General features: G+C 52.6%; 81 protein-coding genes, 1 pseudogene and 2 riboswitches. Of the genes and pseudogenes, 62 read left to right on the top strand and 20 right to left on the bottom strand.

Annotation, left to right across the window (positions count from 1 at the left end; translation table 11 throughout):
- Window positions 1-321 precede the first annotated feature (321 nt).
- The 27 genes from FE784_RS19655 to purD all read left to right on the top strand — a co-directional run bounded on the left by FE784_RS19655 (window position 322) and on the right by purD (window position 32,869).
- On the top strand, window positions 322-1,131 hold the full coding sequence (locus FE784_RS19655; RefSeq protein ID WP_139603933.1) for an alpha/beta hydrolase: 810 nt from the start codon (window positions 322-324) through the stop codon (window positions 1,129-1,131).
- A gap of 147 nt (window positions 1,132-1,278) precedes the next feature.
- Window positions 1,279-1,362, top strand: a riboswitch (cyclic di-GMP riboswitch).
- A 56-nt stretch (window positions 1,363-1,418) separates the two neighbouring features.
- Window positions 1,419-3,101, top strand: a complete 1,683-nt coding sequence (locus tag FE784_RS19660) for a GspE/PulE family protein (protein ID WP_139603934.1) — start codon at window positions 1,419-1,421, stop codon at window positions 3,099-3,101.
- A 59-nt stretch (window positions 3,102-3,160) separates the two neighbouring features.
- Window positions 3,161-4,195, top strand: a complete 1,035-nt coding sequence (locus FE784_RS19665; RefSeq protein ID WP_139603935.1) for a type IV pilus twitching motility protein PilT — start codon at window positions 3,161-3,163, stop codon at window positions 4,193-4,195.
- Window positions 4,196-4,220: 25 nt separating this feature from the next.
- Window positions 4,221-5,432, top strand: a complete 1,212-nt coding sequence (locus FE784_RS19670) for a type II secretion system F family protein (RefSeq protein WP_139603936.1) — start codon at window positions 4,221-4,223, stop codon at window positions 5,430-5,432.
- A 120-nt stretch (window positions 5,433-5,552) separates the two neighbouring features.
- On the top strand, window positions 5,553-5,951 hold the full coding sequence (locus FE784_RS19675) for a type II secretion system protein (protein WP_246132106.1): 399 nt from the start codon (window positions 5,553-5,555) through the stop codon (window positions 5,949-5,951).
- A 79-nt stretch (window positions 5,952-6,030) separates the two neighbouring features.
- Window positions 6,031-6,843, top strand: coding sequence for a prepilin peptidase (locus FE784_RS19680; RefSeq protein WP_139603938.1), 813 nt, complete (start codon window positions 6,031-6,033; stop codon window positions 6,841-6,843).
- A 6-nt stretch (window positions 6,844-6,849) separates the two neighbouring features.
- Window positions 6,850-7,899 (top strand): type IV pilus biogenesis protein PilM, encoded by a 1,050-nt coding sequence (gene pilM / locus FE784_RS19685; RefSeq protein WP_139603939.1) that lies wholly within the window; start codon window positions 6,850-6,852, stop codon window positions 7,897-7,899.
- Complete coding sequence (locus FE784_RS19690) at window positions 7,896-8,438, top strand: hypothetical protein (protein ID WP_139603940.1); 543 nt, start codon at window positions 7,896-7,898, stop codon at window positions 8,436-8,438. The genes pilM and FE784_RS19690 overlap by 4 nt, the downstream gene beginning before the upstream one ends.
- Before the next feature lie 16 nt (window positions 8,439-8,454).
- A complete protein-coding gene (locus FE784_RS19695) occupies window positions 8,455-9,312 on the top strand; it encodes a type IV pilus inner membrane component PilO (RefSeq protein WP_139603941.1) in 858 nt (285 codons plus the stop codon).
- Window positions 9,309-10,823 (top strand): hypothetical protein, encoded by a 1,515-nt coding sequence (locus FE784_RS19700; RefSeq protein ID WP_139603942.1) that lies wholly within the window; start codon window positions 9,309-9,311, stop codon window positions 10,821-10,823. Before FE784_RS19695 ends, FE784_RS19700 begins: the two co-directional genes overlap by 4 nt.
- A gap of 14 nt (window positions 10,824-10,837) precedes the next feature.
- Window positions 10,838-11,311, top strand: a complete 474-nt coding sequence (locus FE784_RS19705; protein WP_176706371.1) for a prepilin-type N-terminal cleavage/methylation domain-containing protein — start codon at window positions 10,838-10,840, stop codon at window positions 11,309-11,311.
- Window positions 11,308-11,880, top strand: a complete 573-nt coding sequence (locus FE784_RS19710; protein ID WP_139603944.1) for a pilus assembly FimT family protein — start codon at window positions 11,308-11,310, stop codon at window positions 11,878-11,880. Before FE784_RS19705 ends, FE784_RS19710 begins: the two co-directional genes overlap by 4 nt.
- A gap of 563 nt (window positions 11,881-12,443) precedes the next feature.
- Window positions 12,444-14,237, top strand: coding sequence for a polysaccharide deacetylase family protein (locus FE784_RS19715; RefSeq protein ID WP_139603945.1), 1,794 nt, complete (start codon window positions 12,444-12,446; stop codon window positions 14,235-14,237).
- A gap of 414 nt (window positions 14,238-14,651) precedes the next feature.
- Window positions 14,652-17,606: a fibronectin type III domain-containing protein gene (locus FE784_RS19720; protein WP_139603946.1), complete on the top strand. Its 2,955-nt coding sequence runs from the start codon at window positions 14,652-14,654 to the stop codon at window positions 17,604-17,606.
- A gap of 727 nt (window positions 17,607-18,333) precedes the next feature.
- A riboswitch (purine riboswitch) is annotated at window positions 18,334-18,435 on the top strand.
- Between the two features lie 181 nt (window positions 18,436-18,616).
- The gene (purE, locus tag FE784_RS19725) at window positions 18,617-19,114 is read left to right on the top strand and encodes a 5-(carboxyamino)imidazole ribonucleotide mutase (RefSeq protein ID WP_139603947.1); all 498 of its coding nucleotides are present in this window, start codon (window positions 18,617-18,619) and stop codon (window positions 19,112-19,114) included.
- Window positions 19,114-20,274, top strand: a complete 1,161-nt coding sequence (purK, locus tag FE784_RS19730; RefSeq protein ID WP_139603948.1) for a 5-(carboxyamino)imidazole ribonucleotide synthase — start codon at window positions 19,114-19,116, stop codon at window positions 20,272-20,274. Before purE ends, purK begins: the two co-directional genes overlap by 1 nt.
- Before the next feature lie 113 nt (window positions 20,275-20,387).
- Window positions 20,388-21,683: an adenylosuccinate lyase gene (purB, locus tag FE784_RS19735; protein ID WP_139603949.1), complete on the top strand. Its 1,296-nt coding sequence runs from the start codon at window positions 20,388-20,390 to the stop codon at window positions 21,681-21,683.
- 272 nt (window positions 21,684-21,955) lie between these two features.
- Entirely contained in the window at window positions 21,956-22,846 is an 891-nt protein-coding gene (locus tag FE784_RS19740; protein WP_139603950.1) for a phosphoribosylaminoimidazolesuccinocarboxamide synthase, read from the top strand.
- 279 nt (window positions 22,847-23,125) lie between these two features.
- Window positions 23,126-23,371, top strand: coding sequence for a phosphoribosylformylglycinamidine synthase subunit PurS (purS, locus tag FE784_RS19745; protein WP_139603951.1), 246 nt, complete (start codon window positions 23,126-23,128; stop codon window positions 23,369-23,371).
- Window positions 23,372-23,411: 40 nt separating this feature from the next.
- Window positions 23,412-24,104 (top strand): phosphoribosylformylglycinamidine synthase subunit PurQ, encoded by a 693-nt coding sequence (purQ, locus tag FE784_RS19750; RefSeq protein WP_139603952.1) that lies wholly within the window; start codon window positions 23,412-23,414, stop codon window positions 24,102-24,104.
- Window positions 24,082-26,325: a phosphoribosylformylglycinamidine synthase subunit PurL gene (gene purL / locus FE784_RS19755; RefSeq protein WP_139603953.1), complete on the top strand. Its 2,244-nt coding sequence runs from the start codon at window positions 24,082-24,084 to the stop codon at window positions 26,323-26,325. The genes purQ and purL overlap by 23 nt, the downstream gene beginning before the upstream one ends.
- The gene (gene purF, locus FE784_RS19760; RefSeq protein ID WP_139603954.1) at window positions 26,310-27,803 is read left to right on the top strand and encodes an amidophosphoribosyltransferase; all 1,494 of its coding nucleotides are present in this window, start codon (window positions 26,310-26,312) and stop codon (window positions 27,801-27,803) included. The genes purL and purF overlap by 16 nt, the downstream gene beginning before the upstream one ends.
- A gap of 48 nt (window positions 27,804-27,851) precedes the next feature.
- A complete protein-coding gene (gene purM, locus FE784_RS19765; RefSeq protein ID WP_139603955.1) occupies window positions 27,852-28,892 on the top strand; it encodes a phosphoribosylformylglycinamidine cyclo-ligase in 1,041 nt (346 codons plus the stop codon).
- Window positions 28,892-29,506: a phosphoribosylglycinamide formyltransferase gene (purN, locus tag FE784_RS19770; RefSeq protein WP_139603956.1), complete on the top strand. Its 615-nt coding sequence runs from the start codon at window positions 28,892-28,894 to the stop codon at window positions 29,504-29,506. Before purM ends, purN begins: the two co-directional genes overlap by 1 nt.
- 96 nt (window positions 29,507-29,602) lie before the next feature.
- Complete coding sequence (locus FE784_RS19775; protein WP_139603957.1) at window positions 29,603-30,778, top strand: phosphoribosylaminoimidazolecarboxamide formyltransferase; 1,176 nt, start codon at window positions 29,603-29,605, stop codon at window positions 30,776-30,778.
- Window positions 30,779-30,806: 28 nt separating this feature from the next.
- Window positions 30,807-31,535: an IMP cyclohydrolase gene (locus tag FE784_RS19780; RefSeq protein WP_246132107.1), complete on the top strand. Its 729-nt coding sequence runs from the start codon at window positions 30,807-30,809 to the stop codon at window positions 31,533-31,535.
- 74 nt (window positions 31,536-31,609) lie between these two features.
- Window positions 31,610-32,869 carry a phosphoribosylamine--glycine ligase gene (gene purD, locus FE784_RS19785; protein WP_139603959.1) on the top strand — a complete coding sequence of 420 codons (1,260 nt, stop codon included), beginning with the start codon at window positions 31,610-31,612 and terminating at the stop codon, window positions 32,867-32,869.
- 55 nt (window positions 32,870-32,924) lie between these two features.
- On the opposite strand, the gene FE784_RS19790 is transcribed toward purD, so the two are convergent.
- Window positions 32,925-33,170, bottom strand: coding sequence for a hypothetical protein (locus FE784_RS19790; RefSeq protein ID WP_139603960.1), 246 nt, complete (start codon window positions 33,168-33,170; stop codon window positions 32,925-32,927).
- Window positions 33,171-33,289: 119 nt separating this feature from the next.
- Here FE784_RS19790 and FE784_RS19795 point away from each other — a divergent pair, with 119 nt between their 5' ends.
- A complete protein-coding gene (locus tag FE784_RS19795) occupies window positions 33,290-33,961 on the top strand; it encodes a Bax inhibitor-1/YccA family protein (RefSeq protein WP_139603961.1) in 672 nt (223 codons plus the stop codon).
- A 76-nt stretch (window positions 33,962-34,037) separates the two neighbouring features.
- On the opposite strand, the gene FE784_RS19800 is transcribed toward FE784_RS19795, so the two are convergent.
- Window positions 34,038-34,565 (bottom strand): bactofilin family protein, encoded by a 528-nt coding sequence (locus FE784_RS19800; RefSeq protein WP_139603962.1) that lies wholly within the window; start codon window positions 34,563-34,565, stop codon window positions 34,038-34,040.
- Window positions 34,565-35,560 (bottom strand): M23 family metallopeptidase, encoded by a 996-nt coding sequence (locus tag FE784_RS19805; RefSeq protein ID WP_139603963.1) that lies wholly within the window; start codon window positions 35,558-35,560, stop codon window positions 34,565-34,567. The genes FE784_RS19800 and FE784_RS19805 overlap by 1 nt, the downstream gene beginning before the upstream one ends.
- A gap of 193 nt (window positions 35,561-35,753) precedes the next feature.
- On the opposite strand from FE784_RS19805, the gene FE784_RS19810 reads away from it, so the two are divergent.
- The 4 genes from FE784_RS19810 (at window position 35,754) to FE784_RS19825 (ending at window position 40,891) form a co-directional block, all read left to right on the top strand.
- Entirely contained in the window at window positions 35,754-36,848 is a 1,095-nt protein-coding gene (locus FE784_RS19810) for a ParM/StbA family protein (protein WP_139603964.1), read from the top strand.
- Between the two features lie 780 nt (window positions 36,849-37,628).
- The gene (locus tag FE784_RS19815) at window positions 37,629-38,528 is read left to right on the top strand and encodes a TIGR01777 family oxidoreductase (RefSeq protein WP_139603965.1); all 900 of its coding nucleotides are present in this window, start codon (window positions 37,629-37,631) and stop codon (window positions 38,526-38,528) included.
- A gap of 110 nt (window positions 38,529-38,638) precedes the next feature.
- On the top strand, window positions 38,639-39,922 hold the full coding sequence (locus FE784_RS19820; protein WP_425465554.1) for a Glu/Leu/Phe/Val family dehydrogenase: 1,284 nt from the start codon (window positions 38,639-38,641) through the stop codon (window positions 39,920-39,922).
- A 141-nt stretch (window positions 39,923-40,063) separates the two neighbouring features.
- Window positions 40,064-40,891 (top strand): hypothetical protein, encoded by an 828-nt coding sequence (locus FE784_RS19825; protein WP_139603966.1) that lies wholly within the window; start codon window positions 40,064-40,066, stop codon window positions 40,889-40,891.
- A 72-nt stretch (window positions 40,892-40,963) separates the two neighbouring features.
- Here FE784_RS19825 and FE784_RS19830 read toward each other — a convergent pair whose 3' ends face one another.
- Window positions 40,964-41,479, bottom strand: a complete 516-nt coding sequence (locus tag FE784_RS19830) for an aminotransferase (RefSeq protein WP_139603967.1) — start codon at window positions 41,477-41,479, stop codon at window positions 40,964-40,966.
- A gap of 294 nt (window positions 41,480-41,773) precedes the next feature.
- Here FE784_RS19830 and FE784_RS19835 point away from each other — a divergent pair, with 294 nt between their 5' ends.
- From FE784_RS19835 to rlmD, 4 genes are all read left to right on the top strand, one after another.
- Window positions 41,774-42,064, top strand: a complete 291-nt coding sequence (locus FE784_RS19835; RefSeq protein ID WP_139603968.1) for a YerC/YecD family TrpR-related protein — start codon at window positions 41,774-41,776, stop codon at window positions 42,062-42,064.
- 167 nt (window positions 42,065-42,231) lie between these two features.
- A complete protein-coding gene (locus FE784_RS19840; RefSeq protein ID WP_139603969.1) occupies window positions 42,232-43,029 on the top strand; it encodes a sirohydrochlorin chelatase in 798 nt (265 codons plus the stop codon).
- Window positions 43,030-43,065: 36 nt separating this feature from the next.
- Window positions 43,066-43,974: a diacylglycerol kinase gene (locus FE784_RS19845; RefSeq protein WP_139604010.1), complete on the top strand. Its 909-nt coding sequence runs from the start codon at window positions 43,066-43,068 to the stop codon at window positions 43,972-43,974.
- Between the two features lie 48 nt (window positions 43,975-44,022).
- The gene (gene rlmD / locus FE784_RS19850) at window positions 44,023-45,717 is read left to right on the top strand and encodes a 23S rRNA (uracil(1939)-C(5))-methyltransferase RlmD (protein ID WP_139603970.1); all 1,695 of its coding nucleotides are present in this window, start codon (window positions 44,023-44,025) and stop codon (window positions 45,715-45,717) included.
- Window positions 45,718-45,862: 145 nt separating this feature from the next.
- Here the strand turns inward: rlmD and FE784_RS19855 are convergent, their stop codons facing one another.
- Both FE784_RS19855 and FE784_RS19860 read right to left on the bottom strand, forming a co-directional pair.
- A complete protein-coding gene (locus tag FE784_RS19855; protein WP_139603971.1) occupies window positions 45,863-47,044 on the bottom strand; it encodes a tyrosine-type recombinase/integrase in 1,182 nt (393 codons plus the stop codon).
- Between the two features lie 2 nt (window positions 47,045-47,046).
- The gene (locus FE784_RS19860; protein ID WP_176706372.1) at window positions 47,047-47,562 is read right to left on the bottom strand and encodes a helix-turn-helix domain-containing protein; all 516 of its coding nucleotides are present in this window, start codon (window positions 47,560-47,562) and stop codon (window positions 47,047-47,049) included.
- A 145-nt stretch (window positions 47,563-47,707) separates the two neighbouring features.
- Between FE784_RS19860 and FE784_RS19865 the strand changes: the two genes are divergently transcribed.
- The 9 genes from FE784_RS19865 to FE784_RS19900 all read left to right on the top strand — a co-directional run bounded on the left by FE784_RS19865 (window position 47,708) and on the right by FE784_RS19900 (window position 56,413).
- Window positions 47,708-47,935 carry a helix-turn-helix domain-containing protein gene (locus tag FE784_RS19865; RefSeq protein ID WP_139603973.1) on the top strand — a complete coding sequence of 76 codons (228 nt, stop codon included), beginning with the start codon at window positions 47,708-47,710 and terminating at the stop codon, window positions 47,933-47,935.
- 363 nt (window positions 47,936-48,298) lie between these two features.
- Window positions 48,299-48,493 carry a hypothetical protein gene (locus FE784_RS19870; protein ID WP_139603974.1) on the top strand — a complete coding sequence of 65 codons (195 nt, stop codon included), beginning with the start codon at window positions 48,299-48,301 and terminating at the stop codon, window positions 48,491-48,493.
- A 256-nt stretch (window positions 48,494-48,749) separates the two neighbouring features.
- Window positions 48,750-48,902 carry a phosphatase gene (locus FE784_RS19875; protein WP_139603975.1) on the top strand — a complete coding sequence of 51 codons (153 nt, stop codon included), beginning with the start codon at window positions 48,750-48,752 and terminating at the stop codon, window positions 48,900-48,902.
- Between the two features lie 185 nt (window positions 48,903-49,087).
- Window positions 49,088-51,670: a phage NrS-1 polymerase family protein gene (locus FE784_RS19880; protein WP_139603976.1), complete on the top strand. Its 2,583-nt coding sequence runs from the start codon at window positions 49,088-49,090 to the stop codon at window positions 51,668-51,670.
- A 424-nt stretch (window positions 51,671-52,094) separates the two neighbouring features.
- Window positions 52,095-52,559 carry a hypothetical protein gene (locus FE784_RS19885; protein ID WP_139603977.1) on the top strand — a complete coding sequence of 155 codons (465 nt, stop codon included), beginning with the start codon at window positions 52,095-52,097 and terminating at the stop codon, window positions 52,557-52,559.
- Between the two features lie 4 nt (window positions 52,560-52,563).
- Window positions 52,564-53,280: a hypothetical protein gene (locus tag FE784_RS19890; RefSeq protein WP_176706373.1), complete on the top strand. Its 717-nt coding sequence runs from the start codon at window positions 52,564-52,566 to the stop codon at window positions 53,278-53,280.
- A gap of 124 nt (window positions 53,281-53,404) precedes the next feature.
- Window positions 53,405-55,510 (top strand): tape measure protein, encoded by a 2,106-nt coding sequence (locus FE784_RS19895; RefSeq protein ID WP_139603978.1) that lies wholly within the window; start codon window positions 53,405-53,407, stop codon window positions 55,508-55,510.
- Window positions 55,511-55,527: 17 nt separating this feature from the next.
- Window positions 55,528-55,704: a hypothetical protein gene (locus FE784_RS41000; RefSeq protein WP_176706374.1), complete on the top strand. Its 177-nt coding sequence runs from the start codon at window positions 55,528-55,530 to the stop codon at window positions 55,702-55,704.
- Between the two features lies 1 nt (window position 55,705).
- On the top strand, window positions 55,706-56,413 hold the full coding sequence (locus FE784_RS19900; protein ID WP_139603979.1) for a hypothetical protein: 708 nt from the start codon (window positions 55,706-55,708) through the stop codon (window positions 56,411-56,413).
- Between the two features lie 52 nt (window positions 56,414-56,465).
- Here the strand turns inward: FE784_RS19900 and FE784_RS41005 are convergent, their stop codons facing one another.
- From FE784_RS41005 to FE784_RS19915, 4 genes are all read right to left on the bottom strand, one after another.
- A complete protein-coding gene (locus FE784_RS41005; RefSeq protein WP_176706375.1) occupies window positions 56,466-56,621 on the bottom strand; it encodes a hypothetical protein in 156 nt (51 codons plus the stop codon).
- A gap of 64 nt (window positions 56,622-56,685) precedes the next feature.
- A complete protein-coding gene (locus FE784_RS19905; protein ID WP_139603980.1) occupies window positions 56,686-56,952 on the bottom strand; it encodes a hypothetical protein in 267 nt (88 codons plus the stop codon).
- Window positions 56,949-57,158 (bottom strand): hypothetical protein, encoded by a 210-nt coding sequence (locus tag FE784_RS19910; protein WP_139603981.1) that lies wholly within the window; start codon window positions 57,156-57,158, stop codon window positions 56,949-56,951. The genes FE784_RS19905 and FE784_RS19910 overlap by 4 nt, the downstream gene beginning before the upstream one ends.
- The gene (locus FE784_RS19915; RefSeq protein ID WP_139603982.1) at window positions 57,151-57,372 is read right to left on the bottom strand and encodes a hypothetical protein; all 222 of its coding nucleotides are present in this window, start codon (window positions 57,370-57,372) and stop codon (window positions 57,151-57,153) included. Before FE784_RS19915 ends, FE784_RS19910 begins: the two co-directional genes overlap by 8 nt.
- A gap of 248 nt (window positions 57,373-57,620) precedes the next feature.
- Here FE784_RS19915 and FE784_RS19920 point away from each other — a divergent pair, with 248 nt between their 5' ends.
- Window positions 57,621-58,211, top strand: coding sequence for a recombinase family protein (locus tag FE784_RS19920; RefSeq protein WP_139603983.1), 591 nt, complete (start codon window positions 57,621-57,623; stop codon window positions 58,209-58,211).
- 239 nt (window positions 58,212-58,450) lie between these two features.
- Here the strand turns inward: FE784_RS19920 and FE784_RS19925 are convergent, their stop codons facing one another.
- The 3 genes from FE784_RS19925 to FE784_RS19935 all read right to left on the bottom strand — a co-directional run bounded on the left by FE784_RS19925 (window position 58,451) and on the right by FE784_RS19935 (window position 61,778).
- Window positions 58,451-59,692: a DNA cytosine methyltransferase gene (locus FE784_RS19925; protein ID WP_139603984.1), complete on the bottom strand. Its 1,242-nt coding sequence runs from the start codon at window positions 59,690-59,692 to the stop codon at window positions 58,451-58,453.
- Between the two features lie 97 nt (window positions 59,693-59,789).
- Complete coding sequence (locus tag FE784_RS19930; protein ID WP_139603985.1) at window positions 59,790-61,400, bottom strand: hypothetical protein; 1,611 nt, start codon at window positions 61,398-61,400, stop codon at window positions 59,790-59,792.
- Window positions 61,401-61,421: 21 nt separating this feature from the next.
- Window positions 61,422-61,778: a helix-turn-helix domain-containing protein gene (locus FE784_RS19935; RefSeq protein WP_176706376.1), complete on the bottom strand. Its 357-nt coding sequence runs from the start codon at window positions 61,776-61,778 to the stop codon at window positions 61,422-61,424.
- A gap of 735 nt (window positions 61,779-62,513) precedes the next feature.
- Here FE784_RS19935 and FE784_RS19940 point away from each other — a divergent pair.
- The 3 genes from FE784_RS19940 to FE784_RS19950 are packed head-to-tail and all read left to right on the top strand — an operon-like array spanning window position 62,514 to window position 65,574.
- A complete protein-coding gene (locus FE784_RS19940; RefSeq protein WP_176706377.1) occupies window positions 62,514-63,677 on the top strand; it encodes a DUF262 domain-containing protein in 1,164 nt (387 codons plus the stop codon).
- Window positions 63,652-64,713, top strand: a complete 1,062-nt coding sequence (locus tag FE784_RS19945) for an AAA family ATPase (protein WP_139603988.1) — start codon at window positions 63,652-63,654, stop codon at window positions 64,711-64,713. Before FE784_RS19940 ends, FE784_RS19945 begins: the two co-directional genes overlap by 26 nt.
- A gap of 3 nt (window positions 64,714-64,716) precedes the next feature.
- Complete coding sequence (locus FE784_RS19950; protein WP_139603989.1) at window positions 64,717-65,574, top strand: hypothetical protein; 858 nt, start codon at window positions 64,717-64,719, stop codon at window positions 65,572-65,574.
- 639 nt (window positions 65,575-66,213) lie between these two features.
- Here FE784_RS19950 and FE784_RS19955 read toward each other — a convergent pair.
- Complete coding sequence (locus FE784_RS19955) at window positions 66,214-66,468, bottom strand: helix-turn-helix domain-containing protein (RefSeq protein ID WP_139603990.1); 255 nt, start codon at window positions 66,466-66,468, stop codon at window positions 66,214-66,216.
- A 200-nt stretch (window positions 66,469-66,668) separates the two neighbouring features.
- On the opposite strand from FE784_RS19955, the gene FE784_RS42440 reads away from it, so the two are divergent.
- The 5 genes from FE784_RS42440 (at window position 66,669) to FE784_RS19975 (ending at window position 85,596) form a co-directional block, all read left to right on the top strand.
- Entirely contained in the window at window positions 66,669-66,797 is a 129-nt protein-coding gene (locus FE784_RS42440; RefSeq protein WP_281287133.1) for a hypothetical protein, read from the top strand.
- Between the two features lie 46 nt (window positions 66,798-66,843).
- A complete protein-coding gene (locus tag FE784_RS19960; RefSeq protein WP_139603991.1) occupies window positions 66,844-67,197 on the top strand; it encodes a hypothetical protein in 354 nt (117 codons plus the stop codon).
- A 385-nt stretch (window positions 67,198-67,582) separates the two neighbouring features.
- Window positions 67,583-75,370, top strand: a complete 7,788-nt coding sequence (locus FE784_RS19965) for a SpvB/TcaC N-terminal domain-containing protein (protein WP_139603992.1) — start codon at window positions 67,583-67,585, stop codon at window positions 75,368-75,370.
- A gap of 49 nt (window positions 75,371-75,419) precedes the next feature.
- Complete coding sequence (locus FE784_RS19970; RefSeq protein ID WP_139603993.1) at window positions 75,420-82,343, top strand: neuraminidase-like domain-containing protein; 6,924 nt, start codon at window positions 75,420-75,422, stop codon at window positions 82,341-82,343.
- A 13-nt stretch (window positions 82,344-82,356) separates the two neighbouring features.
- Entirely contained in the window at window positions 82,357-85,596 is a 3,240-nt protein-coding gene (locus FE784_RS19975) for a Tc toxin subunit A-related protein (RefSeq protein WP_139603994.1), read from the top strand.
- A gap of 285 nt (window positions 85,597-85,881) precedes the next feature.
- Here the strand turns inward: FE784_RS19975 and FE784_RS19980 are convergent, their stop codons facing one another.
- Complete coding sequence (locus FE784_RS19980) at window positions 85,882-86,178, bottom strand: hypothetical protein (protein ID WP_139603995.1); 297 nt, start codon at window positions 86,176-86,178, stop codon at window positions 85,882-85,884.
- Between the two features lie 896 nt (window positions 86,179-87,074).
- Complete coding sequence (locus FE784_RS19985) at window positions 87,075-87,314, bottom strand: hypothetical protein (RefSeq protein WP_139603996.1); 240 nt, start codon at window positions 87,312-87,314, stop codon at window positions 87,075-87,077.
- A gap of 652 nt (window positions 87,315-87,966) precedes the next feature.
- Between FE784_RS19985 and FE784_RS41010 the strand changes: the two genes are divergently transcribed.
- The 7 genes and pseudogenes from FE784_RS41010 to FE784_RS20020 all read left to right on the top strand — a co-directional run bounded on the left by FE784_RS41010 (window position 87,967) and on the right by FE784_RS20020 (window position 94,926).
- Window positions 87,967-88,122, top strand: coding sequence for a hypothetical protein (locus tag FE784_RS41010; protein WP_176706378.1), 156 nt, complete (start codon window positions 87,967-87,969; stop codon window positions 88,120-88,122).
- Between the two features lie 175 nt (window positions 88,123-88,297).
- Entirely contained in the window at window positions 88,298-88,840 is a 543-nt protein-coding gene (locus tag FE784_RS19995; RefSeq protein ID WP_139603997.1) for a GNAT family N-acetyltransferase, read from the top strand.
- A 141-nt stretch (window positions 88,841-88,981) separates the two neighbouring features.
- Window positions 88,982-89,398 (top strand): transposase, encoded by a 417-nt coding sequence (locus FE784_RS20000; RefSeq protein WP_139603998.1) that lies wholly within the window; start codon window positions 88,982-88,984, stop codon window positions 89,396-89,398.
- Window positions 89,399-89,669: 271 nt separating this feature from the next.
- On the top strand, window positions 89,670-91,175 hold the full coding sequence (locus FE784_RS20005; protein WP_139603999.1) for a DHA2 family efflux MFS transporter permease subunit: 1,506 nt from the start codon (window positions 89,670-89,672) through the stop codon (window positions 91,173-91,175).
- A gap of 34 nt (window positions 91,176-91,209) precedes the next feature.
- Window positions 91,210-91,512 (top strand): annotated as a pseudogene (locus FE784_RS20010) (pentapeptide repeat-containing protein); the annotation flags it as partial.
- A 560-nt stretch (window positions 91,513-92,072) separates the two neighbouring features.
- Complete coding sequence (locus FE784_RS20015; RefSeq protein ID WP_139604001.1) at window positions 92,073-94,220, top strand: sensor histidine kinase; 2,148 nt, start codon at window positions 92,073-92,075, stop codon at window positions 94,218-94,220.
- Between the two features lie 7 nt (window positions 94,221-94,227).
- On the top strand, window positions 94,228-94,926 hold the full coding sequence (locus FE784_RS20020; protein ID WP_139604002.1) for a response regulator transcription factor: 699 nt from the start codon (window positions 94,228-94,230) through the stop codon (window positions 94,924-94,926).
- Window positions 94,927-95,863: 937 nt separating this feature from the next.
- Here FE784_RS20020 and FE784_RS20025 read toward each other — a convergent pair.
- The 4 genes from FE784_RS20025 to FE784_RS20050 all read right to left on the bottom strand — a co-directional run bounded on the left by FE784_RS20025 (window position 95,864) and on the right by FE784_RS20050 (window position 100,075).
- A complete protein-coding gene (locus FE784_RS20025) occupies window positions 95,864-96,019 on the bottom strand; it encodes a carbon storage regulator (RefSeq protein ID WP_076338376.1) in 156 nt (51 codons plus the stop codon).
- 628 nt (window positions 96,020-96,647) lie between these two features.
- Entirely contained in the window at window positions 96,648-96,932 is a 285-nt protein-coding gene (locus FE784_RS20035) for a pepsin/retropepsin-like aspartic protease family protein (protein WP_139604004.1), read from the bottom strand.
- A 289-nt stretch (window positions 96,933-97,221) separates the two neighbouring features.
- Window positions 97,222-98,334, bottom strand: coding sequence for a response regulator (locus FE784_RS20045; protein WP_139604006.1), 1,113 nt, complete (start codon window positions 98,332-98,334; stop codon window positions 97,222-97,224).
- Window positions 98,315-100,075: a sensor histidine kinase gene (locus tag FE784_RS20050; RefSeq protein WP_139604007.1), complete on the bottom strand. Its 1,761-nt coding sequence runs from the start codon at window positions 100,073-100,075 to the stop codon at window positions 98,315-98,317. The genes FE784_RS20045 and FE784_RS20050 overlap by 20 nt, the downstream gene beginning before the upstream one ends.
- A 267-nt stretch (window positions 100,076-100,342) precedes the next feature.
- Here FE784_RS20050 and FE784_RS20055 point away from each other — a divergent pair.
- Window positions 100,343-101,895 (top strand): Ig-like domain repeat protein (locus tag FE784_RS20055; RefSeq protein ID WP_139604008.1); only part of this gene is annotated, 1,553 nt, incomplete at its 3' end.

The raw sequence follows: 101,895 nt of genomic DNA on the forward strand, positions 1-101,895 counted from the left end.
CAAAACGCCCTTTTTGCAGAAATGCGAAGAGGGCGTTTTTTTTTGTTTCCGCCTGCATTTGATTATCCTAACGGACAGGAGTGCTAGTATAGGTGGGGAAATGGGTCTGGAAGGGCCTCGTGTCACGTTATAAGGTCTACGGTGTCCGCTATCCTTTGCATGTGCTTCGTCTATCGGCAAGCTTGCTTGCGGGCATACTTGTAAGAGTCAGGCTGCCGGCAGAACCAATTGGCGACGAGAACGGCCGCCGCTTTTTTTGTCTAACCGGGTACTGCTGTTATAATGAGAGCAGAACCTCATCTTGCGTGGAGCGTGATCGTTATGGCTGTACATCCCGTCCCCTTCTTCTCCGGGGCGTTGTTTGCGAGAATGTCGTGTTTCGTTTACTTGCCGCCATCGTATGAAGCGGAGGGCGAGCGCGCTTACCCGGTCGTCTATTTGCTGCACGGCATGCACGGCTGCGAGAGCAGCTGGATGTCCAGAGGAAGCGCCGAGCAAACGCTGAACCGGATGATGGAATCCGGGGAGCTGCGTGAATGCATCGTGGTCATGCCGAACGACGGGGGATACGGGCAAGGGACGTTTTATATCGACTGGTACGACGGAACGGGCAATTTCGAGCAATATATGATCCATGACCTGGTTCCGTTTATCGACGCCAATTATCGGACGATTCCCGAACGGACGCACCGGTTTGTCGCGGGATTGTCCATGGGAGGGTTCGGCGCATTCTCGCTTTCCTTGCGCAACCCCGGACTGTTCGGAGCGGCGGCCAGCTTATCGGGAGCGCTTGGATCGGCTGGCAAGCTGCCGTACCGTGATTTTTCCCGTTCCGACTGGGCCAGAATGATCGGACCCCAGCAGGGCGAATATGCCAAGCGCCATGATTTGTCGCTGCTCAGCGAGGCGTGCAACGCGGCCGATACCAAGCCCGCGCTTTACTTCGACTGCGGGAAGGACGATTATTTGTACCAGCTGAACGTGCTATTCCAGCAGCATTTGCAGCGCATCGGCTATCCGCACGAATATGCGGTATTCGAGGGCGCGCATAACTGGGAATATTGGACGCTGCATTTGCCGGATGCTCTGAAGTTTTTGGAAAAGCGCTGGTCCGCAACGGATCGATCGTAGTTCAATCGTTCGATCCGGACATATTGCCACTATGGTTCTCTTCTTAAAATCTTCAAATTTGTTTGTATTGACCATGCGCTTGTCCGTGTGATTAAATTATAGGTATTAGGAACTAATGGTTCTTGTCGTTATTTGTAGCGCATACCATAAACTATAGGGAGCTATGAAGAACAGTCTTTATGTGGGCACTTCGACTGTTCGGAGCCAGTAGTGCAACCGACCGAACGCTTTATGACATTCATAAAGTGTATTTGTCGGTTTATTTTGATTTCCGGGGGGAAGGCGGCTTGGCAGGGAAGCGCAAACGAATCGGGGACTTGCTCCTCGAAGCCGGAGTCATAGACGAGCAGCAATTGCAGCAGGCGCTGATTCTGCAAAAAGAACTGAACATGCGGCTCGGCGATGTGTTGATCCTGCAAAAATACATTACGGAGCAGCAGCTCGTGGAAGTGCTCGAGTTTCAGTTCGGCATTCGGCATGTGGAGCTGTACCGACAAACGATCGAAGCTAAAGCGATCAATCTTATTCCGCAGCGTTTCGCGGAACAGCATCAGGTGCTTCCGATCAGTATCGAGGGCAGCAAGCTGATTGTCGCCACGGCCGATCCGTTGGATTACATAGCGATCGACGAGCTGCGGCTGCTGACCGGCATGCGGGTCGAACCCGTGATGGCTTACAAGGAAGAGCTGCTGCGGTTTATTAAACGGTATTACGGTCTTCAGGAGACGCTGGATCAAATCTCGACCCATCTGAATATGCCGGAGGACGAAGCGAGAGCCAAGCTAAGAGCGGCCGCGGAGTCCGGGGAAGACGATTCGCCGGTCGTCAAAACGGTGAATCAAATTATTTTGCAGGCGATCCAGATCGGGGCGAGCGACATCCATTTCGATCCGCAAGGGGATCAGCTGCGCATCCGCTATCGTGTCGACGGCGTAATGAGAACCGAGCGAAGCTTGCCGGCGCAAATGCAGAGCGTGATCGTGGCGCGTGCGAAAATTATGGCCGGTCTGAACGTCGCGGAGCGGAGGCTGCCGCAGGATGGGCGCATTCAGGTGGAGGTGGAGCGGCGGAAGGTGGATTTGCGGATCTCGACTTTGCCTACGGTTTTTGGCGAGAAGGTCGTCATGCGGATATTGGATCTTAGCGTAACGCTGACGGAAGTCGACAGGCTCGGACTGTCCGAGGCCAATAAAGAACGGTTTCTTCGCGGAATCCAATCGTCGCACGGTGCGGTTTTTATTACGGGACCGACGGGCAGCGGCAAGACGACGACGTTATACTCGGCGTTGAACAGACTCAATCAAGACGATGTGAACATCATTACGATCGAGGATCCGGTAGAATTCCAGCTGGCCAACGTGAACCAGCTTCAGGTGAACCCGCAGATCGAGCTGACATTCGCTCTGGGGCTGCGCGCCATTTTGCGTCAAGATCCGAATATCGTGATGGTGGGCGAAATTCGCGACACCGAGACGGCGGAGATCGCCATTCGCGCGGCGATAACCGGGCATCTCATGCTGTCGACGCTGCACAGCAACAATGCCGTCAATGCGATATCGCGGTTGATCGATATGGGAATAGAGCCGTATCTCGTCGCCTCCTCGGTCTCTTGCATCGTCGCGCAGAGGCTTGTGCGGACGGTATGCCATCGCTGTGCCGAGGCTTGCTCGACGACGAAGACGGAGGCGGAGTTGCTGGACAACTATGGCATCAAGGCGGCGCGCCCGATGAAAGGGCAAGGCTGCGGCCATTGCGGCCGAACCGGCTACAAGGGACGAATGGCGATTCACGAGGTGCTGCTCGTTGACGACGAGATTCGCTCGATGATCGTGCAGAAGCGGCCGGACAGCGACTATATGCGTCATGCGATGCAGCATGGGGATTTTGTGCCGATGATCATCGACGGCTTGCAGAAGATGGCGGACGGACATACGACGATTTCCGAAGTGCTGCGGGTTACTAGCCGTTAGGGATATAGCAGGCCGGTATTGACGACTGCCCAAGTCCAGCTATGGGAGGCAATAAGCGGATGAACATGGAGGAAATATTGCTGGAGGCCGGTCGGAGAAGGGCGTCCGACGTACATATGACGGTTGGCGTTCCGGTCATGTATCGGGTAAGGGGCGAGCTTCAGCTCGGCCACGGCGGGCCGCTTACCGCCGCGATGACGGAGGAGGGCGTCCGGCAGTTGATGACGCCGGAGCAGCTCCAGCATTTTATGAATAAGCGGGAGTCGGACTTCTCGTTCGAGCTCGGGGGAGTGTCCCGGTACCGGGTGAACGCTTATCGGCAGAAAGGAAGCATCGGCATGGCGATCCGGTTGATTCCGGCAACGGTGCCCCGTCTGGAGGAGCTTGGCTTGCCGCCGATCGTCAAAGAGCTGGCGCAGCGGCCGCAAGGACTCGTACTCGTGACGGGGCCGACCGGCAGCGGGAAGTCGACCACGCTCGCGGCGATGATCGATCATATTAACCGGCGGCGCAAGGGGCATATCATTACGCTGGAGGACCCGATCGAATTTGTTCACGGCCATAAATCGTGCGTCGTGAACCAGCGGGAGATCGGCGCCGATACGGAGTCGTTCTCGGTTGCGCTTCGGGCGGCGCTCCGGCAAGACCCGGACGTCATTCTCGTCGGGGAGATGCGCGATTTGGAGACGATCCTCACGGCCGTGACGGCCGCGGAGACGGGGCATCTCGTGTTCGGTACGCTGCACACGGCCGATGCGCCGCAGACGGTTCACCGGATCATCGATATGTTCCCGCCGGAGTCGCAATCGCAAATTCGCGCCCAGCTCTCCGCCGTGCTGCTCGGCGTGCTCGCCCAGCGGCTGCTGCCGACGGCCGACGGGCAAGGGCGGGTAGCGGCGATGGAGACGCTGGTCAATACGCCGGCGGTCGCGAGTCTCATTCGCTCGGACAAAGTGCATCAAATCCGTTCCGTCATGCAGACGGGAAGAGCGCAAGGCATGCAGACGTTCGATCTCGCGTTGCGGGAGCTCGTGCAGCAGCAGGTGATTACGACAGAAGCCGCCAAGGAGGCCGTGTTCGGCTTCGGGGAATAACGGACGGCGGAAGGAGCGCGGGTAAATGGCGAACTATCGGTACACGGCGCTGGATGCGAAAGGAAGAATCCGCAAAGGGCGGCTCGATGCGGCGAACCTGGAGCAGGCGACACGGACGGTTCGCGCCGGCGGATTGACGCCGACGGAGGTGGCGGAGGCTCGCGGGAGCCTGTTGTTTGCCGAGATCCAGCTCGGCGGACCGAAGGCCAAGCCGGCGGAATTCACCTTGTTTTGCCGGCAAATGGCTACGCTGTACAAAGCGGGCATCCATATGGTCGAAAGCGTGCGGATGCTCGGCGAGCAGGCCGAGAGCAAATCGTTCAAGAGCATTCTGCTCGACGTCGCGGGGCAAATGTCGCAGGGCGTCGCCTTCTCGGAAGCGGTCGTCAAATACCCGACGATTTTTTCCGACGTGTTCGTCAACATGGTTCGCGCCGGAGAGGCCGGCGGCAATCTCGACGACATGCTGGACCGGATCGCGCAATCTTACGAGAAGGAATACGCGACTCGTCAGAAGGTGAGATCGGCGATGATTTATCCGGCGCTCATGTCTATCGTAATGGTATTGGTAGTGATGGTGTTGATGATTTTCGTCGTGCCCAAAATGGTCGGCAATTTTATCAACATGGGCATGGAGCTGCCGCTGCCGACCCGGATGCTCATCGCTCTCAGCGATTGGCTGCAGCTGTATTTTTACATACCCGTTCTGGTGCTTGCGTCCATGCCGGTGCTGTATCGTCTGGCGTCCCGTTCATCCGGCGGCAAGTATCGGATCGATCTCGTCAAGCTGAAGCTTCCGGTATTCGGCAAGCTGTGGCACAAGCAGGCGTTGGCGAGATTCGCCCGCACGTTCAGCTCGATGTACGCCGCCTCGATACCGATGATGCAGCTGATGTCGATCGTCTCGACCGTTATCGGCAACGAGGTGCTGGCCAGGCAGGCGCGCCGCTCGTTGGACAGCTTGCGGGACGGAGAATCGATCGTCAAAGCGTTCGAAGGCTCCGAATATTATCCGATCATGATGCGGCAAATGATCGCCGTCGGGGAGAAAACCGGGCAATTGGACGTCATGATGGGCAAGGCGGCCGATTTTTACGAAGCGGAAGTAGACCATATGGCGGACCGGCTGAAGACGCTGCTGGAACCGATGATGATCATGCTGCTTACCGTTGTCGTCGGCGGGATCGTGCTGGCCGTCATGCTGCCATCGTTCAAGCTTATCGAGAATATGTACTGACGGTTTTGCAAGCCCGGCGGCTGCGCGAAGGAATTGTTCGCTACGCGGTCAGCCGCAAGTCGCACGACGACGCGGGCTTATAAAATAGATCAATTTTTGAAGGCGAGAGGGGAAATGGACATGCAAGCGATTTTGAACAAGAAATGGAAGCTGAGAAGCAATGAGAAAGGGGTTACGCTGATCGAGCTGCTCGCCGTTGTCGTCATTTTGGGCATTATTGCGGGAGTGGCCGGTGTGGCGGTGTCGGGCAGTTTTACGAGCGCGAAGCAAAATGCGGATGCGGCAAACGTGGCTATTATTACGGATGCCGTGCAGAGGTATCTTTTGGAGGGTGGGAGTGCGTCTGCATTGATTGCGACCGCTACGACGAACGTTGCTACTTCTGAAGATGTTTTGGAGGCTCTTCAAACGGCAGGTTATTTGAATACTATTCCAAAGGTGAAAGTATCCACCACGGGATACTTTAATATAGTCGTATCGGGGAGTCCGTCTATAGTTACTGTAACCGTAGTCTCTTAATTTGATTTTATTAACAACCAAGGTAACCCCCTCCGGGTTACCTTCCCTTATCTTCCGAAACTTCCGATGGAGCGACGCCATGATCCTAACCTTCTACAACGAGTTATTCTCGCAGCATCGTCTCGCTCTGGCTGCGGCTGCGGCGATTTTGGGCTTGTTCATCGGAAGCTTTCTCAACGTGGTTGGCATTCGGCTCCCTCGCGGACAGTCCGTCGTCAAGCCGCCCTCCCATTGTCCGTCCTGCAAACATCGACTCGCCATTCTCGATCTCGTTCCGGTGTTTAGCTATATCGTTCTGCGCGGCAAATGCCGTTATTGCAAAATCCGCTTTTCTCCGCTTTATGCGCTTGTAGAAGCGCTCACCGCCGTCGTATTCGGCTTCGCGGCTTGGCATTTCGGCTGGACGCCGGAGCTTGCCGCAGCTTTGACGCTCGCGGCTCTGCTGATCGCGGCTGCGCTGGGCGACCTGCTGTACCGGATCATTCCGAATAGGCTCGTCTACTTCGGCGTCTTCGTCGGGGTGCTGCTGCGGATTCTCATTCAACCGCTGCCGCTGTGGAACTATGCGGCCGCTTTGCTGATAGGGTTCGGTCTGCTGTATACGGTGGCGGTTGCAGGCGAGAGGCTGCTTCGCAAAGAAAGCATGGGCGGCGGAGACATCAAGCTGTTCGCCATGCTCGGACTGTATCTGGGTATCGGCAACGTGCTGCTGGCTCTTTTCCTCGCCAGTCTGTTCGGTTTATTGGCCGGGATCGTCGCTATCCGGGCTCGTCGGGACCAAGCCGATCGTTATATCCCATTCGGTCCGTTCATAGCCCTTGGCGCGTATGCGGCCTATGTATGGGGCGATGCCATCATAAGCGGTTATACATCTTTGTTAGGCTGGAGGTGACGATACATGCGAATCCGCTTTGCCCGGTCATCTCTCGGTCTGGAGATTGCCGATCATGCAGTCAAGCTTGTACGGCTTGTGAAAGATCGAAAACAATCGTTTCGCATCAAAACGCAGCACGTAGTCCCTATGCCGGAGCAGGCGATTGTGGACGGCAAAATTATGCAGCCGGACGTCGTGGCCGGCAAGCTGGTCGAGCTGGCCAAGAAGGCGAACGCCACGGGCAAACGCGTTCAATTGCTCGTCCCGGGCTCGGTGGTGATGGTGCGTTATTTGAAGCTGCCCGACCTGCCTATGAAAAAGCTGGGCAAGGTGCTGCAATTCGAGCTGGCGGACAACATCCGTCTGCCCTTTGACGATCCGCAATACGATTTCGTGAAGCTTCCGGGCACGAGCAACGCGGCGACATCCGCACCGGAGGACGGCGTACCGATGTGCGATATATTGCTGGCCGCGGCGTCCAAGGCGATCATCAGGCAATATGCGGACCTGACCGAGCAGGCGGGTATGAAGCCGGCGGCGCTGGAGATCAAAGGGCTGGCCCTGTATCGTCTTCTCCGGCATAGGGGCATCCGTTCGGATCATGGAGCGCTGCTGGCCGTCGATATGAGCCCGGCTTCCGCCGAGCTGTGCATTTACAAGTCAGGCGGCTTGCGCATGTCGCGCAATGTGTCTTTGGAGACGTCGGCAGATCCGGCACCCGGCAGAGGCGGCTTCGGTGCCTCCGGAGCTTCCGACGCGCTAGCTCAGGTTGCGGCGGCCGGGCGGATCGATCCGCTCGAGACGTTATATGACAATTTGGCTCAGGAAATAGACCGGTTCGTGGCATTTTACCGGTATACGTTAAATCAGCGGGACGATGTTATCGCGGAAGTATTGCTGTGCGGAGATATGGAGCAGCCCGAGGCGGCGGCGGAAAGCTTGCGGGAGAGGCTGTCGTATTCGCTCCGGCTGTTGGGCGAGGAAGGCGAGCTCCCCGCCAAGCGTGGAAGCTATAGCCTGAGTCCGCAAACCTGCGTAGCGGTAGGCTTGGCTTTAAGGGGACTGGGCCTGTGAACGATTTGAATCTGCTGCCGAAAATCCCCCGTACCGTCAAATATTTCATCCCGTTGCTGTTGCTCATCCTGCTCTTGTTCGTATCGGCCTGCGTTGTCCTCTGGAGCTGGAGCGACCGGGTTCAGCGCATTCGTTCCGAACGCGCGGCCGAATACAAGCTGGAAGCGGCCAAGCTCCAAACGCTGGAAAATAGTACCCGCATCAAAACCGAGGATCAAAACCTGAACAAGCTGATCGGCGAATTCGCCAAGCTGAACGCCGAGCGGAGAGATTGGACGCCCGTGCTGGTCGCCATCGCCTCGGAGCTGCCGGTCGGCGCTCGGCTGAAAACGGCGGCAGCCGAGTCGGACGCGCTGAAGCTGACGGTGCAGTTTCTTACGCTGGAAGAGGCGGGACAGTACGAATTGCGGCTGGCGAACAATCCGTTGTTCCAGAAAGCGGCGCTGACCGTTATCGAGGCAAAGGCGGTCGTCGCCGGCGCGGATGCGGGCATATACGAGGAGCAGCTGGAGGTCAAGCTGGCTCCGATTCAGAAATAAAAGCCGGGGGTGCGAGATGAAGCTGCAGCAGCGCTTGGTGGAATATACGGGATGGAAATCGGCGGGAGCGCTGCTCTCGTACGCGATTTTTCTGGGCATGCTGACGATTGCCGTCGCCGGCTTTCTGTTCGTTTGGAGACCGATGAGCGACAGCCGCGCTTTGGCGGAGCGGCTGGAAGCGAGCAAGCAGCGAATCCGCCAGCTGGAGCTGCTCCCCGTCAAATCCGATCCGGGGCGGGATGGGCTCGAGGATTATGCCAGACGCATTCCCGTTGCGGAAGAGCTGGGGACGTTCGTGTTGTCGCTGCGGGCGCTCGAACGGCAGACGGGAGTATCGCTTCTGAAGCTGGACACGAAGTCGACGGGGAGCGGAGACAACGAACTCCAATCCCAGTTTCAGGCTTTGAATTTATCCCAAGGCGGATATTCGGCTTCCACCCCCAAATCTCAGACGCAGGCTGCAGCCGGATCGTCCGCTGCAGGGCCTTCTCCCGCCGGGGGAACACCGGTTCAATCGGAAGCTCCCCGCAGCGTATGGACAATGATGGAGGAGCGTCAACTGCAATTGGTCGTCAATGGCTCTTACGAGGAGTCTGCAAGCTTCGTGGGCGGTCTCCGGGGCATGGAACGATTCGTCAATGTGCACGGCTGGAAAATCGAATCGGCTGCCGGAGCGGCAGTCGGTGTACGCGAGAAGGTTAAAGTTACGATCGATCTGACGATCTACACGGCGAGCAAGCTTGTGGGCATCTTGCCTCCGCTGCCGAAGACCGCCATACCCCCGGGAAGCGGCCGGTCCGACCCGACGTTAAGCGAATCCGCCCTGTCCCAGGAGCTGCACCAGGCGGCGTCAAAGGAGCTGGAAGCCCGATGAGGAAGACGGTATCGAATGAGCGGGGCGGCGCGCTGCTGTACGTCCTGTTCGTGCTGGCGCTGCTTGCCGTGCTGCTGCCGCCTTTGCTGAACATGATCGGCTCCCGCTTCCTGTCCGACAAGGCGCTCGCCAACCGGATCGGCGCCAATCAGCTGGCCTCGAGCGCCATGGAGGCGTTTTTCGCTTATTTGAACGCAACCCCGGCCAATGGCGTTCCATCCGCCTTGACATGGAACAGCTATGTCGGCAATTACGGCGGTTGGACGTATGCGGCTGGCGGTAGCGCTTCGAGGGTCTCGATCACGCGGCCGGACGGCAGCATCGTCACCTACTCGCAGGTTATGTGCGCCGACTCGGCCTGCTCCACGCAAGTATCCAAGAGCTTGCCTGCGGAAGTTGCCACGAGCGCGAACCGGTATTTCGCCCGGATTACGGTTGTCGCCGGAGACGCGAACGGGGACGGGGTGGCCAACGACACTTTTTCCAAGGCGAGCACGATTACACGGCCTTTCCCGATCCGCAACAAGCAGGCATCCGCCATTATCGATCCCGACACGTCTACGGACCGCTACTGCATTCCCGTAAACGGTCAAGGCGTATTGTATGGCAGCGCGGTCGACCCGCACAATCAGCCGCACTCGCAAAATGTGCCGGCAATCCAAGATGCAATCAGCGCTTATCTGGATAGTCAGGTGCAGAAGAACAACGGCGTGATCGCCGGCTTCGTCTCCGCCGCAGAGTCGTGCGAGACGTGGAAGGGGGCCGGCCAATGCCGGGTGGCCGATATCAAGGCGATGTACGACGCCAAAGCAGCCGCAAGCGGGTCGGGACCGGTCGTCATACGCGTCGCCGAGCTGTTGTCCGATAATATTTGGTATAACGAGGTACAGTTCGGAAGCGGATTAGGTACCGTGCAAAGGCCGCTTATCCTGGTCGTCGATTCGATCGGGGGCAATATGAAGAAACTGAGTGGCACGCTTACCGGCACCTTGATCGTAAATGGCAACGCCAACTTTCAAGGGGACAACATGAATTTGACGATCAGAAAAGGAAAGAATGCCGAGAACAAGGACGATTACGGCGGCCTGTACGTAAAAGGGAATCAATATTTCACGATGTCGACCACGCTTGTGCTGGACGGGGTGAACTACACCGGAGGCAATATGACATTCGTCAACGGGACCTACAACTTTACGGCCAAGTCCGTCACCATTCAGGGAATCTTTTCCGTGCAAAGCTCCAGCTTCTCGATGAATACGAACGGCGGAACGGTGACGATCGGCGATATGAGCGTGTCTAATGCAACGGCAACGGTCAATACGGTCAACGGTGATTTGTTCGTCAAAAACAATCTCTACTCCAGCGGGGCGAACACGAATGTGTCGGTTGGCGGTGTCGCCGGAGTAGGCGGACAATTGAATTTCAGCTCCAATAACGGAGGAAGCGTAACGGCAAACGGGACCGGCACGACGGTCAATATACCGGGCGTAACCGGATCTTGCACCGCTTGAGAGGAGGGAGTGGCTTGGGCCAACGGACGAAGCGCGGCCGGCTAGCCCCGGTCCGCAACGAACGGGGCGTGACGTTGATCGAGGTGCTGGCCGCTTCCGCGATCCTTGCGTTCGTCGTGCTGGCGGTCGTGCAGCTGTCGGGCTATAATTTGCTGTCCATGCACAAAAGCGACCGGACGATCCAGGCGCACCGGGCGGCCGAGCAAGTGCTGAACCGGATTCGCTCGGATGCAGCGGCTCAGGCTCCCTTTAGCCGCTACGACTGGTCCTCGGGATCCTATTCGTGCGACAATGCGAGCCCGGCATGCAGCGGACTGCTGCCACCTCAATCCGCTTTGACAATCCGGTCGCAGCCCTTTAACGGCTCGGCCTCCTCCGTACTCGCTCCCGTCTCGTCGAGCAGACAGGCGACGGTTCAGGCGATCGTGAACATCGGCTCGGCGCCTCGGCTTGTAACGGTGACGGTGCAGTGGGAGGGAGGCGGATGACGGATAAGCGGACGGCAGGTCCGTTCCTTCGACGAATGTCCGGCAATGAGCGCGGCGTTACGCTCGTTGAGCTGCTGGCCGCCCTGACGATCGCGGCGATCGTACTCGGCGTGGCGACGTCGCTGCTGTTCAGCCTTTTGTCCGGCTACCGAAAATCGTCCGACGAGTATTTGCTCCATGCGGACGCCAATCGGATCGCCAATGCGATTTCGCTCGGAACCGCAAGCGCCCAGAGCGCAACCGTTCAAGCGGGAGCTTTGGTTTTGCAAGAAAACGGAGTTTCCCACAAATTCGTCTACGATTCGTCTTCGCGCCGGCTGGACTTGGTTCGGACGCAGGATGCGGCGACGACCGGCTTCACGTTGTCCGACCGGGTCGTATCGGTCGTATGGAGCGACGGAGTCGCGTATGCGGATGCCGGGCTTGCCGCTATTGCGACAACCGTGTATACGGGAAGCGTTAACTCCGCGCTCGAATTGAAAGTAACGCTGCAGCATGACGGCCGAAGCCGGACATTCGTGTACCCGATCAAGCTGCTACATACGCCATCCCCTTCCATTCCGTCGTGAGAAGGGGATTTGTTTTCTGCGACCGCCTAATTCGCATACTGAAGGGCTTTGCATCGCATGCTCGATGAAGGCCGTTCCCCTCTACCGGCGCTCGCGAGACCGCGTATCCGTAAAATAGCGGAATTGGCGTATGTTATTGACCCGAATAGCAGTGTCGACAGCCAAATAACGGAAAACCATTCCTCTAATGCACGGCTCACTACCCTTTTCATCCCGGGAGATCGCAATAGCAGAAGTCTATACCGTTATATTCAGGAGTGTAGCGAAATTCGAGACGATAACGGAATTCAGAGCCGCTATATACAGGCCGGGCGATTTTTGATTATGCACAACAATTTATTTTACGCGATGCTCGGGGCTCGATCACGTGGACGGCCTTGTAACGCAAATATGCGATGCGCAAGTTCGAGCGGACGATTTCACAGAGATGCGAAATCGTTTTTTTCCTGCCGAACATACCAGCTGCAATAGGGGAATATACTTTCGCCCGAAGCGCGAATGCCGGGTGGGAAAGTTCTATTATAGTCCGTTTTAAGCAGTTGACGGTTCGTGGGGAAACGATTATGATGAAAGAAGTAATAAATACAAGTATGGAACAGGTGATACGAGTGATTCATGTGATCTGGAACGAGAAACAGGCGCAGGCAGTTTGGCGGCAAGGACGGGACGTCTATACGCCTTACTTGTTTGAGATCCTGAAGCAGGCCGGCCTTGCTTACGAGGCGTGGACGCCGGAAGCGTGGCTGAACAGCCGTCCCGAGGGCATTACCTTGGTTGTCGGCTTGGATAACGAAACCGATTGGCCGGAAGTGTTCCGGTCTTATTGCGAGAGCGGGAACGCACTGCTCGCCGTAGGCGACACGTACGGCTTGGATCCAATATTGGGAGTACGCAAAGTCCGCACGGTCAAGGAGGGCTGGATCGGCTGGAACGATTCAGCGCTGGCCGGCGGTCTGCAAAGCTCGTTTCACTTCTTCGGCTCGACGCTCGTACAGCCGGCGGACGGAGTGGAAGCGCACGGCTCGATAACGCTGCGCAGCGGCACGGAAACCGCTCACCCAGCCGTAACGGTGAAGGCGTATCCGCAAGGCGCGGCGGCGATGCTGACGGTTGATTTGGCCCGAACGTTCTGCCTTCTTCAGCAGGGGGTATCGGTCGTGAAGGACGGGGCTCCTTCTTCGGACGGTACGGGAGCAATCAACGACGATATTTTCAAAACGGACGATAGCTCGGTGCTGGATTGGGATCGCGACCGTAGTTCGGTTGACGGCGGCGTACCGTTTTTCCTGCATCCGATCGTGGACGAATTCCGCATTTTGCTGGTGAGGCTGCTGCATCGTCTCGGCGAGTCGGTCTCGCGGACGTTCGCGCAAGTATGGTTTTGGCCGGAAGGGCTGGAAGCGGTCGGGCATATTTCCCACGATACGGACGGCAACGTGAGCGAGGCGGCGGAAATGCTGCTGAACCGATTACGGGAAGCGGGGATCAAGTCGAGCTGGTGTATTATTATGCCAGGCTATCCGGAGCCCATATACCGGCGTATTCTCGAGGAGGGCCATGAAGCCGCCCTTCATTACAATGCGCTCGAGGCGGAGGGCTGCTATTGGGACGAGGCCCTGTTCAACGAACAACTCGCCATGCTCAAGAGCCAACTGGCGGTAATGAACGCGTCTGTGGACATTACGATGAACAAAAACCATTTTTTGCGCTGGGAGGGCGATGTCCAGTTCTATAAATGGTGCGAGAAAGCCGGCATCGTCGTCGAACAGAGCAAAGGCGGCACGAAGCAAGGCAACAAAGGCTTCCTTGCCGGGACGTGCCATCCGTACTTGCCGGTGTCGGACGCAGCGGAGAACAATCGTCTCATGAACGTGTACAGCAACCCGACGCTTGCCTGGGATCCGCCCATCCCGATCCGCTGCACGATTCAGGAAGCGAAGGCGATTGTGGACCGCAGCAAGGACGTGTACGGCGTAGCCCATTTCCTGTATCATCCGGCCATGTTCAAAGCGCACGAGCTGGTCGGTCCCGGCTTCGTCGATTTGATCCGGTACGGGGAAGAGCTGGGGCTTCCCTGGTGGACGGCGATCGAGCTGTACGAATGGCTTCAGCTGCGCAGAAGCGTCGAGGTGCGAGTGGAGGACGGAAGCTTGCGCATATCGGCAGCCCGCGGCTGCAAAGGCTTGACCGTTCTGCTGTCGGCCGATGCGGTCGCTCCGGAAGGCGACAGTGCGGCGGCGCTTCGAAGCGCCCGGGCGGTCGAACGGATGGGCCTTCACCTGCAGGAATGGGTATTGGACGTTTCCGCCGGGGAAACGTGCATTCCGCTTCACGGCACTATCGGAGCGGCAGTCTAATAGGTTCAAGCAAGAGCGAGGCGGCAAAGTCATTGCCGCCTCTTTGGCGTGTTCGAAAATCCGGCTCCCGGAACGCGAACGGACCGGAAAGCGTCATTCGGCGAAACCGTCGACCGCAAATTTTCGGTTAATCCTCCATATATTCAATTTATTTTCTATTTACGCATTTTCCGGTTTCTTCCATAATAAATGTGAAAATAGGGGTTCTTAGCTGAGCCGAACAGCCGAATAGGCTGACGAGAAAGGGGGATTGGTGTAAGAGGAAAGCTGAAGGGCATACGAATCGAAGTCACGATGACCGGGTATGACCGGGAACCTGCGGCTGAACGAGATGATGACCCCGGATTGTGCCCCCCTTGTCCGACTGCCTCGAAGCATGTCGAGAGGCCATAAAGGTTATGGGGAGGTTCTGGGATGAAAGTAAAGATCGGAAACGATGCTGCGCAACGGCTCGTCAAATTGTTGATGATTGCGCTTATCGGGTTGTGCTTCCTGACGCTGCAGGAGGAAATAAAGGTTGCGAGCGGGGAGGAGCTTATGATCGTTGACGAAAATGCGGATTTCTCGAAGCTTTTCTACAAGACGAATATGAGCATTACGAGCAGCACGCCGGACAGGTTTGGCGGCGACGGCTCGCGTTTTTACAAGTCTGCTTCGGGTGAAGCTTATTTTATCTACAAAGTGCCTAACGAGAATACCCAGGCGATGACTGGCTTCCGTATGGAATCCTGGTATCAGTACTACAATACGAGCCAAATTCCCGGCGATATGCAGTTCGAGACTTCCGCGGACAATGAAACGTACACGCCGTTTGCCGGCTTTGTCAAAACGATAGATACGAGCGTAACGCCTGTCAACGGCTGGTCGAACTACGATTGGGAAGCTTCCGTACTGCCGGCGGGAACCAAGTATTTGAAGATCGTGTTCGGCGATACGTCGAATCACCCGAGCTCCTGGGCGATTCAAATCGGCCGGACGACCATCGATTTGGAGGCAGTCGTTTTGCAAGCGCTTCAAAATAAAATTGCCGAGGCCGAGACGGCTTTAAACAATGCGGCGATCGGCACCGCTCCGGGGATGGTGCCGCAGTCGGCGGCGGATGCGCTGGAGACGGCGATCGCCGTCGCGGATGCGGCGGCAAGCGACCCGAACAGTACGGCCGGGGAGCTGGAGACGGCGTATCTCGATCTGGTGCAGGCGTTGGAGGCGTTCGAAGCCGCACGCGTATACGCGTTGAATTGGCCGGGCGGCGCGGCTATTTCCGCGGCTGATAAAGGGCTTACCCATATCGCCGTTACTTGGCCGCACGTAGAGGAGTGGAACGAGACGCAGGGCGTCACCTACCATGTATACAAAAATGGCCAGGAAGCCGCGACGGTTACATCCAATGTATACGCGTTCCAGTCGTTGAAGCCGCAAATGCCGTATCAATTCAGCGTCATTGCCCGAGCGGGCGGGCATGATTCCGTTATCCTGGGCCCGACGACGCTGGCCACGGACAATGTCCCGGCGGTGCCGGCTCCCGACTTCAACCTGATCGATGCAGACGATTTTGCCGATGAAGACTATATTTCGCCCGAGGTATGGGTGAAGGACCCGCGCGGCATTCCTTACTATTTCTATCATTTCCATACGGTTGCGAACGCCGTGCGGATGGACGAGCCGAACCGCGGATATATCGACATCGTCGTGCATCGCAGTCCCGAGAAAAATAAACCGTACAACGCCAGGGTGCAGGAAAACCATCTCTGGTTCGCTTATTTCTATACGCGCCAAGCTCCGTGGAACATTTACTACGGCATGCCTGAGGTCAAAATGCGGCTGGAGGCCGTTCTGGAGCATCTGCTCTACCTGCAAGGCTCCGGAGGCGCTTTTTCGGTCGATGGCTGGGGGCAAAGCAGTCTGGCCGGCACGTCGTTTGCCGTACAGTATATGGGTCAGACGATCCGGCTGCTGAATGAAGCCAAAGCCGCCGATCCGGCCTTTCCGTCGATCGACGGGGAGCTGTACGACCGGTTCGTGGAATCGTACCGCAAGGCGCTCGTGCTCGTGATGAACGACAACGGCTTCTGGAATCACGGCAAGCAGTTTACGAATCAATATACGCTCGTTTGGTCCAGCGCGGCTGCTTATTTGAAATATTATCCCGATGCCGCCATCGAGCAGAAAATGCGGGAGAGGTTCGCCGCCTCGGAGAGTGCATTCATCAGCCCGGCCGGCTTCTATTACGAGGCGAATGCGTTCGATATGGGCTACAATCTCGGGGTTCACGTGCAGAATATGTTGACGGACTATTACTACTTCAAAGACACCGACCTGGAAGAGGACATGATCGAGACGGAGAGCAAATTTATCGATTGGCTGACGTACAATCTGGTGCTGCAGCCGGACGGCTCGTTCTTCGCCTCCAACTCCGCCCCGTCCTCGAGGTCGGGCTCGATTCATATCCAGCGGAAGGATATACCGCTCGCGGAGAAGCTGCCGAGCGCCCGGGCCTTCGTCAAGACCCAGGAGGAAGTGGCCGCGGAGATTGCCGCCGCCAAAGCCGACATCGCAACCGGTACGCTTGCGAATATTCCCGCACTCGCGCTGAACGGGGAAAATTCGTACAATCCGTTCGCGCTTTACAACCGGATCATGTACCGCTATTATCCTACCGAGGCCGAACGCGCCGCGGCGATCGCCAATCTGCCCTATATGTCCAGCGATCGCTTCAACCATCAGCGAATCGACAGCGCGAGCCGCAGCGGCCTGGAATTCACCTACGTGCGCAGGCCGGATTATTACGCCGCCTTCAATGCGGGGGAAAGGACCGCGAACACGCAAGCGTTCGGTCTGGGGCTGCTATGGCACCCGACCGGCGGAATTATGCTGTCCAGCCAATCGGAAAGCTCCACGGCGACGTCCACGAGAGGACTTTCCTGGGGGACGAAGCCAACCTCCGGCGTTCGCGTATACGAGAGCGGCAATGTGGAGCCGACTTACCAGATCGCCGGCCAGCCGCTCCAGCCGACAGCCGGGCACGGCGATTTGGCTCAGGGCGACCTGCAGATCCAATATAATCTCGGGACGGAGGGAACCAAGACGGTTGCCTTCGCGGAGGACGGATTGAGCGTGGCCGTCAGCCATCAGTCCGAGTTCACCGAGTACATTCCGTTGATGATCGGCGCGGAAGACTCGGTCAGCGTGAACGACGGCATCGTTACGATCGTCAGGGGCGATGCCATTATGGAAATCGCGTTTGACGAGCAAGCGGCGGTCAATCTCGCACCCAAAAACTTTTATATGTTCGATTATCGCCTGCACATGCTCGCGCTGAAAAAAAGCGGCGAGTTAAGCTATACGATCACGATGTCCACTGTGGAATAAGCACGCACGGTTGTCGCCGGATCGAGTACGGAGTCCATTGGAAGCTGTCGTCCGACGCTTCCGATGGATTTTTTTCTACGACAGTATTTAATCCGCGTCGTACTGGGCGGCCCCCCTGATGAAGCGGGAGCAACGCATTGCCGTAGTTAGAGGAACTATATTCCGTTATGGTCCCGAATTCCGTTATACGCTTGAAGATAACGGAACAGGCTTCCGTTATCTCGACCTTTCGGGGTGAAAATGATCGTGAACAGTGGAATAGAGGAACTGTTTTCCGTTATTTTGCTATCGGCCTGGGTATTGGGTCAATAACATACGCCAGATCCGCTATTCGTTGGATTCGCGGTCCCGCAACACTTCTGCAAAGGCAGTCCGCCTTCACCGCTCATGCGGTACATGCACTCCAGTACGGGAATTTGGCTGTCGTAGTTTTTTTGTGCCGATTCGCGGCGCACTTCGACAAATACCGGTAAACATGCGGGATTTGCTATATCGCATGGTAGAGGCCGGGAAGCGAAGCAGGTCGTTCGACCGTTGGAGAAGACGAACGGCCGCCGAATAATCGTCCGATTTTCGGACATCCGGCCAAGCGGGGCGCGGCACTAAGGGAGCATTCGGCTTTTCGGACCAAATACGAACTTTCGAATAAAATAGACACAAAAATGTTCGCCTTTTTAAGTTGACATGGCGATGTCAACATTGATAAACTAAATGAGCGGCAGTAAAATATATAGATCCTTATGTTTCTCGTATAAACCCGGGGATATGGCCCGGAAGTCTCTACCCAAAAACCTTAAATTTTTGGACTACGAGCGAACTGAAAGTGGAATGGGACGCCCTCCACGGCGGTCTGGCATTCCCTTTTTCGGTTCCGCAGAGCGGAAGCGGCCTTTCTGAACAGCTTACGTCCATCGGTCAGACGCCCTATGCGTCTTTCACTGGGCTTTTTCTTTTTTTGACATTCGAGCCGGTGGAGCCGGCAAAATTTTAAAACGGAGAGAAGGTTGGATATGGCGGCGAAGGTAGGCGTTATTATGGGAAGCAACTCCGACTGGGAGACGATGAAGCACGCATGCGACATCCTCGACGAGCTGGAAGTGCCGTATGAGAAAAAGGTGGTATCCGCACACCGGACTCCCGACTTGATGTTCGAATACGCGATATCGGCGAGGGAGCGCGGGCTGCAGGTCATCATCGCCGGCGCGGGCGGCGCGGCGCATTTGCCGGGCATGGTCGCCTCCAAGACGGAGCTTCCGGTGATAGGCGTACCCGTGAAGTCATCCAGCCTGAACGGTCTGGACTCGCTTCTGTCGATCGTGCAAATGCCGGGCGGCATACCGGTTGCCACTGTGGCGATCGGCAATGCCGGAGCTACGAACGCGGGACTTCTGGCCGCGCAAATATTGGGCATTCACGATCCGGACCTGACGGCCCGGTTTCTTGAACGGCGCGAGCGGCTTCGCGAGCACGTGCTGAAGATGAGCGAGACGTTGGGGGCGGACGCGTAATGGCCGAGCATGAAGGCAAGGTAATCTTGCCCGGCAGCACGATCGGGGTGCTGGGCGGCGGCCAATTGGGCCGCATGCTGGCGCTGGCCGGACGGGCGATGGGCTATCGATTCGCGACGCTCGATCCTACGCCGGACTCCCCTCTGGGGCAAGTGGCGGACGAGCAGATCGTGGCGCCTTACGACGATGCGGAAGCCGCGAAGCGGCTGGCGGAGCGTTCGGACGTCATTACGTACGAATTCGAGAACGTCGATGCGGGCGTGGCCGGCATGCTGATGAGCGAATCGTACGTGCCGCAGGGCAGCGAGCTGCTGTACACGACGCAGCACCGGCTGCGCGAGAAGCGGGCGATCGAGGCGGCCGGCGTCAAGGTGGCGCCATACCGGGAAATCCGCAGCGCGGCGGAGCTGCGCGAAGCGGTTCGCGAGCTCGGCACTCCTTGCGTGCTCAAGACCGCTACCGGCGGTTATGACGGGAAAGGCCAGTGGGTGATCCGCTCGGAGGACGAGATCGAGCAAGCGTACGAGACGCTCGCCCGGGCCAAGACGGAGCTCGTGCTGGAGCAGTTTATCCGGTTCGACAAAGAAATATCCGTCATTGCGGCGCGCAGCCCGCGAGGAGAAACGAAAGCTTTCCCGGCGGCGGAAAATATTCATGTCGATAATATTTTGCACTTGTCCATCGTCCCCGCCCGGGCGGATAGCGAAGTTTTGGCGCAGGCCGAACGGATGGCGGTCCGCATCGCCGATGCGCTTCAGGTTATCGGATTGATTGCCGTAGAAATGTTCCTTACCCGCGACGGAGAGCTGTACGTCAACGAATTGGCGCCGCGGCCCCACAATTCCGGCCATTATACGATGGAAGCGTGCCGGACGTCCCAGTTCGAGCAGCATGTGCGGGCGATTTGCAACTTGCCGCTCGGCCCGGTCGAGCTGCTGACTCCCGTCGTCATGGCCAACATTTTGGGCGAGCACGTGGCACCGCTCCTCGAATGGATGGGAGACGAGGCGGGCCTTCCCGAAGGCGTTGCCGCCAAGGTGCATTTGTACGGCAAGCACGAGGCGAAGACGAAGCGCAAGATGGGACATGTCAACCTGCTGACGGACGACGTGGAGAAAGCGATCGGTTGGGTGGAGCAATCTCCGATATGGAGAAGCTGATTGCGACTGCGGCTTCCCCGGACAGCCAAGTTCCTGAACGATTCGGTTGTTTGTTGTTAACGGTATAAAGGATTGACCATATAAAGAGATTTCATATCGGAGGGATCAGCCCAATGCTGCAGCGTTACAGCCGGCCGGAAATGGCCGCCATTTGGACCGAAGAAAACAAATTCAAAGCTTGGCTCGAAGTCGAAATTCTTTCCTGCGAAGCTTGGTCGGAGCTGGGCCACATTCCGAAGGAAGACGTACAAGCAATCAGAGAGAAGGCCGGCTTTAACATCGATCGCATCTATGAAATCGAAGTGGAAACCCGGCATGACGTTATCGCCTTCACGCGCGCCGTATCCGAGACGCTTGGACCGGAGCGCAAATGGGTGCATTACGGGCTGACATCGACCGACGTCGTAGATACCGCGCTCGGCTATTTGCTGCGCCAAGCGAACGAGATTATCGAGAAAGATTTGGTCAATTTTATCGAGATTTTAAAGGGAAAAGCGGTTCAATATAAAAGCACTCCGATGATGGGCCGCACACATGGCGTTCATGCCCAGCCTACGACCTTCGGTCTGAAAATGGCTTTGTGGTACGAAGAAATGAAGCGGAATCTGGATCGGTTCCAGGCTGCCGCAGACGGCGTACAGTTTGGTAAAATGTCCGGTGCTGTCGGTACTTATGCCGATATCGATCCGTTTATCGAACAATACGTTTGCGGCAAGTTAGGTACGAAAGCGGCGCCGATCTCGACGCAGACGCTTCAGCGCGATCGTCATGCCGACTATATGGCGACGCTCGCCCTGATCGCCACGTCGCTCGACAAGTTCGCCACCGAGATTCGCGCCCTGCAGAAGAGCGAGTTCCGCGAAGTGGAGGAGCCGTTCGCGAAAGGGCAGAAGGGCTCGTCGGCGATGCCGCACAAGCGCAACCCGATCGGCTGCGAGAGCATTTCCGGCTTGTCGCGCGTCATTCGCGGACATATGATTTCCGCTTACGAGAACGTCACGCTCTGGCATGAACGCGACATTTCCCATTCGTCCGTGGAACGGATCATCCTGCCGGACTCGACGATCCTGATCAACTACATGCTGAACCGTCTTGGCAACATTATCAAAAACTTGACCGTGTTCCCGGACAACATGCTGCGCAACATGAGAAGCACATACGACGTACCGTTCTCCGGACGCGTCATGACGAAGCTGATCGACAAAGGCTTCAGCCGGGAGCAGGCATACGATACGGTGCAGCCGAAGGCGATGCAGGCTTGGGAGGAGCAGCGTTCGTTCCGCGACATCGTCGAGGGCGACGCCGCGATCCGCGAGCACCTGTCGGCGGAGGAGATCGCCGATTGCTTCGATCCGAGCTGGCATTTGAAGCATGTGGATACGATCTTTGCCCGACTCGGCTTGAACTGACTAACGGGGTTAATAGGCAATAGCGGAACTGGAGTACGTTATTCGGCTGAAAAAAGCGGCGACGTAACCAATAGCGGAACTACGTTCCGTTATCTAGCGACTGTAGTGCCGTTGTAGCCCGTAGACGGCTGTTTAACGGAACCCAGTTCCTTTATTTGCCGGAAACGACCCGAAATATCGAGCTTAACGGAATAAAGCTCCGCTATTCGCGATACGTTCTTTGCAAGTTCCCTGGCAGGACCAGCTTATCAGAACTAAAGGAGGCTTTTACCTTGAGCGCTACGACGGCGATCTCGACCGCTGCGGACTATGTGAACGCACCGCTGCTGTACAAAGGAAAAGTACGGGAAATGTACGATTTGGGAGAGCATTTCCTGATGGTCGTCACCGACCGGATATCCGCATTCGACTACGTGCTCAGCCCGGCCGTGCCGGACAAGGGCAACGTGCTCAACCAGGTGAGCAAATTCTGGTTCGGGCAAACGGCCGATTTTATGGAAAATCATCTGATCCATGCCGACCTGGAGAAGCTGCCGGCAGGCTTGGTCCGCGATGCGGACATTATGAAGCACCGCTTCATGGTGACGAAGAAGGCGCAGCGCATCGACATCGAATGCGTCGTCCGCGGCTATATTACGGGCGGCGGCTGGAGACAATACCAGAAAACGGGCGAGATTAACGGCATCAAGCTTCCCGAAGGCATGCGCAAAAACGAGAAGTTCGCACAGCCGATCTTCACCCCTGCGGCGAAAAACGACGTCGGCCATGACGAGGATATTTCGTTCGAGCGGATGGAAGAGCTGGTCGGCAAGGAAATCGCCGCCGAGCTACGCGAGAAGAGCCTGAAGCTGTACGAATACGCCCACGCCTACTGTCAGGAACGGGGCATCGTGCTCGCCGATACGAAATTCGAATTCGGGCTGGTCGACGGCAAGGTGATTCTGATCGACGAAATATTCACCCCGGACTCGTCGCGATTCTGGGCGAAAGAAAACTACGAGCTGGACATCGAGATCGACAGCATGGACAAAGAGCCGGTGCGCACGTATTTATCCAATTCCGATTGGGACAAAAACAGCGAGCCCGACCCGCTGCCGGCTTCGGTCGTGGAGGAAACTTCGCGCCGCTACCGCGATATTTTGAACCGTTTGACGGGCCAGTAAGCCCGAACGCTCTAAATCCGGTGAACAAGTTAGCGGAGGGTCCGGAAGGATGTCGTAGAAGCGATAGCGTTCGCATTTGTTGTCGGATTTTCAAGAGATCCCCCAAAAGTGAAGTAAATCTTCGAAGCATATTCCGATTACTTTCGGGGGAGCCCCCATATATTAGGGCTTATTGAATCCAAAAATCTGAGAACAACGGCGATCGGAGGCATCTTCCGGACCCGGAGCGGACTTATTCACCGGACTTTTAACGGATCGATAATGAGGAGGAACTTTCCCATGATTAAAGCAACCGTCTACGTGACGATCAAGCAAAACGTACTCGACCCGCAAGGAAGCGCCGTACAAGGCGCCCTGCACTCGATGGGCTTCTCGGAAGTCGGCAAAGTGCGCATCGGCAAATATATGGAGCTCGAGCTCGACACGAACGACCGCTCGGAGGCGGAAACCCGCGTCAAAGCGATGTGCGAGAAGCTGCTCGCCAATACGGTTATCGAAGACTACCGTTTCGAGCTTTCCCTGTAATCGCAAGAAGGCAAGCACAGTATAAGGAGGGTACCGACCCATGAATTTTGCGGTTCTCGTTTTCCCCGGCTCGAACTGCGACATCGACTGCTTCAAGGCGGTCGAACAGACGATCGGCCAACCGGTCGAATACGTCTGGCATACGACGACCGATTTGTCCAAATATGACGCCATTCTCGTTCCCGGCGGCTTCTCCTACGGCGACTACTTGCGCTGCGGCGCGATTTCCCGTTTTGCTCCGGTCATGAATGAGGTTGTGAAAGCGGCGGAGCAAGGAAAGTTCGTACTCGGCATTTGCAACGGCTTTCAAATATTGCTCGAATCGGGATTGCTTCCGGGCGCCATGCTGCGCAACAAGTCGCTCAAATTCCGCTGTCATTCCGCCCAGCTGCGCGTGGAGAACAACGGCAATCCGTTCACGACGCAATATGCGGAGGGCGAGCTGATCGATATCCCGATCGCGCACGGCGAAGGAAACTACTATTGCGACGACGCGACGCTCGCGGAGCTGAAAGCGAACAACCAGATCGTATTCCGCTACAATGGCGAAAATCCGAACGGCTCGGTGGACGATATCGCCGGCATCAGCAATAAGCAAGGCAACGTGGTAGGCATGATGCCTCACCCGGAGCGGGCCGTCGATCAATTGCTCGGCTCGGAGGACGGCAAACGGATGTTTACGTCGATTTTGAACGCATGGAGGGAGAAACATGGCGCAGCAGTTGTCCGTTAAGGAACCGACGGCGGAACAAATCGCGGAGCAGAAAATATACAAGCAAATGGGTGTTACGGACAGCGAGTACGACCTCATTTGCGGTTTCCTCGGACGGAAGCCGAATTACGTGGAAATCGGCGTATTCAGCGTCATGTGGTCGGAGCACTGCTCGTACAAAAACTCCAAACCGATTTTGAAGCGTTTCCCGATCACCGGACCGCGCGTCCTGATGGGACCGGGCGAAGGCGCAGGCATCGTCGATATCGGCGACAACCAAGCCGTCGTGTTCAAAATCGAAAGCCATAACCACCCTTCGGCGATCGAGCCTTTCCAAGGCGCGGCAACCGGCGTAGGCGGCATTATCCGCGACATTTTCTCGATGGGCGCACGTCCCGTGGCGCTGCTCAACTCGCTCCGCTTCGGCTCGCTCGAGAACGACCGGGTCAAATATTTGTTCGAGCATGTCGTATCGGGCATCGCCGGTTACGGCAACTGTATCGGCATCCCGACCGTAGCCGGGGAAGTCATGTTCGACGAAAGCTACGAAGGCAATCCTCTTGTCAATGCGATGTGCGTAGGCCTCATCGATCACGATAAAATTCAAAAAGGCGTCGCTCAGGGCGTCGGCAACCCCGTATTTTACGTAGGTCCCGCTACCGGCCGCGACGGCATCCACGGAGCGACCTTCGCCTCCGAGGAGCTGACGGCGGAATCGGAAGCGAAGCGTCCGGCGGTTCAAGTAGGCGACCCGTTCATGGAGAAGCTCGTGCTGGAAGCGACGCTCGAGCTGATCAACTCCGGCATCGTCGTCGGCATCCAGGATATGGGCGCGGCAGGCCTCACCTGCTCCAGCTCGGAGATGGCGAGCAAGGCCGGCAACGGCATGGAGCTGTACCTCGACGAGGTGCCACAGCGCGAAGAAGGCATGACGCCTTACGAAATGATGCTGTCGGAATCGCAGGAGCGGATGCTGTTCGTCGTGAAGCCGGAGCATGAGGCGCAAGCGAAAGAAATTTTCGAGCGTTGGGGACTCATTTGCGCGAAAGTAGGCAAAGTAACCGACGACGGCAGTCTGAAGCTGTTCCATAAAGGTCAGCTCGTAGGCGACTTGCCGGTAAAGGCGCTCGTCGACGAATGTCCGGTGTACAACAAGCCGTCCAAAGTTCCGGCTTATTACGAGCAGCAGGCGTCGGTCGATACGACCCGCTATGCGGAACCGGCCGACTTGACGGATGCGCTTAAGAAAGTGCTGGCGTCTCCGACGGTCGCGAGCAAGGAATGGGTATACAATCAATACGATTACATGGTGCGGACCAGCACGTACGTGCGTCCGGGCTCGGATGCCGCCGTCGTCGGCGTTACCGGTACGCGCAAGGCGCTGGCCATGACGACGGACTGCAACGGACGTTACGTGTACCTCGATCCGGAAGTAGGCGGAGCGATCGCCGTAGCCGAGGCCGCGCGCAATATCGTGTGCTCGGGCGCGGAGCCGCTCGCGATTACGGACAACCTGAACTTCGGAAGCCCGGAGAAGCCGGAAATTTTCTGGCAGCTGGAGAAAGCGGCCGACGGCATTTCCGAAGCTTGCCGCAAGCTGAACGCACCGGTCATCGGCGGCAACGTGAGCTTGTACAACGAGAACGCGAAGGGCGCCATTTATCCGACGCCGGTAATCGGCATGGTCGGTCTCGTCCACGATCTGGATCATATAACGACGCAAGGCTTCAAGAAGGACGGCGACGTCATCCTGCTGCTCGGCGAGACGAAGGCGGAGCTCGGCGGCAGCGAATTCCAGAAAGTCGTACACGGCGTAACGGAAGGCCGTCCGCCGCAAATCGATCTCGATACCGAGAAGAAGCTGCTCGATACGGTTCTCGGCGCGATCCAGAAAGGTCTCGTCGCTTCCGCGCACGATTTGTCCGAAGGCGGACTCGCCGCGGCGCTCGCCGAATCGTGCATCAGCGGCCGCATCGGCGCGAGCGTAAGCGTGAAAACGGACCTGCGGTCCGACATCGAGCTGTTCAGCGAAAGCCAATCCCGCATCCTGCTCAGCGCATCTCCGGACAAAGCGGCCGAGCTGGAAGCTTGGATCGCCGGAAACGGCGTTCCGGTACGGAACATCGGCAACGTGCAAGGCCAAGATTTGATAATCGGAGTAAACGCAAAACAAGCCATCCAGTCGCCTGTCGCCCACCTAGAAAAGGTTTGGAAGGATGCGATCCCATGCTTGATGCAATAAAGTATCCCGCAGCACCGCTTTGGACGGGGGACTTTTACAATGAAGGCATCAATCGCGAAAATTTGTTCGACAAATTGAAGGAAGAATGCGGCGTCTTCGGGGTGTACGGACATCCCGAAGCTTCCCATTTGTGCTATTACGGGCTTCACGCCCTCCAGCATAGAGGACAGGAAAGCGGCGGCATCTGCACGTCCGACGGGAGCCAGTTCCATTACCATCGCGGTATGGGGCTCGTGAAGGAAGTGTTCGACAATGACAAGCTGTCGTCGTTGGAAGGGGCCGTGGCGATCGCGCACGTGCGCTATTCCACCGCCGGGGAGAGCAAGCTGGCGAATGCCCAGCCGCTCGTATTCAAATACCGCGAAGGCGATCTCGCCGTCGCAACGAACGGGAATATCGTCAACGCCCCGGAAATCCGCAAAAGGCTGGAGAGGCAGGGGTCGATTTTTCAAACGTCCAGCGACACGGAGGTCGTCGCCCATCTGATCGCCCGTTCGCAGCACGACGACATCGTGGAAGCGGTGCGTGACGCACTGGCCGAGCTTAACGGGGCGTACGCGTTCCTGTTCATGACGAACGGCAAGCTGATTGCGGCGCGCGACCCGCACGGACTGCGGCCTTTCGTGCTCGGCAAGCTTGGCGACGCCTGGATATTCGCCTCCGAGACATGCGCTTTCGACGCGGTAGGCGCGGAATACGTCCGCGACATCGAGCCGGGCGAGCTGCTCATTCTGGACGGCGCGGGAATGAAGGAAGACCGGTTCTCCCCGTCGCTTAAGCGTGCGGTTTGCGCGATGGAGTATATTTACTTCTCCCGTCCGGACAGCGATATCGACGCGGTCAACGTGCACAGCGCGCGCAAGCGGATGGGACGGCAGCTGGCGATGGAAGCGTTCGTCGACGCCGACATCGTCACCGGGGTGCCGGATTCGAGCATTTCCGCGGCGATCGGTTTTGCCGAGCAAACCGGAATTCCGTATGAGCTGGGACTGATCAAAAACCGCTACACCGGCCGGACCTTTATCCAGCCGAGCCAGGAGCTGCGCGAGCAGGGCGTCAAGATGAAGCTGAGCGCCGTCCGCAAAGTGGTGGAAGGCAAACGCGTCGTCATGATCGACGACTCGATCGTTCGCGGCACGACCTCCCTCAGGATCGTCAACCTGCTGAGGGAAGCGGGGGCGAAGGAAGTGCACGTGCGCATCAGCTCGCCGCCGTTCAAAAATCCTTGCTTCTACGGCATCGATACGCCGGACCGCAAGGAACTGATCGCATCGCAGAAATCGATCGAGGAAATCCGCAAGGCGATCAATGCGGATTCGCTCCATTTCCTGACGAAGGAAGGCTTGATCGAATCGATCGGACGGCTGTCCGACGAGGAGCACGGCGGGCATTGCACCGCTTGCTTCGATAACGTATACCCGACTCAGGTGCCCAACGACGAAGAGACCGCTGCGGCGGCTTGCGGCGGCTGCGACTGATCGATATCATTTACTATATTAACCACCTATCCCAAGGAGTGAACGAGTTTGTCGGAAGCGTATAAGCAAGCGGGAGTGGACATCGCGGCGGGCAATGAAGCCGTCGTCCGGATGAAGAAGCACGTGCAGAAGACGTTCCGTCCGGAAGTGCTGACGGAGCTTGGCGGATTCGGGGCCTTGTTCGGCCTGAACAAGGACAAATACGAGGAGCCGGTGCTCGTGTCCGGAACGGACGGCGTCGGCACGAAGCTGAAGATCGCCTTCGCGATGGACAAGCACGATACGATCGGCATCGACGCGGTGGCAATGTGCGTCAACGATATCGTCGTGCAAGGAGCGGAGCCGCTCTTTTTCCTCGACTATCTGGCTTGCGACAAAGTCGTACCGGAAAAAATCGAAGCGATCGTGAAGGGCATCGCCGACGGCTGTCTGCAGTCCGGCTGTTCGCTGATCGGCGGAGAGACGGCGGAAATGCCGGGCATGTACGGCGAGGGCGAATACGATATCGCCGGGTTTACGGTAGGCATCGTCGACAAGAAGAAGATTATCGACGGCCGGTCCATCGCCCCGGGGGATGCGGTTCTCGGCTTCGCCTCCAGCGGAGTGCACTCGAACGGCTTCTCGCTCGTGCGCAAGCTGCTGCTGCAGGATAAAGGCTACAGTCTGCACGACGTTGTGGCGGAGCTCGGCGGCAAGCTCGGCGATACGCTGCTCGCGCCTACGAAAATATATGTGAAGCCGATTCTGGCTTTGCTCGAACAAGTGAATATTAAAGGAATGGCGCACATTACGGGCGGAGGCTTCCTGGAGAACATTCCGCGCGTGCTGCCGGAAGGCGTCAACGTTCGGATCGATTACGGCTCCTGGCCGATCCTGCCGATCTTCAAGCTGCTGCAGGACGCCGGTTCCGTATCGAACAACGATATGTTCCGCACGTTCAACATGGGTATCGGCATGGTGCTCGTCGTCCCGGCGGATCAGGCGGAGGAAGCGATCCGTCTTGCCGAGGCGCAAGGGGAGAAGGCCTATCGGATCGGAACCGTTACCGAGGGCGAGCAAATCGTGACGTTTGACGGAGCGGATGTGTAATGGCGCCATTTCGCATTGCGGTATTCGCCTCGGGAAGCGGTTCTAACTTCCAGGCGATCGTAGACGCGGTGCAAGCCGGGAAGCTCGATGTCGAAGTCGGGCTTCTTGTCTGCGATAGGCCGGGCGCGAAGGTGGCGGAGCGTGCGGCCGCGGCCGGCGTGGAGACGTTCGCTTTCCGTCCGAAGGAGTATGCCTCCAAGGAAGCGTACGAATCGGAAATCGTCAAGCGGATGCAGGAGCAGCGGATCGACCTTGTCGTGCTGGCCGGCTATATGCGGATCATTTCCGACACGCTGCTTCAGCCGTACGAAGGACGGATCGTCAATATACACCCATCGCTGCTCCCGTCGTTTCCGGGTCTGGATGCAATCGGGCAAGCGTTGGCTCATGGTGTGAAGGTGACCGGCGTAACCGTCCACTTCGTCGACGGCGGAATGGACACGGGGCCGATCATCGCCCAGCGTGCCGTCGAAGTGGCCGAAGGCGACACGGCGGACACGCTGGCCGATAAAATTCATCCGGTCGAGCACGAGCTGTACCCTTCGGTCATCCGGGCGATTCGGGAAGGCAGGGTCGCCTTGAGCGGCGACGGTCGGCGGGTCGGCTGGCGGTAAGAAGCGGCAGCGGCGGGATATACCGGAAACGGTCCGAAACGGCTGTGCCGGGTACGAACATCGCTTTTATCGAAACTAATTGAAGGATGGTCCACAATGCCAAACGAAATCCATTTGCGTTACGGAATGAATCCGCACCAAAAAGAAGCGAAGCTGTACCAAGAGGGCGAAGGCGAGCTGCCGATCCGCGTGCTGAACGGCGATCCCGGCTTCATCAACCTGCTGGACGCGCTGAACGCGTTCCAGCTCGTGCGCGAGCTGCGCCAGGCGACAGGCTTGCCTGCGGCTGCCTCGTTCAAGCACGTCAGCCCGGCCGGCGCGGCGGTCTATGCTCCGCTGAGCGATACGCTGAAGAAAGCTTACTTCGTGGAAGGCCTGGAGCTGTCCGAGCTCGCGACCGCATACGCGCGAGCGCGCGGCGCGGACCGGATGTCCTCGTTCGGCGACGCCGCGGCACTCAGCGACATCGTGGACGAGTCGACAGCCAAGCTGCTGAAGCGCGAGGTGTCCGACCTGATCGTAGCCCCGGGCTACAGCGAAGCGGCGCTCGACATCCTCAAAGCGAAAAAGGGCGGGAAATTCCTCATTCTGGAAATCGATCCGGACTACGTGCCGGCACCGATCGAAACCCGCACCCTGTTCGGCCTGAAAATGCAGCAGGAGCGCAACAACGGTACGATCGACGCTTCGGTGTTCGACCATATCGTAACGAACAACAAGGAATTGACCGAAGAAGCGAAACGCGACATGCTCGTCTCGCTCATTACGCTCAAATATACGCAATCCAACTCGATCTGCTACGCGCTGGACGGCCAAACGATCGGCATCGGCGCCGGACAGCAATCGCGCATTCACTGTACGCGGCTGGCCGGAGACAAAGCCGACCGTTGGTATTTGCGCCAGCATCCGACCGCGCTGAGCATGAAGTTCCGCCAAGGCCTGTCCCGCCCGGAGCAAAACAACGCGATCGACCTGTGGCTGGAGGACGAATTGACGGAGGTCGAGCAAGCGAGCTGGGAAGCCTGCTTCGAGGAAGTGCCGCAGCGTCTGACGCCGGCAGAGAAGCGGGAATGGCTGAAAGGCTTGACCGGCGTATCGTACGGCTCCGACGCGTTCCTGCCGTTCCGGGACAACATCGACAGGGCGAGCCGCAGCGGTGTCCGTTATGTCATCCAGGCGGGCAGCTCGATGCGCGACGAGGAAGTCGTGCAGGCCGCCAACGACTACGGCATGGTCATGGCCTACTCGGGCGTACGGTTGTTCCACCATTAATCCGCACAAGGAAAAGGAGAACGTTGTCGTGACACAACAATGGAGCCAAACGGCGGAAATCAACGCCGGCCGTCTGCAATCGAATCCGTATCCCGGACGGGGGATTGTGATCGGCTTGACGCCGGACGGGACGCGTTACGCGCAAGTGTATTGGATTATGGGACGCAGCGAGAACAGCCGCAACCGCGTATTTATCGGCGAAGAGAATGGATTCGTGCGCACGGAAGCGAAAGACCCGGCCAAGCTGACCGATCCTTCCCTGATCATTTATTACCCGGTCCGGCATACGGGCTCGGCCCATATCGTGACGAATGGCGATCAGACCGACACGGTATACGACGCTCTCGCGAGCGGCGGTACGTTCGAGCAGGCGCTTACGACCCGGACCTGGGAGCCGGACGCCCCCAATTATACGCCGCGCATTTCCGGGCTGGTGGATTTGTCCGACGCGAGCTGCGCGTATAAGCTGTCCATCCTGAAGACGAATCAGGGCGACGCGTCGCAGACGATGCGCCATTATTTCCACTACGAGCAAGGCATTGCGGGCTTCGGGCATTGCGTCACGACGTATGCCGGCGACGGCAATCCGCTCCCTTCGTTCCAGGGCGAGCCGGTGCTGATGCCGCTGTTCGACGATATCGCGCAAACGGCCGCTTTTTATTGGGACCGGCTGAATGCGGACAACAAAATTTCGCTGCTCGTCAAAACGATCGATAAGGCTACCGGCAAAACGGAAACGCATATCGTCAACAAATAGTGCTGTAACGTTATAACGATACGGCACCTAACAGTTCCTCATAGCTGAACAACAGATTCGGGAGGGTATCGGACTTGCGTATTTTGGTCATTGGCAAAGGCGGAAGGGAACACGCGATCATATGGGCGCTCCGCAAAAGCGCCCGCATCTCGCACATTTATTGCGCTCCGGGAAATGCGGGCATCGCCCAGCTGGCGGAATGCGTGCCGATTAAAGAAAGCGAGTTCGCGCAGATCGCCCAATTCGCGCTCGATTATGCGATCGACCTCGTTGTCGTAGGTCCGGACGATCCGCTTGCGGACGGCATAGTCGATGTGCTGGAGGAGCGCAATATCCCCGTGTTCGGTCCGCGCAAAAATGCGGCGATTATCGAAGGCTCCAAGGTGTTCACGAAGGAGCTGCTGAAAAAATACAACATTCCGACCGCCGCCTACGAATCGTTCGAGGATTACGAGGCCGCGCTGGCTTACGTTCGCAAGCAGGGCGTTCCGATCGTCATCAAAGCCGACGGACTGGCTGCGGGCAAAGGCGTAATCGTAGCCCAAACGCTGGAAGAAGCGGAGAAGGCGCTGCGCGAAATTATGGTCGACAAGGTGTTCGGCAAATCCGGCAGCCAAGTCGTCATCGAGGAATTTTTGCAAGGACAGGAAATGTCCATCTTGTCGTTCGTGGACGGGAATGTCGTCCGGCCGATGGTGCCTTCCCAGGACCACAAGCAAATATTCGACGGAGACAAAGGCCCGAACACGGGAGGCATGGGAACGTACAGCCCGCTGCCGCACATCGCGCAATCGGTCATCGACGAGGCGATCGAGACGATCATCAAACCGACGGCCGAAGCGATGGTGAAGGAAGGACGTTCGTTCCGGGGCGTGTTGTTCGCGGGACTCATGATTACGGCGGACGGACCGAAGACGATCGAATTCAATGCGCGCTTCGGCGATCCGGAGACGCAGGTCGTGTTGTCTCTCCTCGAGACCGACTTGATCGACATTTTCCTCGCGACGATCAACGGACGTCTGCAGGACATGGATATTCGCTGGAGCGACGAGTCGGCCGTTTGCGTCATTCTCGCATCGGGCGGATACCCGGGCAGCTATCCGAAAGGAATTCCGATCCACGGCTTGGACGAGGTGCGGGATTCCGTCGTGTTCCATGCCGGTACGGCGGAGAAGGACGGTCAAATCGTCACCGACGGCGGGCGGGTGCTCGGAGTAACCGCGAAGGGCGCCGGCATCGAAGAAGCCCGCGCCAAGGCCTATGCGGATGCGGAACGTATCCGCTTCGAAGGGATGCAGTACCGTACGGATATCGCGCTTAAGGCGCTTCGTTAGTAAAGTGTGCGTCTGCCGGGAGGCAGGCGTTTTTCTTTTTAGCGTAGTCCCGCGGTTATTCGAATTCGTTCTTGGCATACTTGTTCTTATGCTTGTACACGAACCCGATTGCGACGAGGAGTCCCGCGATCAGCAGCAGGGACAGCCAGTGCGCGCTTACGAAAGCAAGAAAAGAATTCAACCGGTTCACCTCGCAGTCTGCCGCCCGATTTGCCGGATCGCTTTGAAGTCCCCGATAGGCGGCTGTATTATAGGAAAAAACGATCTTCCCTAACAGCTTTCCCTTTTTGTCCAAGGTCATGCTTGCGCTGACCGGGTATGCGGCGAGATAGTCGCGAGGTCGAAGAAATTCAGTATGAAAACCGTTTCATATGATATACTAATACCAAATATAGGTACAACCATTCGGGAGGGTTTTCGATGAATCTGGAGCAACAGCAATCCTTATCCGGCGAGCATCAATCGACCTACAATGCGCCGTTCCACAAACTGCTGCGCATGTTCACGCTGTCGATTCTCATCTCGTTTATCGGATCGTTCGTCGGCATGTTTATCCCGCCGGCGCTGTTCCTGCCGCTCATCATCGTGGAGCTGGTCATGCTGGTGGCCGCTTTTTTCATCCGCCGCAAAGGGAAATCGATCGGGTACGGCTTCGTCTTCACGTTTTGTCTGATTAGCGGCATCACGGTATTTCCGAGCATCTCCTATTATACGTCCGTCGGCGGCCCGTCGCTCGTTACGACCGCATTTCTGCTGACGGGGATCATCTTCGGAGGGCTGACGGCTTACGCGTATTACTCCAAGAGGGATTTCAGCTTCCTGGGAGGCTTTCTGACCGTCGGCATTCTCGTCCTGATCGGCTTCAGTCTCATCGGGTTGTTCGTCGGCGGCTTCGGCGGCACGCTCGGGCTAATGATTGCGGCATTCGGCGTGATCATCTTCTCCGGCTTCATCCTGTACGACATTTCCCAATACAAGCACGGCTTGCCCGATGAGGCGATCCCGCTCGCCGTATTGAACCTGTATTTGAACTTCATCAACTTGTTCTTGTACTTGCTGCGTCTGCTCGGCATTTTGTCCAGCGACGATTAAGAGAACGCAACGCAACAACCCCCGTCCGACGCATCGAGCGTCCGGTCCGGGGGTTGTCTTTGTTTCAGCGTTCCGTTCATAGAGGAGAAGTCGAGCTGCTGTAGCCGAAAGCGGGCGCCGGAGCCGGGGAGGAGGGAGAACCGTGCTGCCCTCCGGTCGACGGAGCCGTCGAAGCGAACGGCTGGCTGTCCGGATGCTGCTGTTGCTGCGATTGCTGCGTCTGCTGGGTCTCGGTCGCCGGAGCCGTAGAACCGGCCGTTTCCACCCGGCTGTTGCCTTGGAACAGCCCGCCTTCCTCGATAATGAGCGATTGGGTCGTCGTATTGCCGTACAGCTTGCCCGTCGACATAATGCGTACGCTTCCTTTGGTGGCGATGTTGCCGTGCACCGTTCCGGCGATCAGCACGTTGCGTGCCGCAATGTTCGATTTGACCGAGCCGTTCTCTCCTACGGTAACGTCGCCCTCGCTTTCCACGTTGCCGGTAATATGCCCTTCGACGCGGATGCCCGCCTCCGATTTGATCCGGCCGTCAAAAATGGTTCCTTCTCCGATCAATGTATCCGTCGTGTTCGGATTCATCGTTCTCGTTTTCTTTTTGAACATCACGGTTCGTCCTTTCTCGATGCTTTCAAGTAAGGTCGCGGGTCGATGACGGCGCCGTTCTTGAGCACGCCGTAATGAAGATGGGGGCCCGTGCTGCGGCCGGTGGAACCGACCTTGCCGATCTGCTCGCCCTTCTTCACTTTATCGCCTTTCTTGACGAGAATTTCGTTCAGATGCATGTAATGCGTGTGAAGCCCGTTCCCGTGGTCGACGACGATATGATTGCCCTCGGATTTGTCATATCCCGTGGCGGTCACCGTTCCATCAGCCGTAACGAACACCGGATCGTTGGTGCGGCCCGCGATGTCTATGCCGTTATGGAAGCTCGGGCTATAGTTGAACGGATCGATGCGGACGCCGAACCCCGACGAGACGTTGCGGGAATCGACCGGCCAAATGTTCGGCGTAATCGCAAGCAGCTGCTGCATCTCCTCGACCTGCTTCTTCGTCTCGGACAAGGTGCCGAACAGTCCGTCTATTTCTTTGTCGAGATCGTCGAAATGATGCTCCGTATCCTCGATCAAGCCGCGGATATCGCTATCGGTCGCCGGGGTGTAACCGCCGCCCATATGCGAGGAAGAGCTGCTCCCCGGGGAAGCCGAGGAGATCGAGACGGGTTTGTCGCCGTTCATGCCGGTCAGCGACTTCATCTCGCTCTCGAGCTTCTTCAGCTCCTCGATCTTGTCCTTCACTTGATCGGCTTGCTGGGACAGCCGAACCAAATCGTTCTGCAGCTGCTCGATCGTCGTGTTCTTCTCGGTGACCGTTTGTTCGAACTGCTCGGTCACGCCGACGAGCTTGTTCTCCAGCAGCTGGTTCGTTCCCAAGCTGCGGGATTGAATAATATAGAAAGTAACAGCGAGCGACGCCAGCAATACGACGGAAAGCGTCATGAGCGATAGCGCCCATCCGGATAGCCTGAACCGGACGACATGGCTGTTAGCGTCGGGGATGACCATGAACGTAAACCGCTTCTTCAACCATTTGAACCTCATAGCCACGCTCCAAGCTAGGAAAATTTAACCTGACGATGTACTTAAATTCGGCATTTGGGTGCAAAACCCTCCCTGACTTAGGAACTATTTTTGTTGGCTTTTGACGAATGAAGGAGGAGTTTGGCAGGGGGGAATCGAAACCTACATGTAACGAAGCTATCCATTTTCCGGCATTTCAGAAAGGAAGAGAAGCATGATCAAGCTCGCTGGCATCGACGTAGGCAACGACAGCGTCAAAGTCGCATTGGACGGATCGAACGAGCCCATTATCGTTCCCAACGTGGTCGCGCCGGGGTACGACCGGCACATTTTGCAGGAGGAGGATTCCCCTCTGAAGGCGCTCGACGTCGTCATCCAGAGCCCGAAGCTGAGCAAGCGGAACCAGCGGTACTTCGTCGGACTGCTCGCCGTCGAGAATCAGGACAATACCGAGCTCGAGGAAACCGACAATAAAGCGTTGTCGGACCAATCCCTCGTCGTGGCGCTTACGGCGCTCGCCTATGCGGGAGTCAAGGCGGAATCCGCAAGCTCATCCACGTTCTCCGGTTCGGACGAAGTGGAATACATCATCGGTACGGGATTGCCGGTCCGCACCTACGCCAAGTTTAACCGCACGTTCGAGGAGCGGCTCGTCGGCGAGCACGAGGTGACGTTTCTGTCGACTCCCCAGCTGCGCAACCGACGCGTGAAGGTTATTATCCGGCGGGCTATCGTCTCGATCGAAGGCGCGGCGGCGCTATACCATATTTCCACCTACGACAGTCTGCAGATCCGCGACGAGGAAGTGTATTACGGCTGTATCGGCGTGTGCGAGATCGGAGCGTTGACGACCGATTTTCCCGTCGTGAAACGGATGAGCATCGACAACCAGTTCAGCACCGGCGAGCAGATGGGCATTGCGACCTATCTCGATCCGATCATGCGGGATATCGAGGACTTGTACGGATACCGGTTCCCGAGCCGGGCCAAGCTCGTCCAGCGCATCCGGCAGCGCCAGTTCACGATCCAGCGGATCGGCGAGGGGCAGGCGGACATCAAGCCGATCGTCGACCAATATTTCAGCCGCGCGGCGGTGCGGATCGTCGAGATGATCAAGAAGCGGTGGAACAAATATCCGGACATTCAATGCTTCTACGTCATCGGCGGAGGCGCCGCTGCGCTCAAGCCTTATTTGCTCGAGGCGGCAGGCTCGATCCGGCTGCGGTTCGTCGAAGACAGCGAGCTGCAAAATATGTACGGCTACCTGAAGCTGGCCAAAAGCAAATCCAGTCAGCCTTCGGCTATTTGATCCGGTACGCTCGCATTGGGCATTCCACTATGTCAAGCTTGTCGTTCAAGCGGCGGCCGCCCCGTCGCCGTAAGCTTGTTCGGGGTTCGCAATATGGCGCTCCAAACCTTACCCGCCGGGGTTATTTTTTGCCCGAAAAGGGCATAATAACCAGCAGAACGGCAGGAAAGGGGTATCGTCATGCATCAAGTTATCGGTGTAGCGATCGGCGGAGGGATAGCGGCCTTGTTCGACCTTCTGCAATGGTTGCTCTGACCCGGACCGGCGCAGCATATGTCCGCATTGATCGGATCTGGCGGGCGTTCGCTCGCAGATCTCCATATAGGCTCCCGAAGGCTCCTTGCGGAGCTTTCTTTTTTTCTAAGGCGGCATCATTCGCGTACGGGAATTCATGTACTGCATGTTCGGTGACCGGTTTGCCTTTGCCGGCGCCTTGCGGGACCGCGAATCCAGCAAATAGCGGAACTTACGTAAGTTATTGACCCGGGTTCTCATGACGATTGCAAAATAACGGAACAGCGTTCCTTTATTCGACGTTTCATGATCTTTTTCACCCCGAAAGATCGATATTACGGAAGTCTGTTCCGTTATCTTCAAGATTATAACGGAATTTGGGACAATAACGGAAAGTTGTTCCTCTATTTGCGGCAACGCGGTTCAGCCGCTCATCAAGGTGCCCCAAGGGTTGTATGCCGATTGTGCCGTTGCAGTTTTTTTTCATCGTCCGTTGCGTTATGGTAAAATCAAGAAAGAAAAGCGCAAAGGGCGGTGAAGCGTACGATGAAAATCGCGGTAGCCGGCGGAACCGGATTCATCGGCGGCAGACTGATCCGGTATTTGAAGTCGTGCGGGGACGAAGTGATGCTCATCTCCCGTTCGGCATCCGGGGGCATTCGCGGCGGCTTGAAGACGGTCGCTTGGGACGAATGCATGGACCGGAAGCAGATGTTCGAAGGTTTGGACGGCATCGTCAACTTGTCCGGGGAATCGATCAATCAACGCTGGACCGCTCAGGCGAAAGGCCGCATCGTCGAATCCCGGCTCGATACGGTCGACAAGCTCGCCAGACTCGTCGGACAGCTGAACGACAAGCCCAAGGCGGTCGTGAACGGCTCGGCCATGGGTATTTACGGTACGTCGGAGACCGACATTTATGATGAATCGAGCGCTGTCCGCAATGTCGACTTTTTGTCCGGAGTGGTCGAGCAATGGGAACGGGCGGCCCGAGCGATACCGGCTCCCCGGCTGATTCTGCTGCGTACCGGTCTCGTACTGGGCCTCGAGGGAGGCGCTCTTCCCCTCATGTCGCTTCCGTACAAGCTGGGAGCGGGCGGACGTGTCGGCACGGGCCGGCAATGGATGAGCTGGATTCATGCGGACGATATCGTCCGTCTGATCCGTTATTGCATCGACACGCCCGATATCCGGGGGCCGGTCAATGCGACCGCGCCGCATCCGGTACGGAACGACCGGTTCGGTCGAGCGCTCGCTTCGGCCATGCGCAGGCCTCACTGGCTGCCCGTCCCGGCATTCGCGCTGAAGGCGGCGCTCGGGGAGATGGCGGAGATGCTGCTGACCGGACAACACGTCTTGCCGAAGGTGGCGCTGGAGCACGGCTTCGAATTCCGGTATCCGACGGTGGACGAGGCATTAAACGCCATTTACGGTAGAGTTCCGTAAGCCGTTCCGGCTTTTTTGCGGCTTGACATGCCGTGTCACATATCGTTAACTGGAATAGGAACAACTGTAGTACAGCTTAGATACAATATATGGGAAAACGGGTGAAGCAAATGAGCGGAAACAAGCGCATTTTGATGGGAGCCAACCAGCCGGCGCTTAGCGAAGGCGTAATGGTCTCGACCCAGAAGGTGATACATGAAGCGCTCGAGCGGTTGGGCTACGGAGAAAGCTATTTCGAATTGCTGAAGGAACCGCTGCGGCTGTTGACGGTACGCATACCGGTACGAATGGACGACGGGCAAGTGAAGGTGTTTACCGGTTATCGCGCCCAGCATACGGATGCCGTGGGACCGACCAAGGGAGGCATACGGTTCCATCCAAGCGTGACGGCGGAGGAAGTATCGGCGCTCTCGCTCTGGATGACGCTCAAATGCGGAATATTCGATCTGCCTTACGGCGGAGGCAAAGGCGGCATCATCTGCGATCCGCGCACGATGTCGCTCGGCGAGGTGGAGCGGCTGGCTCGCGGCTACGTGCGGGCGATCAGCCAGATCGTCGGCCCCAATAAGGATATACCGGCACCCGATGTATATACGAATGCGCAAATTATGGCCTGGATGCTGGACGAATACAGCCGTATCCGCGAGTACGACTCGCCGGGCTTCATTACCGGCAAGCCGCTTGCCATCGGCGGTTCGCAAGGGCGGGAGAAGGCGACCTCGCTCGGAGTGGCGATCTCGATCCGCGAAGCCGCGGCCCAACAGGGAATGGCGATGAAAGGCTTGAAGGTATGCATTCAAGGCTTCGGCAACGTCGGCAGCCATCTGGCGGAAATTCTCGATCAATGGGGCGCGATTATCGTCGGCGTGAGCGACGTGCATGGCGGCATCTACGACGAGAAAGGTCTTGATGTGCCGTATTTGCTCGACCGGCGCGATTCGTTCGGCAGCGTGACGAATTTGTTCAGCAAGCGTCTGACGACGGCGGAATATCTCGTCCAGCCGTGCGACGTGCTCGTCCCGGCCGCGCTCGAGAACCAGATTACGATGGACAATGTCGATCGGATCCAGGCGAAATTGATCGTGGAAGCGGCCAACGGGCCGACGACGCTCGAAGCTTCGGACCGGCTGCACGAGCGCGGGGTGCTCGTCGTGCCGGACGTGCTGGCCAATGCCGGCGGCGTTACCGTCTCGTATTTCGAATGGGTGCAGAACAATCAGGGGTACTACTGGACGGAAGAGGAAGTCAACAGCAAGCTGGAGAGCAAGATGGTCGAAGCGGTGCATAAGGTTCTGGGCTTGGCCAAAAGCAGAAGCATTACTCCGCGTCTCGCCGCGTATATGGTCGGCGTGCAGAAGTATGCGGAAGCGAGCAGGCTGAGAGGCTGGGTATAACAACGACAACGGCATAAGGGTACTCCATGGGCTTCGCACAGGCAGAACGATCTGCAGGCGGAGCCCTTTTTACTGGAACGGATATAATCTCTGAAGCAAAAGCGCCGTGACGCGTTTTGCCACGACAGGAGGATGACCGATATGAGCGAGCTTCTCGTTCCGACTTGGTATTATCAGCATTATGACGCCGATTTCAATCTCGACGTTCCGGCGGAAGCGTTCGGAGGCTGGAACAAAACCGAGCTGCCGATCAACGCCGCCAAAACCGCCCTCGTAGTGATGCACGCGTGGGACTGCGGGACTCGGGAGCAGTACCCCGGCTGGCACCGGGTCGTGGAATACATCCCGCGTTCGTACGACATATGCGACAACGTGCTCCCCGACTTGCTCGGTGCGGCAAGATCGTCGGGCTTGACCGTCTATCACGTGGTTCGTCCGGGCAGCGACTATTTCCGCGAATATCCGGGGTACAAGAGAGCCGACCGGTTGGCCGGTCCCGCCGAGCCGAAGAAGCGTCAAGTGGAGAGGGACGACGTCCTCGACCGGCTCGCCCGTTTCCGCGCTAAGTCGATCTTCCCCGGAGAGCACAATAAGGCGGATATCGCGGCGGGGCAGCAGCATCTGGACTTCCCGGAGCAGGCCAAGCCGGCAGGAGAGGAAGGCATCGCGGAAACGGCAGCCCAGCTGCACGCTTTATGCAGGGACGACGGCATCAACCACCTGATCTACGCCGGGTTCGCGATTAACGGCTGTTTGGTCACTTCCCCGGGAGGTATGGTGGATATGCAGCGGGAAGGCTACACGTGCTCGGCCGTCCGCCAAGCCGTGACCGCGATCGAGAATAAGGAAACGGCCCGGACGGAGACGGCGAAGGAGATCGCTCTCTGGCAGGTAGCGCTTTTCTACGGGTTCGTGTATGATGCCGACGATTTGATCGGAGCTTTAAAGAGCGGTAGTACGGTCGTTTAATCAAAAGGAGGGGCCCGCCGCTCATCCGCAGGTTTGGAAGAGGGCGGGCCATGGAAGCGAGTCTGTGCGAGTTTACCGGTACGGTCTCCGGCGTCGGAAATGCTGCTGCACGAATATGGTGGAGGTACGGATACGGGCTTTCTTCTTGCCTTTGCGACGGCGCTTGCGGCGGCGGCGCGGGCGCCGTTTCCATTCTGCCTCGTCGTCGTCGGCGCCGCCCGATTTGCCTTTGCCGGGAAGCATCGTCATGAGCAGCTTGATCATGGGCTGCATTTGCTGAATATTGCTGACGATCTTCTGCACTTTGCCAACGGTGGAGATGATGCCGTCGATACCGCCCAGCCGGTCGACTACCGATTTGATATCTTTGAAATTGAAGCTGCTAAGAAGACCGGCGCCTCCTCCCGAGGACGCTGCCGGCGCGGCGGGCAGCTGCTGTCCGAATTGCTGGGCCGGGGGGGCGAAGCCAAAGCTCTCCGTCGGAAATCCGCCGGCGCTAGGGCCGGGATAGGGGCCGAAGCTCCGGTAATCCCCCGAACTCCGCACGTCCCGTTGGTCATACCGGACTGGCCATTGATGTCGATTCACTCGGTTCACATTCCTTCTTCTTGGATTTCGGTTATGTAATACTGTATGTGGTAGGCGAATGATTGGTTTGGACGAATGCCCGGTTTCTCGCGTCCAGTTCGGGGATATGTCCTGCTCGAGCGCGGAATTGGCCGTGGAAGGCAGCCCTTTTTTCGAACAAGTTGCCGTTGCGCGGGAATGACAATTTAGTCCGGTGACGTATAAAAATTTTAACGTTTTACAATCGTAAAGGAAGGAATGCGGCGAGTTATGTCGAAACAGGTTAATAAGACAGGAAATAGGGGTTGAGAGAAAGTGCAATTGAAGAAGCTGAACGATAAATCGATCGACCAGTTGTTTGAGGCGGTTTTGACGTTGAAGACGGTGGAAGAGTGCTATATTTTTTTCGACGATCTGTGCACGGTTAACGAGATTCAGTCGCTGTCGCAGCGGCTCGAGGTTGCCCGCATGCTGGGCAAAGGAAGCACGTACAACCAGATCGAAGCGGAGACGGGCGCCAGTACCGCGACCATTTCCCGCGTCAAGCGGTGCTTGAATTACGGCAATGACGGTTACAAAATGGCATTGGAGCGGCTAGGCCGCTAATCGATCGCGGGCCCGCCGGTCCGGTCCCATACGCTTGTCCGCGAGACCCCGCTCCTATAGAGAGCGGGGTTTTTGGCGTTCGCCGGACGATGGCGAGCCGCCGAATTGACTTTCGTGTAAGCTTTCGATAGCATGAATATGAAGGTTGAGCGGAAGAGGTGCTCCGGATGGGCAAGGCAGGCGTTCTCGTAATCAGTCACGGCTCCCGCAGCCCGGAGTGGGTGCGGCTCATCGATCGGGCGGTAGCGGATATCCGGTTGCCCGCAATCGAAGATGGAGGAGTTCCGGTCGTTTCTTCGTTTCTGGAAATTGTCGAGGGACGGCTTATTCAGGACGGCATCGATGAGCTCGAAGCGATGGGCGTTGCCGATCTCGTAGTCGTGCCGTTATTCGTCTCGTACGGAAGCACGCATGTGGATGAAATCCGCTATGCGCTCGGCGATTTGCCCGAGGCTTCGTCCGATACGGACATGGTGCCGTTTCGCCGGGAAGCGAGCGTGCACGTCTGTCCTCCGTTGGATGACGATCCGGTCGTGGCGGATATTGTGCTGCACCATTTGGGCTCCTTGTCGGCTTGCCCCGAGCGGGAGCGCGTGCTGTTGATCGGCCATGGCAGCGAGCTGCCGGATTTTTACGCCAAATGGAAAAGCGGGATGGGGAGCGTGGCGCGAAGATTGCAAGAGCTCGGCGGATTCAGGGAGGTTCGGACGGCGCTACTGCTGCCCGACGAGACCCGCGATGCTCTGCAGACTTGGCGTGAAGACCCGACGGACTGTGACGTCATCGTCGCTCCGCTGTTTTTAAGCTCGGGGTATTTCACAAATACGGTAATTCCGGACAGATTGGCCGGATTCGAATACAAATATAATGGAAAAGCGCTTTTGCCGCATGCTTCGGTATCCCGCTGGATGGAGCGGGTCGCGGCGGAGGCGCTCGGACGGATAAGAACCGAGAATATAAACTAAATGATGCCGAACGAACATAAATGGGGGAATGGGTTGATGACGAAACGCGCCAGATTGATCTACAACCCGACATCCGGTCGGGAGGAAATGAAGCGAAGGCTGCCGGAAATCCTGCAGCGATTGGAACGGGGCGGGCTGGAGACGTCGACCCATGCCACGATCGGGGAAGGGGACGCCACGGTTGCGGCCGCCGAAGCGGTCGAGCGCGGCTTCGACATCATCATCGCGGCGGGCGGCGACGGCACGCTGTATGAAGTGATCAACGGCATGGCGGAGATGAAGAACCGCCCTCCGCTCGGCATATTGCCGGTCGGGACGACCAACGATTTTGCCCGGGCGCTCGGCATTCCGAAGCATTGGGAGTTCGCCGTCGACCTGATCCTGCAGCAGCATACGCGGGTGATCGACGTAGGCAAGGTCAATCAGCGGTATTTCATCAACATCGCCGGAGGCGGGTCGATGACCGAGCTTACGTACGAGGTGCCGAGCAAGCTGAAGACGATGATCGGACAGCTCGCCTATTACATGAAGGGGCTGGAGAAGCTGCCCCGGCTGAGGCCGATCGAGCTGTGCTTCCGTTCGAAGGAAGTGCTCGTGCAAGAGGAAGTGATGATGTTCCTCATCTGCAACAGCAACTCCGTAGGCGGCTTCGAGAAGCTGGCCCCGGACGCGAGCCTGAGCGACGGGCTGCTCGACGTATTCATCTTGCGCAAGTGCAACCTGGCGGAGTTTATCCGCATCGTATCGGCGGCGCTGCGCGGCGAGCATATGAACGACCCGCATGTGATTCATTTCAAGACGCAAAGCATTCAGGTGACCTCCCCGGATTACGTGCAGCTCAACCTGGACGGCGAATTCGGGGGTACGCTGCCGTGTACGATCTCCGTCCTGCCGGATCATCTGCAAATATTCGTGGACGAGTCGGGAACCTCGACCTATAAATAAAGACTTGCCCCGGTGGTAGGGCAAGGATTAGCAACGGAGTGTATAAACGTGGCACCAAACCGAAACGGCCGCAACGGCCGAACGAAAAGAAACGGACCGCCCGGCGGCCGACGGGAAGGGACCGAGCGTCCCGCGGCCAAGACTGCCGCCCCGGTCGCACTGCGGGAACAGGTCGTCGCCGATATTATCGGAATAGGACATGGCGGGGAAGGGGTGGGCCGCGTAAACGGCTTTACCCTTTTTATCCATGGAGTGCTGCCGGGCGAGCGGGTAAGCGCCGAGGTTACCGGCCTCAAGAAGCAGTACGGCTTCGCCCGATTGCTGGACGTGCTGGAAGAGAGCCCTGACCGACTGGAGCCGCCATGCCCGGTGTTCGACGAATGCGGAGGCTGCCAGCTCCAGCATCTCGGCTATGACGCGCAGCTTCGGATGAAGTGGAAAATGGTGGTCGACAACCTGGAGCGGATTGGTAAGCTTCGGGTGATCGGAGGGCGGAATGCCGAGGGGACGGGGAACTCCGGAAGGCTGCAAGACGAGATGGGGGAGGAGCAAGCTGGAGGGCGGCAAGACGATGAGGAGACGGAGCGATCCGAAAGGCGGCAGGACGGGCTGAGGGCGGAGCAAGGTGGAGAGCAGCGTGACGCCGAGGGAGCGGTGCGCTTCGAAAAGGGGCAGGACGAGCCAGGGACGGAGCAATCGCCGGGCATACTCGTCCATCCCACAATCGGGATGGACGATCCTTGGCGCTACCGCAACAAAGTGCAGGTTCCAATCGGCGAACGGGAGGGCGGCCTCGTCGGCGGCTTCTACGCCACGGGCAGCCACACCATCGTCGACTCCGACCTGTGCCTGATCCGGACCGAGGCGGCCGACGACATCGTTAGCGCCGTTAAACGTATCGCCCACGAGCTGGCTATCCCGGCCTACGAGGAAGAGAAACGGCAAAGCGGACTGCGTCACGTTATCGTGAAGACAGCTTTTCGAACCGGGGAAATCATGGTTGTACTCGTGACCGATCAGACCAAGCTCCCCCACGTGGAGCAATTGACCGAGCGAATAGTCGCAGCAGTACCCGGTATTACCAGCCTCTTCCATAACGTCAATCCCTTACCGGGGGGCGGGACGGTCATGGGTCCTCATACCTTGGTGTTATGGGGGCGGGACCGTATTTATGATGCGATCGGAGACGTGCGGTTCGCCATCTCGGCCCATTCGTTCTACCAAGTAAACCCGGTGCAGACCGAAGCACTGTACGGCAAAGCGCTGGAGTACGCCGGCTTGACCGGAAGTGAAACCGTCATCGACGCCTATTGCGGAGTCGGCACTATTTCGCTTTTTCTCGCCCAACGGGCGAAACAGGTATACGGCGTGGAAATCGTGCCGGAGGCAATAGAGGACGCCCGGCGCAACGCCGAGCTGAACGGCATCACGAACGCTGAGTTCGAAGCGGGCAAGGCCGAAGAAGTCATCCCCGCCTGGCGGGAGCGCGGCATCCGCCCCGACGTTATCGTCGTCGACCCTCCTCGAAGCGGCTGCGACGCCGCGCTTCTCGACACGATTGTCGCGATGCGGCCGGAGCGTGTTGTTTACGTTTCTTGCAATCCGTCGACGTTAGCTCGTGATCTGCGCGTGTTAGAGGATGGTGGGTTTCGGACGGTGGAGGTGCAGCCGGTGGATATGTTTCCGCATACGGTGCATGTTGAAAGTGTTTGTTTGTTGGTGAGTGATGGAACAGAAGGCTGAAATGCCTTGATATATAAGGGTTTTTGGTTGTAGTACAGAGCTTTGAAGTTTGGTATAACAGCGGGGGAATTGTGGCTTTGGTGCTAAATTGGTGCTAATCTTTTGGGAAGACGACGTTTTGAGGGTGTTAAAGCGTCGTCTTTTTTCATGCTTTCGTTTTGCGGGCGCTCGGGATGAATAAAATGTCACTGACTTTGTTGGCTGCGTCCTTATCTGCTTCCTGTAAGGCATGACCGTAGATATTCATTGTTGTCGTAATGTTCCCATGCCCCAGGCGTTCAGAAATAACCTTTGCGTGAACGCCTTTGTTTATCAGTAAAGTGGCTGCCGTATGTCTTAAATCGTGAAATCGAATATAGCGCAGTTTGTTTTTCTTTAAAAAAGCCCTAAACCACAGGTAAGGCCGTTCGTGGTGAAATGCTTTGCCGTCGGGATGGGCAAAGATGAATAAATGTTCTCCCCCCTGCCAATCCTCTATGGCCTTTCGTTCCTCGCTTTGATACCTTTGGTATTCCCGCAATAACTCCAGCATTGCTTCGGATAGTCCCACTTTACGCCTGGATTTTTTCGTTTTTGGTTCCTTAACACGCGCTACACCAGCTGTAGTAGATGAAACACTTTGCAGCACATTGATTTGTACTTTTTCCCAGTCAACATGTTTCCACTCCAGGGCTAACAATTCACCGCGGCGAAGCCCAGTATGGATAGCCAGTTTAATCATAACCTGCCAATGGAAAGGTTCTTTCTCCAGGGATTGCATAAGCACCTGGACTTCATTTTCATTATAAGGCAAGACATCTTTATAACTTACCTTTGGTTTTCGAACTGGTGCAGCTGGGTTACGCTTTACTACTTCCCATTCTACAGCGCGTGTGAAAATATTTCTTAGAATTCTATGATTATATTCAATTGTACCTGTTGCCAAGCCACCGTCTTTGCCGTCTTGCCGCCCGCCTTCCTTACCAAGTGATTTTAAGTAGTTGGTTATGTGCATTGGGGTTACATCTTCCATCTGTAAATGGCCGAAAGTTGGTAGAATCCGTAATTTTAGGTTCGATTCGTAGGTGTAAATCGTTCTCTCCTCCAAATGATCGGCAGCGTATTTATCCCGCCATTCATTTACGAATTCAGCAAAAGTCATTCTTTGCGGTTTAATGTACTGCCCTGTTTCGACTTCAATTTTGAATTTTGCATATTCGACTTCTGCTTCCCGTTTAGTACGGCATTTTACTGTTTTCGTATGACGAATATACTTCCCATTCGCATCTTTACCGCAGTTAACAGTCAGACGCCAGGAATTCTCCCCGCGCTTAACAATATTAGCCATTTCTACTTTCCCCTTTCTTCGGCAAATAAATACTCGATAACGCCAGCTATCCTTTTTTTATCATGGTCGAACAAAGGACTGCCCTTGTAGGTTATTCCTGGTTTTTGCAGGAATTCCGTTAGTTCAGTTACCCGTTCCATCTCCTCTAAAAATAGCAACTCATATTCAGCTATTTGCAGTTCCCTATTTGTTGATTCTAGTTTTTTATCTGCCTGGATTTGTTGGGAAGTAGCTTGCTGGTACTCGGCCCAAAAACTTTTAATGGAATTCAAACGGTCCATACTTGCAGTTGTATCTGCCGGAAGAAATCCAGCTTTCGCCATTAAGTCGGTATATGGCGTATTTAATGCCGTTGAGAGTTTTTTCAATATTTCAGGTGATGGTATGCCGCGTTCCCCCCTTTCTATCTGTGAGATATAAGGCTGTGAAACACCCGATTGCTCCGCTAGTACAGCCATTGAGAGTTTTGCTGTTTTGCGGAGTGATTTAAGGTATTGACCAAATTCTAAAGCTTCCAAAGGTATCGCCCTCCCTATAACAGAAATAATATACGCAAAATATAACAATTGCAATAAAATTAATTGCAAACGGAATTGAATTGATTTAAGATAATATTGCAAAAGCTATAATATTGCATTATCAATTATACCGGAGGTCATTCAAATGGGCGCTTTATGGGATGCTGCAAAACTTGCAGATTTTTTAGGGGTTAGTCAATCGACCATCTATGCAGGAGTGAGGGAAACTGGCCCTGGTCGAATTCCGCATGTCAAAGTGAGGGGGCGTATCTTATTCCAGCAGGAAAAGGTTGTGGAATGGCTAGAGAACCAGCCTTCCAACAAAATCCCAACCGAGATTATGGAAGAAGCTACAGGAGAGATTGCACAATGAACGGTGAAGATCGGATATTCAGCCGCCGCACCGTATGGCTGGCCGTTAACAGCGAATACGGCAACCAGCTTACCGAACCAAGCGGGAACATGTCGCGTTGGCTAAAGAATTGATTTTAAACCAGGAAAGCCTTTCAGACAGCGACCGGGAAGTATACGCTGTCCGAATCGCGCAGCTGTGCCAGGAACGCGACACTATTATCCATAAAATTCGAACATGCGTAAGAGAATCAAGAAAACAAAAAAGCCCGGCAGCGGCCAGGCTGCTAGGCTTTAGGTACGGCCCGGAGTGCGGGCGAACATCCCAATTCCATTATACACCAGCCCGCGCCCCGGTAAAACAATATACGGGGAGTGTATACGAATGGACTATAACGCTACTTTGGACCGTTTTAACCAGGCTATTAATCGCATGGAATCGGCTATAATGGTCGCCATAGAAGCCCACGTACTGCAAGTGGAAATCATTCGGAAAATGGCCGAACGGGGCATAACCCCGGAATCAGCTCAGGGCGAGATCGAACGGTTAAAAGCAGAAATTGAAAATAAAATTTCATAGTGTGAGTACAGGCCCTGGCTAAAGCAGCCGGGGCCTTTGTTGTCTGTAGGCAACAAAATTTTACAAGTGATTCGGGGCGTGATAATTTAAGTATACAAGATAAACAACTTAATACATTGTCGGTTTCATCGTTACGACGTTAAAAGAAACGATAGGTAAGTGATGGGAAAGGCTTACCAGCATGCAGGAAGCGGCTAGATAAAGGCTTCCAATGCTGGGGGCCTTTTTCTTTTTGCCCTCTAAGGAGGTGTGACACTTGACAACGGAAGAAAAGAAGGAAAAACGTAAGACTTACTTACGCGAGTACCTCCGGGAATGGAGAAAGAAAAACCCGGAACGTAATGCGGAAATTCAAGCGAATTACTGGAAGCGCCGCCTGGAAAAGCAGGCACGGGCGGGAGAGGGTTAAGCTGTAATGGACCAAAAGGTCAAAAAAATAGCCCCACAGCGGGGGCAAGGGCCACGCAGGCGGCTATTCCTAAATGGGCTTACGTTCATTATACCAAGAAAAGAAAATAACCCCAACGGCGGGGGCAAGCGTCGGCGGCCTAACGGGGGGAGGGAACCCGAATATAGGACAAGGGGAACACCGACATGGAAGCGGAAAAAGAAACTGCCGCCCAGGGCGCGGGCGGCAACGAATCAGCTAGGGATATTATACCACAAAAACGGCGTACAGTCGCTAGTTTTGACAATATCCCAGAAGAATTACGGGCGCTGAAACAGTGGGTAGTATGGAGTTACGAAACGCGCCCAGGAGAAGAAAAACCGACGAAAGTACCGAAGCAGACTAACGGAAGGAACGCCAGTACGGACCGACCGAAGACCTGGGCAACGTTTAAAGCAGCTGCGGCAGCTTACAGCGCGGGAAGATTCGACGGCATAGGCTTCTGCTGTAGCGAAGAAAACGGCTACGTAGGCGTAGACCTGGATAAGATCGACGGATGGAAGGACGAAGCCGACGCGATTATACGCAGCCTAGACAGCTATACGGAAGTAAGCCCTTCGGGTAACGGCTACCGGGTATTCGTGAAAGGTAAGAAGCCTGGGACGCGGGAACGAAAAGGGCCTTTCGAAATGTACGACCATACTAGCACCCGCTTCCTAACGATAACCGGGAACCATCTACCAGGGACGCCGACAACGATAGAGGAACGCCAGGAAGTCGTAGAAAAACTGTATACCGATTACCTGGAAGCGAAGAAGCCAGCCAAAACAAAGAAGGGCGCGGCTAAAAAATCCCCGGAAATGACCGACGACGAGGTAAAAAGCAAAGCTATACAGGCGGGCAACGGGGAAAAGTTTACGAAGCTGTACCGGGGGGAATGGGAAGGGCTAGGATACCCGTCCCAAAGCGAAGCAGACCTGGCTTTCACGGGAATGCTGGCCTTTTACACCCAGGACCCCGAACAGATCAGACGTATTTTTCGCGAATCGGGGCTGTACAGGGATAAATGGGAACGGGACGAATACCGGGAAGAAGTGATAGGAAAAGTCCTGGACACTCTTACAGAAGTGTATACAGGGGGCGGGGCGAAGGAAAAGAAATCGCAGGCCGAAGTCCTGATGGAACTAACGAAGGACCTGGACTGCTTTTGCACGACAGAAGGCGTAGTTTACGCGAATATCCCCCTGGAAGGTAAAAGTGTATCGGTCCGGGTACGTAGCGAACAGTTTAAGCGGTGGCTGCGGAATCAGTATTACGATACGCATAAGAAGATACCTGGCAATCAGGCCGTACAGGACGTAGTTTACCAGCTGGAAGCCAGGGCCAGTATGGCCGGACCACAGGAAGACGTTTATATACGGGTGGCTGGAGACTTTCGAACGATTTACATAGACCTGGCGAACGAAAGCGGGGAAGTCGTAGAAATCACAGCGGCGGGCTGGCGCGTCGTCCAGGAAGCAAAAGCGCGGTTTCATAAGACCCAGGGAATGCTTCCACTGCCTACACCCCAGCGGGGCGGTACGATTAACGAATTACGGCCTTTTGTAAACGTAACGGAAGAAGAATGGCCCCTGCTGGTAGCGTACATTATCGGCTGCTATCATCCGAAAGGGCCTTATCCCCTGCTAATTTTGCAAGGCGGCCAGGGTTCGGCGAAATCGACGCAGACCAAGGTTATACAAAGCCTAGTAGACCCGACGACCGCCGTACTTATGAGCCTGCCGCGAAGCGAAAAGCAGCTGGCAATTACAGCGAAGAATGGCTGGTTAATCAGCTTCGATAACCTTTCTGAATTGTCACCCAGTATATCCGACGCACTTTGCAGACTTTCTACAGGCGGGGCGCTAACTGATCGGACGCTGTACACGAACGACGAGCAGCAAATTTTCGCCTTTAAGCGCCCTGTAATCTTAAACGGCATTACGGACCTAGCGGAACGCGCTGACCTGGGCGACAGGGCCGTAACGATACACGCGCCCGAATTAAAGCGCAGGGACGACGAAGCGACGTTCTGGCCCCGGTTCGAAGAAGCGCAGCCCCGGATACTGGGGGCGATATTCGACGCGGTAAGCGCCGCGCTGCGGAACCTGCCTAGTGTACGGCTGGCAAGTACGCCCCGAATGGCTGACTTTGCGAAATGGGCCGTAGCTGCGGAAGAAACTTGCGGACTGAAAAAGGACGCATTCCTGAAGGCGTACGACGTTAACCGAAAAGATAACGCGTTGGTGGCCCTGGAGCACGATTCTGTAGGAAGGGGCATTGTACAGATTATGAAATCCAGGCCTGCCTGGGATGGGAATTCCGAAGCACTAATCAAACTGCTTAAGGATATTAACCCGGAAGAAAGATGGCCGCCAGCGAACAAAATTAAAGCTCATATCGACCGCTGTAGGCCCGCGCTACTTCATGTTGGTATCGAGATTGAGCAAGAGAAAAGGACCCGAAAATACTACATTACGAAGGCAGCGAAAAAGCCAACTGTACCGCAACTGGGCGAAGTGCCGGGTTGGACGCTAGAAAATGACCACTACAACCGGGTACTAGGCACAAATGTCGTGTTAAGTATCGAGAAGGAGAGCGACGGAACATTTCTGTCATGTGCTGCGACCTGGCGGGAGGGCTGCGCGATAGGGGAAGGCAGGCCGCGATTTATGGAATTTCTAGCGGAAGGCGCTACATGGGCTGAAGCGTTGCGGGCAGCCGAAGAATACGCCGCCAGGTTTGTATAAGTGCTTAATTACCATTTTACTGGGAAACGGTTGATACGGTTGTGGTACGGCTGTTTTTGGGCAACCGTAACGGCTTCGGACATAGAGCCACGCGGGATTCGGCGGTTGTGATACGGCTGTTACGGTTGCTTCTACTTTTTATCTAAAAAGAAAAAAGAAAGGGAGCAGAGGCCGTACCAGCGTAGCCGCTTAAAGCGTGAAACGACATACACATAGATATTTTCGCCTTTTTACCGTATCAGCCGTATCGTGGACGCGTAAACCCGCGCCCCGTCTGGGTTTAAGGCGTTACGGCTGGCTAAAGATCAACCGTAACAAAACCGTGTATGTTACGGCTGATTGAGACGGGAAGCCGGGGTTTTCGGCCTTCGGGCCTTTATATACGAAACGAACTTATAAAAAGTAAGTGAAAGGAGTTATCCAAATGACGGACTGGAACGACGAATACGCGCAGGCACTGAACGAATTGTACGACGATGGGTGGATTGAGGACTTCGAGGAATGGCAGCAGCATATGCGGGAGTTGGCCGCCGAATTGGATGAACTTGCCGACCTGGCGGGACGTTCCGCAGACGCAAAGCTGCACTTTCACACTGCGTGGATAGAAGCCGCCCATGCCCAGCTTGGAATGGACGCTTTTAATGGGACGTTCCCGAAATACCCCGAATTCTTGAAAGGCCAGGATAGGAAAGCTTACCTGGAACGGTTGGGGCAGTACGACGCAACGCTTAACGACTTATGGAAGGCGTACTTCGAAAAACGCAAAGCGCAGCGCCAGGCAGCCGCAACTGTGGCCGACCTGGACCACTGGTGGGCAGCGGACCAAGCACGGATGCGGGAGCGCACGGAACGCTTACAAGCATTAAAGAAGGAACGCAAGGAGGGCTGATAGGATGACCAATGAAGCGAATGCCCGACGCCCGCCGCAGGATATGGAAGAAAAGCGGAAGTTTCACCCGCAGGCCGATACGCTAAACATGATCGGTGAGAGGAACGGGAAGCCTGCGCTATTGTGTGGCGGCAAGCGTAAGCGGGGGCCGGGCCTATGCCGAAACTATGCGGGCATGGGGACTGACCACAGCGGCTACGGGCGCTGTAAATTCTGCGCCGGGTGCAGCACAGGCCCGCGTACCCAGGAAGGCAAGGCTGCAGCTGCACAGAACGCCCGTAAGCATGGCTTTTACAGTCCGGCGTTATACGGCGCAGAATGTGAGACTTACGAACAGCTGCGGGCGAAGGGCGTAGTAACGTTAGAAGATGAAATCTTCATGTGGAAAGCCAAGCTGCTTACCTACTTGCAAAAGTGGGAAAAGATTCGCCAGGAGAAAAGCGAAGAAGCTACGAGGGTATGGTATAAGGATGGCCACGAAAGGGCGTACTACTACGCCGGGACCGCCGAAGACAGGGTATTAAGTCGTAACCTGGAAACCCTAGGCCGACTGGTAGAGAAATACGCCCGGCTTCGCCCGGACGACGGCGAAGACTTGTTAAGCCAGATTAACGCCGAACTGCGGGCAGCGTCCCAGGCAAAGATCGCCATAGCCTGGAGCGGAAGACCAGCGCAACGTATAGTTAACCCGGACGAAACAAGTAAAGAAACAAAGAAATAAAGTTATCTTTCCTTATTACCTTCCCGATAGGCGGTTAATCGGCCACCTTCCCGATTATGGAAAATCGGCAGCCTTCGACGGTGGGCGGTAAACCGATTATTCGTAACGGGTGGGGCGGGCTGGAATGGCAAAAGAATTCACAATGGGCGCTAAAATGACACTGAAAGATCATTTTAGTAGCACTATTAAGCGGGTAAAGCAGTCTACAGAAGCTTTCGCAAAATCAGCGGACCTTACTCGCGATAAAAACGGCAGGCTGCGGGATAGCCTGGGGCGCTTCGCGGCTACTGCCGAACAGAGTAAGCGAAGCCTGGTAAGCTTTAGCGGCGGCCTTTCCAGCATGGGCGCAGCGGCTTCAGGGGCGCGAATGCACATAAGCGGGTTAGCCGGAGCAGTAACGGCCCTGGCGGTAGGCGTAGGTGCTAAAATGGGCTTCGACTGGCTGATCGGCGCGAACGCGGATATGGAACAGTACCAGAATACGCTGGGCGTCGTACTGAAAAGCCAGGAAAAGGCTGTAGAAACGCTGGCCTGGGCGCAGAAGTTCGCGGCTAAGACGCCTTTCGAGATTCCGCAAATTGTGGAAGCTACTACACGAATGAGCGCCTACGGCCTAGAAGCAAAGAAGGTAATGGGAATTACAGGCGATATGGCCGCCGTAATGGGTAAAGACTTAATGCAGGCCGTCGAAGCCGTAGCCGATGCGCAGACCGGGGAACTGGAACGCTTAAAGGAATTCGGCATAACGAAAAAGATGGTAGAAGACCAGGCGAAGCTGCTGGGGACTAGTCCGATAGATAAGTCTGGCAGCATTAGGGATATGAGAGCATTTAACGCTGCGCTATTCTCACTAATGGAAGACCGATTTAGGGGCGGTATGGAAATGCAGTCTAAGACGTTTAAGGGCATGGTATCGAACGTTAAGGATTTCATGGGTACGATGGGCCGCCAGCTAGGGAAGCCGCTTTTTGAGAAGGCGAAGGCCCGCCTGGGTATCTTCCTAGACACACTGAACAGGCTGCAGGCCGACGGTAATATAGACCGCTGGATAGGGAACGTACAGAAGGGCGCTGCTGTCGTTGGCGCTGGCTTCGGAAAAGTCGCCGGGGTAGTACGCCAATCATGGGCGCAGCTGCGCGGGTTTTACACCGAAAACCAGGGCAAGCTGGCGAAAATCGGCGCTGTGTTTGTAGCAGCGTTTAGCTCCGCAATACCTGTTATTAGCTGGTTATTTAATACGGGCTTGCCGATGGTAAACAGCTGGCTTTATAAGATAGCGGGCTGGGTAATGGATACAGCCGTATACTTCGTTGATAACTGGGGCTGGATTGATCCAATAGTTACCGGGCTGGCTATCTCCTTCGGTACGTACTACGCAGTCCTTAAAACGGTAGCCGCCTATACGAAGATAGCGACCGCCGTACAGACAGCCTATAATGCCTTCCTGGTAGGCGGTAGCGTCGCTGCAAAAGCCGTAGCAGCGGCCCAGGCAGCGTATAGCGCAGCTATGGTACGCGGGACGGCGGTAACACGGGTACTGGCAGCCGCCCAAGCGTTCTTTAACGTAGTCCTAATGGCTAACCCTATCGGCCTGGTAGTTGCCGCTATTGGCCTGCTGATCGGCGCGGGAATCCTGCTGTATAAGAACTGGGATAAGGTTACGGAATACGCCGGGAAGCTATGGGAAGGCATGAAGGCTGTCTGGGGCGCTATGACTTCCTGGGTAACGAACAAGATAACCGAAGCGAAGGAATGGGGCGCAAACATTATTATGACAATGGTAGACGGTATCCTGGGCGCGAAAGATAAGCTAGTAGACGGTGTAAAAAGTGTATTCAAGAAAGTAAGAGAGCTAATGCCGTTTTCCGACGCAAAGCGCGGGCCGTTTTCCGAACTGACCTACAGCGGCGGGGCGCTTATGACAACACTAGGCCAGGGCGTCGATAAGAAGGCTGCGCAGCTGAAAAAGTCGGTAACTTCGGCCTTCCAGGATACCGGGTTAGGTGTAAATATTGCACCGGGTAAAGTCGAAAGCCTAGCCCCAGCGCCTGCAGCAGCTTCGCCAGCCGCAGCGCCCCAGGTGACAATCCACGTAGGGGGGATCGAAATCAACGGGGCCGACGGCGATACCGAACGCATGGCTAACGAACTTATCGAAGTGATATACCGAAAAGCGAAAGACGCCGCGCAAATCCTGTCGTCGGTAGATAAAAGCGCACTGATCGGGTAATAGGGAGGAATGGGAGTATGGACGAAACCCAGCAAAGCGAAAAGCTGGCCGAAATGTTAGCTGCTGTGGGTATCAAACGGGGTAGCAGCTTTACAGGCAGCAAAGCAGCCTTATCGCAGTCACATGAACAGCAACTAAACGAAATGCTGGCAGCTGTAGGTATTAAAAAACAAAACGATAAAGGGGAAATGTAAAATGATTAGATCGTACGAAGAAATGCTGGAGAATATCAAAGCCTTCGAAGCCGCCAAGAACGCGGATAACGGGCAGTTGGACGCCGCAGCTGCGGAAGTAGAGCAGGCCCGCCAGCGGTATAACGCCCTGCTAGAACAGGCCCTGGATAACCCCGAAAAGCTGGCCGCAGAAGTCGCCCAGGCCCAGGGAATGGTAACTATCGCTGAAACGAAATTACAGCGCCTACGGGTGAGTCTGGACGCTGAGAAGAAGCAGTACCCGGACGGTATGGCCCTAGCCTTTATGAACGTCCAGGCAGAAATTCGCCGCAGAATCGCCGACGGAAGCCTGCTTCGTGAAGAATTCCAGCCCCTGCTGGACGAAACGAAAGAGCATATGCAGGCGTATATGGAAAAGCTGGCCGCTGTGTTCGTCAAAATGCACCAGGTAAACAAAAGCCTGGCGCATGTCCAGCGCAGCACAGCAATCGCTGTAACTCGATACACTGGCAAAGAAGCGCAGTTCGGGTTAGGTGGTCCAGAAACTTTATCGGAATTGGATTTTAGAGAATGGGCCTGGGTTAACTATCAACAATACGCTGACGACCTGTATAAGATTCGCAAGGCTGCTATGGAGGAAACAAGCCCCGAAGTGAAGCTGCCCCCTGTATATTCGCCGAACGAAGTTACGCCGACCAGCAGCACATTCCAGGAAGGAAACCAGCTGTGAAAATCGTGCGTAATCATCTCGAAGAAGGTGCGTAGGAAAAGAGGGGCCGAAGTTAGGCCCCTCTTTTCTTTGTCCGAAGTTTCTGTTTCATTTCAAGCTTACCAGCTTCGCAGTCGTCGATCAGTTGCATGTATTGTTCCGAATCCAGGAAAAGCATAGGAATAATTAAATTGCCCGTCGTCGCGTAATCCAAGTAGCGCGGCTTCATTCCCCATCAGCCCCTTTGTCATCCCGCTGCTGGGGACTATTAAGCCCTTACGCGGGATTCTTTTTTAGTTAATTGCACCCTTCGGCGTCCTGGGTATACGCGGCACGTTACCCGAAAAGCGAACCTGGCCGAACGCCAATTCTATAATAATCTTCGCCGACAGCGGATTTTTCAAATGATCGGTAAACGTCACAGCTGGAACAGGCCCCACAGCTGCGCCTTCCAAGGCCAGCGCCAGGAACTGAACGCTGCTTACCGCGTCAAGGCTTCCCGACAGGCTGCCGTTATCGTACGTTACTTCGCCCAGCTTCCCTACAGCTGTGAATTTCATGCCCCGGCCCCCAGGGCAACAGCGACTTCTTCCCAAAGCTGTTCAATATGTTTTTTTCCTTCGGCCCAGTCCCGCAGGAACGCCAGGGCGGCTTCCGCGTCGCGGTAGGATAGTTCATTAATCCGTTTATGAAGCGTAGCCCGCTTGTAGATGTATTCGGGGTCTATCGGCAATTGGGAAGCGGCTTGGTTATCTTTTTCACTCATGGACAGCTCCCTCAGAAGCATTATCTTCAACCAGCGCCTTCGTAACTTCTTCCCATAACGGCGTGACCTTCTTTGTACCATCGGCCCAAGCCCGCAAAAAGGCCAGGGCTGCTTCGGAATCCTTGTAAGATAGCGCCGCTATTTTTTCGTGTAACGTAGCCAACTTGTAAATATATTCTCTGTCTATCGGCAATGGTTCGTATTCACGCGCCATAAAAGTGCCCCCTTCCTTGATACAAGAAATTATAATTTACTACCGCGAATAAGTAACCAATTATCTCCAGATAACAGTTTCGTGTTAGTATCAAAAACCATTGTTTATGTAACACTCTTCAAATGAGTGGATTATGTGAGTTAGATAGCATGAAGATAGTACGAAACTCGTTCCGAAATCATATTTACGAAAATGTACGTTTATGATACTGTTATAACAACGATACATAAACGGAAGGAACGATATGAATGAGAATAGCATATGCAAGGGTTTCGACAGCAGACCAATCCCTTGATTTACAAATGGACGCACTAAAGAAATTCGGATATGACCGAATCTATACGGAGAAAGCAAGCGGCGGCAAGGATGACCGCCCTGAACTAGCAAAGGCTTTGGACATGTTGCGCGAAGGGGATGCTTTTATCGTTTACAAACTTGACCGTTTGGCACGTTCGACACTAAAGCTGATAGAAACACTTGATTTGCTTAACAAGAAAGGTGTGGAGTTCGTAAGTCTTTCTGACAATATTAACACCTCTACGGCGGCAGGAAAGGCTATGTTCGGCATGATGGCTGTTTTTGCGGAGTTTGAGAGGTCAATCATACGTGAACGTACCGTAGCAGGGCTTCAAGCGGCGAGAGCACGTGGACGCAAGGGAGGTCGTCCCTTAACAGATAAAAAGAAGCTAGACAAAGCGATCAAGCTATATGAGAGCGGAGAATTCACAGTAGCACAAATAGAAGAAATGACAGACGTAAGCAAGGGGTCGCTTTACCGTGAACTTAACAGAAGGAAACAAGAAGCAACAAATACGGTTGTGAAGTCCGAGAGCCGTTGAGAGGCTATGTAATAACTGATTAAGGTAGAGCCACCCTATGAGGGCGGCTTTTTTACTATGTTCTACGCGGTTATACAGGCTTCTAATTAGACCCCCACCCAGTGCCGAATTAATCGAAAAATTGAATTCATAAAAGAGTTAGGGTTGTATTAGCCGTGCAAAATTTTTCAGTAATTTAATGTGCGTACAGAAGAAAGAAGCCCCAAGCAAAATACTGATGCTGGGACTTCTTTCTTCTGTCACTGTTCACTTGCCGCGGCAACCTCATCCCATAGGGATCTGGAATTTACTACAACATTTCCATTAATGATTTCAAACTTACCTAGTCCGGAACCTCTTCCTGACCGAACTTTGGTATTCTTAAATGAATCAATTTGGATTTGTTCGTATTCTGACTCACTTAATAGAATGTTGGCTTTTAACGCTTCTTTAATACTTTTTCCAATAGACTTTGCAAGCAAAGGAGGCACCGCATTTCCAATTAACCGATGATTTGTCATATACGAACCCAGCATTTTATGTTTGTCAGGGATAGTTTGGAGGCGTTTCAGTTCAGAAATACCAAGTTTTCGATTCTCCCAATGGAATGGCCCTGTATTATTACCTGGATTAGCTTGAATTGTTAGAGAAGGTCTATCTCGATCAATTTTAAGCAAGAAGTACCAAAATTTACTTCGCCAATCAAAGAGAGGATTCGGATGTCCACGTTCCTTACAATAATAAGAGTAATTAAGTCCTTCGGGTATTTCTTCAAGTAAATGCGCATATTTTCCGTTGTATGCCGGAAAGTCAGTGGAATCAAATAGATCTCCAATAGCTTCATTAACAGTAACGTAAGGTAAGTAGCCTTGTAATTCAGAGTTAGACTCACTATGCGTCTCAGCCGGAAATTGGTACTTAATTCTATCTCTAAACCCCACAATAAATAATCTTTGTCTAAATTGTGGTACACCGTAATTTGCAGCATCAAGTACTTTCCAATATACGGTGTAGCCTGTATCTTTAAATGATTGCAAAATTGTCTTCCAATCTTCCCCCTTGTTTGATGATAAAATACCTCTAACATTTTCGAGCAAGAAAGCACGAGGCCTTATCTCTTTTAGAAGACGAATATAATGTTGAAATAAAACTCCGCGTTCGTCATCTAATCCTTTACGTTTTCCTGATTTTGAGAAGGATTGACAAGGGGGACCACCAGCAAGTAAATCAAGTTCTCCAGCATTTATTTTGGCTATCGACATTAATTCTTCTGGGGTTATATTTCTAATATCTTCAGTAAGATACGGTAACTCTGGAAAATTCAATTTTGTAATTGCCGCAGCATCTTTATCAATATCAAGAGCCACTTTGCATTCAAATCCCGCTGCATGTAGTCCTAAGTCTAACCCGAGCAACCCAGAAAACAATGAGATGCTTAACATTTCTAGTGATTCATAAGGTTCATCATTTATTGTCAAATATCCCTTTTTCTTTGTCTTCATTAATATCTGCCTCTCTAACGCTAATCTAACTTACCCATAAAAGTATTTTAACCTTTACCTAGTAAAAAAGTAAAGGTTAAATCCGGAACGAATGTTCTTATTTTAAATCTTCAAAACTTTTCCTAACTGTATTAGGTGTTCTGCTTTCATTAATCGGTTTTATCACCAGCTCCACAAATTTGGATAAATGTCCTGTATCAATTTTAATCCTATTGATAAAATCTTTGAAAGTGATGAACTTAAAGTTCACATCGACGCCCTCGATTGTGTCAGTATGTGGCGTTACGGAGGAAATATCATGAGCCACAAATATCACATCAACGCTCCATTCGGCGGGATCAGATATTCCCTCCCACTCTGTACGACGATGTTTTAAAGATTTTTGCAACGTTCTTTTATGTCCTTTAACATATAAATCAGTTAATCTTCCTGCATGAGCCTCGTATGCTAAAACCTGCTTCTTACTCACTTCTTGGTAATCAACATCACCTAATTTCTTTTTGCTTACATTACTCGCATTTACCGGGTCACCTAATCCACGCTGTCTCCAATTAAGGTTCTCCGGGATTAAGGAGGAGATAAAATCAACTATTCTCTGTTCAATAATACCAGTAGTATTAGTTTCCTTATTGGCAACAGTAGTCAAGAGATTATGGGTCTCACCTAAAGAAATAGACTCATTAATAATATGCGTTTTTGGCTTAGCGATTCTGATAATTCTTAAAAGCCATCTTCGCAACCAGCCAGCTAATTCGCGACGTGCTGGGAAGCCCATACCTTCCATAGCACGTAATATTCTTACGAGAGATTTTGCTGCACTTAATTGCGCTTCTTTTTTACTATGCGCCCAATTAATATCTAAGCGGGAAACAGATTTTGCGTTATTTAAGAAAGGATTGTCAGCGACTTCTAAACTGGGGGGGAATAAACCACATGCCCAATCAGCCACACTTCCTCTGGGATTAAACTCGTAAAGAATAGTCATGGGATGATCAAAGAACTCTGCAATAATACACTGAAAAAAAAGCATCTGTAGGTAAGGACCGAATGATTTGCCTCCAGGGTTTAAAAGAGTTAATAGATCTTTTTCAATTTCTCCAGAGTAATTCAATCTGGCGGCTACAGTAGCTATAATAGCAGTTGCTGATTCAGGGTCAAGGTCAGCCAATGTGGCCTCTTCTAATTTCTCATCATTGTCAATTAGATTCTTCACTAAGGACAAATCCAGCTTCGGAGCTAACTTGAAACCATTCAGAATCTTCTCGACATGTTTCCAATCGTATGTTTGCTTTTCATATCGGGAAGACAAAACATTAGTTATTTGTGCTGCAGACATCTTTTCCAGTTCAGCCAATCTTGCGATGAGTCCTGAGTGACTTAGTATATTACTTGCTTCACTAGTTGATAAATCAGTTTTCCCTACTAAGTCCTTATGTAATTCAATATAAATTGTGCTTAGTGGAGGGCCATACTTATCATCGCCGATATTCAACGCTATTCCTAAGATTTTCTTGAAATCTATACTTGCTGATCCGGACTCAATCCATGAATTGAATTCAAGCATTATCCAATTTGCGTGATCGTCTGATTGAATACCCAGAGCAATTAATCCCTTCTTAATTTCTTCTGTAACGATTTCTTCTTTCTCTGGTACTATTGGTAACATCATAGTTCGAACTGCTTCCCTCAGCTCAATATTTGCAGACATCACTTTTCACCCTCACATTTTTTAAATGTCGTGGTCCACCATTTTTATAATGTTCTTGATAATTTGATGGAACATCTTGATTTCATTTAAATTTCGTTCGCTAAGTAATTGCTTATGAACTTCAATTAAGGTTTCTTTTTCATATTGATTTTCATCTATATCGATATCTTTAAAATTGAATAAATCAAAGAGGGATAATTCTAAGGCTAGGGTGACTTTCTCAAGTGTTTCGAGTGAAACATTAACTTGTCCGCGTTCAATTTCACCAATATAACTTTGAGAAATTTGCATTTTTTCACCAAGTTCTGCCTGGGTAAATCCTTTTGCTTTTCTTAATTCTCTAATATTACTGCCTACTAATTTAATGAACTCTGACAATTCGATCACCCCTATTACAGGTTAAGGAAATAATTCAGGAACTTAAACAAACCAATAACATCTATAAATCATAAAATAATCACTATAATGGTTATTCTATGTTTTCAAATCTTTCCTAGATTGATTTTATTTATACAAAAATTTGAGATTTATTATCGATTAAAGCTAACGCAGATTCTCACATGTTTAAAAAGGGAGCAAGACAGATACAGGATATGCTTGATAAATACGCGGACTTGGCCAACATGAATGGTGGGGCTGCAGTTATCAGAAGATTAGCACACCATGAAATCATTCCAACCGAACAATTACAATCATTTAACAAGTTGTAAGAGCTATTGAGGGGTTTTAAAAGATTGATTGTACCATGCATGTACTACTTGCTGTCTAACAATTCACACTGGTTTGAAGGGTTTAATATGGCATCACTTAAGTATCCAGTGCCGAATGTAAGGAATAGCGTAAGGCAGCACTTGAAAATAGACGTCATTTTACCTGTTCTTTTCACATTGCTTATGGTTGTATACCTTTGATGGAGACTATCCTAGAAATGGTTTTAGGTAAAGCATAGAAATGAGTAAATCATGAAAGCCAGTGTATCCAAGAATCTAAAGAAAAGTGGGAAAATGTGTTACAATGTTCTCATATTAAATCCTCGTGAGGTGTCTCAATGTTAGGTAGTCTATAAAGAACCGATATTGTAAAGAATATAGAGTAATAAAAGGAGGGGATTTCGTGGAAAATATCGATGAAATTCTGGATAATGAAGATCTTGATTTGGACGAGGGTGATTTACTTAGTCCTAGCAAAGATAGAGAACTTAATGATATTTACCCTGAGGCCAATATAAAGGTAGAAAGGGAGCAGTATTCTATTTTTGAGCTAAATAGAAAGTTTGGAAAGGCACAAGTTGTGCTGGACCCTGATTTTCAGAGAGAGGATGTTTGGAAAAATCGTCAAAAGTCAGAACTAATTGAATCAGTACTAATGGGAATACCATTGCCCATATTTTATTTAAATGAAACCAAAGAAGGTAAACTTGTAGTTGTAGATGGTCGGCAAAGATTAACAGCATTCTTTCAATTTTTAAAGGAAGAATACAGACTTACTGATTTAAGGATATTGAAAGCATTAAACCTTAAAAAATTTAGCGAATTAGATAAAAAACTTCAAGCTAATTTGGAAGATTTCCAAATAATTGCACAGGTAATTAAACCACCCACTCCAGATCGTATCAAATTTGACATATTTGACAGGGTAAATAGAGGGGGAACTCCTCTAAATAATCAAGAAATGAGAAATGCTTTATATCAAGGAAAGTCTACTTTACTACTAAGAAATTTGTCTGCTAAAGAAGTATTCAAAAGAGTAACCAATAATTCAATTAATTCAAAAAGAATGAAAGACCGCTATCTTATTCTTAGATTCATTGGCTTTTATTTGTTGAAGGTTGAGATTTTAAAAGATGCAAATGGAGAGTTAATTGAGTATAAAGGGGATATAGATGAATTTCTTGGGAAGATAATGGATTACATAAATGAATTGACCAATGAAGAAATTAAAGTGTTGGAAAAATTATTCGAAAAAACAATGAGAAATAATGAAATTATTTTTAATGATGATGCTTTTCGAAGAATTGCCAGAAGTGGAAAGAGACAGCCGATAAACATGTTGTTATTTGAAGCATTAAGTTACTTATTTACAATGTTTGAAGAAGAGTATTGCTTAGAAAACAAGGAAAAAATTAAAAGTGTTTGTTTTGAATTATTAAAAGATGAGCATTTGAATAAATTATTAACAAATGACCGTGGTCGAGGAATTGTAGTGCCAGAAATAATGAAGTTAATGGATACTTTAAAGGAGAGGCTGTTGAATGATAACCAAGTTGAAAATTCATAATTTAAAGTGTTTTGACAGTGTTGAAATGTCTTTAAATAACTTTACACTACTGACAGGGATGAACTCAGCTGGAAAATCTACTATTATTCAGGCTATTTTATTAGCAGTTCAAAATGTTACAGAAAATGGGCGTTTTCCTTTAAATGGAAGGCTAGTATCCTTAGGTCAGTTTTCTGATGTCAGGAATTTTATACGAAATGCTAAAGAGTTTGAAGTTGAGGTTTCATCCAAAAATAACAACTCGGTAAAATTTAAATTTATCGAAAATGGTCAGGAAGTAAAATGCGAAATAACCAATGATAGTGAGGTGTTAATTGATTATTTGCATCAAAAAAATCATAGAATAAGCTATTTCTCTTCGAAACGTATTGGATCGCAAGATTTGTACCTTAAAAACTATGATAGTTATCTCAACTTTGGGATATTAGGTGAATTTGCTATCGATTATTTTGAGAAAAACAAAAGTACTCAAATTGAAGATTACTTAATTAAGGAAAAGCCAGTTGGAAAAACTCTAGAACTTCAAGTGAACTACTGGCTCAAGTATATTTTAAATTGCGAAATATCAACTGAAGATATATCAGGAACTGATCAAGTGAGAGTGAAGTATAAATACTCGAACAATAGATATGTTCGACCTAGAAATATAGGTTCTGGTTTAAGTTATATAATTTCTTTGTTAATTAGTGTAATGTCCTCCAAAAAAGATGATCTGATAATAATTGAGAATCCCGAAATACACTTACATCCAAGTGCACAATCAAAATTAACGGAATTTTTAACGTTTTGTTCAGAAAATGGAATTAAATTAATTGTTGAAACTCATAGTGATCACATTTTTAATGGGGTAAGAAAATCTATTTTTAATAAAGTTATTAGTAAAAATAATCTTTCTGTATATTTTTGCAAATTAACAGATGATTTATTAACAGAACCAGTCGAAATATTCTTCAATCAAAAAGGCGATGTGGAGAATCATCAAAGGGGCTTATTTGACCAGTTTGATGAAGACCTAGATGAAATGTTGGGGTTATAGAATATGGAAGTGTTAATGAATGAATTGTCATTAGAAGGGCAATTTACAGATCTTAATGAATTCTTAAATTCTTTAAGGGAGTTTATATTAATACAGAAAATAATGGATGCTGCTCAAATTAAATTACTGAAACATTATAATCTACTAAATGAGAAAGTAACAGTATCCCACTCATTACACGCTGTTTTAACAGATAATAGCATTAAAACTACTAGTGAGATTAGAAGATTTAAAATATATTTAAAAAGGTTACTATCAGATCCTTCATTTTGGCATGAGAATCAATTTCACAAACAATCTGATAGATATACATGTAAATTCACAGATAAAACCCATGACTATTCTTTAGCGGAGGCCTGTGAAAGAGACAGACGAGTACTTTCCTTTGAAAACAAGAAATTTAAAGATAATACAATAGTTATTGAGAAGAACAATGCGGAAGTAATGACTTTATTAAACTTTCATAATGCTCAATCTCTAAGTGAAATATTGTTTGAGGAAAATGCCATAAATGAGAAAGATTATTGTGATGTCCGATTTGTAGAAACTAATCTTTCTTTTGATCATCTAGATGAGAACTTTTCTTTTGGGATATTAAATTATGAAGAAAAAAGACAATTCATATCCACGTTTAAAATGTTTTCCGAAATGTCTTGGGATGATATTTTAAATCATGATGGACTTGATTACAAACCATATACTCCTTCAGGGCAAAGTTGGTTTGAAAACACACCATTTCATAATACTAAAATTTATAAATTTAGAACTTCACAAAAGTTAAGATGCTTTGGTTTTAGGGAAGAGGACATTTTTTATGTACTGAGATTTGAAAGAGATCACAAAATTAGTGATAAAGGGTAATTATTGATATCAACTTCTGCGTCTAGTAATATGCTTATCTTATTCTGCAATTATTTTGTCTTTTTAGCGAATACTGCCACATCTTGCTACTGTCATTATTACTTATTCCGCACATGTGGAGTGCGTAGACTCCTAATTAAAGAAGAATAAAAAGTCCTTGTGTCGAGGCGCGTAAAAGAAGGTTGTTTAACTGTACATATTAGCCCCCTTTACCGAATTATATAGCGCGTATGCGTTTGTAACCAATTGTCTCCAGGTGACACCATTGGCCTGCTACGGGGGATAAAGGAAAAAGCCAGTAACACGTACTTTTCAAGCCCATTAAGATGGTGCGATTTTGGTGTTAAAACTTGGTGCGATATAGAGAAACAGCATTCATAATGGACAGATAAGAATTAATGCAATTAATGTACGACTGTTCTTACATTATCGTGGTGTTAACGCCGAACATAAAGAATTAATGCGAATTATCCAATATAACAGACAATAAAAAAATGCACCGTACCCCGCATACGGTTCATGTGAAGTTTGAACTTACTACTCCACAGGATCTGCCTATTTAGTGGATAATCCAACTATATCGCCTTCCGAAGAGCCTCTTCGGAAGGCATTTTCGTTTGCTTCGACATTTGGAAGGCATCATTCAACCGTTTCCTCCCCCAATAGCTCAAGAATGGAAACATCCAATGCCTTTGCAATGGCAACGACCTCATAATCCTGTACAAGGCGATACTGCCCCTCCAGTCGGGACAGGCTGGTCGAACTGATGTCCAAGCCGAAAGTTTGCAGTCTGGCGAGAAATTCCTTTTGCTTCATTCGTTTGGCCTTTCGGATGGCGACAACACGGGTGCCGATAATATTTTTGTCGCCCGGCGGTTCCTTGCGGTGCTTCATTCACGGTCACCTCACATTTTATCCAAATTGTATGCGAGGATAGTATTGCTTTAATGCGAATATCGCATTAAAATAAAATAAACCGATTTTCGCATTAAAATGCGAATGATCGCATCCGGTACAATCAGGGAAACGCTCAAGGAAGGAGGCGCGAGTTAAGCGATGAAGGAGCTGTTGCGCAAGTACGAGGAAGAAAGCAAATGTTTAATGAGTTGGACTGGGGATCGCTTGAGCAGGGAATTCCGCTTGGCCAAAATGAAACGGTTCAGGTCCAAAGCCGCAAGGTAGACGATTTGGTTATCCGGTTTCATTTGTCCAATAACGGCTGAGGGAGAGCAATGCATCTTTAAGGCTTGCTCGCGAGGAGGAGTGGTCATGGATATTCCGTCATGGTTCCAAAGCGCTATTCAGCGGCGGCTGGATTATGTTTCGGCTCGAATCGAGCGTCATCCGGACCTGCACAAGTATCGCGTAGAAGAGGAAAAGGCTTTTGAGGCGTTGTTTTCCGAGACGGATAAAACGCAGTGGCCGGAGTTTATGGAATGGGAGGATAAGCATCATTACAAGCTGGCATTGGAGAACGAACGCTTGTATTTGCAAGGAATGCGTGACGGCGTTCAGCTTGTCGTTGCGCTGCTATCCGATCCTTTTACTCCAGCTGCGGCTTATTGTGCAAAAGAAGCGGGAATTTCGGCCTCTGCAGCATCGGAAGCTGAAGCTGAATGCTAATCTCGTTTTAGCATACTCCGAGAGGCATTTGAACGGAAATCAAGATTTTCCGGGAAAATCGAACTATATGAAGGCTCTTTTTTGGACTGTCCTCGCGACAGTCCTTTTTGCTCTCTGATTTGCGTGAAATTGTGAAGCTTCTGAAATAGTAGGAGATTACGGAGTAAAGCGCCGACTGTCCCCCAAGGCTCATATCACTCTTTTGAACCAATTTCCCCCATCATAAGCACTAGAGTTACAACAATCGACAGACTTTTTATACTCCCCGCTTCTATACTGTAGGTGTTCTGCGTATGGCCTCTCCCCGCGAAGAAAGATTACCTTGCTGGTATTACCCAAACTGCACATACAGGCTCAAAGAGACCTTGAAGGAGTGACGACCCCCATGTCCTTGCCGGACAAGGAAACAAGTCCAAGTAAAGACAAGCACGCGCTAACGGTGCCTTCGATCTCGCTGCCCAAAGGAGGCGGGGCGATCCGCAGCATCGGCGAGAAGTTCGCGTCCAACCCGGTCACGGGAACCGGTTCGATGACCGTTCCCATCGCCAGCAGCCCGGGCCGTTCCGGCTTCGGCCCGCAGCTTTCCCTATCGTACGACTCGGGGGCGGGAAATGGGCCGTTTGGCCTCGGATGGAGCCTGTCGCTTCCCTCGATCACGCGCAAAACCGATAAGGGGCTGCCTCGTTACCGGGATGACCGGGAGCCGGAGCCGGAGTCGGATGTGTTTATGTTGTCCGGCGCCGAAGACCTGGTGCCTGTGCTCGTACAGGATGCGCGGGGAAGCTGGAAGCGCGAAGAGCTGCCGCCGCGTACGGTGGACGGGACAAGCTATCTCATTCGCCGCTATCGGCCGCGCGTCGAAGGACTGTTCGCCAGGATCGAGCGATGGACCAACTCATCCAAGCCGGATGATGTCTTTTGGCGTTCGATCTCGAAGGATAATGTCACAACCTGGTATGGCCGAAGCGAGCATTCGCGCATCGCCGATCCGGAGCATCCGGAACGCATCTTCAGCTGGCTCATCTGCGAGAGCTATGACGACAAGGGGAATGAGATCACTTACCGGTATAAGTCGGAAAATGCCGAAAATATCGATCTTTCGCCGGCTCACCAGCGAAATCGCGGCGATCAAGCGGATCCTCGCCGTACCGTCAACAAATACATCAAACGAATCCGCTATGGCAACCACGTGCCTTATTTTCCCGAACTCCTGTCAAACCGATCGTGGCCGGACCCGCCGGGCGACAACCATTGGCATTTTGAAGTCGTGTTCGATTACGGCGAGCACGATGCGACCAACCCCACACCTCAAGAGACCGGCATCTGGTCGTCTCGTCCCGACCCCTTCTCGGCTTACCGCTCCACGTTCGAAATACGTACCCACCGCTTATGTCGGCGCATCCTGATGTTTCATCATTTTCCGGATGATCCGGAAAGCCAGAAAGGGTATGACGGTCTAGTTCGTTCGACCGATTTCACTTACCAGGCCGATCAAGATCGTTCCCATTCTCTTACACCGGTTTATTCCAAGCTTATGAAAGTGACGCAAAACAGCTATCGGCTGACGGCAGATGGAACCTATCTGACTGCGGCGCTGCCTCCGGTCGAGTTCACCTACAGCGAGGCCGTTATTCAGACGGAAGTGCATGAGATAGATAACGATAGCCTCGCCAATGTACCGGTCGGGATCGACGGCACCGACTATCTGTTCGTCGACCTCGACGGCGAAGGGATGTCGGGCGTACTGACCGAGCAGGCGAATGCCTGGTTCTACAAACGCAACCTCGGCCCGACCAACCTGGTTGTCGGAGAGGAGGGAGAACGCTTGGAGGCGAAGTTCGCGCCGATGGAGCCAGTGTCGCCGAAGCCTGACATGGCGTTGGCGGGGCAAGCGCGATTCCTCGATCTGGCAGGGGACGGCCTTCCGGAATTGGTGCAATATGCAGGTCCGACGCCGGGGTTTTACGAACGGACGACGGACGGGGAGTGGGAGCCGTTCGTACCGTTCGCCTCACTGCCCCAAGTGAACTGGAGCGACCCGAATCTGAAGTTCATCGATCTTGACGGCGACGGGCGGGCCGATATTCTGATCAGCGAGCACGACGCATTCGTATGGCATCGCTCGCTCGGCGAAAAAGGCTTTGAGGCGGCGCGGCGCAAGAGCAAGCCGTGGGATGAAGAAAAGGGACCGCACATCGTGTTTGCCGATGAAGAGCAATCCATCCATTTATCGGATATGTCGGGCGACGGTCTCATCGATATTGTGCGTATTCGCAACAAGGAGGTGTGCTATTGGCCCAATCTCGGCTATGGCCGCTTCGGTGCGAAGGTGACGATGGATAACGCGCCCCGGTTAGACTATGACGATCAATTTGACCCCGGCCGTATCCGGTTGGCCGATATCGACGGCTCGGGGACGACGGACCTGATATACCTATGCTCCGGCGGTGTTCATATTTATTTCAATCAGTGCGGCAACAGCTGGAGCGATCCGACTGCGATCGGACATGTTCCCGCTCCCGATCCTCTTACTCGGGTGCAAGTGGCGGATCTGCTCGGCAATGGAACGGCGTGCCTGGTCTGGTCTTCCTCTTTGCCGGGCGATGCGCGAAGACCGCTGCGCTACCTGAACCTGATCGGCGGGCAAAAGCCTCACCTGCTTGTCAAAACGGTCAACAACCTGGGTGCGGAGACGACGGTGGAGTATGCGCCTTCGACCAAGTTCTACCTGCAGGACAAGCAGGCCGGCAAGCCTTGGATCACCAAGCTGCCCGGTCTGGTGCATTGCGTGGAGAAGGTGACGGTGCATGACAAGTGGCGCAAAGCCACGTTCACGACGACCTACAGTTACCATCACGGATATTTTGACGGGCCGGAGCGCGAGTTTCGCGGCTTTGGCCGCGTGGAACAGGTAGATGTGGAGAATTACGGCAAGTTTGCCGCGGGCAACGCAAGCAGCCCCTACATCACCGACGACCAAACGCTGTATCAGCCGCCTGTCAAAACCGTGACCTGGTATCACACCGGGGCCTTTTTTGAAGACAGACGCATACTGGAGCATTTTAAAGAAGAGTACTTTCCTAACGGCGTTCAACAGGAGAATCCGGGCGCGCAAGGGCTCGGCGCATTCCGAGAGCATGCATGGCCCGAACCCGACCTTGATGCACTGGACCTGAGTGCCGACGAACGGCGCGAAGCGCTGCGCGCATGCAAGGGCACGATGCTGCGGCAAGAGGTGTACGAGCTTGATGTGGACTTGCTGGCGGCCGGCACGCATAAACCGGTGAAGCTGTTTACGGCTGCCTGCCGCAGCGTTCGCATTCGGCTCGTGCAGCCGAAAGCGGCAAATCCGCATGCGGTTTTTCACGTTGCCGAGAGCGAAGCGATCACGTATCACTACGAGCTGGACTTGTACGATGAACAGCCGAAGCCGGATCCGCGCGTCGTTCATACGCTCAACTTGAGCGTGGACGAATACGGCAACGTCCTGCAGTCCGTCACGGCGGTCTATCCTCGCCTGGGCGAGTATGCGGATGCCGCGTTGAAGGCCGATGCGCTGGAGCTGATCCGGCACGTACAGTCCGAACGGCATGCGTCCTATACCGAGACGCGTTACACCGACGACGTGCTCGATCCGGACAACTGCCGGCTCCGCCTGCCCTGCGAGATACTGAAATATGAATTGACCGGCATGCCGGTCGCGGATCGCTATTTTACTTTGGACGAGCTGCGCGCCTGCAAGCTGAGCGGCCACTACCCGAACAGCGGCACGATCGTCGAGGAGATCGCCTACCACACGCCGCCGGACGGCGTATCACGGCAAAAGCGCATTGTGGAGCATACCCGCACGCTATTTTTCGACACCGCCCTGGATAAGCCGCTGAAGCTGGGGCAGCTGAACGCGCTCGCTTTGACGTATGAAACCTACAAGCTCGCCCATACCGATGACCTTCTCGGCGTCGTGTTTGGGGACAAGCTCAGCACGGACGTTGCGGCGGCGCTGACGGACAAGAAGACGAGCGGCTACCTAAGCGGTGCCGAGCTGATTGCGCGCTTAGGCGCGAATTCGGCTGGTCAGTATTGGGTGTGCTCGGGTGTGGCGGGCTTTCACGCCGACGCCTCACGGCACTTCTTTTTGCCCGAGCGGTTCACGGATCCTTTCGGAAACGAGACGATATTGACCTATGACCCGCGGGATCTCTACATCCGGTCGAGCACGGATGCGCTTGGCAACCGGACGGAGGTTGCCGAGTTCGACTTTCGCGTGATGGCCGCATGTCGGATGAAGGATGCGAACGATAATGTCTCGGAGGTGCGGTTCGATATATTGGGCATGCCCGCCGTGATGGCGGTAACGGGCAAGGGCACCGAAGCCGACAGCCTGAACGGCTTCGATGACGCGCACCTGAACTTGGATTCGGATATCCGGCGAAAGTTTTTCCACTTGCAAGACTATGACGAGGCCTATGCGAAACAGCTGCTGAAGCATGCAAGCATGCGGTATGTGTATCATTTCGGCGAAAGTGTCCAAAACGGCACGATCGCCTGGGGGCAGCATCCCGCCTGCGCCTGCACGATCCGGCGCGAGCGGCACGCGGCCGACGAGCCGGACAGCCCGCTGCAGTGCGGCTTCGAGTACTCGGACGGGACGGGCAACGTGCTGGTGAAAAAGGCGCAAGCCGAGCCGGAACAGCCCGGCGGGCCTCTGCGGTGGGTCGCCGGCGGCAAAACGATCCTTAATAACAAGGGGAAGCCGGTTAAACAATATGAGCCGTATTTCAGCCCGCCGGAGGTCGGCCATCGCTTCGAGGAGCCGATAGAAGCGGGTGTGACGCCGGTGATCTATTATGACGCGGTCGGAAGGGCGATCCGTACGGATTCGCCGGACGGTTCCTACAGCCGAATCCAATTTTCACCGTGGCATGTGGCCCGCTTCGATGCGAACGACACGATAAAGGAAGACGGCAACGCCTGGTTTGCCGGAATGAGTGCGCCGACCGCTTCCGCGGAGGAGCGGCTCGCAGCCCGGCTTGCGGCCGAGCATGCGGATACGCCTGCGGTGACGGTGCTCGACAGCCTCGGGCGCGAGGTGGTCGAGATTGCCCACAACAGGGTCGGATCGGGCGATGCGGCGTCGGACGAGAAATATGTCACGTTCACCAAGCTGGATGCCGAAGGCAGGCCGCTGTGGGTACAGGACGCACGGGGCAACCAGGTGATGCAAACCATTACGCCGCAGCTGCAGGGCGGCGTTCACCCGTTCCATGACCCGAACAACCTGCGTCCGCAGCTATTTTCGCCGTGCTACGACTTGGCGGGCCGCCTGCTGTTTCAGCACGGCATGGATACAGGAGACCGCTGGATGCTGCATGATGCGGCGGGCAAGCCAATGTTCGCCTGGAACAGCCGCTTGTTCAAAACGAGGATGACTTACGATGAATTGCAGCGTCCGCTCGGCTCCTTTGTCATCGGCGCCGACCCGGCCGATCCTGCACGGGAGATTCAATTTGCGAAGCAGGTATACGGCGAAGGACAGGATCGCGACAAGCAGCGCAACCTTCGCGGCAGGCTGTATAAGCAATACGACACGGCGGGCCTGGTTGCCACCGAATGTTACGACTTCAAGGGGAATCCGCTGCGCACGGTGCGCCAAATGACGTCGGATTACAAATCGACCCCGGACTGGTCGCGCGATCCGGCATTGGAAGCGGAGGCGTTTGCCGCCGGCACCCGTTACGACGCGCTGAACCGGCCGGTCCAAATCGTCGCGCCGCACAGCACGACGGCCGGCATACAGCGCATCCCTATTACCCAGCCGGTCTACAATGAGGCCGGGCTGCTGGAGCGGGTGGACGTGTGGCAAGGTTTGCCGGCCGAACCGGAAGCGCTGCTTGCCGCTCATACGGCAAGCCGGCAGCCGGTGAAGAGCATTGCCTACAATGCCAAAGGGCAGCGTGTGCATTTGCGATACGGCAACGGATCGGAAACCGGTTACGACTATGATAAGGCGACCTTTCGGCTTAAGCGGCTGAAGACTACCCGTGAGAGTGACGGCGCGCTGTTGCAGGACTTGAACTACACCTACGACCCGGTGGGCAACGTAACCCAGATTCGCGACAACGTCCAGGATCTTGTGTTTCATAACAACCGGTGTGTGCTTCCGGGCGCGAAATATCGCTACGATGCATTGTACAGACTGATCGCTGCCAGCGGACGGGAGCACAGGGGGAACGGTCGCCAATATGACGGGGACGACAGCTCCCGCTTTGTGCCCATGCTGCCTAACGACTGCCAGGCGCTGCAGAACTACGTCGAGACGTATCGTTATGACGAGGTCGGCAACATCATGCAAATGGTTCATCACGCCGGAAGCGGCCTGGAGCAGCCGGGTCAGGCGATTTGGAACCGGCGTTACCAATATGCGTCGGACAGCAACCGCTTGCTCGCCGCCAGCGTGCCTGGCGATCCCGACAACATGCCGGACTATGCGGCATCACCGGGCGGATACGGCGCCAAATATACGTATGACTTGCATGGCAACATGACGGCGATGCCGCATTTATCTCAAATGAGCTGGGATTTCAATGACCGATTGATCGCGACAACGAGTATGGTGAGGTACGGCGATTCGCCACCGGATCAAGTACCCGCGGCTACTTATTACGTTTACGATGCGGCAGGCCGGCGCGTCCGCAAAGTGACCGAAACGCAAACCGGCGCACTCCGTAAGCAGCGCATTTATTTTGGCGGGTATGAGGTATATCGTGAATACGGCGGCGGCGCGGTCGAGCTGGAGCGCGAATCGCTGCATGTCACGGACGGCCAGCAGCGAGTGGCGTTGATGGAGTCGCAGACGATCAAAGATCGTACTCCGATTGTTAGCCCGCAGCCCCTTGTCCGCTACCAGCTCGGCAACCATCTCGGCTCGGCAAGCCTGGAATTGGATGAGAACGCGGCAGTGATCACCTATGAGGAGTATACGCCCTATGGCAGCACCGCTTACTGTGCCGGCCGCAGCGCCGCCGAGGCGAGCTTAAAGCGTTACCGGTACACCGGCAAGGAGCGGGACGAGGAGAGCGGGTTTAGTTATCACGGCGCGAGGTATTATGCTCCTTGGCTGGGGAGGTGGACGAGCTGCGATCCGATCGGAATCAGGGATGGGACCAACCTATTCCAATACGTTCAGAGCAACCCCGTTCGATGGGTCGATTATACGGGTACGCAGACGCAATCCAAAAATGCCGAGCATTTCGCTGCCGGAAAAGCATGGGAGAGAAAAGTTTTAGACTTGGTCAAAGAAAGGATACCGACCGTAGAACAAGTCACGGTCAAGGCTACGATTGACGGAAAGGTGGTCGAGTCCGTCCTTGACGGTCTCGGGTTGGACAAAAAAGGCTGGATCGTGATCGAATCGAAGCTAAGCGCGGAAACGGAGCTTACCGAATCGCAGAAGAAGATAAGGGAGCACCTATTGTCCGGCAAGGCGGTTACCCTATCGGCAACCGACAAAGCGAAGATCGCCGAGATTGCGGATAAGCTCAAGGTAAGTCCGAGCACTCCGATCTCAACCTCGCGATATGAGATCATTCGCAGAGGAAACGTAGGCAAAGTTCTTTCGGAGCTGGAAGTGATTCCGAAAGGATACGGAACCGTTTTGCATGCTTCGGGAGAACTATCCGTACATTCGCAAGACGAGATGCAGATCATCGCGGCCGTCATGCGGAACCATCCCGGTATGGATTCCAAGACCGCCGTCAGCCTGATGAAAAGGGCTATTCAAGAACAAGAATTGGCCAAAAACAATGTGAATCGCGTGCAGCAAATGATGAAGACGAACATTAATCAAAATGCGGAAGCGCAGGCTCACGGCGAAGTAAGAATGAGCATAGCGGTGGGGGGCGGCATCAATACGCTGGCCGCGTTTGGTCAGATTCTTAATCTTGGAGCCGGTCTTGGCTATGGGGCTTTAGGCGGGACTGCTACAGCCGGGGGTGCATCCGCAACCGAAGGCGCAGGCGGTGCGGGTGCCTCTGCATGGACCCGTGTGCGTGTACATGTCGGCATACGAATAGCCGAGGGTGTAGGTGTGGAAGCGACCGAGGCTGCCGGTGCGGAAGCGGTTGAGGAGGAAATCGCGCATCAAGTGTTAAAACGGATGGTAATCCCGCGATGACAGCTAAACCATAACAGGAACACAGGCGAGTGTCCCGAGGAGGAAACCCATGAACAAAATCAAGTTTCCGTTCGATACGCGGAATAAAGAGCATGTAGCCGATCTGCAAAACGGTTTGATGTGGCTGCTGGACAGGAACAAGCTTCGGATCGATGAATCGGACCGCCCTTATTACGCGGAAGGTCTGCGTTCCGAGCAAGCGGAAAGCTCCTTTTCGGATACGACCAAAAAGCTGGTCGCCATATTCCAAGAGGAACAGGGTCTTCCGGGTACCGGGGCGGTCGATGAACGTACGGCCATCCTGCTGAACTCCGTATTGGAGGAAGCCGGGGCGTTCGGCCAGAGTCAAGCTTACCGAACCGGCGGTCACGTCAAAAGCAAGGTAAGTGCCGCTGTCGGCGGGTTGAAGGTGCAGATCGTGGACAAACACGCCGGCCGTGACGATGTGCCTATCGTCGAGACGTTTACCGACGATAACGGCAGCTATCTGGTCTCGTTCACCGAGGCGGATCTTCACCGGCGCGGCATCGGGAAATCGCTTCCCGACCTGCAAGCCAAAGTGTTCGGAGAAGACGATGTGTTCCTCGCGGCTTCCGAGGTTCGTTACAATGTTGCAATCACAAGCCAAGCAACTTTGGACGTGGACCTGGGCGATGAAGCCGTTACCGCCATGAAGTCCGAATACGAGACGATGATACGGAGCTTGTCCGGACACTTCGGCGGGAGTCTTCGCGATTTGAATGAAACCGATGACCGGCAGGATATTACGTATTTGGCGAATAAGACGGGCTGGGACGCCCGCGCGGTCGCGCTTGCCTCCTTGGCCGACAAATTCAGCGCCGACACGGTCGAAGCGGATGCGCCTGCCATAGACCCCGCCTATTTTTACGCTCTCTTTCGAGCAGGAGTCCCGGCGCAAGAGGAGTCGATCTTTCGGATCGACTTATCGACTGCGGAACGGGTGTGGAAGCAGGCGTTAACCGAAGGCGTGATCCCGGTCCATCTGGAAGAGCAATTGCCTAAAGCGTTGGAGAGGTTTCAACTGTTGGCTCGGAACAAAACGTGGGATAGAATGGCTGCGATCGGTGTATCCCCGTTTAAGGAAATCATAGCGGTTTCGCTTGGAACGGATGAGGACCGGCTGAACCAATTTGCAAGCCTGTATACGGAGCACTCGGGAGACGAGGATCAGTTCTGGGAATCGGTAAAAGCGACGTTCGGAGAAACGATCGAGTATCGGTTGAAGCTGGACGGACAACTGGCCGGGCTCACCTATAACAACGCCCCTCTGATGCATAAATTGCACGAAACCGTTAACGTCGGCCATGGAATCACCGATGCCCGGCAATTGATCGATAAAGGCTATTATCGGAAGGATGCATGGATAGCTGCGATCGGGGAGAGTCCGGTCCCATCGGAAATCTCCGGAGAAGGCGAGCTCCAGCGCCGCGAACGATATGCCGAGCTGTTGGCCGTGAAGCTGCGAATGAGCTATCCGACGGATGTCGTAGCCAATATGATCCGGAACGACGAAACGCCTTTGGCCGACGTCGGGCTCAAGGCGGAGGTTACCGCCTTCTTTAAGGAGCAAGCGGGGAAATTCGAGCTTGGCATGCATCCCGTAGAGAAGTATGTCCAACAGCGCGATATTCAGCTTTCGGCCGACGCGACGAAAGAAGTATTGCGTATACAGCGGGTCAATCAGATCACGCCAACCTATGAAGCGATGAACGCGATGCTGGCCAAGGGACTCGATTCCGCCCGCTCGGTCGTTCAATACGAAAAGGATGATTTTGTCCGAAAGTTCATGAACGATTTAGGCGGCGAGCGGGACGCCTTGAAAATTTATGAAAGAGCGATGCAAGTAAATCATACGGTCGTGAACATGATCCTCTCTTATGCCGCAACTCGAAATGCGCCCGGGATCGGCGTACACGGCGAGCCGCGATATATGAATCAAAATCCGAACGCGTCCGACGTTCTCGAGTATCCCGCTCTGGAAGCTCTATTTGACAATATGGACTACTTCGCTTGCGAGCCATGCAGATCGATTCACGGTCCGGCCGCCTACTTGGTGGAATTGCTGCGTTTTCTGGACCGACCTGTCGTGCCGGACGGATTCCGCAATCCCCAAACGGTGTTGCTGGAACGCCGCCCGGAGATCGAACATATCCCGCTGGACTGCGAAAATACGAATACGACGATTCCGTATATCGACCTTGTGATAGAAACTCTGGAATTTTATATCGTACACGGACTGAATCTGACGGACTTTACCGGAAACAGTCCGCAAGCGCAAACGATCAGCGACAAGGCATACGAGATTCTGGCCGGCAAGCCTGTTCTTGAAGGCGGAGCGGCGCCTCTTCTCCCGCCCACGCTGCCGTTCAATCAGCCTCTGGAAAGTCTGCGCCGCCATTTGGAAAAGTTCGAGCTGTCGTTACAAGAAGTGATGGAAGCTTTGCGGACAAGCGATAATATGGAGCGTGCAGGTGCCGACCCATTCGGCTGGAGAGATATATGGATGGAAGAGCTTCGGTTATCCCGCGCGGAATATTCGCGGCTTACCGATCGTACTTTGTCGTTAAATCCGGACAATACGTTGAATTTAAGAACTCTTTTCGGGTATTCGGAGACCGTAACGGAGCAAGAGATGATGGCGGAGCTGTCCAATCCGTTAACCTTTGCACGCCGGCTCGGTCTTACCTATGAAGATCTGAACGAGCTGCTGATGTGCCGGTTTATTAACCCGTCTCTTGCGATCGTCCCCAAGCTTGAGCGGTTGGGCGTTACTTTTGAAACCATAAAAAAGTTCAAGGAAGGGCTGCTTACGGACGAACAGTTCGATCAACAATTGGCGCCGGCGCTTGACGTGTCCGAATATGGCGGCGATATCCAAGCATGGGTACGCACCCATTACGATGACATCATGGGACTGATTACGCTAATGAATGAGGAAGGCAACAATGATTTATCCGATTACGATAAAATGGCGTTCCGATACGCCGATCCCGGCAAACATAGCATAACGGATTTCATCCGGCCGTTTGAATTTATCCGCATGATCCGGTTCATCCGGCTGTGGCGGAAGCTGGGTTGGTCGATCGAACAGACCGATAAGGCGATTGCCGCGCTATACCCGGCGGAACAGACGCCGAACGACCCCGATGACCTGCCGAATTTGCAAAAACTCGACGATGGCTTTCTCATTTTGCTGCCGCGCCTCGGCATCGTAAAACGAGTAATGGATACGCTCAATCTGAATGTAAAAAAAGATCTCTTGCCTTTATTGGCCTGCTTTGCTCCTATCGATACGTACGGATCCTCTTCTCTTTATCGGAATTTGTTTCTCGATCCGAATAAGGTAAGGCAGGACGCGGTGTTCAGCGGCAACGGGTACGGCCGTTATTTGACCGGCTCGGAAAAACTGCTCGCCCATAGGGAAGCGCTGCGGGCGGCGTTTCAGCTTACGGACGACGAGTTTGTGCATATTGTGGAGGCGCTTGGCTACAATGCCGACACCCCGCTTAATCTGGATAACGTTTCCTCCGTGTACCGGAGAGGGTGGCTGGCTCGCAAGCTGAGAGTTAGCGTGCAGGAATTGCTGCTGCTGATACCGTGCACGGGCATAGACCCGTTCGCTGCGCCCGAACCGGTAAATCCGCAAATGCTGCAGCTTATCGGGCTGATCGATCGTATGCGCGAGGCCCCCCTTAAGCCGTCGCAAGCGTTGTATTTGATCTGGAATCGGGACATCGGGGGAGTGCAGTCGCCCGCAGTCGGTGAAATGACGGCGATCGCCCGCACCCTCCGCAACGGCTATGCCTCCATAGACAACGAGTTTGCCATCGCCGGGGACCTTGACGGCCAAATTGCAAAATCCAAGCTGGCGCCCGTATACGGCATCGAAGCGGTCGACCATTTTTTCGGGATCGTAGACAACACCGCCGTCACTAAAATCGGCTACTCCCACGACACGAACGATTTGCGCCAGGACATGATCGATACCGCGGCCGGACACTTGGCATATGACCATCTTCGCAAGCAGCTTGCGTTTAATGCGGGCATCATGCCCGACGCTATGCGTGACGCGCTCAAAGGCTTGCCGGGTGCAAGCGATCCTTTCAAGCAGGCTATCGATGACATTCACCACAATTCAAGAGTATTGTTCAAACGTTATCCCGGGCTTCTAAACCGGTATAACGAATATGTCTCGAATACAAATCCCCCCGAGATAAGGACCGCCGAATTATTCGCGAATTTGATGCTCGATCTCAAGCCTATGTATAAGCGTCAATACGCCCTTCAGACGATAGGCGCATCGGCAGGCTCCGATTCCGATATTGCGGCTGTGCTGCTTGATGATGCATCAGTTCTGCATGCGGCCGATGATATTAGCGCATCAGCGTTACATGACTTTACCGCGATGGAGACGCCGGGCTTGTCGGTCAAGTTTTACCATCATGAGACGATTGGCGATAACGAGGAGGCGGATCGCATCAGCCCTGCCGAAGGCGTATTGGATTTGGCGTTCACCGCTGCCGGCGGCGACCGAGTATCGGCAAAGCCGACTCCGGCGTCCGTTATTTCAGGCATCTGGAGCGGGTATCTGGAAGTGCCGGCAAGCGGATTTTACAATTTTCTCATCGAAGCCGACGCGGACGCGATTGTCACCCTTGCAATTGGCGGCGAGAAGATAGAACTCGACTTGGACCAAGACGGTGTGACCCGATTTAACGCCGAAGCCATCGAATTCAAAGGCGGGGCATTGGTTGAAATGTTCCTCAAAGTAGAGAAAGTGAAGGACCTGCTGCGGGTACGGTGGGAAACCGGGGAGACAGGCAGGGAGACGATCCCGGCCCGCTATTTATACCCGCAAGCTTTGATCGACCGCATGCAGGCTAATTATGTTCGGTTCCTTAAAGCCATCTCGCTGATGTCTGTCCTGAAGCTTACTACGGCGGAGTTCGCTTGGATTGCTGCCCGAACCGAATACCGGATCGAGGAGCGGGTTGGAGACCGGCTGGAGAAGACAGGCTGGATGAACAGCTTGCCGGTTGCGGGGAACCCGGGCTCCGAAGCGTCGGCATCGCTTCTTGACATGTTGCAGGGGCTGCTCCATTACTCCGTTCTTAAAGCCGAGCTTTCGCCGGGCGATGAACGGCTCTTATCCGTATTGAGAGAGGTCGGGGAGGCCGAGCCCGGTGCCGGACCCCGTCACGCGGACAGCTTGCTCTATAAGCTGACTCGCTGGGAGAAGGACTCGCTCGATGCATGGCTTGCACGATTCAACCTCACCTTGAACCAGCTGTCCCGGCTTGATCACTTTCGAAAAATCGATCTGGCCCATAAGCTTCTGAAAAAGCTTCGCGTTCCGGTATCCACACTGGTCCAGGCAGCAACGAACGAGCCGGACGGGACCGTCGTGCGCAGTCTGAACGCCGCACTCCGAGCCCGATACGAGGAGGAAGAATGGACATCCGTCATCCAATCGGTAAACGACAAGCTGCGGAAGTCGCAGCGCGATGCGCTTGTCGCCTACATTCTCCACCAGATGATGCAGAAGAAGGAGTCGGAACACCTTGATACTCCGGAGAAGCTGTTCGAATATTTCCTCATGGACGTGGAGATGGAGCCGTGTATGCAAACTACGCGAATATTGTTTGCGACTGCGGCGGTGCAGCTTTACACGGAGCGGTGTTTGATGAACCTGGAGGAACGGGTGTCGCCGTCATCGATACATGCCAAACAGTGGGAATGGATGAAGAGGTACAGAGTCTGGGAAGCCAACCGCAAGGTGTTTCTCTATCCGGAAAATTGGCTCGAGCCCGAATTGTTGATGGATGCGTCGCCGCTCTACAAGGAGGCGCTCGGCGGACTGCTGCAGCGGGATATTACGGAAGAAGCGGCCAAAGCCGTATATATGACCTATTTGCAGCAGCTCGATGATTTATCCCGGCTGGAACCGTGCGGCATGCATGTTGTCGAAAACGATCCGGAGCAAAGGAACGACGACGTCATTCATGTCGTTGCCCGCACTTCGGATGCAAGCCGCAAAACCTATTATCGCCGCAAAGAGCATCGCGCTTGGACATACTGGGAGGAAATTCCGTTTAACATTCAAGGCGCTTCACCGATGCCGGTCGTATGGAATGACCGTCTGCTGCTGATTTGGCTGGAAATCCAAAATAGATCCAATCCGGATGGAAGCGTGAATCCGGAGATCCTGTTCTGCTTATGCGAGTTTTATAACGGAAAATGGCTGCCCGAAAAAAAATCAACCGCGAAAACGCTCGGCAAGCATCTTGGCCCGCTATCTCCATCCTTCTTTCCTTCATCCATGCAATGGCGAAAAGATGCCGATCTCTTGTTCCGAATCCAATATGCCGGCGATTGGCTGATCAGATTGCGTACTATAACCGGTCAACCCCATACAACGGCAATCCCCGAGTCGGAGTCGAAAGCATTCGCCTTGACACGGACGATTCATCATACGAGCGATGGGCTGGAAGTATGGTATTTTGCCCAATACGGGGATAAAGCGTATTCTACTGCGCCAAGTCCGTTTGGCGGAGCCGGAGGGAGCAACGCGAATACCAGGATGGATACGATCCTTAAGATCGGGGAGAGCCAGGGAGGCTCGCATCCAAACTATAACGGATCTCTTCAGGCCTACAATGAAATGGACGGACAGCTTGCTCCATGGACGGCGCCATTTTTCGTCTGGGATACCCGTCACGTTTTTTTGGTTCGACCGGAATGGAAGCCTGCCCCCAAATTGCTGCCTAATCCTATTTTTATACCTAAAGTATTGCCCAAATTAATAGTTGACGATGCCAATACGATACCTGCAAAACGCTTCAAACTACCCGATATGGCTTCGGAAATAGATCCGGCGTGGACCATCCGATTCGGAGATAAAGAGATTGGACCGATCGGAGCCTTGTTAACGACTTCATCCCGGAATCGATAGGAGGGAGATATTCATGCCAAATCCGATAGATCTGCATGCCGGAACGCTTCATCAGGAAATTTGGAAGTTTATGAAGGAGCAGGCGCTTCAAGAACATGCGAAGTCTACTCTGAAAGACTCGCAAATAACGTACACGTTTGAGCATTTTTTTCATCCTTTTGTCGGCAAGCTGAAGGAGAAGGTCATGCAAGACTCGGTCGCCGGCATGCTCGATCCGAACTTTCTGCAGTCGTTGCATGCTGCTGATTTTGAACAAACCTATGGGCCTGTAAATAAATTCGGAGTAAGCAGTGTTAAAAGTTTTCCCAAAACGATCGATGTCCGTGCAGGAGGTCCGTATGCGAACTATAACTGGGAGTTATTATTTCATATTCCGCTTGCGATCGCCGTGCATCTAAGCAAAAATCAACGGTTCGCCGAAGCGCAAAGCTGGTTTCATTTGATATTCGACCCTACCGATCGCGAGCCGGATTCCAAGAAGAAGTATTGGAAATTTATCGGTTTCCGGCCGGAGAACGATCATACCGGCATTTATAGCGTGATTCGTATTCTTTCCGGTACCGATCCTCAAGATCTGGCGTTGAAGGAGTCCGTCCTTGACGGCTACAACGATATTATGCAGAAACCGTTCCAGCCGCATGTGATTGCAAGGACAAGGTATGTTGCCTATAAGTACAATGTTGTTATGAAATATTTGGACAATATTATCGCTTGGGGAGATTCGTTATTTTTGCAAGATACGCGTGAATCCGTCCAAGAAGCAACGATGCTGTATGTAATGGCGGCGAATATTCTTGGCAAGCGTCCGCAGCGCAAGCCTTCGCAGGGCCATGTTCCGGCGTTGACGTTTAAACAGCTCAAGGATCGGCAAGACGGCTTTGACGCGATGGGCAATATGGCGGTTGACCTGGAAGGCAGAATCCCGTTCAACTTCGGCAGCCGGAATGGTTTGGATGCGGATGTCGATGCTTTAGAAGCCCTATTCGGTACCGGGCGAGCCATGTATTTCTGTTTCCCGCCCAATGACAAGATGCTCCGCTATTGGGATACGGTTGCCGATCGGCTGTTCAAAATTCGCCATTGTATGAATATGGAAGGCGTCGAGCGCCAACTGGCCTTGTTCGATCCTCCGATCGATCCGGGCTTGCTCGTGAAAGCGGCGGCGGCGGGTTTAAGCCTAGGCTCGGTGATCGGCGGATTGAATCAACCGATTGGGCCGGTTCGCGCTTTGCCGCTTATTCAAAAAGCGCTGGAGCTTTGCGCCGAGGTGCGGAATTTCGGTCATGCGCTGTTGTCCGCTATTGAAAAAGGAGACGGGGAGAAGCTTGCTTTTCTTCGGCAAGAACACGAGGTCAAGATTCATCGGATGTCCAAAGAGGTTCGTTTCTTGCAGTGGAAACAAGCGGAGGAGTCTACTGTTGCTTTGCAAAGAAGCAGTAAGGTAGCGTTAGAGAAATTCCGCTATTATAACCGGCTGCTTCAATCCGGTTTCGATGCGAATGAGATCGAAGCCAAAGGATTCGATCAAGACGTAACCGAGGATAATTTTGCAGGGCAATGGATCGCACAAGTCTTGAAAAATGGAATGCCTGTCAAGGTGCCCGATTATTTGGACACGGCCCTAAAAGGCGACGGCAAGTTGGGCTTGCTGGTCGGAGAGTATGATTCGTTAAATAGCTACAGCGATTGGTCGAGGGGGCTGAAGCTTGCTGCAGCGGGTACGGCCGCCGTAACTTCGGGACTTTCCATGATACCCAACATTTATATGGGTACTCCATTCAATGGCGTGGAAATGACGGGAGGAGCCTTCCTGGCGGAATCGGGCAAGTTTGCGATGGCCGGAATCCATATTGCCGAGGCAATCAATGATCAGAAAGCGCACGATGCCATGAAGAAAGCGGAGTACGAACGCAGGGCCAACGAGTGGATCTTCGCGGCCCGCACGGCCGCTCTGGAATTGGAGTACATCGGAAGACAAATGATCGGTTCCGCCATCTCCGAGCAATATGCCAAACACGAATATAAACATACGGAAGAGCTGATCCGATCACAAGAAAACATCAAAACCGAGCTCGCGGGCAAGTTTACCAAGGAGCAATTGTACATTTGGATGCAGGGCGAGCTCACCCGGCTTTATTACGAATATTACCGGTTCGCATTCGACGTCGCCCGCAAGGCCGAAAAGACGATGAAGCAAGAACTGATGCGGCCTGAAGTGAACGCCATTGACTATATCAAGTTCAACTATTGGGACGGCGGACATAAAGGGCTGCTATCCGGAGAAGCGCTTTATCTGGATTTGAAGCGAATGGAGATGGCCTATTACGAGAACAACAAGCGCGAATACGAATTGACGAAGCACGTCTCGTTGCGGCAGCTTGATCCATTGATGCTGCTGCAATTGAAAACTGCCGGCAGCTGCGAGATCATCATTCCGGAATGGTTGTACGACCTGGATGGCGCAGGGCATTACATGCGACGAATCAAATACGTCAGTTTGTCCATCCCATCCGTATCCGGGCCATATACGAATATAACTTGTACGTTGACGCTGCTGAGAAGCTCGATTCGAACTTCTCCATTGCTGCAGGAAGACAGTTACGCTCGCCAAGGCAGTGAAGATACGCGGTTTGCGGACTATTTCGGAGCGGCCCAATCGATCGTAACCAGCGGCGGTGTCAACGATAGCGGAATGTTTGAAACAAATCTGCGCGATGAACGGTTTTTACCGTTTGAAGGCGCCGGCGCCTTGAGCACTTGGAAGCTTGAACTGCCGTCCGAGTTCCGCCAATTCGATTACAACACCATCTCCGATATCATTTTGCATATCCGATACACGGCAAGACAAGGCGGGGGGCAGCTTCGCGATAAAGCTTATGAGCACCTGAGAGACAAGGTAAGCGAGGCCAATACTTCGGGGCTTGTGCTGATGCTCGGGCTGAAGCATGATTTCCCGAGCGAATGGCACCTGTTCACCACGCCCGGTAGTACAGCCAAGTTTAAGGGAGCGATACACGGCAATTATTTTCCTTACTTTACAAGCGGCAAGACGATCCAAATCGATGAAATCCGTCTCGTGTCGATAGATGCCGGCGAAGTAAAGTCGTCGAAAGCGGACGAGCTCAATTTGACTCAGTTAACGACGGAATTAACGGACATTGGGAAGTTTGATCTGTCTTTGGACGAAAGCGACGTCCTGCTACGTGAACCAAAAAGCAATATATTCGTGCTGATCAACTATTCGTTGCTATAAGCTTACGAGGACCCTAATGCAGCATGTACATTCGGCGCTGTGTTGTCGACCGAGGGGGGAGGATCAAATAAGCCCGACATTCGCATAATGAGGCGAAACCAGGATTCTCGCAAAGGTGAACTTCACGAATGAAACAGTCATGAGAGGATTAGGATTGAAACGAGGAGCCGGATGGACGTCCGACTCCCCGCACAACATTTTGGGTGGGAAACCTCCAAAGAAATCAGAGAAAATAACCCGTTCCCCTGGCCGTTCCCCTGGGCGGGTTATAAGCTCTGTCCTAACTTATTTTTGTCGAGACAATGTAAGCTTGGGATTGTTATAACTAACCAACTCTTTATTTCCGTTATAATACATCTCTTCAAGTGTAATTTCATTTTTGTTTTTAATTGTATATTTGAAAATTAGTTTATCGTTTGGTGCATGCACTCGCTGTAATGTCCAAACCATGACAATAGAATCAGTAGTAAATTCATATTGCCCTTTAATCTCCTCATCACTAGAATGCATATATACCATTGTCATATCTTTATTAAAGATACTTTCTACTCCGTGATTATCTTCCCATTCCCCAATAATCAATCTGGTAATATCTCGTTGTTCATATAAAGAATAATATATAAATGCTGTTGAAATAACTAGAATCCCTATTACAGCTATAAAAATCATGTTTCTTTTTTGTATTTTAATTTCCCTCACCCCAATTACTAAGAAATCGTTGCGCTAAACCCTGAGCAATAGAGATGCAAATGGATATCGGTCGTAATATCCGTTAGTGTAGGAGGCACGATTATTCATTCTCAACTTGAATATTAGATTCTATATCCGTCTTATTTAATACGAATAGCCCAAGCATCGGTTTTCGCATCATAATTTACCGCTTTAATAATAGGTGCTCCAGCAGGTACTTTATTATTCCCTTGTATTGTCAGAGCTTGTCGAACAGTGTCTGCAGCAGCGCCATAAGCAGTGTTTTGAGGTACATGCCGCCCAAGAGCTGTGGATCTTTCAAAAGACGAAATCGCGCCTCGGCGGCATCTTGTCCCTTGTACGCGCGAAGTAGCTCCGTATCCGAGTAGTGGAGCGTTTCGGCATTGCTGATCAGGACCAAGGTGCTGAGCAGACGCTTATCCGCCTCTACCGCGGCCTCGTCTCACCCAAACGCTTCAAGCTTCTGTGTATAGACGGTTTCCACGAGCGAGGCTTCTTCTTTTTTCGGTCGTCCGCGACCAGTTCGCTTGTCTAGCATCCGACTCGCAATGAAACTCGGTTTCCTCCAGTTTCCGGATCAGTCGCACGAGTCGCTCTTCTTCTTTTTTGAGCTGACTGTCAAGCGACCGTTGATTGCGTTCGTCCAAATTGTTCGAATATACGACGATCAGCCGAAAGGGGCGGCCGTCAATCGGGCGCCATCGATTGGATGCGGTACTCCGCCGCAGCTGGCATCGGCTCAGCCTGCCAATCTCCTGCCATGCCCCCTATTCCCACGCAGCCTGCTTGACCTCCTCGCAGACAGCGAACAAATCGGGCAGCCGAGAGACAAAACGCAAGTAAAGCCGTTTCAAGTATTTCAGGTTCCGCTTCGTGATCTGTGCGGAATCGGACACATAAAGGAGTTGCTGCCAGCCTTCCAGGCTAAGCGTTTGCCGCAGCTTTCGGATGAACGTGAAGTTCCACGTTTTGTCGGAGGTGTTTCCCTTCTCAACATTGGCAAGCACCGGGATGAGCTCTGGCGAAACGGCTAGCCCGAGCACGATCTGGTTGAGATCGGGCCGATGACTCTTGCTATGTCCATGTACGATTTGCAGATCGGCCTCCCCTTCAGCTGCGAATACCTAGTTTTTCTCCATCGAGGCGACGTTTTCCTTCCATTTTCTTGTATTTTCAAGCAAAATAGATCGCGGATTCAGGTGAAGCTTTAATCGGGAGAGCTCGTACATAAATAGAAAAAAAGGTTGTTTCCATGGAGAGACTTCGGAAAAACAAGGTATATGGAGCAAGATCGGGAAGAGCGAGGCATCTTTAGCGGCGGCTGGATTACGTATCAGCTCGAATCGAGCATCATCCGGACCTTCGCAAGTATCGCGTAGAGGAGGAAGCGGCTTTTGAAGCGCTATTTATCGATTTAGATAAAACGCAGTGGCCGGAGTTTATGGAATGGGAGGATAAGCATCATCTCAAGCGGGCCTTGGAGAACGAACGCTTGTATTTCAAGGAATGCATGACGGCATGCAGCTTGTCGTTGCGTTGTTGTCCGATCCTTTTGCCCCTGCTGAGGAGCATCGTCCAAAAGAATCGGGTATTTCGGCCTCTGCCAAGTCGGAAGAAGCTGAATTTAATCGGGGATGATGTGGTCAGGATGGTGAGGCAATGAATCAAATCAAAGATCTTCAGAAACTGATTAGGCTTACGGGCGATCGAGCTAGGTTGGATGCCAAAGCCAATGAAACATACATCGTATATAAGACAGATAAGGGCCAAATTGTAAAGGAATTCTATGATGGGAATGTTATCCCCGTTTATTGACCAGGATGTCTCTCATCCATGAAGCGATACCGATCATGTACGTATTTGCCGGTAACAATGGAAGCGGAAAAAGTACAATCCGTAATCTAATCGTTGATCGGCTACGGATTAGTGTTAACATTGACCCTGATGCATTGGCTCGCGGATTGCATTTCGTTCATCCAGACGAGATGAGATGAGTACTAGAATTGAAAGAGCTTCCGTAACGGATGCCGAAGAAATCCTGTCATTGCAAAAGCTTGCTTATCGAAGCGAAGCGGAAATTTACAACGATTTTAGCATTGAACCGCTTGTGCAGACGCTGGAACAGTTACAGCAACAGTTTGAAATTCACATCATCCTGAAAGCTGTGGTTAATGGCGCAATCATCGGCTCCGTAAGGGCAAATGAACGAGACGGAATATGCTATATTGGCAAGCTCGTGGTGAATCCGAACAATCAAAATAAAGGAATCGGCAGGATATTGATTGAGGCTATAGAAGGCCATTTTCCGCAATCTCGTTACGAATTGTTCACTGGAAGCAAAAGCGAAAAGAACATCGCCTACGAAAAGCTAGGATACAGCGTCATTAGCGAATTCAGCCTTACGCCTGATTTTTGTCTGGTCTATCTTGAAAAGCAGAGAACGCCCTTCAACTTCAGGGGCGTTCTCTTTTCATATAGATACTTTCAAAAATCCTGTTGCCCTGAATTTGAATGTTCATTCCGCCGAGACTAAAGTTCCGGCGATAAACAATCGATTGCGGACACAAAGCCCGAATGGAATATAAGACGAAACTGAATGGCAACAAAAGAATAGTATTTCGAATGTATATTTTGTTATATTGAAACCAAACGTACATTCGGGGAGTGATCGCATTTGGACAATCAACCTGTTATTACATTTTCACAATATCAGAAGCATTTCCTTACTGAGAAGTCTTGCTCTGAGTATCTATACAATATGAAATGGCCTGAAGGGTTTCAGTGTTCCAAATGTCGGCATACCGCTTACTATGTCATAGTGACTCGCAACTACCCGCTTTATGAATGCAGGAGGTGCGGCAACCAGACGACCCTTACCGTCGGTACTATTTTAGAGAAGACACATACGGATATCACGACCTGGTTCGCAGCGATTTTTTTAGTCGTTCAAGATAAGCAGGTATCCACAGCGCAAATCGCAAAACAGCTCGAAATCAGCTATCAAACCGCATGGTCAATGGTGTGGAAAATCCGTATGGCATTGGCGAATCCGAGATGCATAGCAAGCGCTCCCAAGTTTAGTGAGGATTGATCAAAGAAATACTCAAGATTTAACGATGCGCCCCGCTTGGAAAGCTGATTGTTGTTGCGGCGCTTAAGCAAAGAAGGAACAGGTTTAGTTTTCCTGTTCTTTTTTTGTCGTTCATAAATGATTTCTTATAAATTCGAACGGCTGCTTCCATCTTGCTTGTAAAAAAACGATTTCCTCTCCTGAGCTAATCCGATATACATTTACTGCTAGTTAACTATAATGAATGGATATATGACCCAACTGAAAATAAGGGTGGACAAGGGAGGAAAAGATGAACACAGGAATTGCAGGGAAAGAAGCTTCATCCGCAGCTTTAAGCGGGATAAAGAGAGGACCTATCGTAGCGGCATTGATTATCGGCGCATTTGTCTCGATCTTGAATGAAACGTTGTTGAATATTGCTTATCCGGAGATGATGAAACAATTCGACGTAACGGCTTCAACCATTCAATGGTTGTCTACCGGCTATATGCTCATTATCGGCATCCTTGTACCGGTAACGGCGCTTCTTCAGCAATGGTTTACTACGAGACAAATGTTCTTGTCCGCCATGACAATCTTTCTGGCGGGGACGATTGTTTGCGCGGCGGCACCCTGGTTCGGCATGCTTTTATTCGGACGGATCGTTCAGGCGTTGGGCACGGGACTTATGCTGCCCGTATTGATGACCACGATACTTGTTATTTTCCCTCCGGAAAAACGGGGCGGAGCGATGGGGCTGATCGGTCTTGTCATCATGTTCGCTCCAGCAATCGGACCGACGTTATCAGGCATGATCGTCGACTCGTTGTCGTGGCGCTGGTTGTTCTATCTTGTCATTCCATTGGCTGTGTTTTCCATTGTTTTTGCCGCAAGTTACCTAAAAAACGTATCCGAATTGACAAGACCGAAAGTGGATATGGTGTCCATTCTGCTCTCCTCTATCGGTTTCGGAGGAATCGTTTACGGGTTCAGCCAAGCGGGGGAAGGTTCATGGTCGGAACCGGAAGTATTTGGGGCGATCATCGCAGGGGGCGTGTCGATTACTTTGTTCATATGGCGTCAGTTGGTCGTGAAGGAGCCTATACTTGAGCTTCGGGTGTTCAAATACCCTTTGTTCTCATTGGCTATGGTGCTCATCCTCCTTCTGATGATGATGATATTTGCCGTCATGATTATACTTCCGTTATATTTTCAGACCGTATTGCTTATGACAGCTTTCAATTCAGGGCTGGCCTTGATGCCGGGCGGTATCCTTAATGGCATTATGGCGCCGATTTCAGGCAAACTGTTCGATAATTTCGGTCCTCGGGCTTTGGTTATACCGGGTCTTGTTCTGGCAGTTCTGTCCATCGGGTTGTTCATCGGAGTCGGAACCGGCGCAGATGCGTGGTATGTGATTATCCTTCATGTCATTTTGCTTGGCGGATTTTCCATGGTGATGATGCCGGCGCAAACGACAGGACTGAATCAACTGCCTCGTCATCTATACCCGCACGGAACGGCGATCATAAACACGCTGCAGCAAGTAGCCGGCGCGATCGGCACCGCTTTGTTCATCAGTATTATGTCATCGGGAACGAAGGCTTACATGAATATTTCCGAAGACCCGACTTCTCCGGTCGAAGCGATGAACGGATTTGTCGCAGGCATGCAAGACGCCTTTTTTGCTGGCTTAATCATTTCTTTGATCGCTTTGGCAACCGGTTTCTTTATCAAACAGGCGAAGACTTCAAACGTTTCAACGATGGACAACACGAAACATTCCGACTTCAAAAGAATGGAGGAATCATCCTGAAGGAGAATGTAATGATATGAAACTAAAGATTGACATCACGCTGACGAATGGCGACTGGTCTTATACAAACCTTCGGCAAATGAGGCTGGTAAAACAGGATTTAAGGAATATCCGGTTTTTCGAGGCTGATCTGTACGAGGCTAATTTGGAAAAATCCGATCTGAGGGATTGCGACTTCACACGAGCCAATTTAGCAAAATCAAAGTTGCAAGGGACCGATTTGCGCGGTGCTAATATGGACGGTGTTGACTTTAAATCGTTTGAAGTCAAGGGCACTCGTATGGACACCGCTCAAGCTGTCGTCTTCCTGCGTTCTTATGGCGCGAAGGTTGACTGAACAACAGATGACAAGAAAGAAACCTTATGCGAATGATAAGATTCCAAGGTTTTGGTCGTCTTGTCTTTTATTGATGGCCGCTATTTTTTGGAATTGGCTGTCTTTGTTTTGGTGTCAGTACTTCTTCTATGGGGCGAGTTTAAACGTTTGTAGATAAAGACAGCATCGGGGTGGACTCTGATCCAGAGAAAGCTAATCCGTACGAACTGACTTTTGTATATAAGACCGGTGAATGAGGTGGTTGAATCAATTAGAGCGTCTACGCCGTCTTAAATCGGCGAAGATTCCAACCGACCTGGGCGGCAACCTAAGCGAGGCTCGGGATGTTAAGAAAACGGCGAATAAGCAAGAGACTGACTATTGAACTGTCGAGCAGCAATAGGTTAGCAGGCGGAGTCACCCGTTAGGGTGATTTTGTTCCGTTCAAAAAAAGGACCTTATCATGATGCTTGCGTTTAACGCCTCTCGGATATTTGCAGGGCACATTTTCCTTAATGATGTTATTATTTAGACAATCAACTTACTTATTGCGAATCTTGTAGATTGGAGTCGGCTTCATAATGAGGGGTATTCTTCGATTCGGTTCTCGTACTATCTTGCTTTATATAGCTGCTGCCGTTGTTGTTGGTTTGGTTGCAAGCTATGCCGTCATCTCTGCGCCGGACTCCCCTAAGTTCCAAAGTGAAAAAGGCATTCTGGATTTAACGCCGGTTCATGTCAGTGAGAATCCGCTAAAGTTAAAAGGGGAGTGGGCATTTTACTGGCAAGAGCTGCTGTCGCCGGAGGACATACAGATTCGTTCTGCAAGGGACGGAAATCATGACCGCTGGATCAGCATCCCGAGCTCCTGGCTAGGCTATCGGTTAAATGGTCTGCAGCTAAACGGTACAGGCTTTGCAACCTTTAGGCTGGTCATCCAACTTAGCGAGCAGGATCGGAATGAGCGACTTGCTCTGCGGCTGCCTACCATTTTTCATTCGTATAAATTATGGGTTAATGGAGAACTGCTGGCCGAAGTCGGGGTGGTTGGTCAGGACAAGAGTGGCGTGACACCGCATCTGGCAACGAAGCTGGTGTTCTTCCAGACTGAAAACAACACAGTAGAGCTGGTTATGCAGGTAGCGAACTTCCATCATAAGCGAGGCGGCATCACCAAGTATATAGAGTTGGGCGGCAGTGATGTGTTAACGGTCAGGACAAATCTGAGAGTTGCCTCAGAAATGTTCATAACTGCAAGCCTGCTGGTGATTGGCGTGTATAATCTGCTGTTGTTCGTGCAGCGACGCAAGGACAGGGCGCCGTTGTATTTTGGTCTGTTCACCGTGTTGTTCGGTATCCGATCCTTGCTGGTCGGCGAGCTCATGATTACACAATTGTTCCCTCATTTTCCGTGGGAATTGCAGTTCAAGATCGAGTATCTGATTCTTTGCATCAGCGGTTATATTATCACAATGTATTTTGATTGCATTTTCCCGAATTATGTGTCGCGATGGTTTCATCTTGGCACCCGGATCGCAACCGGCGCACTCTGTCTAGTTGTTGTCGTGACCCCTGCACTAATCTATTCGAAAATGTTACTGATTATCGGTGTGATCGTTGTTCTGCATATGGTGTATCTAATGGTTGGGCTGATCCAAGCGGCTGTGCGGCGTAATGAGGGAGCGCTGACATTCCTGTTGGTGTCGGTGGTTACTTTAGTTACGGTTATCAACGATTTTTTATATTACAACGAATGGTCGTTGATCGGAAATACATCTCCGCTTGGTCTGTTGGTATTTACGATCGCGCAGATGATTCTGCTCTCTTCAAGATTTACGAGGGCGGCATCGAACGAGGAGAGGATTGCACGTGAGCTGCAGGGCGCTAACAATAAGCTGACCGAAATGAATGTGAATTTGGAACGGACCGTGCAGGAACGCACGCAGGCCTTATCCGCAGCTCACGATGATCTCCGCACTTCGTATGACCGGTTGCTTCACTCCGAGCAAGGGAGGAAGAAGCTCCTTGCCTATATTACGCATGACCTGCGTATGCCGCTGTCCAGCATGCTTGGTTATGTAGAAGCTGTGCAGGACAGGGTCAAGCCGGAACGTAATGAACAATACCTGAAGTATATCCGGGATAACACGATAAGGATTAACCGCATGATCGAGGAGTTGTCCTTCTTATCGCATTTGGAGACGGGACAAGTCTCGTACCGAATGGAGCCGGTTCATGTGATTCACTTCTTGCGTGGTTTTCTTGAACAATATGAGCTGGTCGTGCGTGACGCAGGGTTGTATTTCATGCTGGATATCGGAGATGCGGAAGATCAACGACCTAACTTGCCTGTTGTCGAGATGGATGCGCAAAGATTAGAGCAGGCTTTGTTTAATCTAGTGTCGAACGCGATGAAGTTCACCTCTAGGGGGGGCGTGGTGCGTATTGCGCTAGCTGTGGACGAGGTGAATGATACCCGCTATGCGATAATTAGCGTACAAGATTCTGGCACGGGTATTCCTCCAGATCAGCTCGAGCAAATCTTCGATCGCAATTACAAGTATGATCGACCGGGCGTGGAGAAGGGAGTAGAGGGCAGCGGGCTCGGGCTGGCGATTTGCAGGGAAATCGTACAAGCGCATGGAGGGACGGTTCGAGCGGAGAGCGACGGCAAGACGGGGTCGATATTCTATGTATCGCTTCCTTGTATTGTAAATGAAGGAAGGTGACGGTGTGGTGGACACTCACAAAATAATGATCGTCGATGATGATCCCCATATATGCGAGATTGTTCAGGTGTATTGCGAGAGGGAGGGTTTCATATCCTCCTACAGTCATAGCGGGACAGAAGCCATGAAGATGCTTGCATCTTTCGAGCCGGATTTGATTGTACTGGATGTACTGCTGGCTAATGAAAACGGCGTTGATTGGTGCATGAACGCACGTAGCTACACGAATGCGCCGATCGTGTTTCTGAGCAGCCGTGAGGAAGACGAGGTGAAAATCAGCGCATTATCCAATGGCGGCGACGATTATGTGACCAAGCCGTTCAGTCCGGGAGTACTCATGGCCAAGATCAAGGCTCATCTTCGCAGAGTGTCGACGGGCAGAAGGGAACAACTGCTGGAGTTACCGGGTTTGACGCTGGATTTCTACGCACAGTCCGTCAACATGGGTAGTGAAACCATCTTTTTATCGAAAAAAGAGTTCAGTCTACTGTCCTATATGGCACAAAACGTTAATCGTGTCGTCAGTGTCGATGCGTTGTTTCAGCTCATCTGGGGAATGGAGAGTCTGGAGGATACGAGAACGGTCGCTGTACACATCAGTAATTTACGCAAAAAAATCGAGGCTGACCCTGCCAATCCTGAGAGAATCATTACGATTCGGGGGGCCGGATATATGCTGGTTGCTAGAAGTGCGTTGCAAGCGTGAACATAGCGTTAAGGTTGGTAGCATGACAACGACTGCCGGTAACACACTACAGCTAGAATGGTTAGAAGCAAGCTGCTTTAAGTATAGTGAGCTGAACCGTACCATAAGTAGCGGCAAGTTTTTTCGGAAAAACTCGCAGTGGGCTTGGACAGCTGCTCTGCCGGGTTTTCTCCCTAACACGAGCATTGGCTCATCCCCTTATCCCGCTTATTAAATTGACATAAAAAATGAGCAAATAGGTCGCTGCCCTTCTTCCTCCTGAAGAATGACGGCGACCTGTTTGCTCATCCTAAGTCTCACAATTATTTAATATATTATTAAATTGTAAAAAAATTACATTCAAACAGCAAAAAGACGAATAAATAGGCATCTGTTTCAAATGTTCCTTCTTGAAACTGCGTGCGTATTTACTCGTCCATGAAAGAAACTGCAGCAATGAATAGAAAGCTCAATCATGGGCTCGATAAGGAATTGGATATGGATACGCTCTGACAGGCTTCCAAAATTGTGTCCAAGGATAAGGCAGAGTCGGATTTGCTATGGGACTTCCTTGAACTGGAAATCCGTAATACCGGTGCCGAAAGGGGGATAATCTTGTTGGGGAGAGAGGGGAAATTGGTTGTAGAGGCTGAGAAAGACATCAACCGGAGTCGAGAGAGACCCACGGATATCCAAGACCGTTATTCTACTGCGGTGGTTCAATTCGTGATGCGAACCCGGGAATCCGTCGTTCTTGGGCAAGCTCGCCAAAGTATATTTGCATCCGATCCATATATCCAACGGAGACGATCCAAGTCGATTTTGTGCTTGCCCCATTCGTTATCCGGATAACCGGGACGGCGTTTTGTGCTTGGAAAATAATGGTATTCTCGCGAATGGTCTATTGAAGCTCTGGCATTTACAAGATAATGCTGACGGAGAAGCTAAGACTCTGTGCTTATTCTTGATTAAGCAATTCTCCGCGAACGATAGAGATATCTTTTGGCGCTTCAATAGCCAAGCGTAAGTGCCCCTCTTCACTTTTAATTACCTTTATGATAATTTTTTCGTTGATCACTATGTATTGTCCGGGTTTTCTTCCAACTACCAGCATCAGACTCACTCCTTTACCGTGAAGGATCTTTATGTGATTTGAACATCTTTTACTGTCACTTCTGACTTGTCATTCAACCCGAACGATCGGTTCACCAGAGCCATGAATTCTGCTCTTGTAATCGCGCCATCCGGCTTAAATGAGCCATCCCATAACCCTGAATAAGCCCTCTGCCGATCCAATCCTCCAGCTGTTTCTCCGCCCAATGCCCATGGACGTCTGACTTTGTACCCTCGCTTGCTGCGTAGGCAGCAGGGAGGGGCAAGCTCAGTAGCAACGCTTAAAACAAACTTACCATTCGCCTTTTCATAGAGTTTTCCCCTGAAGTATGATTATTTATATCGATTTTCCTCCTTGTATTTTATCATGGTAGATTAGCCCATTAATGAAACTCAAAGAAAACTTTAAGTTCGCGATCGAGATAAAGCATGCCAAAGAAAAAGATTACAAAGATAATTGGCTGTAAGAACGTTGATGAGCGACTTTAACAGATGCCGCGGCAAAGCGGTCGCTTCCCGCATACGGGGCATGTGGAGTGCGTGACATCCTTGATCTACAAGGGTTTTGAGTAGGTGGTAAGGGGAGATGGGGACGAAATGGGGACGCGAGCGATTCGCGTCCCCATTCTTTAAGCTGGATTGGACTTTGACGGATACATTTCCATCCGATCAAGGTTGATGATCATGTTTCCGTTTTTAAGGATGTCTAGACCGATGAGGCCGTTAATGTAGTAGCTTCGCACGAGCTTATCCCCATTTTCGAACTTGATGCCGAGTTCTGATACGATATCAGAGGATAGAAGAGAGTGTGCAGCCCCAGTATCAACCACTAGGTTATTAATAGTCAAAGAATGGCCTCTGTACAAAATCGTCATTGAGGCTTGGAGTAAATCATCGATATATTCGATTAGCATTTCACCGGCTCCTGTAAAACGGATTTTTTCGGAGTTCGATTTCAATTTTCTCTTGGCCGGTATGATATACGATGTTGTTGTCTCTACACTTCAACAGTTCTCTAGTTGCTTCATCAGGATCTTGAATTGCTCTAATCAAGGCAACTTCGTTAACGTACTGAACACTATCTTTCGTATGAGAATTTAAGATTTCAAGTAGAACATATTGGTCAGGATAAATGCTCCGAACTTCTTGCCATTGCATAGTTAACACCTCGCAAATGGTACTTCTTATGCTTAACTTCACTAGCTACAATCGACCGTACCACTCGGCTAGCTCTGCCGAAGGCTGAATATGGAGTTCTTGCTTCAACAGCGCTTCATACTGCTTGTATCGCAATTGGAGGGCCAGCCTGTCATTCAAGGCGGCAAACCCGTGCATAAGCAGCATATTCGCTTCTTCATCCAATTCGTTTCGCCGTACCAGCCTTTTAGAAATCTGAACGGCCTGACGAATCTGATTATTTTCGAGCAGCCACTGTACGAGACGTTTGGCAAACGCCTCGTACATATCGCTGAGCCGCTCGCGCTCGGCAAGCGCCCACCCGTACGGTTTGTCTTCGAACAAATCGCCCGTATACATTTTCTCGACGGCAATCGCGGCCTCTTCATTGTCTTCATCTATGGTGTGGAAACCGGACAATCGCTCTTCGAATTCTATAAAATCGACCTTGATGTGTTCCAGACTCATCTGATACTGTTCGCGATCGGAGACAAGTATGGCCTTCATTCCATGCGTAGACAGCGTCCTGCGCAGCTGGTATAGCGCAGTATTGAGATACAACTCCGAATTTTTCCCTTCTCTATCATGGAATAGATCTTCCAGAATACGGACTTTGGCCGCACGATTCCCGCGACAGAGCAGCAAATACGCAAACAGCTCCTGACTTTTGCGGGACATCCACTTCAATGAATCTCCTTGCTCGCTGCTGATTTGCAAAACTCCCAAGCTTGCAACCGACAATCGTTTCGACCTGTCCGCGTTACCGGAACCGAGCTTCTCCGCCCGCCCTCTCACCGCTCTCGCAACGGTTTCTTCCAATCGCTTCCCGGAAATAGGCTTTACAATATAATCCAACGGATAAGCGTCAAAAGCATCCAGCGCAAACTCCTTATGGGAGGTCACGAACACAATATCCAAATCGGCGTCCATCTTCCGCAATTCAAGGGCTAATGTCAATCCGCTGTCTTCCGCGATCTTGATATCGATAAAGACAAGATCCACGACATGCTGTGCGGCAAACGCAACCGCCTCTGCACGGCTGCGTACCATCCCGACGATTTCCACGCCTTCTATTCGCGACAACAGCTGACTCAGTGCCGTCAACATCGCCTGTTCGTCATCAATAAGCAATACTTTCATCGTTGTCCCTCTCCGAGTCTGCAGCGCCAAGCGAAAAGTGAAAAACCGTTTTCTGGCGCGGCACGCTCTCCACCCAAATCTGTCCGCCGCTCATCCGCACGAATTGTTGGCAGACTTGCAATCCCAGTCCGGTTCCTCTCTCCCCGGCAGTACCTGTTGTGGACACGAGTCTCAGCGGATCGAACAATTCCCGAACCCGTTCTTCCTCCATACCCACACCATTGTCGCTGACCGATACGATCACCTGCCCGGCATTCGTTTCAGCGCTAACCCGAACTCTCCCGCCTCGCTCGGAAAATTTGATCGCATTCGTCATCAGATTACGAACGATCAAATTGACCGCTTCTCTATCCGCATGTACTTCAATATTGCTGTCGATCTCCGTATGTATGGCGATTTGTTTGGCTTCGCTTTTAATTCGCAGCGTGCGGCACACGTCCTCGACCACATCTGTCAGTCGTAATCGTTCGGGTTGCAGCAGCATGCCTTCCTTTTGGCTGCGAAACCATTCCAGCAAATTTTCGATCATCACAAACGTATTTTGAATTTGCCCGCTTAATGCATCGATCACTTCCTGATGATTGCGGTTAAACATCGTTTTATCTGCTTCCAGCACTTCCATCAAGCTAGCCTGGACCGCTAACGGATTCCGGATATCGTGGGAAACGATTGCGAACAAATGGTCTTTTAGCTGATTGAGCTTAACGATCTGCTCCATCTGCCTCTGCTTTTCGGTAATATCGAACAATACGGATACGGTTCCTTGTCCAACCCTTTCCCGGGAGGCCAGCGGATACACCTTGACCGAATAGACTCGGGATTCTCCGTCCACTCGTGCGTCGATCTCCATATCGCTCGCCTCCATTCGCTCGCAGGCGCGCAGCCATCCCGGCCACTTGGCCAACAATTTGTCGATACGCTGCCCGGCAATCGAGCTTTCTCCCGAACCCGCAAATAAGGGCTCAACATACGCATTGCTATCGATGATGCTTCCTCTGTGATTGACAATGAGTATCCCTTCTTCCATCGTCTCCACCACAACATTTCTTGCAAGCGGCACGACCGAGAACATCCGGTAACGGATCACAATCCACAGCATGGTCATTCCCAAAAAGCCGCAATAAACCGAGATAGGAAGCAGCCACGGCGTGAAGCCGGAATAAGCGGACTTGGCAATTTCCGTCGCAGCGGGGATACAGCCGCACAGTACCAACCAGATGCCGGGCTTGCGAAGCTCGGGACGAACGCGCCGCAGATAGACAAACAAATAAAAGACGCAAGCGGCAATAATCAGATAACAGATAATATTAAACGCAATCGAATAAACGGTTTTGCTTATTTCCAAATGCCCTTGATTGAGCTCTATATTCCGGAAAAGCAGATGGTGATACGGATTAGTCCATATAAGCAACGACCAAAGCGCGAAAATCGAAAGGATCTGCATCATTCGAAACGGACGTAAATATTCGTCTTTCCCGAACAGGGCCAGCACAAAAAAAATGACCATAGGCACAACAAACAACAAGCTGGTCTGTTCAATATTTCGAAACAGTATTTTTGACGATAAACTTTCGCTGTTGATTTCCATGATCACACTTCCGGCATAAATCACGCGACAAACCATGACCCAGGCAAAATATCGGATTCCCCGTTCCTGCCTGTACAGAAAGGCGTAGCATAAAAACGCGATCATCAAAAAAATGGAAACCAGCATGACCACATTGGATAGCGTTATACTCATAACTGCGAAATTCTCCTTACAGTAGAAAACATCTGAGTTCCAATCATTATAACCCAAGATAGCCAGCCGCCAAAAACTTTCCTTCCGCTTCCAGTTATCTCTCTTCTATTGATCATACTATACCTGCAGCGATTCTTTCATAGTTCTTTCATAGTGCTTTCATAGTTCTTTTATAGTTCTTTCGCAGTTCTTTCATAGCCGTTTGTTATACTGGTTTTTGCTAAAAGCCTGGGCAAATTTTGCCTGAGGCAAGAAGGAAAGGAGAACATGATGAGAAAATCGACTTTAATCGTGAAAAAAATAATGATTAGTCTATTGGCGCTTATCCTTATCGCAAGTCCGTTATTAGTTCCGTCGAATGCCCATGCTGCACCCGGTGACCCTATGTTTGTTTCCGTTTCGTCCCAATCCGATTCTTCTTTAGCGCTGGATCGGGAGGGGCGGATTTGGGCGTGGGGAAGAAACAATGAAGGTCAATACGGCAACGGTACGACCGCCTCCTCTACGATGCCCAAAAAAATCGAGGTTATGGGTAGCGGTGGCTCCCCTGTGACTTTTCAGAAAGTGAAGGCAGGCTTTGGAAACTCCGCTGCGCTAGATGACGCCGACCATTTGTGGATGACTGGCTCAGACTATAATGAGAGATTGGGTAATGATTCTGCAGGCTCTTCTCTATTTTGGGAAAAAAACTTAGTTTCGGACGCTGGTACGGATGTCACCTTTACAGACTTGGTAGTGATGCGAACAGCTTCACTAGCTCTGGACAGTAACGGTACATTATGGGTATGGGGAGTGAAATCACCCACGGCCCCTATAGACGTACCCGTAAAATATCCGGTATACGATGGCGGCGTTCCCGTTGAATTCGAAACAATTGAAGGTAATGAAGAAGGAGCTCTGGCGCTCGATTCTAACAAACGCTTATGGCGTTTAATTGACGTGGACTTCATTCCATTGAAGTTTCCGGAAACGTCGGCGGTCGAATTTCAGTCGATTGCTTCCGGCTCGGGAATCGGGGCCGGTACATCTTTATTTCTGGCCCTCGACGCGGCCGGCAACATATGGACCTGGGGAGGCGATACCGAAGGGGAACTTGGAGATGGAGCGGGAGACACAGGACCTACTTACATTCCAGCCAAGCTTACGGTCGTGGACTCCGGCACCCCGGTCATATTCACTCAAATTTCCGCTGGGTTAAAGCACGCGCTGGCATTGGATACCAACGGGAATATGTGGGCGTGGGGGAATAATACGGAGGGACAACTGGGGAATATTGGGGCAGTGAAATCAGAGGTGCCCGTCAAAATTCCGCTCGAAGACGACAGCGGCACCCCGTTACAATTAACGTCCGTGTCAGCGGGATACGGAGAATCGTTCGGTCTGGATGCGGGCGGGCAAATCTGGTCATGGGGAAGAGGGCAAAATATCCCGAAAAAAATGCGTGTCGCACCTGCGGTGTCATTATCCGTGTCGAATTTATCCCCGGGCTATCTTCAACCGATTACACTGACGGCTGATGTTACAGGCGATTTTGACAATCCGACCGGCACTGTCGTGTTCAAAGATGGGGGGGATGTGCTGGGTTCCAAATCGCTTACGGGTGGAACCGCGCAATTGACCGGCATCACCCTGTCCCCGGGAGCACATCAGCTTACGGCGTATTACGAAGGGGACGGCGTCTATTTGGAACTGGCTTCGGTTAATGTTACCGTGACCGCAGCTGCCAACCCGGCGAAGGCGATAACATCGTTTAGCTTCGCTACACCGGCTGCTACCGGTACGGTGAACGAGGCGAGCCGCACGATAAGCGTAACGGTGCC

Origin of the sequence: Paenibacillus hemerocallicola, assembly GCF_006265175.1 — a bacterium.
Taxonomy (GTDB): Bacteria; Bacillota; Bacilli; order Paenibacillales; family NBRC-103111; genus Paenibacillus_AB; species Paenibacillus_AB hemerocallicola.

Excerpts from the sequence above, each read along its gene's own strand:
- FE784_RS19915 (WP_139603982.1), bottom strand. The coding sequence starts at position 57,372 with ATGGCGCGTGAATACGAACCATTGCCGATAGACAGAGAATATATTTAC.
- FE784_RS19910 (WP_139603981.1), bottom strand. The coding sequence starts at position 57,158 with ATGAGTGAAAAAGATAACCAAGCCGCTTCCCAATTGCCGATAGACCCC.
- FE784_RS41010 (WP_176706378.1), top strand. The coding sequence starts at position 87,967 with ATGAATCAAATCAAAGATCTTCAGAAACTGATTAGGCTTACGGGCGAT.
- FE784_RS19970 (WP_139603993.1), top strand. The coding sequence starts at position 75,420 with ATGAACAAAATCAAGTTTCCGTTCGATACGCGGAATAAAGAGCATGTA.
- FE784_RS20015 (WP_139604001.1), top strand. The coding sequence starts at position 92,073 with ATGAGGGGTATTCTTCGATTCGGTTCTCGTACTATCTTGCTTTATATA.
- FE784_RS19880 (WP_139603976.1), top strand. The coding sequence starts at position 49,088 with ATGGAAGCGGAAAAAGAAACTGCCGCCCAGGGCGCGGGCGGCAACGAA.
- FE784_RS19925 (WP_139603984.1), bottom strand. The coding sequence starts at position 59,692 with ATGAAGACAAAGAAAAAGGGATATTTGACAATAAATGATGAACCTTAT.
- FE784_RS19950 (WP_139603989.1), top strand. The coding sequence starts at position 64,717 with ATGGAAGTGTTAATGAATGAATTGTCATTAGAAGGGCAATTTACAGAT.
- purS (WP_139603951.1), top strand. The coding sequence starts at position 23,126 with ATGATTAAAGCAACCGTCTACGTGACGATCAAGCAAAACGTACTCGAC.
- FE784_RS20050 (WP_139604007.1), bottom strand. The coding sequence starts at position 100,075 with ATGAGTATAACGCTATCCAATGTGGTCATGCTGGTTTCCATTTTTTTG.
- purQ (WP_139603952.1), top strand. The coding sequence starts at position 23,412 with ATGAATTTTGCGGTTCTCGTTTTCCCCGGCTCGAACTGCGACATCGAC.
- FE784_RS19775 (WP_139603957.1), top strand. The coding sequence starts at position 29,603 with ATGCCAAACGAAATCCATTTGCGTTACGGAATGAATCCGCACCAAAAA.
- FE784_RS19945 (WP_139603988.1), top strand. The coding sequence starts at position 63,652 with ATGATAACCAAGTTGAAAATTCATAATTTAAAGTGTTTTGACAGTGTT.
- FE784_RS20025 (WP_076338376.1), bottom strand. The coding sequence starts at position 96,019 with ATGCTGGTAGTTGGAAGAAAACCCGGACAATACATAGTGATCAACGAA.
- FE784_RS19715 (WP_139603945.1), top strand. The coding sequence starts at position 12,444 with ATGATGAAAGAAGTAATAAATACAAGTATGGAACAGGTGATACGAGTG.
- FE784_RS20005 (WP_139603999.1), top strand. The coding sequence starts at position 89,670 with ATGAACACAGGAATTGCAGGGAAAGAAGCTTCATCCGCAGCTTTAAGC.
- FE784_RS19975 (WP_139603994.1), top strand. The coding sequence starts at position 82,357 with ATGCCAAATCCGATAGATCTGCATGCCGGAACGCTTCATCAGGAAATT.
- FE784_RS19670 (WP_139603936.1), top strand. The coding sequence starts at position 4,221 with ATGGCGAACTATCGGTACACGGCGCTGGATGCGAAAGGAAGAATCCGC.
- FE784_RS19885 (WP_139603977.1), top strand. The coding sequence starts at position 52,095 with ATGACGGACTGGAACGACGAATACGCGCAGGCACTGAACGAATTGTAC.
- FE784_RS19700 (WP_139603942.1), top strand. The coding sequence starts at position 9,309 with ATGAGGAAGACGGTATCGAATGAGCGGGGCGGCGCGCTGCTGTACGTC.
- FE784_RS41005 (WP_176706375.1), bottom strand. The coding sequence starts at position 56,621 with ATGAAGCCGCGCTACTTGGATTACGCGACGACGGGCAATTTAATTATT.
- purK (WP_139603948.1), top strand. The coding sequence starts at position 19,114 with ATGGCCGAGCATGAAGGCAAGGTAATCTTGCCCGGCAGCACGATCGGG.
- FE784_RS41000 (WP_176706374.1), top strand. The coding sequence starts at position 55,528 with ATGGACGAAACCCAGCAAAGCGAAAAGCTGGCCGAAATGTTAGCTGCT.
- FE784_RS19930 (WP_139603985.1), bottom strand. The coding sequence starts at position 61,400 with ATGTCTGCAAATATTGAGCTGAGGGAAGCAGTTCGAACTATGATGTTA.
- FE784_RS19995 (WP_139603997.1), top strand. The coding sequence starts at position 88,298 with ATGAGTACTAGAATTGAAAGAGCTTCCGTAACGGATGCCGAAGAAATC.
- FE784_RS19675 (WP_246132106.1), top strand. The coding sequence starts at position 5,553 with ATGCAAGCGATTTTGAACAAGAAATGGAAGCTGAGAAGCAATGAGAAA.
- FE784_RS19825 (WP_139603966.1), top strand. The coding sequence starts at position 40,064 with ATGAGCGAGCTTCTCGTTCCGACTTGGTATTATCAGCATTATGACGCC.
- FE784_RS19665 (WP_139603935.1), top strand. The coding sequence starts at position 3,161 with ATGAACATGGAGGAAATATTGCTGGAGGCCGGTCGGAGAAGGGCGTCC.
- purB (WP_139603949.1), top strand. The coding sequence starts at position 20,388 with ATGCTGCAGCGTTACAGCCGGCCGGAAATGGCCGCCATTTGGACCGAA.
- FE784_RS19655 (WP_139603933.1), top strand. The coding sequence starts at position 322 with ATGGCTGTACATCCCGTCCCCTTCTTCTCCGGGGCGTTGTTTGCGAGA.
- FE784_RS19965 (WP_139603992.1), top strand. The coding sequence starts at position 67,583 with ATGTCCTTGCCGGACAAGGAAACAAGTCCAAGTAAAGACAAGCACGCG.
- FE784_RS20045 (WP_139604006.1), bottom strand. The coding sequence starts at position 98,334 with ATGAAAGTATTGCTTATTGATGACGAACAGGCGATGTTGACGGCACTG.
- purN (WP_139603956.1), top strand. The coding sequence starts at position 28,892 with ATGGCGCCATTTCGCATTGCGGTATTCGCCTCGGGAAGCGGTTCTAAC.
- FE784_RS19805 (WP_139603963.1), bottom strand. The coding sequence starts at position 35,560 with ATGAGGTTCAAATGGTTGAAGAAGCGGTTTACGTTCATGGTCATCCCC.
- FE784_RS19855 (WP_139603971.1), bottom strand. The coding sequence starts at position 47,044 with ATGGCTAATATTGTTAAGCGCGGGGAGAATTCCTGGCGTCTGACTGTT.
- FE784_RS19720 (WP_139603946.1), top strand. The coding sequence starts at position 14,652 with ATGAAAGTAAAGATCGGAAACGATGCTGCGCAACGGCTCGTCAAATTG.
- FE784_RS42440 (WP_281287133.1), top strand. The coding sequence starts at position 66,669 with ATGTTTAATGAGTTGGACTGGGGATCGCTTGAGCAGGGAATTCCGCTT.
- FE784_RS19710 (WP_139603944.1), top strand. The coding sequence starts at position 11,308 with ATGACGGATAAGCGGACGGCAGGTCCGTTCCTTCGACGAATGTCCGGC.
- FE784_RS19900 (WP_139603979.1), top strand. The coding sequence starts at position 55,706 with ATGATTAGATCGTACGAAGAAATGCTGGAGAATATCAAAGCCTTCGAA.
- FE784_RS19895 (WP_139603978.1), top strand. The coding sequence starts at position 53,405 with ATGGCAAAAGAATTCACAATGGGCGCTAAAATGACACTGAAAGATCAT.
- FE784_RS19865 (WP_139603973.1), top strand. The coding sequence starts at position 47,708 with ATGGGCGCTTTATGGGATGCTGCAAAACTTGCAGATTTTTTAGGGGTT.
- FE784_RS19920 (WP_139603983.1), top strand. The coding sequence starts at position 57,621 with ATGAGAATAGCATATGCAAGGGTTTCGACAGCAGACCAATCCCTTGAT.
- FE784_RS19795 (WP_139603961.1), top strand. The coding sequence starts at position 33,290 with ATGAATCTGGAGCAACAGCAATCCTTATCCGGCGAGCATCAATCGACC.
- FE784_RS20035 (WP_139604004.1), bottom strand. The coding sequence starts at position 96,932 with ATGCTAATCGAATATATCGATGATTTACTCCAAGCCTCAATGACGATT.
- FE784_RS19870 (WP_139603974.1), top strand. The coding sequence starts at position 48,299 with ATGGACTATAACGCTACTTTGGACCGTTTTAACCAGGCTATTAATCGC.
- FE784_RS19890 (WP_176706373.1), top strand. The coding sequence starts at position 52,564 with ATGACCAATGAAGCGAATGCCCGACGCCCGCCGCAGGATATGGAAGAA.
- purL (WP_139603953.1), top strand. The coding sequence starts at position 24,082 with ATGGCGCAGCAGTTGTCCGTTAAGGAACCGACGGCGGAACAAATCGCG.
- FE784_RS19695 (WP_139603941.1), top strand. The coding sequence starts at position 8,455 with ATGAAGCTGCAGCAGCGCTTGGTGGAATATACGGGATGGAAATCGGCG.
- FE784_RS19820 (WP_425465554.1), top strand. The coding sequence starts at position 38,639 with ATGAGCGGAAACAAGCGCATTTTGATGGGAGCCAACCAGCCGGCGCTT.
- FE784_RS19960 (WP_139603991.1), top strand. The coding sequence starts at position 66,844 with ATGGATATTCCGTCATGGTTCCAAAGCGCTATTCAGCGGCGGCTGGAT.
- purE (WP_139603947.1), top strand. The coding sequence starts at position 18,617 with ATGGCGGCGAAGGTAGGCGTTATTATGGGAAGCAACTCCGACTGGGAG.
- FE784_RS19815 (WP_139603965.1), top strand. The coding sequence starts at position 37,629 with ATGAAAATCGCGGTAGCCGGCGGAACCGGATTCATCGGCGGCAGACTG.
- FE784_RS19905 (WP_139603980.1), bottom strand. The coding sequence starts at position 56,952 with ATGAAATTCACAGCTGTAGGGAAGCTGGGCGAAGTAACGTACGATAAC.
- FE784_RS19845 (WP_139604010.1), top strand. The coding sequence starts at position 43,066 with ATGACGAAACGCGCCAGATTGATCTACAACCCGACATCCGGTCGGGAG.
- FE784_RS19790 (WP_139603960.1), bottom strand. The coding sequence starts at position 33,170 with ATGACCTTGGACAAAAAGGGAAAGCTGTTAGGGAAGATCGTTTTTTCC.
- FE784_RS19810 (WP_139603964.1), top strand. The coding sequence starts at position 35,754 with ATGATCAAGCTCGCTGGCATCGACGTAGGCAACGACAGCGTCAAAGTC.
- pilM (WP_139603939.1), top strand. The coding sequence starts at position 6,850 with ATGCGAATCCGCTTTGCCCGGTCATCTCTCGGTCTGGAGATTGCCGAT.
- FE784_RS19800 (WP_139603962.1), bottom strand. The coding sequence starts at position 34,565 with ATGTTCAAAAAGAAAACGAGAACGATGAATCCGAACACGACGGATACA.
- FE784_RS19840 (WP_139603969.1), top strand. The coding sequence starts at position 42,232 with ATGGGCAAGGCAGGCGTTCTCGTAATCAGTCACGGCTCCCGCAGCCCG.
- FE784_RS19680 (WP_139603938.1), top strand. The coding sequence starts at position 6,031 with ATGATCCTAACCTTCTACAACGAGTTATTCTCGCAGCATCGTCTCGCT.
- FE784_RS19955 (WP_139603990.1), bottom strand. The coding sequence starts at position 66,468 with ATGAAGCACCGCAAGGAACCGCCGGGCGACAAAAATATTATCGGCACC.
- purF (WP_139603954.1), top strand. The coding sequence starts at position 26,310 with ATGCTTGATGCAATAAAGTATCCCGCAGCACCGCTTTGGACGGGGGAC.